The sequence below is a fragment of the Citrobacter sp. RHBSTW-00029 genome (genome assembly GCF_014104295.1).
Classification (GTDB): Bacteria; Pseudomonadota; Gammaproteobacteria; order Enterobacterales; family Enterobacteriaceae; genus Citrobacter; species Citrobacter youngae.
Genome location: NZ_JABXRT010000001.1, coordinates 2,463,787 through 2,579,129, shown reverse-complemented (window position 1 = coordinate 2,579,129; position 115,343 = coordinate 2,463,787). Strand labels below are relative to the sequence as shown.

The window sequence follows — 115,343 nt, the reverse complement described above, 5'->3', positions numbered from 1 at the left end:
AACCATGACACGCTGTACGGCACTGGCCAACTGCCGAAATTTGCTGGTGACTTGTTCCATACGCGTCCGCTGGATGAAGAAGCTGACAGCAGCAACTATGCGCTGATCCCAACGGCAGAAGTGCCGCTGACCAACCTGGTACGCGACGAAATCATCGACGAAGATGCGCTGCCGATCAAAATGACTGCGCATACGCCGTGCTTCCGTTCCGAAGCGGGTTCTTACGGTCGTGACACTCGTGGTCTGATCCGTATGCACCAGTTCGATAAAGTCGAGATGGTGCAGATTGTTCGTCCGGAAGATTCGATGGACGCGCTGGAAGAGATGACCGGCCATGCTGAGAAGGTCCTGCAACTGCTGGGGCTGCCGTATCGCAAGATCATCCTGTGCACAGGCGACATGGGCTTCGGCGCATGCAAAACCTACGATCTGGAAGTGTGGATCCCTGCACAGAATACCTATCGTGAAATTTCCTCCTGCTCCAATGTGTGGGATTTCCAGGCTCGTCGCATGCAGGCGCGTTGTCGTAGCAAATCTGACAAGAAAACACGTTTAGTGCATACACTGAACGGCTCTGGTCTGGCAGTGGGACGTACGCTGGTTGCCGTTATGGAAAACTACCAGCAAGCTGATGGCCGTATTCAGGTACCGGAAGTATTACGTCCGTACATGAATGGCCTGGAATTCATCGGTTAAGTCATTTTTCCTTGCTAAAAAAGCGCCTCAGGGCGCTTTTTTTACGCCCGTTTGATGCCGGACAATAACCCTTACTCCATTAGTGGTAATACTGCCTTCGAATGAAAGTCAGTATTTATCTCTGTCTTTGCATAAATTCGATATATAACGGTCTGTATAACGATAGTATCGATATATAAACGACTATACAACGAACATTCCCTTTTTGTTTATTGTGAGCAGCAGAGTGAGCCACTATGAAAACTAAGATCCCCGATGCCGTATTGGCAGCTGAGGTTAGTCGCCGCGGTCTGGTGAAAACGACGGCGATAGGCGGACTGGCGGTGGCCAGTAGCGCGTTTACCCTGCCATTTACCCGTATCGCAAATGCCGCAGAAGCCCTCAATCCAACACAGATTAATGAGAAAGTGATCTGGAGCGCGTGTACGGTGAACTGTGGTAGCCGCTGTCCGCTGCGTATGCATGTGGTAGACGGTGAAATAAAGTATGTCGAAACCGACAACACTGGTGATGACAACTATGACGGTCTGCACCAGGTACGCGCCTGTCTGCGTGGGCGCTCTATGCGCCGTCGCGTCTATAATCCCGATCGTCTGAAATACCCAATGAAGCGTGTCGGCAAACGCGGCGAAGGTAAATTTGAGCGCATCAGTTGGGATGAAGCCTACGATATCATCGCCAGCAATATGCAGCGTCTGATTAAAGACTACGGTAACGAGTCTATCTATCTGAACTACGGTACCGGCACGCTGGGCGGCACGATGACGCGCTCATGGCCGCCGGGTAAAACGCTGGTGGCACGTTTAATGAACTGTTGCGGCGGTTACCTGAACCACTATGGGGATTATTCTTCTGCGCAAATCGCGGCAGGACTGAACTATACCTATGGCGGATGGGCTGACGGTAACAGCCCGTCTGACATTGAAAACAGTAAGCTCGTTGTCCTGTTTGGTAATAACCCAGGCGAAACTCGTATGAGCGGTGGTGGGGTGACCTACTACCTTGAACAGGCGCGGCAGAAATCTAATGCCCGCATGATCATAATCGATCCCCGCTACACGGATACCGGTGCGGGTCGTGAAGATGAATGGATTCCCATTCGACCGGGTACAGATGCAGCGCTGGTTAACGGTATTGCCTATGTACTGATCAGCGAGAATATGGTTGATCAACCGTTCCTCGATAAGTACTGCGTGGGCTATGACGAAAAAACTCTCCCGGCGGGCGCGCCGAAGAACGGTCATTATAAGGCGTATATTCTCGGTCAGGGCAAAGACGGTATCGCGAAGACCCCGGAATGGGCCGCGCAGATAACCGGTATTCCTGCTGAACGAATTGTTAAGTTGGCGCGTGAAATTGGTAGCGCGAAACCCGCCTACATTAGCCAGGGTTGGGGGCCGCAGCGTCACGCCAACGGTGAGATTGCGACCCGTGCCATTTCGATGTTGGCCATTCTGACTGGCAACGTTGGTATTAACGGCGGCAACAGCGGTGCACGTGAGGGATCATACGATTTACCGTTTGAGCGTATGCCAACGCTGGAAAACCCCGTCGAAACCAGTATCTCAATGTTTATGTGGACGGATGCGATTGAGCGTGGTCCGGAAATGACGGCGCTGCGCGACGGTGTTCGTGGTAAGGATAAGCTCGATGTTCCGATTAAGATGATCTGGAACTATGCCGGTAACTGCTTGATTAACCAGCACTCTGATATCAACCGCACGCATGAAATCCTGCAGGATGATAAGAAGTGTGAAATGATCGTCGTTATTGATTGTCATATGACCTCCTCGGCGAAATATGCCGATATTCTGCTGCCGGACTGCACGGCCTCTGAGCAGATGGACTTCGCGCTGGATGCATCTTGCGGGAATATGTCCTACGTGATTTTCACCGATCAGGCGATCAAACCACGCTTTGAATGCAAGACTATCTACCAAATGACCAGCGAGCTGGCGAAACGCCTTGGCGTCGAGCAACAGTTCACGGAAGGCCGTACTCAGGAAGAGTGGATGCGTCATCTGTATGAACAGTCGCGCAAGGCTATACCGGAACTGCCGACATTTGAAGAGTTCCGTAAGCAGGGCATCTTTAAGCAGCGTGATCCTGAAGGACATCACGTGGCGTATAAAGCATTTCGTGAGGACCCCAAAGCCAATCCGCTTACCACGCCGTCAGGTAAGATTGAAATTTATTCTCAAGCGCTGGCAGAAATCGCTGCAACCTGGGAACTGCCGGAAGGCGATGTGATCGATCCATTACCGATTTATACTCCGGGCTTTGAAAGCTTAAACGATCCACTGGTGGAAAAATTCCCTCTGCAATTAACGGGCTTCCATTATAAATCTCGCGTCCACTCGACCTATGGCAACGTTGACGTTCTGAAAGCGTCCTGTCGCCAGGAAATGTGGATTAACCCGATGGATGCACAACGACGTGGTATTAACAACGGTGACAAGGTACGTATCTTTAACGACCGTGGCGAAGTGCATATTGAGGCTAAAGTTTAAAGTTACCCCACGTATGATGCCTGGCGTAGTAGCGCTGGGTGAGGGCGCCTGGTATGACCCGGATGTGAAACGCGTGGATCAGGGCGGTTGTATTAACGTGCTGACGACCCAGCGACCTTCTCCTCTCGCTAAGGGGAACCCATCACATACGAACCTTGTTCAGGTTGAAAAGGTGTAAGGAGTAACCGATGACAACCCAGTATGGATTTTTTATTGATTCCAGCCGTTGCACCGGTTGCAAAACTTGCGAACTGGCCTGCAAAGACTTCAAAAATTTAACGCCGGACGTCAGTTTCCGCCGTATTTACGAATACGCCGGCGGTGACTGGCAGGAAGATAACGGTGTCTGGCACCAGAACGTTTTCGCCTACTACCTCTCCATTGCGTGCAACCACTGTGAAGACCCGGCCTGTACCAAGGTGTGTCCAAGCGGCGCGATGCACAAACGTGAAGATGGTTTTGTGGTCGTGGATGAAGATGTGTGCATTGGCTGTCGCTATTGCCACATGGCCTGCCCGTATGGCGCGCCGCAATACAATGCCGCCAAAGGACACATGACCAAGTGCGATGGCTGTCATGAACGCGTTGCTGAGGGTAAGAAACCCATCTGTGTCGAATCCTGCCCGCTGCGTGCGCTGGACTTCGGCCCGATAGAGGAACTGCGTAAAAAACACGGCACCCTGGCCGCGGTAGCGCCGCTCCCTGGCGCGCACTTTACCAAACCGAGCATCGTCATCAAACCAAATGCCAATAGCCGCCCTACCGGGGATACCACGGGTTATCTGGCTAATCCGAAGGAGGTGTAAGATGGGAAGTGGATGGCATGAATGGCCGCTGATGATCTTCACTGTTTTCGGGCAGTGTGTTGTGGGTGGCTTTATCGTTCTGGCGCTGGCGCTGATGAAAGGGGACTTACGCCCTGATTCACAACAGCGTGTGATTGCCTGCATGTTTGGCCTGTGGGTATTGATGGGCATCGGTTTTATTGCTTCCATGCTTCATCTGGGCTCACCGATGCGGGCGTTTAACTCCCTCAACCGTGTCGGTTCTTCCGCGCTAAGTAACGAAATCGCCAGCGGCTCGATCTTCTTTGCCGTTGGTGGTATTGGCTGGTTACTGGCGGTGTTGAAAAAAATGTCACCAGCATTACGCAATCTGTGGTTAGTTCTCGCCATGGTGCTGGGCGTAGTTTTTGTCTGGATGATGGTGCGCGTATATAACACTATTGATACGGTGCCTACCTGGTATAGTGTCTGGACGCCGGTTGGGTTCTTCCTGACGCTGTTCATGGGAGGTCCGCTGCTGGGATATCTGCTATTACGCGTTGCCGGAATTGACGGCTGGGCGATGCGACTGTTGCCTGCTATTTCAGTGCTTGCGCTGGTTGTGAGCGGCATCATGTCCGTGATGCAGGGCGCCGAGCTGGCGACAATCCACAGCTCAATTCAGCAGGCATCTGCGCTGGTGCCCGATTACGGTTCGCTGATGGCATGGCGGATTGTGGCACTGGCTTTAGCGTTGTGCTGCTGGATTGTTCCGCAGGTGAAAGGTTACCAGCCGGCAATACCGCTGCTTTCCGTCGCGTTTATTCTGCTGTTAGTCGGTGAGCTGATTGGCCGCGGCGTGTTCTATGGTCTGCATATGACGGTCGGCATGGCGGTCGCCAGCTAACCTGAAAATGCCGAATGGCATCGCGCTTGTCCGGCCTACACATTACAGTACTGAACGTGTAGGTCGGATAAGGCGTTAATATGGTCATCCCACAAATAAAAGATGCCTATTATCCATGAATTTTTTCGACTGAACGTAGCGGGGCAATTTTGTTTTAGATCAATTAAAACAAATAGATGTAATTTCCCATTTTTTATCAATCCGCATTAAGAATCAGTAATACGAATCGATCCCCCTGAAAGCGCCTCAGGCCCCTGATTGCGCCGATTGACAATGTTTTTTGCAGTGGCATGATGCGCATGAAATTTGAACTTCCTCACGGTTTTTATTCATGTCCACCTATACCCGTCCCGTTATGCTATTGCTGTGCGGGCTGCTTCTGTTGACCCTGGCGATCGCCGTGTTAAACACGCTCGTCCCGCTTTGGCTCGCCCATGAAAATCTGCCAACCTGGCAGGTAGGAGTGGTCAGTTCGTCCTATTTCACCGGAAATCTGGTTGGGACGTTACTGACCGGGTACTTAATTAAACACCTCGGTTTTAACCGCAGCTATTACATCGCCTCGCTTATTTTTGCTGCGGGCTGTGTCGGACTGGGCGTCATGGTAGGTTTTTGGAGCTGGATGACCTGGCGTTTTATTGCGGGTATCGGTTGTGCCATGATCTGGGTGGTGGTGGAAAGTGCGTTGATGTGCAGCGGGACGTCGCGTAACCGTGGACGCTTACTTGCCGCCTATATGATGGTCTATTACGTAGGGACGTTTTTAGGACAATTATTGGTCAGTAAAGTCTCGACAGAATTAATGAATGTTCTGCCGTGGGTGACCGGCACTATCCTTGCCGGAGTATTACCGTTGCTCTTTACCCGCATTGTGAATCAGCAGGGTGATGAACAACAGTCAACCCCCATTGTCTCTATGCTGAAGCTTCGCCAGGCGCGTCTGGGCGTGAATGGCTGCATTATTTCCGGGATTGTGCTGGGGTCGCTGTATGGCCTGATGCCGCTGTACCTCAACCATCAGGGTGTCAGCAATGCCAGCATTGGTTTCTGGATGGCGGTACTGGTCAGTGCAGGTATTCTGGGACAATGGCCAATTGGTCGTCTGGCCGATAAGTTAGGTCGCTTGCTGGTTTTGCGCGTTCAGGTCTTTGTGGTGATCGTCGGGAGTATCGCTATGCTGAATCAGGCGGCAATGGCACCTGCATTGTTTATGCTGGGCGCGGCAGGTTTCACCCTTTATCCGGTTGCGATGGCCTGGGCCTGCGAGAAAGTAGAACATCATCAGTTGGTCGCTATGAACCAGGCATTGTTATTAAGCTATACCGTGGGTAGCCTGCTTGGGCCGTCATTTACCGCCATGCTGATGCAAAATTATTCTGACAGTTTACTGTTTATCATGATTGCCAGCGTATCGTTTATTTATTTACTGATGCTGCTGCGTAAGACAGGGCATACACCGAATTCTGTGGCGCATATCTGATTTGATTTAACAGGATAAAAACAGGTTCCCATACATGTTGTTTATGTATACTTTATGGGAGCCTGTTTTATTTAATCATCGCTATTCTTTCCTGAAAATAAAATGTGCAGAAGATTATAGTTTTACATTCTGCCATTTCCGCTTGGCCATTTTACCGCGCATAATCCCTCGCTTCATTTATTGATTATCAAAAATAGCGTCTACGAAGGATCGCCAATGGCAAGTGTGCAGGAAAAACAATTGCGGTGGTACAACATCGCATTGATGTCTTTTATTACCGTATGGGGATTCGGCAACGTCGTAAACAACTATGCTAATCAGGGATTGGTGGTTGTTTCTTCATGGATATTTATTTTCGCCCTCTATTTTATCCCTTATGCACTGATTGTCGGACAACTTGGCTCCACGTTTAAAGACGGTAAGGGTGGGGTTAGTACATGGATTAAACACACAATGGGACCGGGACTGGCTTATCTCGCAGCGTGGACCTATTGGGTGGTGCATATCCCTTATCTGGCGCAAAAGCCACAGGCTATTCTGATTGCGCTGGGATGGGCGCTGAAAGGCGATGGTTCGCTGATTAAAGAGTACACCGTGGTGGCGTTGCAGGGGCTGACGTTAGCGCTGTTTGTCTTTTTCATGTGGGTTGCATCCCGTGGCATGAAATCGCTTAAAATCGTTGGATCGGTTGCGGGGATCGCGATGTTTGTGATGTCCATTCTGTATGTCGTAATGGCCGTCACCGCCCCGGCGATTACTGATGTGCAAATCGCCACAACCAATATCACCTGGGAATCTTTTATCCCGCACATCGATTTTACCTATATCACAACGATCTCGATGCTGGTCTTTGCGGTCGGTGGCGCGGAGAAAATCTCTCCATACGTTAACCAGACGCGTAACCCTGGCAAAGAGTTCCCGAAAGGGATGTTAGTTCTGGCGGTTATGGTGGCGGTGTGCGCGATCCTGGGTTCTCTGGCAATGGGGATGATGTTTGACTCTCAGCATATTCCTGATGACTTAATGACTAATGGCCAGTATTACGCTTTCCAGAAACTCGGGGAGTATTACGGCATGGGTAACACATTGATGGTTATTTATGCAGTTGCCAACACGTTAGGTCAAATTGCGGCTTTGGTGTTTTCTATTGATGCTCCGCTTAAAGTTTTACTGGGCGATGCTGATCGCAAATATATCCCTGAAAGCCTGTGTAAAACCAATGCCTCTGGTACACCGGTGAATGGCTATATTCTGACACTGGTGCTGGTGGCCATTTTGATTATGTTGCCAACGCTGGGTATCGGAGACATGAACAATTTGTATAAATGGCTACTGAATTTGAATTCAGTGGTGATGCCTCTGCGCTATCTGTGGGTGTTTGTGGCATTTATTGCCGTTATTCGTTTGGCGCAGAAATATAAACCGGAATATGTCTTCATTCGTAACCGCTCTCTGGCGATGACGGTGGGAATTTGGTGTTTTGCGTTTACTGCGTTTGCTTGCCTCACGGGGATCTTTCCGAAAATGGAAGCCTTTACTCCAGAGTGGACATTCCAGCTCACGTTGAACATTGTGACGCCGTTTGTGCTGGTTGGGCTGGGATTGATTTTCCCGCTGCTGGCAAGAAGAGGGCGTTAAGGGGAAATGTGGTGGGTAACAGGCTCGTTACCCACCACAAAGCTTAGTACATCACTTTGTGACCATACTGCTCAAGGATACCTTTCACGCGCTCCATGGTCTCTTTTTTCGGCGGCTTCACGCCGTCGAGTTTGTACTCTTCACCCATTGCCACCCATTTGTGTTTGCCAAGTTCGTGGTATGGCAGCAGTTCAATTTTTTCGACATTGCCCATGTCACGGGTAAACTCGCCCAAACGGTGTGCTGAATCATCATCATCGGACCAGCCAGGCACGACAACGTAGCGGATCCACACTTTGATGTCTTTGTTAGACAGGTAACGAGCGAACTCCAGCGTACGATGGTTAGATACGCCGACCAGGTTCTGGTGGATCTCGTCGTTCATCTGTTTCAGATCGAGCATCACCAGGTCGGTGACTTCCAGCAGTTCATCAATCACTGGATCGTAACGGCGAACAAAACCGTTAGTATCAAGACAGGTATGAATCCCTTCTTTTTTACAGGCACGGAACCAGTCACGGACGAATTCAGCCTGGAGAATGGCCTCTCCGCCGGATGCCGTTACGCCACCACCGGATGCGTTCATAAAGTGACGATAGGTCACGACTTCTTTCATTAATTCATCGACGGTGACTTCTTTACCGCCGTGCGTATCCCATGTGTCACGGTTGTGGCAGTACAGGCAGCGCATCAGGCAGCCCTGGAAGAAGGTAATAAAACGGATGCCCGGGCCATCTACAGTGCCACAGGATTCAAAGGAGTGAATGCGACCAATAACTGACATTGCGGTGTTTCTCCAGGTGTGGCCCATCCGGGGCCAGTGTTAGTGCACAGTTATTAACTGTGTCGAGTCTGTTTTGGCTGTTATCCATACTTTTCGTCTTTCAAGCTGCATCTTTGTTAGCTTCCTTCGCTCACCCCAGTCACGTACTTCTGTACGTTCCAGGGGATTCACTCCGTTGCTGCCTCAATGCAACTCGAAATCCATCGAGTATATAAGTATAGATAGCTGACAAAGCAGGCTATTAAAAAGGCCCCACTTACGTGGAGCCTTTATTGTACGCTTTTTAAAGTACGATTTCAGTCAAAACCAATTACATGGTCTGAGTGAAGGTACGAGTAATAACGTCCTGCTGCTGTTCTTTAGTCAGGGAGTTAAAACGTACTGCGTAGCCAGAAACACGGATGGTCAGCTGCGGATATTTTTCCGGATGTTCCATCGCGTCCAGCAGCATTTCACGGTTCATGACGTTCACGTTCAGGTGCTGACCACCTTCGATGGACGCTTCATGGTGGAAGTAACCATCCATCAGACCAGCCAGGTTGGTCTTACGAACTTCGTCGTCTTTACCCAGTGCGTTCGGAACGATAGAGAAGGTGTAAGAGATACCATCTTTAGCGTAAGCAAACGGCAGTTTAGCAACAGAAGTCAGAGAGGCAACGGCACCTTTCTGGTCACGACCGTGCATTGGGTTAGCACCTGGGCCGAACGGTGCGCCAGCGCGACGACCGTCTGGGGTGTTACCGGTTTTCTTACCATAAACCACGTTAGAGGTGATGGTCAGAACAGACTGAGTCGGGATCGCGTTACGATAAGTAGTCAGTTTCTGAATTTTCTTCATGAAACGTTCTACCAGGTCAACCGCCATGTCATCAACGCGCGGGTCGTTGTTACCAAACTGCGGGTATTCGCCTTCGATTTCGAAGTCGATAGCCAGACCGTCTTCGTCACGAATCGGTTTAACTTTCGCATATTTGATTGCAGACAGGGAGTCAGCAGCAACGGACAGACCAGCGATACCACACGCCATGGTGCGGATAACGTCACGGTCGTGCAGCGCCATCAGAGAGGCTTCGTAGCTGTACTTGTCGTGCATGTAGTGGATAACGTTCAGTGCGGTGACGTACTGTTTAGCCAGCCAGTCCATGAAGTGATCCATGCGGTCCATAACTTCGTCGAAGTTCAGAACGTCGCCTTTGATCGGTTCAGATTTAGGACCAACCTGCATTTTCAGTTTTTCATCAACGCCACCGTTGATTGCGTACAGCATGGTTTTCGCCAGGTTTGCACGCGCACCGAAGAACTGCATTTGTTTACCAACAACCATCGGGCTTACGCAGCAAGCGATAGCGTAGTCGTCGTTGTTGAAGTCCGGACGCATCAGGTCATCGTTCTCGTACTGCAGAGAAGAGGTGTCGATGGACACTTTAGCGGCGAATTTCTTGAAGTTCAGAGGCAGTTTTTCAGACCACAGAACGGTGATGTTCGGCTCCGGAGAAGGACCCATGGTGTACAGGGTGTTCAGGAAGCGGAAGCTGTTTTTGGTAACCAGAGTACGGCCATCAACGCCCATACCACCGATTGATTCAGTTGCCCAAATCGGGTCACCGGAGAACAGTTCATCATATTCAGGAGTACGCAGGAAGCGAACCATACGCAGTTTCATGACCAGGTGGTCAATCATTTCCTGAGCGTCTTGCTCGGTGATTTTGCCTGCTTTCAGGTCACGTTCGATGTAAGCATCCAGGAAGGTGGATACGCGACCGAAGGACATTGCTGCACCGTTCTGAGATTTAACCGCGGCCAGGTAGCCGAAGTAAGTCCACTGGATAGCTTCCTGAGCGTTGGTAGCCGGACCAGAGATATCGCAGCCATATTTAGCAGCCATTTCTTTGATCTGACCCAGAGCGCGGTGCTGTTCAGCGATTTCTTCACGCAGACGGATAGTTGCTTCCAGGTTTACGCCATTTTCCAGATCGGACTGCAGAGAGACGAACTGAGCGTATTTGTCTTTCATCAGGTAGTCGATACCGTACAGCGCAACGCGACGGTAGTCACCGATGATACGGCCACGGCCATACGCATCTGGCAGACCAGTCAGAACACCGGATTTACGGCAGTTCAGAATGTCTTTGGTATAAACATCGAATACACCCTGGTTGTGGGTTTTACGGTATTCGGTGAAGATTTTTTTCAGCATCGGGTCCAGTTCGCGATTGTACGCTTTGCAGGAACCTTCAACCATTTTGATACCGCCAAACGGGATAATCGCACGTTTCAGCGGAGCTTCAGTTTGCAGACCAACAATTTTCTCAAGCGCTTTGTTGATGTAGCCAGCGTCGTGAGAAGTGATGGTAGAAGCAACGGAGGTGTCAAAGTCAACAGGCGCGTGAGTGCGGTTTTCCTGTTTAACGCCTTCCATTACGCTGTCCCACAGTGCAGTGGTCGCTTCAGTTGCGCCAGCCAGGAAGGACTCGTCACCCTCATACGGAGTGTAGTTTTTCTGAATGAAGTCACGGACGTTTACTTCATTCTGCCAATCACCTTTGGTAAAACCTTCCCAGGCTGTGGCTAACTTTTCATTAAGCTCGGACATGTAACACCTACCTTCTTAAGTGGATTTTTTATTTACTGCGTGTAATGAGCATCAACAGATTAATGATGATCGTTACCACGCAGGTAAATGACCCAGTATGTCAACCCGACCAACAAACCGCCGCCGATAATGTTACCGATCGTAACCGGAATCAGGTTATCGGTGATGAAATTCATCACGGTCAGGTGAGAAAAATTCTCCGGAGAAGAACCGACAGCGGTCCAGAATTCCGGGGTGGCGAAATCGCGTATTACGATACCCATAGGGATCATAAACATGTTTGCGATACTGTGCTCAAAACCGCTGGCAACAAACATTGCGACCGGTAATACCATGATAAACGCTTTGTCCATCAGGCTGCGGCCAGAGTAGCTCATCCATACCGCCAGGCACACCATTAGGTTAGCCAGAATACCAAGGCTTACAGCTTCAACAAAAGTATGGTGCACTTTGTGGTCGGCAGTTTGCAGGACGTTGAGTCCCCACGCGCCGTTGGCGGTCATATACTCGCCAGAAAGCCACATGAGTAACACAAAAATCAGCGCACCAATCAGGTTACCGACATAAACGTTAAGCCAGTTCTTCGCTAACTGACCCCAGGTAATACGACCACTGGCTTTAGCGACGACAATCAATACGGTTGAAGTGAAGAGGTCAGCGCCGCAGACAACGCAAAGGATCAGCCCCAGGGAAAAGCAGATACCACCCACCAGCTTTGCCATGCCGAAAGGCATTGTGCCGGTACCGGTTGTGGCAGTGATATAGAAAACAAAGGCAATTGAAATGAACACACCGGCAGTAATTGCCAGATAGAACGTCTTAAGCGGATGTTTCGTTGCTTTATAGACGCCTGCTTCTTCGGCAACTTTGGCCATAGCAGCAGGAAGTATAAGATCAAAAGGGTTGTCAGCTTTCACACTAACTCTCTCTTTATTAAGTCGGCGACGAGATACTAACAAAGCATTATAGATGAGAATTTGATATAGATCATATCTCGCCTGGCTTATAGGCCCGTAAGACGCATGGTTTTTATGCAATTACGGTGTAACTTGTTGATTATCCATGTAAAAATAAATTTTAAAAATTATAAAGTGAGTTGAAATTTTTCTTTATGCCTCCAGTCGGACGGTTAATTAAAATGGAGTAATTGAGATAAATAGCGATATTAATAAACCAAAAATTTTAATATCAACTACTAATATTTAACCTTGTTTTTACATTTATTTTTGAGTACACAAAAATAAAAAAACAGGGCGCTTAGAGCGCCCCGTAATATAGCCCAGACAATACGTTTAGCCTACTCAACGCGGGCTGTTTGCCACTATTTTGACCAGTGTGCTGCTTTCGCGCGTTGCAGCTTCTCATAGGCTTTCAGCAGAGACTGATGTGCCGGGAAAGCCCGCAGATCGCTATCAACCGTTTGTAATCCGTAGAATGGCGCTTCTCCGCTCATTGCTGCACTTGCTGCTTCAACTGCCTCTGCACCGTACATACGAACAAATGCGTTAAGATACTGCAGCGGCTGACGATCTTCTTCCTGAGAGAGCAGCAGCAGAGTTTGCAGGCAACGGTAATAGTTTGCGCGTTCAGCACTAAAGACGGATGCATTAAATTCCATTGTCCATTCCGTCCAGATCAGTGCCTGCTCAAGGTCACCGCCCGCCAGAGCCAGCATTACTTTGAGCTCGCCAATGCGCAGGGTATACCAGCCATTATCCGCACCGGTCGCCAAACCCAGCAGCTCACGTACGCGAGTGAAGTCGTCAAATCCTTCTTCATCCAGCTGTGCGAGCAGGTTGAGGTAGTCTTCTTTTTCCCATTCGCTGCCTGGCAGAGAGAGAATGGTCTCACGCAGGTGCGCTCCCATGCTGTTGTTGGCTAACCACAAATCTTCTGCAGGGTAGATGTCAGACATGCCCGGGACGATAATGCGGCAAGCGTAAACGCTCAGATGCTCGTAGTCGGCGATGTAGACTTCCTTATCTTCCGCTTTGAAGATGGCCATCAGGGTTGCGAACTCTTCTTCCGTTGTGCCGGAGAAATTCCAGTCAACGAACGGGTAATCGGCATCTTGCTTGAACAGATCCCAGGAGATCAGACCGCTGGAATCGATGAAGTGCGTTTCGAGGTTAGTGTGCTCAGCCACTTCTTCATCGTCGAAGGTTGGGGGAGTGAAGACATCAAGATCTTTCAGGCCACGGCCCTGCAACAGTTCAGTGACGGTACGCTCCAGTGCAACACCGAAATCCGGGTGCGCGCCGAAAGAGGCAAAACAGGTACCGTTAGCCGGGTTGAACAGTACAACGCAGATAACCGGGTATTTGCCGCCCAGCGAGCCGTCGTATGCGAAGATTGGGAATCCTTCGGCTTCCAGCTTTGCAATGGATTCAACGACTGCCGGGTAACGCGCCATCACTTCGGCCGGAATTTCCGGCAGGCTGATGCTTTCCGCGATAATGCGGTTTTTCACATAGCGCTCAAAAACTTCAGACAGCCCCTGAACGCGGGCTTCATTCGGTGTGTTACCCGCAGACATACCGTTAGATACGTACAGATTACCGATAATGTTCATCGGAATGTAAACGGTCTGATTATCTGACTGACGGGTAAACGGCAGGCCGCAAACGCCGCGTTCTTCATTGCCGGATTGCAGATCGATAAGCATGCTACCGGTCAGTTCATTGTCTGGATCGTAGAATGCACGCAGACGCGCATCCAGCAAACCTTCAGGTACGTCATCATCTTCTGTCAGTGGGAACCATTTTTCGTTCGGGTAATGTACGAACGGGCCGTTAGCGATGGTGTCGCCCAGCCAGAAATCCGCAAAGAAGTAATTCGTGGACAGACGCTCAAAATATTCGCCCAGTGCGGAGGCCAGCGCCGCTTTTTTCGTCGCACCTTTACCGTTGGTAAAGCACAGCGCGCATTCTTTGTCGCGAATATGCACAGACCAGACGTTAGGAACGGGATTCAACCACGAGGCTTCTTCAATTTGAAAACCGAGGTCGAGTAATTTTTGCTGGAAGCGAGCGATGGAATCTTCCAGTGCGGCATCTTTGCCGGGGATAAATGTTTGCGTCATGAAAATCACTTTTGTCGTACGGAAAGCGCGCAATGATACGGGTTTTCAATGAATGGCGCTATCGCCGCCCGAGCCTCGGCGTAAATAAAGCATTTGATTCACACCGTAGCGTGTTCAGTCGAATGTCTGCGGACTATCTGCTGAAGGGAAGGGGGGCTTCTTTCTTTATATATCTCTGCGCTATGCAAAACCAGAATGGTCGAAGGTTGGCTGGGCCAAATGCGCCTCCTGATAGCGAAAATCTCGGTTTTTATCCGTCAATCCGATAGATTCTTTTGTGTGATGCACCGCTCATTTTTGCCCTGGCCAGTTTTACCCATTGCGGCGCGTGTCACTGAATGATAAAACCGATATCCACAGGAATAACTTATACCCAATGTCTGTCACAGGAATTATCGTAAACGACAGGATGTTGATCGGATAACAACACAACGTGGTGAGGGGAAATGGCTCAGGTCTTCAATTTTAGTTCAGGTCCGGCAATGCTACCGGCAGAAGTACTTAAACTGGCTCAACAGGATCTTCGCGACTGGAACGGTCTTGGCACGTCGGTGATGGAAATTAGCCACCGTGGCAAAGAGTTCATCCAGGTCGCAGAGGAAGCGGAGCAGGATTTTCGCGATCTTCTCAGTATCCCCTCCAACTATAAAGTGTTGTTCTGTCATGGCGGTGGCCGTGGGCAGTTTGCGGGTATCCCATTAAATATTCTGGGTGACAAAACCACGGCGGATTACGTCGATGCCGGTTACTGGGCCGCCAGTGCAATTAAAGAAGCGAAAAAGTACTGCACGCCAAATGTTATCGACGCCAAAGTCACCGTTGACGGACTGCGTGCTGTTAAACCGATGAGTGAATGGCAGCTTTCTGACAATGCGGCGTATCTGCACTATTGTCCGAACGAAACCATCGACGGTATCGCGATTGATGAAACGCCGAATTTTGCCAGCAACGTGGTGGTTACGGCGGATCTGTCCTCGACCATTCTTTCCGCACCGCTTGACGTTAGTCGTTATGGCGTAATTTACGCCGGGGCGCAGAAAAACATCGGCCCGGCCGGGCTGACCATTGTCATCGTACGTGAAGATTTGCTGGGTAAGGCCCATGTGTCCTGCCCGTCAATCCTCGACTATACCGTGCTGAATGACAACGACTCCATGTTCAATACGCCACCGACCTTTGCCTGGTATCTGTCTGGCCTGGTTTTTAAATGGCTGAAAGAGCAGGGCGGTGTTAACGCGATGGATAAAATTAACCAGCAAAAAGCGGAACTGTTGTACGGCGTGATTGATAACAGCGATTTCTACCGCAACGATGTGGCGAAATCGAACCGTTCACGCATGAACGTCCCGTTCCAGTTGGCTGACAACGCGCTGGATAAACTTTTCCTGGAAGAGTCGTTTGCTGCCGGTCTGCATGCACTGAAGGGACATCGTGTAGTTGGCGGAATGCGGGCTTCAATCTATAACGCTATGCCGCTGGAAGGCGTAAAAGCACTGACCGATTTCATGGTCGATTTCGAGCGCCGCCGCGGCTAATCTGCTGTATTTTTCATCCCCACAGCCAGCCTGTGGGGTTTTTATGTCTGTTTTTGAGAGTTGAGTTTCATGGAATCCCTGACGTTACAACCCATTGCGCGGGTGGATGGCACCATCAATCTGCCTGGATCCAAAAGTGTTTCTAACCGCGCTTTGCTGCTGGCTGCATTAGCAAATGGCACCACTGTCCTGACCAACCTGCTGGACAGCGATGATGTCCGCCATATGCTTAATGCTCTGAATGCGTTAGGGATTAGCTATACCCTTTCTGCCGATCGCACGCGTTGCGAGATAATCGGTAACGGCGGCGCGCTGCATGCAGAAGGCGCTGTAGAGCTGTTCCTTGGCAATGCCGGAACCGCAATGCGCCCGCTGGCCGCAGCGCTGTGCCTGGGCAGCAATGACATCGTGCTGACGGGCGAACCGCGCATGAAAGAGCGCCCGATTGGTCATCTGGTTGATGCGTTACGCCAGGGCGGAGCCAACATTGAATACCTGGAGCAGGAAAATTATCCGCCTCTACGTCTGCGCGGTGGTTTCACCGGAGGGCAAGTTGAGGTAGACGGCAGCGTATCCAGCCAGTTCCTCACTGCATTGCTGATGACTGCGCCGCTGGCGCCGCAGGACACGACGATCGCCATTAAAGGTGAGCTGGTATCCAAACCTTACATTGATATCACACTGAACCTGATGAAAACGTTTGGTGTTGAAATTGAGAATCAGAACTACCAGCGCTTTGTCGTGCAGGGCAACCAACAGTACCAGTCTCCGGGCGCCTATCTGGTAGAAGGCGACGCTTCATCGGCCTCGTATTTTCTTGCGGCTGGCGCGATCAAAGGCGGTACGCTGAAGGTTACCGGGATTGGGCGTCATAGCATGCAGGGTGATATTCGCTTTGCTGATGTGCTGGAAAAAATGGGCGCGACCGTGACATGGGGTGATGATTTTATTGCCTGTACTCGCGGTGAGTTGAACGCTGTCGATATGGACATGAACCATATTCCTGATGCGGCAATGACCATTGCGACCGCCGCGTTGTTTGCAAAGGGCACAACGACTTTACGGAACATTTACAACTGGCGCGTCAAAGAGACCGACCGTCTGTTTGCGATGGCAACGGAGTTGCGGAAAGTGGGCGCGGAAGTTGAAGAGGGGCATGATTTTATCCGTATCACTCCGCCGGTTAAGCTGCAGTTTGCGGATATTGCGACCTATAACGATCACCGTATGGCGATGTGTTTCTCGCTGGTGGCGTTGTCTGACACGCCGGTAACCATTCTGGACCCTAAATGCACCGCCAAAACCTTCCCGGATTATTTCGAACAGTTGGCCCGTATTAGTACTCCTGCCTGATCCTCACGAAACGCCGGTCCCTGGACTGGCGTTTCGATGTCCGTAACCGCACTGTTTTTACGCTTACAACTAATGCTAATTTGTTGATGATTTAACTTATTTATTTGTTTTTATTATAAATATCATCGGAAGATTAGCATGAAAAATAAATCACTCTTTTTGGCGTTGGCGGTTTCCGCTACGTTGTTGGCAGGTTGTAAAAATGGCGTAAATGGCGACCTTGTTGCCAGTTCCGGTATGGCGGCTTATAAAGCTGCGACGCTTTCCGACGCTGATGTCAAATCTCTCTCTAACAGTTCATGTAAGCAGATGGATAGCGAAAACCAGCTAGCGGGCGCAAAAAGCAAATACACTAAGCGTCTGAATAAAATTGCGAAAGCGTTGGGTAATAACATTGATGGAACGCCGGTCAACTATAAGGTTTATATGACCAGTGATATCAATGCCTGGGCAATGGCGAATGGATGCGTACGTGTTTATTCGGGTTTGATGGACCAGATGACCGACAATGAGATTGAAGGTGTGCTGGGTCATGAGTTGGGCCATGTTTCTTTAGGACACTCACGTAAAGCAATGCAGACTGCGTATGCCACACTCGCTGCGCGCGATGCTATTTCTGCGACCAGCGGCGTCGCTTCTCAGCTTTCCCAGTCTCAGTTGGGCGATCTGGCGGAAGGTGTGATTAACTCAGCGTTTTCCCGTAGCCAGGAATCGGATGCGGATGACTTTTCCTATGATTTGCTGAAAAAACGCGGTATTGACCGTCAGGGGTTAGTGACTGCGTTTGATAAGTTTGCCACGATGGACGCAGGCCATGCAAAATCACTGATGGATTCTCATCCGGCATCTGACGATCGTGCTCAGCATATGCGTGAACGTATCGCTGCAGATAAAAAGTAAAACAGTGTCATCTTCCGGGCTGGTTTCTCGCCAGCCCGCTATAATTGCGCAATTCTTCCTCATATCGTTACAGACTAATCGGGTTTTTACACTCTGTGTTAACGATTATTAGCGTTGGCGCGTATAATGCGCGGCGTTCACGTTAACGTATGCCCGTTTAAGGAGAAAAAGATGACGGCAATTGCCCCGGTTATTACCATTGATGGCCCAAGTGGTGCAGGAAAAGGCACCTTGTGCAAGGCAATGGCGGAAGCATTGCAGTGGCATCTGTTAGATTCAGGCGCGATCTACCGCGTACTGGCGCTCGCAGCGTTACATCACCATGTTGATGTCACTTCTGAAGATGCTCTGGTACCGCTTGCCTCACACCTGGATGTGCGTTTTATCTCAACGGACGGCAACCTGGAAGTCATTCTGGAAGGCGAAGATGTCAGCGGCGAAATCCGCACCCAGGAAGTGGCGAATGCCGCCTCTCAGGTCGCTGCGTTTCCTCGCGTACGCGAAGCGCTGTTACGTCGCCAACGCGCGTTTCGTGAAGCGCCCGGCCTGATTGCCGACGGACGTGATATGGGCACGGTGGTGTTCCCTGATGCGCCAGTAAAAATTTTTCTGGACGCCTCCTCGCAAGAACGTGCGCATCGACGTATGCTACAGTTGCAGGAGAAAGGCTTTAGTGTTAACTTTGAACGCCTTTTGGCCGAGATCGAAGAACGTGATTACCGCGATCGTAACCGTGCTGTAGCGCCGCTGGTTCCCGCTGCTGATGCTTTAGTTTTAGATTCAACCCGATTAAGCATTGAGCAAGTGATTGAAAAAGCGTTACAATACGCGCGCCAAAAACTGGCTCTCGCATAAGTGCGACCGAATTTGCAGTACCCCCGTTGCAATGGATTGACAGCGGGTATGTTAAACAACCCCATCCGGCATGGAGCCAGGTGGACGTTAAATATGAAACCTGAAGATTAAACATGACTGAATCTTTTGCTCAACTGTTTGAAGAATCCTTAAAAGAAATCGAAACCCGCCCGGGTTCCATCGTTCGTGGTGTTGTTGTTGCTATCGACAAAGACGTAGTACTGGTTGACGCCGGTCTGAAATCTGAGTCCGCCATTCCGGCAGAGCAGTTCAAAAACGCCCAGGGCGAGCTGGAAATCCAGGTTGGTGACGAAGTTGACGTTGCTCTGGATGCAGTAGAAGACGGCTTCGGTGAAACCCTGCTGTCCCGTGAAAAAGCTAAACGTCACGAAGCTTGGATCACGCTGGAAAAAGCTTACGAAGAAGCTGCAACCGTTACTGGTGTTATCAATGGCAAAGTCAAGGGTGGCTTCACTGTTGAGCTGAATGGTATTCGCGCGTTCCTGCCGGGTTCCCTGGTAGACGTTCGTCCGGTCCGCGACACGCTGCACCTGGAAGGCAAAGAGCTTGAATTCAAAGTAATCAAGCTGGATCAGAAGCGTAACAACGTTGTTGTTTCCCGTCGTGCCGTTATCGAATCCGAAAACAGCGCAGAACGCGATCAGCTGCTGGAAAACCTGCAGGAAGGCATGGAAGTTAAAGGTATCGTTAAGAACCTCACTGACTACGGTGCATTCGTTGATCTGGGTGGCGTTGACGGCCTGCTGCACATCACCGACATGGCATGGAAACGCGTTAAGCATCCGAGCGAAATCGTAAACGTTGGCGACGAAATCACTGTTAAAGTGCTGAAGTTCGACCGCGAGCGTACTCGTGTATCTCTGGGCCTGAAACAGCTGGGCGAAGATCCATGGGTAGCTATCGCTAAGCGTTATCCGGAAGGTACCAAACTGACTGGTCGCGTGACCAACCTGACCGACTACGGCTGCTTCGTTGAAATCGAAGAAGGCGTTGAAGGCCTGGTTCACGTTTCCGAAATGGATTGGACCAACAAAAACATCCACCCGTCCAAAGTTGTTAACGTTGGCGACGTAGTGGAAGTTATGGTTCTGGATATCGACGAAGAACGTCGTCGTATCTCCCTGGGTCTGAAGCAGTGCAAAAACAACCCATGGCAGCAGTTCGCGGAAACCCACAACAAGGGCGACCGTGTTGAAGGTAAAATCAAGTCTATCACTGACTTCGGTATCTTCATCGGCCTGGACGGCGGCATCGACGGCCTGGTTCACCTGTCTGACATCTCCTGGAACGTTGCAGGCGAAGAAGCAGTTCGTGAATACAAAAAAGGCGACGAAATCGCAGCAGTTGTTCTGCAGGTTGATGCAGAACGTGAGCGTATCTCTCTGGGCGTTAAACAGCTCGCAGAAGATCCGTTCAACAACTGGGTTGCACTGAACAAGAAAGGCGCAATCGTAAACGGTAAAGTCACTGCAGTTGACGCTAAAGGCGCAACCGTAGAACTGGCTGACGGCGTTGAAGGTTACCTGCGCGCTTCTGAAGCTTCCCGCGACCGCGTTGAAGATGCAACTCTGGTTCTGAGCGTAGGCGACGACGTTGAAGCTAAATTCACCGGCGTTGATCGTAAGAACCGTGCAATCAGCCTGTCTGTTCGTGCTAAAGACGAAGCTGATGAGAAAGATGCAATCGCAACTGTTAACAAACAGGAAGATGCAAACTTCTCTAACAACGCAATGGCTGAAGCTTTCAAAGCAGCTAAAGGCGAGTAATATCGAGTACTCTATACCCGCACATGCAACTTGAAGTATGACGGGTATAAATCCTTTGTGCTGTTAACAGCACAAAGGGTGACGAGTAGCTTGACAGATTACAGGATTCGTCCTGTAATCAATGACAAAGGGCGGCTACGGCCGCCCTTAATCAATGCAGCAGCTAATTTTGCCTTTAAGGAACCGGAGGAATCATGACCAAGTCAGAATTGATTGAAAGACTTGCAACCCAGCAACCTCATATTCCCGCGAAAGCGGTTGAAGATGCAGTAAAAGAGATGCTGGAACATATGGCCTCGACTCTTGCGCAGGGCGAGCGTATTGAAATCCGCGGTTTCGGCAGTTTTTCTTTGCATTACCGCGCACCACGCACCGGACGTAATCCGAAGACTGGCGATAAAGTGGATCTGGAAGGAAAATATGTTCCGCACTTTAAGCCGGGTAAAGAACTGCGCGATCGCGCCAATATTTACGGTTAAGTCCTCAGCAAGACTTAGCCCCGAGAAAAGCACCTGTATGGGTGCTTTTTTCATTTTCACCTCCCTGTGCTGGAATCTCTCTCCCAACATATTTGTATGTTACATCTGCAGTTAAATAACATCGGAACGCACCTCGTTTACCGGTAAATAGTTGCCAGACATCTGCTGAATTGTCCTGCACACTCCCTGTCACAGGGAGGTGTCATATGAAACTAACAACAATCAGTACGTGTGCGTTATGCGGCATTCTCCCGCTGACGTTATTACCCGTATTACCTGACATGCTGTGTGTCAGCTTGGTATTTGGTCTGGCGTGTCTGCTTTGTCTCATTCCTCATCGATATATGCATTACGCTGGATTAGTCCTGCTGTTTTTCCTGTGGGGAATACTGGCTGCGAAAGAGGTTATCTGGGCCGGTAATACGCTGCCTGCGAAAACCCAGCAAGCCATTGTGAGGATAACCGGAACAGACAATATGACAACGCACTACGGCCAAATCACTCACCTTCAGGGGAAACGAATCTTTCCTGCCGTTGGCGTCGTACTGTATGGACAGTACTTACCTGGCGATGTTTGCGCAGGTCAGACATGGGCGATGATGCTGAAAGTTCGCGCTGTGCATGGGCAACTGAATGAAGGTGGATTTGATAGCCAGCGCTATGCATTGGCACAGCATCAGCCGCTAACGGGGCGATTTCTGCAGGCCTCAGTGATTACACCGCAATGCAGTCTGCGTGCACGTTATCTCTCCTCGCTAAAAACCACGCTTGCCGCCTATCCCTGGCAGCAAGTCATACTGGGGCTGGGGATGGGGGAACGTTTGTCTGTATCGCAGGCGGTAAAAAATATAATGCGTGATACCGGAACAGCACATTTGATGGCCATTTCCGGGCTGCATATTGCTTTTGCCGCACTCCTCGCTGGCGGATTGATACGAGGCGGACAATTTTTTATGCCAGCACGCTGGATCTGCTGGCAGGCTCCGCTAGTCGGGGGTGTGCTCTGCGCTGCATTTTATGCCTGGCTGACGGGGCTGCAACCACCGGCATTACGCACGGTCATCGCGCTAATGGTATGGGGGGCACTAAAACTAAGCGGCAGGCAGTGGAGTGGCTGGGCGGTCTGGATTACCTGTCTGGCAGCAATTGTGGTAGTAGATCCGGTCGCGGTGATTTCACAAAGTCTGTGGCTGTCTGCTTTCGCCGTAGCGGCGCTGCTATTCTGGTTTCAGTGGATGCCGATGCCGTGCTGGCCGCTCTCGCGTATCGGACGTGCAGTGCTGGCGCTTGCTCATCTTCAACTGGGAATTACGGTACTGCTTCTGCCTGTCCAAATCGCATTATTTCACGGTGTTAGCCTGAGCTCATTGCTGGCCAATTTATTTGCGGTACCGCTGGTCACATTTGTTTCAGTTCCTCTGATATTAGCGGGTATGGTCGTGCATTTAACCGGTCAGGTGATGATCGAGGCAGGGCTGTGGTATCTCGCTGACCGTTCTCTGGAGCTGTTATTTTGGGGTCTCAATAGCTTACCGGATGGATGGCTCAACATTGATGCGCGTTGGCAATGGCTTGCACTGTCCCCATGGCTGATGCTTATTGCATGGCGATTAAATGCCTGGGAAACGCTACCGGTTGCCTGTTTTACCGGGCTTTTGTTATTGAGTGGACCGTTCTGGAGGACACCCCGCGCTGATTTGTGGCAGGTACATATGCTGGACGTCGGGCAGGGGCTGGCGATGGTGATTGCGCGTAATGGTAAAGCACTGCTTTATGATACTGGTCTGGCATGGCCTGAAGGTGATAGCGCGCAACAGCTGATTATTCCCTGGCTACGTTGGCACAACCTGGAACCGCAAGGGGTAATTCTAAGTCACGAGCATTTGGATCACCGTGGAGGGTTGCAATCGCTACAGCAAGCCTGGCCGTCACTGTGGATCAGAAGTCCGTTGGGCTGGAAAGGGCATCTCCCTTGTTTTCGCGGGGAGCATTGGCAATGGCAGGGATTAACATTTAGCGCACATTGGCCAGTCAGTGGAAATAAAGAGCAGGGGAATAACCATTCCTGTGTGGTAAAGGTGGATGACGGACATCAGAGTATTCTCCTGACTGGTGATATTGAATCCCCTGCTGAACAAAAAATGCTAAGTCACTACTGGCAGCATCTGCAGGCTACGTTTGTGCAGGTTCCACACCACGGGAGTAACACGTCATCCTCATTGGCGCTGATTCAACGCGTTGGCGGACAGGCCGCAATAGCCTCAGCATCCCGCTACAATGCCTGGCGTCTACCGTCATGGAAAGTCCGACAGCGTTACCGGCAACAAAATTATCAGTGGCTGGACACACCCCACCAGGGGCAAATCACGCTAGATATTTATCAAAAAAGTTGGCGCATACGCAGCTTACGGGATCAGATTTTACCCCGTTGGTATCATCAGTGGTTTGGCGTGTTGGAGGATAACGGGTAGAATATGCGGCTATTCTAACAAATGCTGGTTTTTTGAATGCATAACGATAAAGATCTCTCTACGTGGCAGACGTTTCGCCGACTATGGCCAACCATAGCGCCTTTTAAATCGGGTCTGATCGTGGCGGGTATAGCGTTAGTCCTTAACGCGGCCAGCGATACCTTCATGTTATCGCTCCTCAAGCCATTACTGGATGATGGTTTTGGTAAAACTGATCGCTCTGTGCTGCTGTGGATGCCTCTGGTGGTCATTGGGCTAATGATAGTTCGCGGTATTACGAGCTACGTCTCCAGCTACTGTATTTCATGGGTGTCAGGCAAAGTGGTCATGACCATGCGCCGCCGCCTGTTTGGTCATATGATGGGCATGCCTGTCGCCTTTTTTGATAAACAGTCTACCGGTACGCTGCTGTCTCGTATTACCTATGATTCAGAGCAGGTAGCGTCATCATCTTCTGGTGCGCTAATCACCGTAGTACGTGAAGGTGCCTCGATTATTGGCCTGTTTATCATGATGTTCTATTACAGTTGGCAGCTGTCATTGATCCTGATTGTGCTGGCGCCAATTGTGTCAGTGGCAATCCGAGTGGTTTCCAAGCGCTTTCGTAGCATCAGTAAAAACATGCAAAACACCATGGGGCAGGTTACGACCAGTGCGGAGCAGATGCTGAAAGGCCACAAAGAAGTTTTGATTTTTGGTGGTCAGGAAGTTGAAACCAAGCGTTTTGACAAAGTCAGCAACAAGATGCGTCTGCAGGGTATGAAGATGGTTTCTGCCTCTTCTATCTCCGATCCTATCATCCAGTTGATCGCTTCTCTGGCTCTGGCCTTCGTGTTATATGCGGCCAGTTTCCCAAGCGTGATGGAAAACCTGACGGCAGGGACAATCACCGTTGTCTTCTCTTCAATGATCGCCCTGATGCGTCCACTGAAGTCACTGACTAACGTCAATGCGCAGTTCCAGCGCGGTATGGCGGCATGCCAGACCTTATTTACGATACTGGATAGCGAACAAGAGAAAGATGAAGGTAAACGCGTCATTGAGCGCGCTTCTGGCGATCTGGAGTTCCGTAACGTGACCTTTACCTACCCGGGCCGTGACATTCCTGCGCTACGTAACATCAACCTGAATATTCCGGCGGGCAAAACCGTTGCCCTGGTTGGTCGTTCGGGTTCTGGTAAATCCACTATCGCCAGCCTGATCACGCGCTTCTACGATATCGATGAAGGGCAGATTCTGATGGATGGGCACGACCTGCGTGAATACACCCTGTCATCGCTGCGCGATCAGGTGGCGCTGGTATCGCAGAACGTTCACCTGTTCAATGATACGGTTGCCAACAACATCGCCTACGCGCGTACCGATATGTACAGCCGCGAGCAGATCGAAAAAGCGGCACAGATGGCCTACGCCATGGATTTCATCAACAAGATGGATGATGGTCTGGATACGGTGATTGGCGAAAACGGCGTGCTGCTTTCAGGTGGTCAGCGCCAGCGTATCGCCATCGCTCGCGCCTTGCTGCGCGACAGTCCGATCCTGATCCTCGATGAAGCTACGTCGGCGCTGGATACCGAATCCGAACGCGCGATTCAATCTGCGCTGGATGAGCTACAGAAAAACCGTACCTCTCTGGTTATTGCTCACCGTCTTTCAACCATTGAACAGGCAGACGAGATCATCGTGGTGGAGGATGGGCTGATTGTTGAGCGTGGAACCCATAGCGAACTGCTTGAGCAGCGTGGGGTTTATGCACAATTACATAAGATGCAATTTGGTCAATGATCGCGCGAATCTGGTCGGGTGAGTCGCCACTATGGCGACTGTTACTTCCACTCTCCTGGCTGTATGGCCTGGTGAGTGGCGGGATCCGCCTATGCTACAAGCTTGGGCTGAAACGCGCTTGGCGCGCGCCAGTCCCGGTGGTGGTGGTTGGCAATCTTACCGCGGGCGGCAATGGCAAAACACCGGTGGTGATTTGGCTGGTTGAACAACTGCAGCAACGTGGGATTCGCGTGGGCGTGGTGTCGCGTGGTTACGGCGGGAAAGCGGCTGCTTACCCGTTGTTATTGACCGCAGAGACCACTACCGCAGAAGCGGGTGATGAGCCTGTGCTTATTTTTCAACGTACCGGCGTACCCGTAGCGGTATCTCCGGTAAGATCGGATGCGGTAAAAGCGATCCTTGCTCACCATGACGTGCAGATTATTGTGACAGACGATGGGTTACAGCACTATCGTCTGGCTCGTGATGTGGAAATCGTGGTGATTGACGGTGTGCGTCGGTTTGGTAACGGCTGGTGGCTCCCTGCTGGGCCAATGCGTGAACGCGCAGGTCGCCTTAAATCGGTAGATGCCACGATCGTTAATGGCGGCGTTGCGCGACCGGGTGAAATTCCCATGCATCTTGAGCCGGAGCCGGCCGTTAATTTACGTACCGGTGAACGTCGCGATGTGGCGCAACTGCCTGATATTGTCGCCATGGCGGGTATCGGTCATCCACCCCGTTTTTTTGCCACGCTTGAGGCATGTGGCGCCAGGTTACAAAAATGTGTCGCACTGGCGGACCATCAGTCTCTGACCTACAGTGACGTCAGTGCGTTGTTAGCAGAAGGACAAACGCTGGTGATGACGGAAAAAGATGCCGTGAAATGTCGTGCGTTTGCCGATGAAAACTGGTGGTATTTACCCGTTGACGCACATCTGTCAGGCGAACGGCCTGATGCGTTGCTGGATAGCTTAATCTCGCTGACTCGCTGACTGATTCACGCTGCGGCAGCGAATCATTTATGAGGTCATAAATGTCGTTGCCGCGTCTTACTCTGACGGATGCCCGTCATCTTCACCTTGCTGCCCAAGGGCTACTGAAAAAAACACGCCGCCGGGCAACGCCTGCAGATATTCTTCCCACCATTTCGCGCATGTCGTTACTGCAAATCGATACCATCAATATTGTGGCGCGCAGTCCCTATCTGGTGCTGTTTAGTCGTTTGGGTGACTATTCCCCCCAATGGCTGGATGAGTCCTTACTGCAGGGCGAATTGATGGAGTATTGGGCGCATGAAGCCTGTTTTTTACCGCGCAGCGACTTTACGCTGATACGCCATCGTATGTTGGCTCCGGAAAAAATGGGCTGGAAATACAAAGCGGCGTGGATGAAAGAGCATGCTCATGAAATTGAGCAACTGTTACAGCATATCCAGCATAACGGGCCGGTACGTTCAGCCGATTTCGAGCATCCGCGTAAGGGCGCCAGCGGCTGGTGGGAATGGAAACCACAAAAGCGGCATCTGGAAGGGCTTTTTACATCCGGGAAAGTGATGGTGGTGGAGCGGCGTAATTTTCAGCGAGTGTATGATTTAACGCATCGCGTCATGCCTAATTGGAATGACGAGCGTGACCGGCTGTCGCAGGATGAAGCCGAAATTGTGATGCTGGATAATAGCGCCCGTAGTTTGGGTATTTTCCGTGAACAGTGGTTGGCGGACTACTATCGCCTGAAGCGTCCGGCGTTAAAAAACTGGTGCGATATGCGAAGGGAACAGCGACATATAATTCCTGTTGATGTAGAAGGGCTGGGCACCTTGTGGTTGCACAGCCACCTTCAGCCGCAACTGGAACTTGCTCTGGCGGGAAAGTTGACTGCCACCCACAACGCTGTTTTATCCCCGTTTGATCCGGTGGTCTGGGATCGTAAACGGGCAGAACAGCTGTTTGATTTTAGCTACCGACTGGAATGCTATACGCCAGCGCCGAAACGTCAGTATGGTTATTTCGTCTTGCCGCTGCTGCATCGCGGGCAGTTAGTTGGGCGCATGGACGCCAAAATGCACCGTAAAACCGGCGTGCTGGAGGTTATTTCGCTGTGGTTGCAGGATGGCATCAAACCAGGGGTTACTCTGCAAAAAGGATTGTTTCAGGCGATTGATGATTTTGCCCGCTGGCAGCAGGCGACGCGAGTGACATTGGGGAATTGCCCGGACGGTTTATTTGCTGAATCTCGGCACGGTTGGGAAATAGACCCAGCCTCTTAATTGATTATGTTAATATTTACGGATTCACAATCCGGTCCATCTGGAGGAACTATGGATCATCGTCTGCTTGAAATCATTGCCTGCCCGGTATGCAATGGCAAACTCTGGTTTAACCAGGAAAAACAGGAACTGATTTGTAAACTGGATAACCTTGCTTTCCCACTGCGCGACGGCATTCCAGTTTTGCTGGAAACCGAAGCCCGTGTTCTGACTGCTGATGAGAGTAAATCATGAGTTTTGTGGTCATTATTCCTGCGCGTTATGCGTCCACACGTTTGCCGGGTAAGCCGCTGCTGGATATCAACGGCAAGCCCATGATTGTGCATGTCCTGGAACGTGCGCGTGAATCTGGCGCTGAGCGTATTATTGTTGCCACCGATCATGAAGATGTCGCTCGTGCGGTAGAAGCGGTGGGTGGCGAAGTGTGCATGACCCGTGCCGATCACCAGTCTGGCACGGAGCGACTGGCGGAAGTTGTCGAGAAATGTGGCTTTAGCGATGATACCGTTATTGTGAACGTCCAGGGTGATGAGCCGATGATCCCGGCGGTCATTATTCGCCAGGTCGCTGAGAATCTGGCGCAGCGCCAGGTTGGTATGGCGACACTTGCAGCCCCGATTCACAGCGCGGAAGAGGCGTTTAATCCGAATGCGGTAAAAGTTGTGCTGGATGCCGAAGGTTATGCTCTCTATTTTTCCCGTGCGACGATCCCATGGGATCGCGACCGTTTTTCCAAAAGCCTCGAAACGGTGGGCGATACCTTCCTGCGTCACCTGGGCATTTACGGTTATCGCGCCGGATTTATTCGCCGTTATGTAAACTGGCAGCCGAGTCCGCTTGAGCATATTGAAATGCTGGAGCAACTGCGTGTGCTGTGGTACGGCGAGAAAATTCACGTTGCCGTCGCAAAAGAAGTCCCAGGAACCGGCGTAGACACTGCCGAAGACCTTGAGCGCGTTCGCGCTGAAATGCGTTAGTTTTTCTCATGACACTCCCCCCGGTGATGCGATTTTTTGGGAGGAGTGTCGTATCGTTACGCTTTCCCTCCACTTTTCTTTTCATCAATTGATCTCATCCGGGTGACATCTGTCTGCACGACGCTCATTATGAAAGCAGTAGCATTAATGAGGGCAATCTGAAATGGAACAGTTGCGTGCCGAACTCAGCCATCTGCTGGGTGAAAAACTCAGTCGTATTGAATGCGTAAATGAAAAAGTGGATACGGCCCTGTGGTCACTGTATGACAGCCAGGGAAATCCGATGCCACTGATGGCGAGAAGTTTCACCACGCCGGGGATGGCGCAGCAGTTAGCATGGAAAACCACCATGCTGGCACGTAGCGGGACTGTGCGTATGCCAGTCATTTATGGGGTCTTAACGCACGAAGAGCATCCCGGCCCTGATGTCCTGTTGCTTGAGCGTTTACGCGGTGTGCCGGTAGAAGCGCCAGCCAGAACGCCCGAACGCTGGGAACATTTAAAGGATCAGATTGTAGAAGGTCTGCTTTCATGGCATCGACAGGATAGCCGCGGCTGTGTGGGAATGGTGGATAACACGCAAGAGAATATCTGGCCATCCTGGTATCGTCAGCGAGTTGAGGTGCTGTGGACTACGTTAAGTCAGTTCAACAATACCGGGCTGACAATGCAGGACAAACGGATCCTGTTTCGTACCCGTGAGTGTTTGCCCGCTTTATTTGAAGGATTCAATGATAACTGCGTGCTGATCCACGGTAATTTCAGCTTACGCAGCATGCTTAAAGACGCCCGTAGCGATCAGCTTCTGGCAATGGTGGGGCCGGGGTTGATGCTGTGGGCGCCCAGGGAATATGAACTGTTCCGCTTAATGGATAATGCGCTGGCGGAAAGCCTGCTATGGCAATACCTGCAGCGCGCGCCAGTGGCGGAGTCGTTCATCTGGCGGCGCTGGTTGTATGTGTTATGGGATGAGGTTGCGCAACTGGTCAATACCGGACGTTTTAATCGTTCCAACTTTGACCTGGCAACGAAATCACTGCTGCCGTGGCTCGCCTGAACCTTTTAGCCACTGCCAGATGCGCCCCAACGTTTCGTAACCAACACGATCGCTATGCATTAGCCAGACAGGCGAAGGAATTGCTCGCTCCCACGGGTTGAGTGGTGAATCGATGGCCAGTTGATTAGCGGGTGCAGGCAACGGATGCAGTCCGGCCTGCTGGAAGAAAATCATCGCACGCGGTAAGTGCGATGCGGATGTCACCAGCAGGAACGGCGTATCGCCAATGGCCTGTTTTACTGCTATCGCTTCTTCTTCGGTATCTTTAGGTTTGTCCAGCGTAATGATCTCGCTGCGGGGCACGCCCAGCGACTGCGCCACGCGAGCGCCAGCTTCAGCCGTGCTGACATTATTGGTCTTTGCGGCAGCGCCGGTAAAGATAAGCTTCGAGCCCGGGTTTGCGCGCCATAGGCGAATACCTTCATTCAGACGTGGAAGGCTGTTGTTGATCAGGTTTGAACTTGGCGCCCACTGCGGATTCCACGTATATCCGCCACCCAACACCACAATGTACTCCACTTTTTGCGTACCCTGCCAGGTTGGATAACTATCCTCAAGCGGTTTCAGCAGACGATCGGCGACAGGTTGCAGGCTAAGCAGTAAAAGTGCGAGCCAACTCAGGCTGATACACACTTTCCCCGTTTTCTGAAAGCGGCTAAACCAGATTAACCCCAGGCCGATGCCCATCACAAGCAGCATCAACGGAAGCGGCAGCATCATACCGCCAATCACTTTCTTCAGCGTAAAAAGCATCCTTTTTGGTTCCTTTTTTAACCATATAGCAGGGGATCTGCAGCGATATTACACCAGGAAGGTTCATTCTCGGCGTGGGTGTGACAAAATAGCGGTTTTACTTAGTCGCCCTAAAGCCAGCCTGTGGAGAGCCCGATGCGGGATCGCAATTTTGATGACATTGCAGAGAAGTTTTCCCGTAACATTTACGGCACCACCAAAGGTCAATTAAGACAGGCTATTCTCTGGCAGGATTTGGATCGCTTACTGCCCACGCTCGGTGAACAGAAATTACATATTCTGGATGCGGGTGGGGGCGAAGGGCAAACGGCCATCAAAATGGCGGAGCGCGGTCACTTCGTGACATTATGTGACCTGTCCGGTGAGATGATCGCCCGTGCGCAACAGGCAGCAGAGGCAAAAGGTGTGAGCGGAAACATGCATTTCATACAATGCGCCGCTCAGGATGTTGCTGCGCATTTGGAAAGCCCGGTTGATCTGATATTGTTTCATGCTGTGCTGGAATGGGTGGCCGAACCGGTTTGCGTGCTGCAAACCCTGTGGTCGGTATTACGTCCCGGCGGCGCGTTATCGTTAATGTTCTACAATGCTAACGGTCTGCTGATGCACAACATGGTCGCAGGGAATTTCGACTATGTGCAGGTTGGGATGCCAAAACGTAAAAAACGTACGCTTTCACCAGACTATCCGCGTGAACCAGGACAGGTTTACCAGTGGCTGGAAGAGATCGGTTGGCAGATAACCGGTAAGACAGGCGTGCGCGTGTTTCATGATTATCTGCGAGATAAGCATCAACAGCGTGACGGTTATGAAATGTTACTTGAGTTAGAAACGCGCTATTGCCGCCAGGAACCGTATATCAGCCTTGGCCGCTATATTCATGTCACCGCGCGCAAACCGCAGATGCAAGGATAACCTATGAGTGAATTTTCCCAGACAGTCCCCGAACTGGTTGCCTGGGCCAGAAAAAATGACTTCTCCATCTCTCTGCCGGTAGACAGACTTTCGTTCCTGCTGGCGGTAGCCACGCTGAACGGTGAGCGACTTGACGGTGAGATGAGCGAAGGCGAGCTGGTGGATGCGTTCCGCCATGTGAGTGATGCGTTTGAGCAAACCAGCGAAACCATCGGTGTTCGCGCCAATAACGCGATTAACGACATGGTACGTCAACGTCTGCTGAACCGCTTTACCAGCGAGCAGGCGGAAGGTAACGCTATTTATCGTTTAACGCCGCTGGGGATTGGCATCACGGATTACTATATTCGTCAGCGCGAATTCTCTACATTGCGTTTGTCGATGCAGTTGTCGATTGTTGCTGGTGAGCTGAAGCGCGCGGCAGATGCCGCCGCAGAAGGTGGTGATGAATTCCACTGGCACCGCAACGTCTATGCACCATTGAAGTATTCGGTAGCGGAAATTTTCGACAGTATCGATCTGACCCAGCGCATCATGGATGAACAGCAGCAGCAGGTAAAAGACGACATCGCACAGTTGCTAAACAAAGACTGGCGGGCGGCAATTTCCAGCTGTGAAATGCTGCTGTCTGAAACGTCTGGTACGCTGCGTGAACTGCAGGATACGCTGGAAGCCGCAGGCGATAAGCTCCAGGCGAACTTGTTACGCATTCAGGACGCGACGATGGCTCATGACGATTTGCATTTCGTCGACCGGCTGGTGTTCGACCTGCAAAGCAAGCTCGACCGTATTATCAGCTGGGGTCAGCAATCCATCGATTTGTGGATCGGCTACGATCGTCACGTGCACAAGTTTATCCGTACCGCTATTGATATGGACAAAAATCGCGTCTTTGCCCAGCGTTTACGTCAGTCTGTCCAGAGCTATTTTGACGATCCGTGGGCGTTGACCTATGCCAATGCCGATCGTCTGCTGGATATGCGTGACGAAGAGATGGTGCTGCGTGATGAAGAGGTCACCGGTGAGCTCCCGGCCGATCTGGAATATGAAGAATTTAATGAGATCCGCGAACAGCTGGCGGCAATTATCGAAGAGCAGTTGGCTATCTATAAATCCAGACAAACGCCACTGGATCTCGGATTGGTCGTGCGCGAGTATCTGGCGCAATATCCACGTGCGCGTCACTTCGACGTTGCGCGTATTGTTATCGATCAGGCGGTACGTCTTGGCGTAGCGCAAGCAGACTTCACCGGACTGCCAGCCAAATGGCAGCCGATTAATGATTACGGAGCCAAGGTACAGGCGCATGTCATTGACAAATATTGAACAAGTGATGCCGGTCAAGCTGGCGCAGGCGCTGGCGAATCCGTTATTTCCGGCGCTGGATAGCGCGTTACGTTCGGGTCGTCATATCGGCCTGGATGAACTGGATAATCATGCCTTCCTGATGGATTTTCAGGAATATTTTGAAGAGTTTTACAGCCGCTATAACGTGGAATTGATCCGTGCGCCGGAAGGGTTCTTCTACCTTCGTCCGCGTTCAACGACGCTCATTCCCCGTTCGGTCCTGTCTGAATTGGACATGATGGTCGGTAAAATTCTTTGCTATCTCTATCTCAGCCCGGAACGTCTGGCGAACGAAGGGATTTTTACTCAGCAAGAGCTGTACGACGAGCTGCTAACGCTGGCGGATGAAGCCAAACTGCTGAAGCTGGTGAACAACCGTTCGACCGGTTCGGACGTTGATCGCCAGAAACTCCAGGAAAAAGTGCGTTCTTCACTTAACCGCCTGCGTCGTTTAGGCATGGTGTGGTTTATGGGTCACGACAGTAGCAAATTCCGTATTACGGAATCAGTCTTCCGCTTTGGCGCGGACGTGCGCAGCGGTGACGATCCGCGCGAAGCGCAGCGTCGCTTAATTCGTGATGGCGAAGCGATGCCGGTCGAGAACCGCCTGCAGCTCAACGATGAGCCCGAAGAGAATCAGCCGGACAGTGGAGAAGAAGAATAATGATTGAACGCGGTAAATTTCGCTCACTTACGCTGATTAACTGGAATGGTTTTTTTGCCCGTACGTTTGACCTTGATGAGCTGGTTACCACGCTGTCGGGTGGGAACGGGGCGGGTAAATCCACCACCATGGCGGCATTCGTTACAGCGCTTATCCCGGATTTAACCCTGCTGCATTTTCGTAATACCACCGAAGCCGGTGCAACCAGCGGCTCACGCGATAAAGGTCTGCACGGAAAGCTGAAAGCAGGTGTCTGTTACTCGATGCTTGACGTGCTCAACTCGCGCCATCAGCGTGTGGTCGTTGGCGTGCGTCTGCAGCAGGTTGCCGGGCGCGATCGTAAAGTGGACATCAAGCCGTTTGCGATTCAGGGGTTGCCGATGTCGGTGCAACCAACCCAACTGGTTACGGAAACCCTGAACGAACGCCAGGCTCGCGTTCTGTCTCTCGCCGAGCTGAAAGAGAAGCTTGATGAGATGGAAGGTGTGCAGTTTAAGCAGTTCAACTCGATAACCGATTATCACTCGTTGATGTTCGATTTGGGCATCATTGCCCGTCGTCTGCGCTCTGCCTCCGACCGTAGTAAATTCTATCGCCTGATTGAAGCCTCACTGTATGGCGGTATCTCCAGCGCCATTACCCGCTCGCTGCGCGATTACCTGCTGCCAGAAAACAGCGGCGTGCGTAAAGCGTTCCAGGATATGGAAGCGGCGCTGCGTGAAAACCGTATGACGCTGGAAGCCATTCGCGTCACCCAGTCAGATCGTGACCTGTTTAAGCATTTGATCAGCGAAGCGACTAACTATGTGGCAGCAGACTATATGCGCCACGCTAATGAACGTCGTATTCACCTCGACAAAGCGCTGGAATATCGTCGTGAACTGTACACCTCGCGCCAGCAGCTGGCGGCTGAGCAGTATAAGCACGTAGATATGGCGCGCGAGCTGGGTGAGCATAACGGCGCAGAAGGCGATCTTGAAGCCGATTATCAGGCGGCAAGCGATCACCTGAATCTGGTGCAAACTGCGCTGCGTCAGCAGGAAAAGATTGAACGCTATGAAGCGGATCTCGAAGAACTGCAGGTCCGTCTCGAAGAACAAAACGAGGTGGTTGCGGAAGCCGTTGACCGCCAGGATGAAAACGAAGCCCGTGCGGAAGCCGCCGAGCTGGAAGTGGATGAGCTGAAAAGCCAGTTGGCCGATTACCAGCAGGCGCTGGACGTTCAGCAAACGCGCGCCATCCAGTACACTCAGGCGATTCAGGCACTGAGCCGAGCCAAAGAGCTTTGCCACTTACCGGATCTGACCGCCGATAGCGCCGCTGAATGGCTGGAAACCTTCCAGGCCAAAGAGCAGGAAGCGACCGAGAAGTTGCTGACGCTGGAACAAAAAATGAGCGTGGCGCAAACTGCGCACAGCCAGTTCGAACAGGCTTATCAGCTGGTGGCGGCTATCAACGGCCCGCTGGCGCGTGGTGAAGCCTGGAGCGTGGCGCGTGAGCTGCTGCGCGAAGGCGTTGAACAGCGCCACCTGGCGGAACAGGTTCAGCCATTGCGCATGCGTTTGAGCGAGCTGGAACAGCGTCTGCGCGAACAGCAGGAAGCCGAGCGTCTGCTGGCTGAATTCTGCAAGCGTCAGGGTAAACAGTTCGATATCGATGAGCTGGAAGCGCTGCACCAGGAACTGGAAGCGCGTATCGCCGCCTTGTCGGACAGCGTCTCGTCTGCCAGCGAACAGCGTATGACGCTGCGTCAGGAGCAGGAGCAGCTGCAATCGCGTATCCAGCATCTGATGAAACGCGCGCCTGTCTGGCTGGCCGCGCAAAATAGCCTGAACCAGCTTAGCGAACAGTGTGGTGAAGAATTTACCTCCAGCCAGGATGTGACAGAGTATCTGCAACAATTGCTGGAGCGCGAGCGTGAAGCCATTGTTGAGCGTGATGAAGTCGGCGCGCGCAAAAATGCGGTTGATGAAGAGATTGAACGTTTAAGTCAGCCGGGCGGGGCGGAAGATCAGCGCCTCAATGCGCTGGCGGAACGCTTCGGCGGCGTGCTGCTGTCTGAAATCTATGACGATGTTAGCCTTGAAGATGCGCCGTACTTCTCTGCGCTGTACGGTCCTTCGCGCCATGCCATCGTGGTGCCGGATCTGTCACTGATTACTGAGCAACTTGATGGGCTGACGGATTGCCCGGAAGACCTCTATTTCATCGAAGGGGATCCGCAGTCGTTTGATGACAGCGTTTTCAGCGTCGATGAACTTGAAAAAGCGGTGGTGGTGAAAACCGCCGAGCGTCAGTGGCGTTATTCCCGCTTCCCGACGGTGCCGATTTTTGGTCGTGCTGCGCGCGAAAGCCGTATCGAAACCCTGCATGCCGAGCGTGAAGGGCTGTCTGAACGTTTTGCAACGCTCTCCTTTGACGTCCAGAAAACCCAACGTCTGCACCAGGCGTTTAGCCGCTTTATTGGCAGCCATCTGTCGGTGGCATTTGAAGCCGATCCGGAAGCGGAAATTCGCCAACTGAATGGCCGTCGCGTTGAACTGGAACGTGCGCTGACTAATCATGAAAATGATAACCAGCAAAGCCGTATGCAGTTTGAACAGGCGAAAGAGGGGGTTTCTGCTCTTAACCGCCTGCTGCCGCGTTTGAATTTGCTGGCAGATGACACGCTGGCCGATCGTGTGGACGAAATTCGTGAGCGTCTGGATGAAGCCCAGGAAGCGGCGCGTTTTGTGCAGCAGCACGGCAACCAGTTAGCCAAACTGGAACCGATGGTTTCGGTTCTGCAAAATGACCCTGAGCAGTTTGAACAGCTGAAAGAAGACTACGCGTATTCTCAGCAGATGCAGCGTGATGCGCGTCAGCAAGCTTTTGCCCTGACTGAAGTCGTACAGCGCCGGGCGCACTTTAGCTATTCCGACTCCGCCGAAATGCTCAGCGGTAACAGCGATCTGAATGAGAAACTGCGTGAGCGTCTGGAACAGGCGGAAGCTGAACGTACCCGCGCCCGTGAAGCGTTGCGCAGCCATGCCGCGCAGTTGAGCCAGTACAATCAGGTTATGGCCTCGCTGAAAAGTTCTTATGACACCAAGAAAGAGCTACTGAACGATTTACAACGCGAACTGCAGGATATCGGCGTTCGCGCAGACAGCGGCGCTGAAGAGCGTGCGCGTATTCGTCGTGACGAACTGCATGCGCAGCTCAGTAATAACCGCGCTCGTCGCAACCAACTGGAAAAAGCGCTAACCTTCTGCGAAGCGGAGATGGAAAACCTGACCCGCAAGCTGCGCAAGCTTGAGCGCGATTACCATGAAATGCGTGAGCAGGTAGTCACCGCCAAAGCCGGCTGGTGTGCGGTGATGCGGATGGTGAAAGATAACGGTGTGGAACGTCGTCTGCACCGTCGCGAGTTGGCCTATCTTTCCGGTGACGAACTGCGTTCGATGTCGGATAAGGCGCTCGGTGCGCTACGTCTGGCGGTTGCGGATAACGAACATCTGCGCGATGTGTTGCGCATGTCTGAAGATCCAAAACGTCCAGAACGTAAAATTCAGTTCTTTGTTGCGGTTTACCAGCATCTGCGTGAACGTATTCGCCAGGATATTATCCGTACCGACGATCCGGTTGAAGCCATCGAGCAGATGGAGATTGAATTGAGCCGTCTGACGGAAGAATTAACCTCCCGCGAACAGAAGCTGGCGATCAGCTCTCGCAGCGTGGCAAATATTATTCGTAAGACGATTCAGCGCGAACAGAACCGTATTCGCATGCTGAACCAGGGTCTGCAAAGCGTGTCGTTTGGCCAGGTAAACAGCGTTCGTCTGAACGTCAACGTACGCGAGACGCATGCCACCTTGCTGGACGTACTCTCCGAGCAGCATGAGCAGCACCAGGATCTGTTTAACAGCAATCGTCTGACCTTCTCTGAAGCGCTGGCGAAGCTGTATCAGCGTCTGAATCCGCAGATTGACATGGGACAGCGTACGCCGCAAACCATTGGTGAAGAACTGCTCGACTACCGCAACTACCTGGAGATGGAAGTTGAGGTAAACCGTGGCTCTGACGGCTGGCTGCGCGCTGAATCTGGCGCGCTGTCAACGGGTGAAGCGATCGGGACCGGGATGTCAATCCTCGTGATGGTTGTTCAAAGCTGGGAAGATGAAGGTCGCAGATTGCGCGGGAAAGACATCTCTCCTTGCCGCCTGTTGTTCCTTGATGAAGCCGCACGACTTGATGCCCGCTCCATCGCAACCCTGTTTGAACTGTGCGAGCGTTTGCAGATGCAGCTGATTATTGCTGCGCCGGAAAATATCAGCCCGGAGAAAGGCACAACCTACAAACTGGTGCGTAAAGTCTTCCAGAACACCGAACACGTTCATGTGGTGGGTCTGCGTGGTTTTGCCCCTCAGTTACCTGAGCCCTTACCTGGGATAGAAGATGCCTCTTCGCAGGCAAGCTAAGTAAAAAGGCGGCGCTAAAGCCGCCTTTTTCTTTTCCGATATGCACATGATACCTGGTGTAATTTCTTTAGACTTCTTTACATTAGGTTAGGCAAAAATGATTTGATGTTTATATACTGAAGGTAAGCCTAACGCGTCACCGGGCTTGCTCGTCATACTTCAGAATGTATTGGCGTTTTACAGGCCCGCTCCCTTGAGAGTAATGGGGAATACAGGCGGTCTGGCTACTCAAAGTATGATAAAGAAAACAGGGGGCAAGGGATGTTGCTTAATAAAATGTGTGGTCGTCGGCTGTCGGCAATCAGTTTGTGCCTGGCCGTAACATTCGCTCCACTGTTCAACGCGCAGGCTGATGAGCCTGAAATGATTCCTGGCGACAGCTCTGCGGCCGTCAGCGAACAGCCTACAGCGTTATCGCAACCGCAGGTACAATCTTACGCGACAGGTGTGATGGCGGGAATTCAGTCTCTGCCCAATGGCACATCTGTGGACAAAGCCCGCGCTGAATTGCAATCTCAGCTACCAGCAGGCTATACGCCGGTTTATATGAGCCAGCTGGAATTACTGTATGCCGCACGCGAAATGAAACCGATGTGGGAAAATCGTGATGCGGTAAAAGCCTTTCAACAACAGTTAGCCGAGGTGGCGATTGCCGGGTTTCAGCCGCAGTTTAACGCCTGGGTTGCGTTACTGACTGACCCGGCAGTCACAGGCCTGGCACGTGATACTGTGCTTTCTGATGCGATGATGGGCTATCTGCACTTTATTGCCAATATCCCCGTCAAAGGTAGCCGCTGGCTCTACAGCGATAAGCCTTATGCACTGGCAACGCCACCGCTCTCCGTTATTAACCAATGGCAGGTAGCGCTGGACAACGGTCAGCTAACTTCATTTATCACCAGCCTTACACCTCAGCATCCACAGTATGCTGCGATGCATGAGTCGTTGCTGAAGCTGGTGGGGGATTCGCGACCCTGGCCACGGTTAACCAGCACCACGACGTTGCGTCCCGGTGAATGGAGTAATGATATCCCGGCGCTGCGCGAAATTCTGCGTCGTACCGGAATGCTGAACGCCGGTGTCAGCACTTCTGCCAAAGAAGGGCGTAGCGCCTACGATCGCGAACTTGTTGACGCGGTGAAACGTTTTCAGACATGGCAGGGGCTGGGGGCCGATGGCACGATTGGCCCTGCGACGCGTGACTGGCTGAACGTGACGCCTGCTCAACGCGCGGGCGTACTGGCGTTAAATATTCAGCGTTTGCGCCTGCTGCCGAGCGATCTGTCTACCGGCATCATGGTAAACATCCCAGCCTACTCGCTGGTTTATTATCAGAACGGAAATCAGGTGCTGGCTTCCCGTGTTATTGTCGGACGTCCCGATCGTAAAACGCCGATGATGAGCAGCGCGTTGAATAATGTGGTTGTAAATCCACCGTGGAACGTGCCGCCGACGCTGGCCCGAAAAGATATTCTGCCTAAATTGTGGAACGATCCGGGGTACCTTGAGCGTCACGGGTATACTGTAATGCGCGGCTGGAACAGCAAAGAGACGATAGATCCGTGGCAGGTTGACTGGGCTACAATCACCGCCTCAAATCTGCCGTTCCGCTTCCAGCAGGCACCGGGCGCGCGTAATTCGCTGGGTCGCTATAAATTCAATATGCCGAGTTCGGACGCCATTTATCTGCACGATACGCCAAACCATAATTTGTTCCAGAAGGATACTCGGGCGCTAAGTTCTGGCTGTGTGCGCGTGAATAAGGCCTCGGAACTGGCGAATATGCTGCTGCAGGATGCTGGCTGGAATGATACGCGCATCTCGGATGCCCTGAAGCAAGGGGATACGCGGTATGTAAATATCCGCCAGAATATTCCGGTCAACCTGTACTATCTGACTGCCTTTGTGGGAAGCGATGGACGTACGCAGTATCGAACAGATATTTACAATTACGATCAGACAGCGCGATCCAGCGCACAAATCATGTCGAAAGCTGAGCAATTAATCAGATAAATGAAGCAGTTCGAGGAAAATGATTGTCGTAAGTTATGACGAAAACGGGGCAGGATGGCTGCAAGCCCCGTATTTCCTGGGTTTGGGAGCCTTGACGTGGACTACTTAGCCAGATAAGGTTTCCCGCGTGCGCTAGAGCATACATACGATAACATTGACCTGTAGACCTTAATACCATGGACAAATTTGACGCTAATCGCCGCAAACTGCTGGCGCTTGGTGGCATTGCCCTCGGCGCTGCCATCCTGCCTACACCTGCGTTTGCTACACTCTCCACCCCACGTCCGCGTATATTGACTCTGAATAACCTGCATACCGGTGAGTCAATTAAAGCAGAGTTTTTTGATGGCAGGGGCTATATTCAGGACGAATTAGCAAAACTTAATCACTTTTTCCGTGACTTTCGGGCGAATAAAGTGAAATCCATCGACCCGGGATTGTTTGATCAACTCTTCCGTCTGCAGGGATTGCTGGGTACGCGTAAACCCGTACAACTGATCTCCGGCTATCGTTCCATCGATACCAATAATGAACTCCGTGCACGCAGTCGCGGTGTGGCAAAGAAAAGCTACCACACTAAAGGCCAGGCCATGGATTTCCACATTGAAGGCATCGCATTAAGCAATATTCGCAAAGCTGCGTTATCTATGCGCGCAGGTGGTGTAGGATACTACCCCAGCAGTAACTTTGTGCATATCGACACCGGGCCTGCACGGCACTGGTGATCCGTAAGCTTAATGAAACAGGAGCTGTATGAACTATCGTATTATTCCGGTCACTGCATTCGCCCAGAACTGCTCGCTAATCTGGTGTGAGCAGACGCGTCTGGCCGCACTGGTCGATCCCGGCGGTGATGCCGAGAAAATCAAACAGGAAGTCGATGCCAGCGGTCTGACGCTCATGCAGATCCTGCTTACCCATGGACATCTTGACCATGTAGGGGCAGCGGCTGAACTGGCACAGCATTACGGTGTACCGGTTATTGGGCCGGAAAAAGAAGATGAGTTCTGGCTGCAGGGGCTGCCTGCGCAAAGCCGCATGTTTGGCCTGGGTGACTGTGAGCCGTTGACGCCCGATCGCTGGCTAAACGAAGGCGATCGGATTAGCGTCGGCAACGTAACCTTACAGGTGCTGCATTGCCCGGGTCATACACCGGGACATGTGGTCTTCTTTGATGAGCAATCAAAGTTACTGATTTCGGGTGACGTGATTTTCAAAGGCGGCGTAGGGCGCAGTGATTTCCCGCGTGGGGATCACAGCCAATTGATTGATTCGATTAAACGTAAACTCTTGCCATTGGGTGATGACGTGACGTTTATCCCGGGTCACGGCCCACTTTCTACGCTGGGTAACGAACGGCTACATAACCCGTTCCTGCAGGATGAAATGCCAGTCTGGTAACACCGCAGATAAATAAAAAGGCCGCGATTGCGGCCTTTTTTGTACGCGATAGATTACAGCACTGCAACAATCGCTTCGCACAGCGGTGCCATGTTATCTGGCGTCATTCCTGCGACGTTTACACGTCCGGAAGCGACGGCATAGACACCAAACTCTTCACGCAGACGCAGAACCTGTTCTTTTGTCAGGCCGCTGAAAGAGAACATACCGTTCTGTTTGATGATAAAGCTGAAGTCGCGGTTTGCACCTTTCTCCTGCAGCGTATTGACAAACAGTAAACGCATGCGCTGAATACGTTGGCGCATGTCAGTCAGTTCCTGTTCCCAGATGGCACGCAGCGCATCGTTGCTCAGAATTGTGGCGACTACGGATGCACCGTGGGCTGGCGGGTTGGAGTAGTTCGCACGAATTACCGATTTCATCTGGCTAAAGGCACGGTCAACGGTTTCAGCATCAGCTGCAACCAGTGTACAGGCACCTACGCGCTCATTGTACAGACCAAAGTTTTTGGAATAGGAGCTGGCGACAATCAGCTCTTTATGCAGCGCGGCGAATGCACGCAGACCCTCTGCATCTTCTTCCAGACCACGCGCAAAGCCCTGGTAGGCGAAGTCGAACAGTGGTAACCAACCTTTTTCGACTGACAGCTGAGCCAGCGTTTGCCACTGCTCCAGCGTCGGATCGATACCGGTCGGATTGTGGCAGCATCCGTGGAATAATACGACGTCGCCAGCTTGTGCTTCAGCCAGGCTTGCCAGCAACGCATCAAAGTCCAGTGAATGGTTTGCAGCATCGTAATAGTTATATTCACGCACTTCCAGACCAGCAGAATTAAATACGCTCTTATGGTTCGGCCAGCTTGGGTTGCTGACCCACACGCGTTTTGCGCTGGTGTTTTTTGCCAGGAAATCAGCGGCCACACGCAGGGCACCCGTACCACCAGGGGTCTGTGCGGTACGCGCGCGTTTTTCATTAATCAGAGCACTTTCTTTACCAAACAGTAATTCCTGAGTGCAGCGACCAAACTCTGGAATACCGTCAATGCCAAGATAGTTTTTGGTGGTTTCATTTTCCAGGATATATTGCTCGGCTTTTTTAACGCTGGTCAGTACCGGCGTTTTGCCTGTCTCATCTTTATATACACCGATTCCGAGGTTGATTTTCCCCGGGCGGTCATCGGCACGAAACAAATCAGCCAGGCCCAAAATGGGGTCGGCAGGAGCGGCGGTAATGTTCTCAAACATGACGAGGTTCCATTGTGGTTACAGAAGGGAAGTCCGCTATCAGGTTAACGGTAGATTTACAAAATGCCAACCGTTAGTGACGAAAAGCAGGGGTGTTTTTTGAAGACGCAAGAATCCGCTGGCGGATATAAAAAAACAGGACCGAAGTCCTGTTTTTTAGGCATTTAGCAAAGAGGTCTGCTATTAGAACTGGTAAACGATACCCACTGCAACGGTGTCGTCAGAGCCTACGCCCAGTTTGTTGTCAGAATCGATCTGGTTGATGATGTAATCAACATAGGTGGACATGTTTTTGTTGAAGTAGTAAGTCGCGCCCACTTCGAAGTAGTTCACCAGATCTACGTCACCGATACCTTCGATATCCTTACCTTTAGATTTGGTATAGGCGAGGGACGGACGCAGGCCGAAGTCGAACTGGTACTGAGCAACTAACAGTACGTCTTCAGTTTTGTTCGCATAACCGTTAGAAATGCGGGTTGCGTTGCGGGTTTCGCTGTAGTTCGCTGCCAGGTAGATGTTGTTAGCATCGTATTTCACGCCGGTAGCCCACTGCTCAGCTTTGTCGCCATGGCCGCGCAGAAGCGGGTTTTGCTGGGCATCGGTACGGTCAGCCGCGCCGTATGCACCGACGATACCGAAGCCTTCGAATTCGTAGCTTACAGAACCGCCAACGCCGTCACCATTAGAGCGACGAACGTCATCACGCTCGTTTTTACCCAGGTACTGAACAGCGAAGTTCAGGCCTTCAACCAGACCGAAGAAGTTGGAGTTACGGTAAGTCGCGAGGCCACCGTTACGCTGAGAGAAGAACTGGTCGGAAGCCGCAGTATCGCCACCGAATTCTGGCAGCATATCGGTGTAACCCAGTGCATCGTATACGACGCCGTAGTTACGACCGTAATCGAAGGAACCTGCGTCACCGAATTTCAGACCAGCAAACGCCAGACGGGTTTTGTTCCCATTCTGAGAGTCGTCACCGCCTTCGGAGTTATTGCCGCTGAACTGGTATTCCCACTGGCCGTAACCGGTCAGCTGGTCGTTAATCTGAGTTTCCCCTTTGAAACCAAGACGGGCGTAAGTCTGATCGCCATTAGGTGCGTAGGCGTTGTCACCGTTGTGCTTGGAAAAATAGTGCAGACCTACAGCTTTACCGTAGATGTCTACTTTATTGCCATCTTTGTTATAAACTTCTGCAGCGTTAGCTGCCCCGGCTACCAGCAGAGCAGGGATAACCACTGCAAGAATATTGCGCTTCATCATTATTTATTACCCTCATCGGTTTTTATATGACACCTGCCACTGCCGCCAATAAATTCCGTCAATAAAAATTTACGGAACTATTGATGAGAGTTTGGTGTCTTTATGTGTCTGCAGGCATCTTTCCATTCAAACTACCGTTTCGCTACTCTCAAAGTGCTACAAATATAAAGATTTAGTTTCAAAAAGAAAAAATGTGTAACAAAATGTTATTTTTATGCAACTTTGTGAACGACTTCAAATTTCAGGTGTCCCTGCGATTGAATTTTGCTCAGTTTTATCTATTTATATGATTTTCTTATACTTAATTTTGCTAACAACATTTTTATCTAGCCCCGCAAAAAAGAACCATTTTTACAAATGCATATTTTGGCCGTCCAGAATGCCGTGCGAATGGGTAATAAATGCTCTATTTGATCATGAAGTGCTAATCCACAATAAAAATAGTGATTATTTTTTGTTCTCAAATGTTGCAGTGAAACATTGCGTAACAGGAAGGGGGAATTTACGGGTTGAGTTTAGTGCGGGATGAGAGTCCATCTAAGGCGACAAATACAGCAATGCGCTGAGCGAAAAAAGGCCAGCAGTGCTGGCCTTTATGATTAAAGCGACAACGTTAGAAGCTGGCGTTACGCGGTGTACGCGGGAACGGAATAACATCGCGGACGTTCTGTACGCCGGTGACATAAGCGATCAGACGCTCAAAGCCCAAACCAAAACCGGAATGCGGAACGGTACCGTAGCGACGCAGATCGCGATACCACCAGTAATCTTCTTTGTTCAGACCCATCTCCAGCATACGGGCATCCAGCACGTCCAGACGCTCTTCACGCTGAGAACCACCGATGATTTCACCGATTCCCGGTGCCAGCACGTCCATTGCCGCCACGGTTTTACCGTCGTCGTTAAGGCGCATATAAAACGCCTTAATATCTTTCGGATAGTTTTTAACAACCACCGGCGCTTTAAAGTGTTCTTCGGCAAGATAGCGTTCATGCTCAGAAGACAGATCAACACCCCAGTAAACCGGGTTTTCAAACTGTTTGCCGCATTTTTCCAGGATGCTTACCGCATCGGTGTAATCCACCTGCGCGAAGTCAGCATCAATAAAACGTTCCAGGCGTGATACCGCGTCTTTGTCGACACGTTCGGCGAAGAACTTCATATCATCCGCACGTTCTTCCAGTACGGCTTTGAACGCGTATTTCAGCATTGCTTCAGCCAGACCTGCAACATCGTTCAGATCGGCAAAAGCGACTTCCGGCTCAAGCATCCAAAACTCTGCGAGGTGACGGCTGGTGTTGGAGTTTTCCGCACGGAAAGTCGGTCCAAAGGTATAAATTTTGGACAGGGCGCAGGCGTAAGTTTCACCGTTCAACTGACCGGAAACGGTCAGGAACGCTTCCTTACCAAAGAAGTCTTTATCGAAATCGACTTTACCCTGATCGTTACGCGGCAGGTTTTCCAGATCCAGCGTAGAAACACGGAACATTTCACCCGCACCTTCCGTATCGGAAGCGGTGATCAGCGGAGTAGATACCCAAAAGAAACCCTGCTCGTGGAAGAAGCGATGCAGCGCTTGCGCCAGCGTATGACGTACGCGCGCTACCGCACCAATCATATTGGTGCGCGGACGCATATGCGCCACTTCACGCAGATACTCAATGCTGTGACGCTTAGCCGCCATAGGGTAGGTATCAGGATCTTCAACCCAGCCCGCGACTTCAACTTCAGTGGCCTGAATTTCAAAGCTCTGTCCTTGTCCAGGTGATGCAACGACTTTACCCGTTACGATAACTGAACAACCCGTCGTCAGGCGCAGTACGTCCTGATTGTAATTGGGCAGAGAATTATTGATGACGGCCTGTACAGGATCAAAGCAGGAACCGTCATAAACGGCGAGGAAGGAGATGCCAGCTTTTGAATCTCGGCGGGTACGCACCCATCCGCGCACGGTGACTTCGCTGTCAACGGCTACGCGGCCCTGGAGTACGTCGGCTACAGGCACAACGCTCATAATATTCTCTCTGTTAATAGTCGGATATATAAACACATGTCCACCCATAATGGGGGGGATACCTATGTTACCTGGCATCTGCAATCAGACAAGCAGAATTCGTAGCTGGAGTGAAAGATTTCGGAAATAAACGTGAAAAGGGAGCCAAAGTGGCTCCCTGGAAGGACTAGCTGGCTTTTTTAATATGCGGGAGATCGAAGGCTTTGCGCAGCGCGCGCACAAACGCTTTATCATGGCAGATGGTTTTACCCGGGCTGTCAGATAACTTCGCCACCGGTTTGCCATTACATTCGACCAGCTTGATAACGATATTCAGCGGCTTAACCTGGGGGATGTTACACGTCAGGCGTGTCCCGATACCAAAGCTCAACTTCACGCGAGAAGAGAAGTGGCGGTAGAGTTCAATCGCTTTATTCAGATCGAGGTTATCGGAGAACACCAGCGTTTTGCTTTGCGGGTCAATGCCCAGTTTTTCATAATGGGCGATGGCTTTCTCACCCCATTCCACCGGATCGCCAGAGTCGTGGCGCAAACCCTGGTAGCGGGTCGCAAACTCAACGCCAAAGTCGCGCAAAAACGCGTCCATGGTGATGCAATCGGTCAGGGCGATGCCGAGCTGGTCGGGATATTCGTTCAGCCAGGCGGCCAGGGCAACGCGCTGGCTGGTGGCAAGCTCAGGGCTGATTTGCTGGTGTGCCTGGAACCATTCATGCGCCTGGGTTCCCATCGGCGTTAATGACAAACGACGGGCAAGATCGTAGTTGCTGGTGCCAACAAACCACGGCTCTTGCTGCAGGCGTTTAACGATAGCCTGCTGGACTTCACGTGAAAAACGACGACGCGTACCGAAATCCATCAGATGGAAGCGGGACATATCGACATCTTTCGTTAAAGCAGAGAATTCTGCTAATTTGTTTTCCAGCTCAGCCAGTGCCTGTGGGACGCCTGATTCGGGCGAGCGATAACGGTGTACCAGCTCGCTTATCACCGCTAACAGCGGAACTTCCCACATGATCACTTCGCGCCATGGCCCGGTTAAGCGAATGTTCAACTTACCGTTGTCATTGGTGACGCAAACCTGTTCCGGGTTATAGCGGAAATCACGTAACCAGGTGAGGTAATCCGCTTTGAAGAAAGGCAGGCCGGAGAGCCACTGGTACTCGTCCTCCTGCAGTCGCAGGTGCTGCATAGCATTCACCTGTTCGCGAATAGAATCGGCATAAATACCGAGCAGGTCATCGCCACGGCAACGAAATTCAGCCGCTACTTGTACATCATAGTAGTGGTGAAAAACGGCTTGCTGCATATGCAACTTATAAGCGTCTGTATCCAGCAGCGAGTGCAGAACAGGAGAAGCGAATTGTGTCATAGGTGCGCAGTAGCATCCTCTCACGGGAGCGTTTAGTACAATAAACAACTAAGAAAACCGCTGGAGTATACCCTGTTTAGCGATTTATTGAACCCCGATCACACCATAAGCTGTCTTTCTGGTCGAGGGCAATTCGTGCCGCGTGTTATAAAAATGTAGTAATAGCTCTACTAACATTATGATTTTCAATAATTCTACTGTGCTGCTAAAAGCTCATGGGGCATGGATGGGGCAAAACGCGAAAGCGCTTGGTTGAGCAACGACACCTGCTCAGCACTCTTCTCTGACATCCACTTACCGTAAACTTTGTACACCATCTGGGCATCGGTATGCCCCATCTGAGCTGCTATAAAATTTGGATTTGCCCCGGCTGACAATGACCAGCATGCATACGTATGCCTGGATTGGTAGGCGTTACGATAACGAATGCCTGCGCGCTTGACTATTGGGGCCCAAATTTTATTAATCGAATTAACCGCGTAGTGATATCCTGTCCGAGGTCCACGTTTGACGCACTGAGGACTGAAGACAAAAGTGCATGGATGAATGGCTGATTGGCCATACTCCCGCAGTTTCACTTCAACCTCATACTGCCGGCCAAGGCGTGTCAACTGGGCCTGGTTTTTCAGGGCATCAATAGCTGGCTGAATGAGATAAATCACCCTGTCAGTCCCTGCTTCGGTTTTTGGCAGGGTGAACTCATCCGTCTGGGTAAGGTTGCGTTTTACAGTAATGGTACCAGCATGGAGATCGATATCTTCCCATGCCAGACCGCACAACTCCCCATGCCTCATTCCGGTATAGACTGCCAGTGACCAGAGATTTCTCATCTGCTGGTGGCCGCATGCCTGGATAAACCTGATGAACTCGTCTGACGTGAGTGGATCGGGTTCTCCCTTAGCTTTCTTGAGGCGGTTAATTCCGCTAAACGGGTTTTCTTTTGCATAACCGTTATCAGTTCCGAACTGGAAGATCTCGGCCATTAGCATCATGTAATTATTGACTGTGGATGACTTCCGGCCTTTAACCTGTGTCCGGTGATCCTTTTTCATGACATGAAAACCTGTCAGCAACTCTTTCCTCACATACAGCAAATCCTCGGCGGTCACTGCAGAAACCATTTTGTTTTCGCCAATGCGTGGAAGCATGTTTTTTATGATGGATTCGTACCGACTCATGGTGTTTGAGCTGATTTCCATTCGCTTCAACTCTGACCATTTTTCAGCAAGTTCCAGCACAGTAATTTCCTTACTATCCTGACCGAACCGGGCAAGGTTCGGTGAGTTTGGGAATTTTTCTGCATAATTAAAATTCCCCATCCTTATCGCAAAACAAACAGAAGATCGAAGCTCGCCGGCTATCTTGCGATTCTTTGCAGTATCAGGGACACCGAGGTTTTCCCTGACTCTTTTGCCTTTATATAGAAACCAGATGCGGAGTGAACCGCCGTGGTTTTCGACGCCTATCGGGTACGATGCATTAGCCATTATTCCCTCCTGACGTCCAGGAGCACCGGCGAGTGTACTTCTTTTCATGTCCGATGCGCACCCGGTTGATTTTTTTTCTGAGCTTCGATCCACTGATCAACTGCTTTTCTGTTGTACATGCATTCGCTAGAAGGCTTGGGATTGCCGTCTGGTGAAATGTGCAGGTACTCGCGGCCCAGCATCCAGGATTCTTTTCTGGCGCGGGTGATGGTTCCGGGCTTGAGCCCGGTAACCGCGATAAGAACGCTTTCACAAACCCACTCGTTGGGGGCTAACTGAATAACATTGCTCATATACCCGCCTCACACCAAGTCAAGGCCACGGCAGTGGCGCCACACATCAAACATCCGCTTTACCACTTCCCTACAGTAAAAACCGTCGCAATCTCGCGTAAGGTCGTAACGGCTCCCGTACCGTTGGCGCACCCATATTTCAAATGCTTTGTGCATTACTTCACCTCTGCAGATAACGTCGTCACAATGACATGCTGGCGCGCCTTGGGTTTTATCAGAAAAATAGCCTTGTCATGTCTGAGTCCGTACCCACCCTCACGTTCGCAGCGTGCGACTGAGGCGCATAAAGAGCGGGGAATTCCTTTCTTGCTGACATCAAATACCCAGGCGTTTTTGAGGTCGAGGATCAGATTCCCCACGTCGCCACCAATGCGTTCGATATAGCGTTCAATAGCGTGAACGGTCACCATGTAGTGGCGAAACTGCACACTTCCGGAGGCGGTCATTATTGGCGTCGTAGTGGTCATAACTTCACCTCCACGCCGATCCCGGCGATAATACAGGCTCGTTCTATAGCTTCTTTCGCCCAGCGCTTATAGGTTTCCGGATGGAAAGCCTCGCTTTTGCCTGTACCGCTCCAGAATGCTTTTGAACCAGTATCTGGCAGGGTGATGGTCAATTGCTTACCATTGGTAACATCGTTAATCAGCCCTGACTTAATATTCAGTTGCAATTCTTTGTCTCTCAGTGCTTCTTCCAGTTCGGCAACATGGCATTCAGAATCAATCAGGTTGCTTTCCACAGAAGACAGGGCTTGTTTTAGTCGCTCGATCTCCGCCGCCATGTAGTAACCGGTTTTGCTCCAGGTATCCACATCATCACCGGTCATATCCGGTTCCATCGTCGCCATGAGAATGGCGACGTGATAGTCCTGGCTGCCACTTGTAATCGCAACAGCGTAGGTGTCACTGTTTTCGCGCTTATAGATAAGCACGACAGGGTTAGTGATTTTGCTCATTTCGCCGTCTCCCGCTCAGCTTCGATGATGGCATCTACAGCCATCACCAGAGTTCTGGCTAGGTCGTCGTAATCCTGCCAGGCATCATTGCTAAAAAAATTCGTGAGCATTACCGGCGCTATCTGCACAACGAGGTGCTGGCGGTAAGTCATGCCACGGGGAGTATCGATGCGTGGGCATGGATAGGCTGAATGTTGTCCTGTTTTCACGACTAACCCCCGAAATCCATCAAAAATTTGTATTCAATCAGCGCGCCGAACACGACGGCCACCAATAACAGGGCAAACAGCATGGACAGGAGAAATGATTTCATCTTGTCACCTCTCGCTGGATTGTTTTGTAGGCCCGCAGCATGTCGCGAGATTTACCGGAAAAAACCGTCTTCATGAAGAACATTCCACTACGGTTTGCAACTATTCCTAAGGTTGAAAAAAGCGTGGTATCGACCACGCGGTTATGTTTACGGAACTCAAACACAGTGCTGGTGATCACGATGTTCGCTACGGCGCCATAGTCCTGATATTCGATTTTCATGCCAGATGCTCCTCAATAATTTTGAAAGCATCATCACGGCATGGCATCACGACGAACTCAGGATTACCGTATGCAGTGTTGATCACTGGATCGAACTGAATGCGAACCGCTCCAGCCTCACCGGAAGGGCGTAACTGGATGGGAATAAACTTCCGCTCGCGACCAAACATCTTTTCCGGATAACTGAGGTATTCAGCCTGGATAACCGGATTGATACTGAAATCCACTTTTTTCGGGATGACGCGTTCCATATCAGGAAAGCGACCATCAACAAGTTTGATGCCGGTGATCGAAATCCGGCGTTCGAATGCGTCGCGGTGAATGGCAAACGCTTCTTTGTTAAATACCAGTTCAGTGGTTTCCGCTTTCGCCGGAACCGGGCCTTCAAACTGGACGATGATGTTTTTCTTCGTCCGGATGCCGTGCTCCATGCGCAGGGCTACATGCCCGTTAGTCGACTCGATATATTTCGGAGTGATGTGCACACCATTCAGGTAGTAACGGACATCATTTTTTGCTGCGCATACCAGAGCTGCGCGAATGAGTTTCGACTGGAGGATCATGCTTCCACCTCCACGAAGATCTCTTTCGGATCCTTACGCAGAACGAAGCCACCAAATTCAGGATGTTGCCAGCGCTTGCGTTTACCGCTTGGGCGAACGGATTCTTCCAGCAGCACCTGAAATGCGTGAATGAACGATTCACGATGTACGCACAGCCCACGAACTCCCGGCAACTGTCTGGAGGGCAGGTTTGCGAACTGAACAAGACGACGGCACGAAGGATCGGACAGACTGGTTTCCCATGACACTTTGTGTACCGGAACGAATTCGGCATCGGTATTCACGAATTCAGTCGAACTAATGCGCCGTTGTGGTAGAGAGGAAGATACAGGCGAAGCAGCAACCAGGTTGGCGCCACTCACTTCCATTACTGCTTTCATCGTCGCTGATGCGGTTGCTTCGGCCACAACGCGGGCCAGTGAAAGAATGTCATGGTTCATGCTGATTTCCTGCTGGTGTGATTTAGCTACTGGCACTTCTTTGCTGTATGTGCCTGTGGTCATGATGGCAGGGAGTACATCCTCACAAACCCAGTCCTGTACGCGTTCAGCCGATGGAAGCTGGCTTCGCAGGATAAGGCGGAACAAGTCGGCCTGACCAGCCAGCTGAGTACCGCGCGGTTTTTCACCAAAACCCAATTCTAACGATTCGTTATAATCAAGTTTAATCAACGCCTTGCAGTGGTCTTTCAGCGCTTTTGCTGGGTTCGTATAACCGAGGGATTTAGCCAGTTCTACAGCGTCAAAGGCTGGTTTTCCCTCATAAAGAATTCCGCTCATAGAAAAATTGAGTTCTTCTGAGCTAAAGGCCATAAGTTGGTTTTTCATCATCATTTACCTCAGTGCAAAATGTGTTGAACGGGTATTGCTTCGCCGACACGTAACCGAACAGCAAGATCTATAAGCATCTCGTCGAGAAAACCGCTGAACCACGAATGACCGTCTTCTTTCTGGCGCTGATCGTTGGCGGAGTAGAACTGGAATACAGCCAGATATCGCTCCTGTGGTTTTTGCTCGATCAGTGCGCCTTCAACGTGTTCAACCAGCAGGTTTTCGATAAGCTCCCGCGTTAAGCCGAAAACAAACTCACCGGTTTTAAACTGATACTCACCGTCACGGAGGCCCCAGCGTTTTTCACATTCAATCAGGTAGGTAAGGGCGACAGTTCCGCGCATGGAGTGACAAACGGTTTCAGCCCATTCATGCTGCTCTTCAGTTGTCAGCGTACCTTTGCCGTAACGATTTTCATCGAGCATCCACGCGGGGATGTGCGTACCGGACTGCTCCTGTATTTCTTTCAGTCGGGCAACTAGCTGCTTTACGTTGTCGTTTTTGTTGGTACTCATCGTTTTAATTCTCCGTTATACGTTTCATGACTCATTACTTCCCAGTTGCGGCCATTGTCTTTCGATAGCATCCGCCAGCGCGGATTAACCTTCAGACTGAGAAATCCGGTGCGTCGCATACGTCGTGCATATACTCGCTTCCGTCGGTATCGCAGCAGGACCTGCATCGCCTGCAGGTGTACGCGTTCAGGTATTCGAATTGCTGTCAGTGCCACCAGTTAGCTCCTGTATACGTAACCCGGCTTCGCGAGCCATTTTGATAAAAGTGTCCAGAGCGCAAATATGCTCATCTTCAAAAAGCCGGCGATCGCATGTAACACGGCCGTTTTCGATATAAAGAACAACACGCCCGGTGAAGTCCGGAAGGACGTGCAGATCCACGTTGAGGGTTGAGGACTGGGGGGGGATCTGAATCCCGGGCATAATTATTTGTTGTGAGGTCATCAGTTAATTCCTCCACATACGTATTTCTCTTTCGCGTGTTTAATTAACTCCGCAAAAATCTCGTCAACAATCATCTTTCCGGTTTCGGTCAGATATTCGGTGTGTCCATTGATATCGACGCTTTTCATATACGTCTGGCGAAGAAATGTTTCCGCTTCTGTGTTGAATTCAGTCCGAGCCTGTTTTTCGAAGCGCAGCAAAAGTTTCAGCATTGATTCTTCGTTAATCTCGATAACCTGAATATTGTCATCGGGCATATTTACGGAGAGACAATAACCTCCTGTCTTGCGCTTCATTCGGTTTAATGTCGCAATAGCAATGCGGCGGCGATAAATTTCAATGGTGTTGTTTTTCATTGTCACTACCGCCCGTAAGCCTTGCGCAGAAAAAGGTTTGCAATATGCAGATAACTATTTCCATAAGAGGCGAAAAGTTTTGCTGTCTTGTGTGCTGCTTTATCTTTCAGAAACGTCATTATTGCCCCCCCCTTTGAGGTGTTCTCCATCGTCATTTTTGTCATGAAGCAAAGCTCATTAAGTAATGAGGTGAATCTTCCCGCTACCTTCACATCAGTGCGTGTGATTGCTGGCATAAGCAACTGGGTAAATTCAGCACGGAGTTCATGTGCATATTTATTGGCACACTCTGCTGTTTTGTGGGCTTTGTTTATGTAAAGAATGTCGTCATCCTGATTGGCTGGATGGGCTTTGTTATTCACGACTTCATTTCTGACGATAATATTCATTTGCATTTCCTCAGGGTGAGTGATGTCCCACCGATTAAGGTGTTATTTATGATTTCTTGATTTAATTAATGTTTTAATTAAATAGCAGAGAACATTCTTTTAAGATCAGGGTGGTCATCAATGATTTTTTTAGCATCATCACATGCTTCATCGTATGACTTAAAGAAATCAACCAAAACAAAATAATTATCGATACGTTCGTAAACAGCGAATTCCATCTCACCAATAAAAGTTGTATTAAATTGGTAATTAAATCCTTTCTCGCAAGGCTGAACAGCATAACAATAGGACCAATGCGAATTAGCTGCTTTAAGCTTGGCGTGAATATCAAATTCCTGGCTGGTTGGTTTTGGTTGGGAGGTTATGTTCATCTCATTGGCTCCGTAATTTGCCGATGAACTGATATTACAAAACGTAATTGACTATGTCTATACAAAATGAAATAAAATTTAATTATTTATTGAAAGCGATTGATTTCAAAGTGTATTTAATTAGTGGCATTGATATCCAGACAAAAAAAATCCCGGCATGAGCCGGGAGTGAGTATTTTACAGAATGTTTTATCCGAATGTCTCTTCAGGCCATTGTGATGCGACCACCTTGCCAACGATTCTGCAATGCTCGTTGCAGGGTATCATTGGAAACTGAGGGTTCAACGGCTGAAGGAAGACCTGTCCACTATCTTTAATCAATTTCTTAAAGGTGAATTCATCCCCGCCAAGCCTGGCGATGCAAAAATCTCCAGGGTCAACCGGTTCTTCAGGATCAACAAGGATGAGCATTCCGGCTGGAAAGCTTGGTCTTGAACCGGTAGGAGCTGTCATAGAGTGCCCGTCAACTTCAAGCCAGAATGCATGATCACTGGCTTTTTTAGTTGTACTAACCCAGCTTTCTGCATCGCGCTCCGTAAAGGTTCTGAACTCTGGCGAAAACATACCTGCCTGAACGTGAGAGAAAACAGGGTATTCATAATGAGGTTTAGGAGGCTCAACAAATTGTCCAGCTCCTACGGTGAAGGAACCATCTATGTTGAGGGTTGCACCGACAATGCCAAGAATTCGGAAAATCGATCCTATTTCAGCAAGCGAAGCCGATCTCCTGCCGTTAAGCCAGTGGCTCAAAGCACCTTGTGTAACACCCAATTCCTCTGAAAGTTGGGCTTGTGTAATCCCCACCTCAGACATTCTGGCTTTTGCCAGTTCATACCATTCTGTTTTCATAGGCTCATATTATTACAGTATGTGATAAGGTTTCAATGCACATGATGTAATATTTCCTTGATGATTTCAAATACAATATGTAATATCTCCTTAAACTACGGGAGACCAAAATGAGCAATCTTAAAAATCTGCGTATTGCCAGTGGCTTAACTCAGTGCGAGCTAGCTAAGTGTATAGGTCACACACAAAGCTCCATTTGCCACTACGAATCTGGCCGGAGAGTTCCTGATATTGAGACATGCCATCTCATCGCCACCGCTTTGAGCACAACAGAACGCAAGGTTTTTATCGAAGAAATTTTCCCACATCCCTCCTCAGAGGTGTGACATGTCACAACGAACAACAGGGGGCTAATAATGAATACCACTATCAAAACATTCGACTTTAAGTCTGATGCTGGTGAGCTGCTGGCTTCAGTTCGGACCTTGCTGATTAACAATGTTCCGTGGTTTGTGGCCGCGGATGTTGCCCTTGCGCTTGGTTACAGCCAGACGCAGGCGATGACAAAGCTGATTGATGATGAGGATAAAGATAATCAAACCATCCTTATAGGATGTAACTATACAAATCAATCAGTTATCAATGAATCCGGGTTGTATACCGCAATCATGGGAAGTCGCAAAAAGCAGGCTAAGCGCTTCAAACGCTGGGTCACTGCTGATGTGCTGCCATCAATCAGAGCAACTGGCTCATACAGCCTTACTCCGTCCAATGATCTCCCTGATTTTTCAGATGAAGTGGCTGCTGCCCGCGCATGGGCAGACGAACGTGAAGCTGCCCGTCGAGCACTTGGATACGTCGAGCGCCAGGCAAAGTATATCGAGCACCTCGAAAACCTTTTTCAGCCGGGTATGTCTCCTTGCCAGTTCTGTAAGCAGTTGAACGGCGTCAACGTCCAGCAGGTTAATGCGTTTTTGTTCGAACATAACTGGCTCTATGACGACCAGCCAAATGCTAAATATCCGCGCTGGCGGGTTCATCACTATGCACGCGATCTCTACCTCAGTGAGCGTACCGGGCAGATAGAGCAGGACGACGGCGATATGCGCGACACATTCAAGCCGCTCCTGCTGCGCAAAGGCGCGGTGTGGATTTACCGACACTATCTCAAGGGGCACCTTCCGATGAAGAAGCGCTGGGATGGCAAGTTTACTCACGATACTGAGTTAGCGGGTGCAGCATGAGCATGCTTTTTAATTTTCGCCCTCTAGTCATCAACCCTGAGCTTGCTACGCGTATCGGCCTGAACGAAGCGATCGTATTGCAGCAGGTTAACTACTGGATTAACGACAAAGAACAGGGAGTTATCCATTCTGGTCGCCGCTGGGTGTTCAACAGCTATGAGTCGTGGGTAAAACAATTCCCGTTCTGGTCGGCAGATACCGTTAAACGCGCTTTTACATCACTCGTCAAACAGGGATGTCTCGATGTCGAGCAGCTCAATAAGTCCCAGCATGACCGGACAAATTATTACACCATCAACCATGATTGCGAGTTGCTTAATGATGCGGAACAGGTGCCCTCATCGAACGGGGCAAGTTGCCCTGATCGACAAGTGCAGGATGCACCGATGGATGAGGGGAAAAACGCCCGCTCTCTAATGGTTACTACAACAAAGACTACTACAGAGATTAAAAACACTCTTGGTGCATCGGCTGGCGCCGCTACACCGACAGCCATTTCCGGAAGTAGTAAATCATCTGGAAAAACCAGTGGTACGAAACCAGCAGCGCGACAGGAATACTCTCCAGAGTTCGAAGCCGCCTGGCAAGCATACCCAAAACGCGCTGGTGGCAATCCAAAAGCAACGGCCTATAAACACTGGAAGGCTCGCATCGCCGACGGCGCAACGGCATCAGAGCTGCTGGCGGGCGTGCAGCGCTACGCGGCCTACATCCGCACGACGGGCAAGCTTGGTACTGAATACGTCAAACAGGCGGCAACGTTCTTTGGACCTGATCGGCATTTCGAAGAAGCCTGGCAAACTCCATCCGCTCCCGGAGGTGGGCGTCGCTGTGCGCTTCCGGTATCTGGCTTCAGTGAACAGGATTACGGACAAACAGACTGCAACTGGTGACAAGGGGAAAAACACAATGCTGAACATCAAACAACGCGAAGAAAGGGATTCTCTGCTGGCGAAACGCGAAGGACTTCGCGAAGAACTGGCGTTCGCTGTAGAACATAAAACTCCGTGGCAGTTGAGGGGCTGGGAGTCAGGAGAAGTCCATACCGCAGTCTGCGAAAAACATGGCGACTATGAGCGCATGTCGCTCACTGGTAAAGCGTTTCGTGGTACCGAAAATGTTAAACATTCCCTGTGCCCGGGGTGCGTGCGCGATGAGCTGGCGGCAGTCGATGCCGGGCTGCATGCGCTGCAGGTATCTGACCTGCTGGACAACGTCGGGATCGCCCGCCGATTTGAGGGCTGTGAGTTTAGTAATTATCAAGCGGTTAATCAGGGTGCTGCAAAAAACCTTGAAGCCTGCCAGCGCTACGTCAACAGTTGGTCGGAGCGTCTTAACGCAGGAACGGGGCTGGTGATGACCGGGAACTGCGGGACAGGAAAGAACCACCTGGCTGTTTCGATGGCGAAAAGCATTATTCGAAACTATCTCGCAAGGGTTGAAATCACCGATGTTATGCGTCTGACCCGGGCTGTGAAAAACACGTGGCGCCACGGTGCTGACAGTACCGAGGAAGACGTTATCGAACGTTTCGCATCACTGGATCTGCTGATTATTGATGAGGTGGGCGTGCAATTCGGTAGTCCGACGGAAATGACCATTCTGCAGGAAATTATCAACGCCCGCTATGAGAGCGTACTTCCGACAATCCTGATAAGTAACCTGACCTTTGAGCAATTGAAGGAGTCCATCGGTGAGCGCATCGTGGACAGGGTTACCGATGGTGGGCGAAACCGTCTGGCGTTTGGCTGGGAAAGCTATCGCGCAATTGCTGCAGGGATAACCGCATGATGACTCCGGTATGGAAAAATAATGATCTGGAAGGTGCGGTAATTGGCGCAATTTTTCTGCGCAATACCGATCCTGAGGTTCTGGGCATTCTTTCCCGTATGCCGGCGAGCGTATTCTCCGTCCGTCAGTACCGTGAAATTTATTCTGGCATTTGTCGTCAGGCTCGCGGAACCGGAGTGATAGATCCGCTGTTGCTTTGTGAGGCCATGCCAGAACACAGCGCAACGATACTCGAATCAAGTCGTATCGCCTGGGCTAAATCAGCGCTGACGTATTACGTCTCCACTCTGGAACGTAACGCGGCCGTTCGTGACGCTGAGGCTGTAATCGAGACGGCGCTGGCTGGCATTCGCAATGCTGCCAATGGTGATAACGCAGTCGAAGCGTTGAAGGCCGCACAGGGGGCTATGGCTGCAATCTCACTCACTCCTGATACCGTTCAACCTGTGCATATTGATGAAATTTTACCTGCGGTAATTGACCGGGTAGACGCAAGAAATCAGGGGCTAGAAGAGGCCAAACCTCTGATGACCGGTATTGAAGAACTGGACGTAAAAACCGGTGGCATTGAACCGACAGATCTGGTCTTCATTGCCGCCCGTCCGTCGATGGGGAAAACCGAGTTTGCCCTGGACATTATCGATAAAGTATCAGAGCAGGGGCATGGCGTACTGTTTTTCAGCATGGAGATGGCCAACATCCAGATTGGCGAGCGAATGGTATCTGCTGCTGGTGGCATGTCAGTGTCCAGGCTCAAAGAGGCCGCGAAGTTTGAAGATGAAGACTGGGCAAGGTTATCTACAGGTATCGGGCATCTTACCGGGCGCAATATCTGGATGGTTGATGCCACAGATCTGACGCTTGAACAGATCCAGCAAACGGCAACCAGTCATCAGATTGCTCATCCTGAAACCGCGCTGGTAGTTATCGATTATCTGTTACTCATTAAGATCCAGAGTACGGCACGCTATGACCTCGCGGTGGGTGAGTTGTCGAAGGGATTAAAGCGCCTCGCCAAAACAAACCGCACTCCCGTCTTGGCGCTGAGCCAGCTTTCGAGAGGCGTGGAATCCCGACCTAACAAACGTCCTATGAACTCAGACCTGAAGAACTCCGGCGAAATTGAGGCAGATGCTGACATCATCATGATGCTCTATCGCGATGAAGTGTATAACCCCGAATCACCGGCAAAAGGGATCGCGGAAATTAACATCACCAAACAGCGTAACGGCGTTCTTGGGACCGTATACCGCCGTTTCTGCAATGGGCATTTTTTGCCGATTGACCAGGAAGAAGCGAAATCAAAATCAGCCCCGCAGCAAAAATCACAACCGCGTCGGTATGCAAAAGCTTAAGGAACCAATAATGGATCGTCTAATTCACGAAATGTCTTATTTATTCGCCAAAAAGCGCTTCATGGAGCTCCAGGATGCCGCACGAGACATAGCTGTCAGTCATAGCGACTATCCCGAATGCTTTGGTCTTATTGCCGATTCAATCGATGAGTTTCTTGAAGATAAATCTGAAGATGAATGGCTCGAGCGGGAAAAAATCTTTATGCACTACGTTGCAATGCGCGCGATATCACTATGGGGGAATGGCCATAAAGTTACCGATATCCAGTGGGCGCATCCTGGCTGGTTTGGCACTGCTGAGAAGGGGGACACTATTCAATGAAACTGGAAGCAGCTCTTAAACATTTCAGTCCTCAGGGAATGCACATCAGCGACGACGTGAAAGGAACTTCGCCGGATCGTCTCACCGGTACAGATGTAATGGCTGCTATTGGTACCACCAGCAGCCGTGCGCGGTTCGGCCTGGCAGCGTTCTTCGGTAAAGCGGGAATCAGCAAAACGGATGAACAGCTCGCAGTTCAGGCGCTGGCGCGTTATGCGATGAAATCAGCACAAAAGAATGTCAGAAAGGCCGCAGGGGGTGAGCTTGGATGGTGTATGCAGGTGCTGGCGCAGTTTGCCTTTGCAGAGTATTCCCGTTCGGCGGCGACCAGCGTGATGTGTCACACCTGCAACGGTAGTGGTCTTATTTCTCAGTATGAGGACGTGGTTAAGTACCCTGGATTATTCAATCATGATGGTGATGAAATTGTCGCCACTGACATTAAACGCGAACTTGTGAAACGGCTCTGTATTGTTTGCGATGGAAAAGGCGAAATAAAAGCACGCTGCCGTTGCGGTGGAAAGGGCGAGGTACTCGACCGCAAAGCCACTAGCGAGCGAGGCGCACCGGTGTTTAAAACCTGTGAGCGATGCTCTGGTAATGGATTTTCTGCTATCTCCTCGGCGACGGTACACCGTGCCATTCTGAAGCGTCTCCCTGACCTCCATCAATCCTCATGGTCACGCAACTGGAAACCCTTCTATGAAATGCTGGTGGATACACTGCGGCAGGGGGAGAGTCACGCAGCTGTAGAATTCGAGAAGGCAACAACTTATTAATATGATCGGAGCAAATGGCGACATTTTTTTGCACGTTAATGTTGACTTTGCATAAAACTGTCCTGTATGCTTCTGATTATGGAGTATAACGCCTGTAGATAATTAACCTCGAAAAGCCCGCCACGTTGCGGGTTTTTTTGTATCCGCATTTCCTGCGCACCGCCCGCGCATCCATCACGTCGAACCAATCCATTTGAAATGAGCCTTTGAGGAAGTCGGTTAGCGCTGGCGAGCCTCGACGGGCTGATTTCCTGTGCGGCAAAGGTTCATCTCAAAGTAAGGTAAACGCCATGCAATTAGTTGAAATTAAAAAACTCGACCTTGTAACCAGCACTGTCGCTATTGCTGACGGGGTTGGGCGTGATCATGACACCGTCATTAAGTTAGTGGACCGTAACAAGGCTGATCTTGAAGAATTTGGAAGGGTCGGATTTGAAATCCGAACCATTCAAACTGACGGTGGTCTTCAAAAGCGTCGAGTGGCGCTACTGAATGAACAGCAAACCACTCTACTGATCACCTACATGCGTAATAACGATGTTGTCCGCAAGTTCAAAAAGAAACTGGTTGCTGAGTTCTTCCGCATGCGTGGCGCTCTGGCGGGCAAAAAAATGGATCGCAACACCGCCCGTCTGGAATATCGCCCGATGAGCGATGCCATTAAGCATGAGCGTGAAGTGCAGGGTAAAGAAATCAAGCCTTACCACTTCAGCAACGAAGCCGATTTGATTAACCGCATCGCGCTCGGTATGACGGCGGCAAAATTTCGTGTTTACCACGACCTCGACAAAAAAGAGAACATCCGTGACTACCTGACGCCGGAGCAGATCCACTGCGTAACTGAGTTGCAGCGGGCCAATACAGTTTTCATTGGCATGGGCTGGCACTTTGAGCAGCGCAAAGAGGCGCTAAAGGGTGTATTTGATCGCAATCATCGCCAGCCGCTGATTGAAGAACAGCACAGTTTAGCAGCGTAATGAGCGTCACTTCGACACACAGCCTAATCATTGGAACCCTGCCATTCGGCGGGGTTTTTGCTTTTCGCACTCAGTGTAAGTGAAATATAACCATGTGCTTTCAGGGTGAGTTACTATGCAGATTCCTTTCAAAAGTTGTCTGGAGAGTGGCATGGAATTAACATTTAAGGATCTGAAAGAAAAACGCACTAAACTGGTCGAGGCGCAATGGAAGTTACAGGATAAACTTCAGGAGAAGGCGAGCGAACTACTACGAGAGTATTCAGGTTCTCTTGATCTTACATCTCGTGAGTGGACTGGTTCTGACGGAACACGATGGCCTTATGTGGACATTGGTATTTGGGAGGAGGAGGGGAAGTTCTTTCCTGTCTTAATCCCCCAACTCAATATGGACAGCCGTTACCACTTGAATTTCGTGATTGCAACCACTCTTGATGATTCTCCGCTAACAGGTGGCTACAGGCAGGGCGTAAGCATCTCACTCTGGTATGAGAACTCATCATTTTATGCTGAAGTAGGCTCAGGAGACGACGTCTCCCGTTTTTCTGTCTCATCTCAGCTGGGTGGATTTTATCAGGTATGCAACGCTATTAAGGCGTTAATTAGCTCTTCTATGGATCGCGCCATGCCAGATATTCCAGCGAATTAATAAAGCATAAACATCTTTCAGGGCTATGCAAATGCACGGCCTTTTCTATATCCCGTTGTGAAATGTTCGTGAGGCATGGGTTGTCAGCCAAAGGATCACCGGGAGACACCCGGCACCACGCATCCATTATTGCATAGCAAAAAGGCTCACAACGGTGGAACTTTTAGCAGGGCGAAAAAAAGCCCGCATTGGGTTGCGGGCATAACAGAGAACAAATAGCTAATATTCAAGTTGTCTTTCATCAACTTGTCAGAAGAATTTAACCTTAAGAAAAATTGATGTAAAGACAATATTGATTTCTGGTTACAGGCTGCGCATTTGCGTGGCCTTTTCTATTTCAGGCTCACGGGAATCATCCGCTACGTGCTTTGTTGATAAATCCAGCCCGTGAAGCCTGCTCCCTTACTACAAACAGCACCCGCTAACTATGCGAGGTGAGGCTATGAAAATGAATGACAAGAACCCTGAATTCTGGGCTGCGGTTTTGACCGGACTCAAAAATGCGTGGCCCCAGATTCTGGGGGCGTCAATGGCCGGACTCATTGCCTATGGTCGTCTGATATATGACGGTGCAACACGAAAAAATAAATGGCTTGAGGGCGTCCTTTGTGGCGCCCTTTCTTTATGCATCACCAGCGCGCTTGATGTGGTTGGCCTTCCGGTATCGATATCACCGTTCGTCGGTGGTGTGATTGGATTCGTTGGCGTGGACAAGCTGCGCGAAATCGCTATCAGCGCACTTAAAAAACGGGCAGGAGTGAACGATGACAATCAGCAATGAACCGCGCTGGCTGGTGGAAGCCCGTAAATACATGGGGCAGATGGAAATTAAAGGCCCGCGACACAATCCGTTAATCCTCCAGTTCTGGAAGGACATTAAACGAGGTGGAATTAAAGATGATGAAACGCCCTGGTGTGCCGCTTACGTCGGGTCGATGCTTGAGCGCGTCGGAATCAAATCCACCCGTTTCGAGTCTGCAAAATCCTATCTCAACTGGGGCGTCGAACTTCGCGAGCCAGCCTATGGATGTGTGGTGGTATTCAGTCGCGACGGCGGCGGCCATGTCGGATTTGTGGTCGGGCAGCACCAGAATGGTGACCTGATGGTCCTCGGTGGTAATCAGTCCGACGCTATCAATATTCGTGCATTCTCACGTTCCCGCGTGACGGGTTATCGTTGGCCGGTTAACGAGCCGAGGGATAGCCGCATGTTACCGTTGATGAATGGCACCAGTTCGGTGAAAGAATCATGATTGAAGCTCTACTCGCATCACTGAAAACGTCATGGCGCTGGTGGCTGGTAATTATCGCGGTGGTTATTGTCGTTGGCGCTGTCGCTATTCTCGGTGTTCTGCTGGCACACAGCCAGGCTGACCTGAGCACAGCGCAAAGCGATAAGCGAGTTCTGGAGCATGATAACGCGCTACAGGGACGGGTTATCGCGGTGCAGGCTTTCAACTTCAACCGCTTCAATCAGGTGGCTGAGAATGCCAGCCGCCTTAATTCGTTGATCGATGCAGGTACCGAAAAGACTGTCATCGAATACCGGGAGATTCTTCGACGTGAAAAAACTTGTGACCTGCCTGTTCCTGCTGATGTCGCTGGTGGGTTGCTCGACTACGCGAACCGTTTACGTACCGGGGCAATGCACACCGATTCCGGGAGCGCTGACGCAGCCAGTGATAACGCCACTACCGCCAGCACCCTGACATATTGCCAGGCTGTTCTATGGATTAAGCCGTTGCTGGCTGCTATTGAAAAAGCGAATAACCAACTGGCAGGAATACGCCGGATCGAACAGGAACGGCAATAGCATTACAGCAGGCATTCACTGAGTGCCTGCGACAAAGCTAAATGGCATCAAGCATGCGATGATGATTGATTAATAATTGAACTATGCATGGTATAATAAGCCCCATTCATTGAAAGGTTAACCACCATGTCATTTTTCGATTATGCAATGCAGCGTGTTGGGCTTGCAGCCAATACGACTGTCATGTGCCCGATATGCGGACATAAATCCACACACTCGACCACGAAAGTACGCCAACAACAGGCGTTACTTTGCCCTAAATGTAAATCTCTGTTTGTCATTCACAGGTAGTGGGTCGCGATACAAATAACCCCAGGCCTCGCAATTGCGAGGCTTTTTTATGCGCATCGCACGCGCACATCAAATACAGGAGAAGACATGTCCGAGCCGCGTATCTATAACAGTCGCTGGGACAAAGCCAGGCTCTCATTTCTGAAATCTAATCCTCTATGTGTCATGTGTCGTCGCCAGGGCAGGGCAATCCCTGCAATGGTGGTTGACCACATAAAGCCACATAAGCTGAAGGAAGCACTTAAGGGTGGCAATCAGGAAGAGATAGCGAAGGCACGGAAGCTCTTCTGGGATAAGGGTAACTGGCAACCCCTCTGTAAACAGCACCACGACTCCACCAAACAACGTGAAGAGAAACGCGGTCACGTGATCGGATGTGATGAGAACGGGCTGCCACTCGACCCACAGTCGCACTGGCGAAGGTGAGATGACACGAGCGCGAAGGGGAGGGCGGGTAAAGAGTTCAGGAGACATCGCTTCCCTGACCGCTAGCCCCCCTTTTTGTACACAACCGCGAAATGAAAAGTTTTTTTCCGGGAGGTTCCGATGGCAGGAAGGCGCCCGAAACCGTCCCACCTGAAGGTGGTAACCGGTAACCCGGGCAAACGTAAACTCAACGACAAAGAACCCACCCCGATAAGAGAAATACCAAGCCCCCCTGCACACCTTACTGACTGGGGAAAAGTTGCCTGGGGGAAACTGACCGTGCTGCTTGATGGTATGGGGGTCCTCACTGTTGCAGATGTGCTGGCGCTGGAGCGTCTTTGTGATATTTACGCCGACATACTCCAGTTGCGCCTTACGATCGCTGACGAGGGGAGGACGTATACAGTGCAGACGGATGGCGGTTTTTTGATTAAGGCAAACCCTGCAGTGGCCATGTTGGCTGACGCTGATCGCCGCTTTAAAAGTTACCTGGTCGAATTCGGTCTTACCCCGGCCGCCAGAACGAAGGTGAAAGTTGATGGTGGAGAAAAAGAAGAAGACTCGCTCAACCAGTTCTTCGGTTGACCCAGCCACACAGTATGCGCTGGATGTCACAACCGGGAAGATACTTGCCGGGCCGGATATCCGTAATGCCTGCGCACGTCACCTCCGCGATCTGGAAAACGGGCCGGCGCGGGGACTTACCTGGGACATTGAATCCGCGCAACGAGGAATCGATTTTTTTGCAAAAGTTTTGAAGCTCAACGGCGGTGAGCATGAGGGGAAGCCCTTTATTCTACTACCCTGGCAGTGTTTCATTGTGGGTTCTATTTTTGGCTGGAAGGCCAGTGATGGATACCGACGCTTTCGCATGGTCTATGTTGAGTCTGGCAAGGGTTCCGGTAAATCCCCTCTCGCTGGTGGAGTCGGATTATATTGTCTGGTCGCCGACAAAGAACCACGCGCTGAAGTGTATGCCGCCGCCACCAAAAAAGACCAGGCGATGATCCTATTCCGGGATGCTGTGGCGATGGTGGATCAGTCTCCCGCTCTGTCTCAGCGAATTCATAAATCAGGTGGTACTGGGAAAGAATGGAATCTGGCGTTTGTTCAGACTGGTTCGTTTTTCCGGCCAATCAGTTCTGATGATGGTCAGTCAGGCCCCCGTCCACATTGTGCTCTGATTGATGAAGTTCACGAACATAAAAGCAATCAGGTCGTTGAGATGATGCGCGCTGGCACAAAGGGGCGCCGGCAGGCGTTGATGTTCCTTATTACCAACAGCGGTCACGATAAAACCAGTGTTTGTTTTGAGTATCACGAGTACGGACGCAAAGTTGCCTCCGGTGATCTGGAAGATGACAGCTTCTTCAGCTTCATCTGCTCGCTGGATGAAGGAGACGACCCGTTTAAAGATGAATCCTGCTGGGGTAAGGCTAATCCGTCACTGGGGCACACCTTCACTGAGAAATATTTGCGTGAGCAGGTGACGCAGGCGCGCGGGATGCCGTCGAAAGAGAGTATTGTCCGCCGCCTTAATTTCTGTCAGTGGGTGGAATCTGCTGATCCTTGGGTGGACAGCGAGACGTGGATGAAATGCGAGCAGGATTTCGACCCTGAAGAGCTGGTAGGTGAGGAGTGCTATGGAGGTCTGGACCTTTCCGGCTCCCGCGACCTTACCTCGCTGGCACTTTACTTTCCAAAATTTAAAAAATTGTTGGTCGAATTCTGGACGCCAAAAGACACACTGCTGGATCGCGCCAAAACTGACCATGTTCCCTATGACGCCTGGCTGCGTAACGGGTTTATTCATGCTCCACCGGGTAAGGCTGTTAACTACGGGTTTGTGGCTGACCGCCTCGGGGAGTTAACGCAAAAGCACAATATCAGGTGCATTGCCTGCGACCAGTACCGTATTAAATACCTTGAAGTTGAACTGGCGAACCAGTCCGTTGATGTTGAACTGGTTCCGCACGGCCAGGGTTTTTACAAGGCTCAGGAGTCTGGGTTGTGGATGCCGCGATCAATTGAGTTGTTTGAAGAGCACCTTAACAGTGGCGAACTAATTATCCGTACTAACCCCTGTCTGCGCTGGAATGCGGCATCTGCAGTTCTGGAAGCCGATCAGAAAGACAACCGTATCTTTGCCAAGAAGAAGAGCACTGGCCGTATTGATGGCGTGGTGGCTTCCGCTATGGCTATTGGCGCGGCGGAGGATGCGGTTCTTGTAGAGACTGGCGACCCTGATGATTTTTTTGATGATCCGATCATGGTAGGTATCTGATGAAGGAAAAAAAACGGCCTGGCCGCATCAAAACCGCGATTGTTAACTGGCTTGGCGAAACAATTGGACTGAATGACGCAGCCTTTTGGCAGGAGTGGTATGGCACCAGTAGCAGTGGAAAAGTCGTTACAGCAGAAAAAGCGCTGGCACTGGCTTCTGTCTGGGCCTGTGTACGTCTGCTGAGTGAATCCGTTTCAACCTTGCCGATGAAGGTATACGAACGGGCGGCTGATGGTTCCCGCAAGCTTGCGCTTAATCATCCTGCTTATCAGGTGTTGTGTCGCCGCCCCAACAGTGAAATGACGCCGTCGCGCTTTATGCTGATGGTGGTTGCCAGTATCTGCCTTCGGGGTAATGCCTACGTAGAAAAAAAGTTGATTGGTACCAAACTGGTTTCACTGGTGCCGTTGCTGCCTCAGTGCATGAAGGTGGAGCGGCTGGAGAGTGGCGAACTGCGTTATACATACACAGAGAAAGGCGTAGCGCGCATCATCCCGGTTAAAAACATGATGCACATCCGGGGCTTTGGCCTTGATGGTGTCTGCGGGATGATGCCGATGCGTACCGGGCGTGACGTGTTTGGTGCGGCGATGGCGGTTGAAGAGTCCGCAGCGAAAATTTTCGAAAACGGTATTCAGACATCCGGATTTTTCCTGTCAAAGGATCTTCTGACCAAAGAGCAGCGCCAGAAAAACCGTGAAAACCTTAACCGCTTCGTCGGCTCTAAAAACGCCGGAAAAGTGATGGTGCTGGAGGGGGATATGTCCTATCAGGGCATAACTCTGAATCCTGAAGATGCGCAGATGCTGGAATCACGCTCATTCAGCATCGAGGAAATCTGCCGCTGGTTCCGGGTACCTCCCTTTATGGTAGGACACACGACGAAGCAAAGCAGTTGGGCATCGAGCGTTGAAGGGATGAACCTTCTGTTCCTGACTAATACACTGCGCCCAATGCTGGTCAATATTGAGCAGGAGATTTCACGCTGTCTTCTTAACGGAGATGAGGATTTATTTGCGGAGTTCTCAGTAGAAGGCCTGCTCCGTGCCGACAGCGCAGGGCGTGCGGCGTACTACACTACCGCACTGCAAAACGGATGGATGTCGCGTAATGACGTGCGACGCCTTGAAAACCTTCCACCGATTGACGGTGGGGATATTTACACCGTTCAACTGAATCTCACCCCGCTTGAAGACTTGCGTAAAAACAGTACAGCCGAAAAAGCTAGACTGCTTCGTGAAGTCCATAATGCGGTTTTCCCTGATATTCCTTTCGAACAATCTCCACTGAAACAGGCCGCTTAGGAGCAATTTCCTGATGAGCAAAAAACAACTTCCGGTAGCACCGGCGGGTCGCCCCTGTGCGCGCGTTACCTGTGAAACCTTACCGTCTGCACTGGACCGCTGGGACGGCGGGATTAAAGCTGCGTCCACCGACGATAACAGCATTTCTGTTTTTGATGTTATCGGACAGGACTACTGGGGCGAAGGGGTGACAGCCAAACGTATTGCCGGTGCACTTCGGGCGATGAATGGTGCCGACGTTACGGTGAATGTCAACTCACCAGGCGGCGACATGTTCGAAGGCCTGGCAATTTATAACCTTCTCCGCGAGTACGAAGGCCGTGTAACTGTGAAGGTGCTGGGTATTGCCGCCAGTGCTGCCTCGATAATTGCGATGGCCGGGGATGATATTCAGATTGGTCGTGGAGCCTTCCTGATGATCCACAACTGCTGGGTATACGCGATGGGCAACCGCCATGACTTTGCTGAACTGGCACAGTCACTGGAGCCATTCGATACCGCAATGGCTGATATCTATGCAGCGCGCTCCGGCCTTGATATGGCCGCCGTGCATAAGCTGATGGATGCTGAAAGCTATATCGGTGGCAGTGATGCCGTGGCGAAAGGGCTGGCAGACAGCCTGCTTTCTGCTGATGCAGTCAGCGATGGCGATGAATCACCCGCCGCCGCGCTTCGAAAGCTTGATGCATTGCTGGCTAAAACCAACACCCCGCGCTCTGAGCGACGAAAACTCATTAAATCCTTATCCGGTGGCATGCTTGGCGCTGTCACCCACAACGACGGTACGCCGGGCGCTGCCGAAGATATCAAACCTGAAACCATCAATTCACTTGAAAGCGCTCTGGCGGCGTTAGTCAAATAAGGACCCTTTATGTCTGAAGTAAACGATATTCTGAAAAAAGTCACTGCCAGCATTGAAGAGGCAACCAGTAAGTTCAACGCGAAAGCAGAAGACGCACTCAAAGAAGCGACAAAGTCCGGCCAGCTTTCAGAAGAAACGAAGGCGGCTGTCGACAAAATGGCGTCTGAATTTAACGCCCTTCGCGAAGCTGAAAAAACACTAAAAGCAGCCGTTGGTGACCTTGAACAACATGTAGCGCAGATGCCACTGGCAAATGCAAAACAGGTTGTCGAGACTGTTGGGCAGCAGGTTATTTCTGCTGAAGCGCTGAAAACGTTTGCTGCCAGTGTTGAAGGCAACAAGCGCCTGAGCATTCCTGTTAGTGCAGCTCTGTTGTCAGTGAATGTCCCTGGTCAGATTGTTGCGCCAGACCGTCTTCCTGGCATTGATACACAGCCGAAGCAGCGCCTTTTTATTCGCGATCTGATCGCGCCTGGGCGCACCGAGTCCAATACCATTTACTGGGTGCAGCAGACCGGATTTACCAATAATGCTAAAGCGGTGGCGGAAAATACTACCAAGCCGTACAGCGATATTGCGTTTGCTGAAAAAATTACGCCGGTTCGCACCGTTGCCCACCTGTTCAAAGCGGCGAAACAGATCCTCGACGATATGCCACAGCTTCAGTCCACTATTGATGCTGAGCTTCGTTATGGACTGAAGTATGTCGAAGAGCAGGAAATCCTCTTTGGGGATGGCACTGGAGCTCACCTTGATGGCATCGTTCCTCAGGCTTCAGCTTTTGCTGCGGCGTTTGCTGTTGCACAGCAGAACGGTATTGATGATCTTCGCTTGGCGATGCTGCAGGCGCAACTGGCACGCTTCCCGGCTTCCGGTCACGTTCTGCACTTCATTGACTGGGCGAAGATTGAGCTGACTAAAGACAGTCTGGGTCGCTATATCCTGGCGAACCCTGCGGCACTGGCGGGACCGACACTTTGGGGACTGCCGGTTGTTGCCACCGAAGCTGCTGCCTTCCAGGGTAAATTCCTGACAGGCGCATTCAACGCTGGAGCGCAGATCTTCGACCGTGAAGATGCGAACGTGGTTATCTCCACAGAGAACGCCGACGACTTCGAGAAAAACATGATTTCGATCCGCTGTGAAGAGCGTCTGGCGCTGGCGGTAAAACGCCCGGAGGCGTTTATCTATGGCTCCTTTACAGCACCTGCGCCTAGCGGCGTGTAATTCATAACAGCGGCCTTCTGGCCGCTTTCACCCTGAGGAAACAGAAATGAAAATGCGATCCCTTAAACCGGTTTATTTCAACGGTACTGTACAGACTGAAGGTAGCGAGTTTGAAACGCTGGAGCAGCATGGCCGGGAGCTGATCAGAAAAGGTTATGCGGAATGTGTGAGCGAGGATACTCCTGCAGAGCAGGCAGAGCAGGCAGAGCAGGCAGAGCAGGCAGAGCAGGCAGAGCAGGCAGAGCAGGCAGAGCAGGCAGAGCAGGCAGAGCAGGCAGAGCAGGCCAAAAAACGAACGGATAAAAAATAAGGGGGCAGGATGTTACTTACGCTTCCAGAAATAAAAGAACAGTGCCGTCTTGAGGTGGATTTTACGGACGAGGATATGCTACTGACCCTGCTTGGTGAAGCTGCGGAAGCAAAGGCTACAACCTATCTGAATCGTAATCTTTACCCAACAAAAGACGTAATTCCTGACACTGATGATGACGGCATAACACTTACCAATGATATCAAGCTGGGAATGCTGATGCTGATCAGTCACTGGTATGAAAATAGAAGTTCAGTATCAGAACTGGAAATGTCAGAGACCCCTCAGGCTTTTGAATTTCTGTTATACCCACGGCGGTTACCAGTATCGGGATTTTAGTATGAAGAGACGGTCAACTAATACCAGCGCCCTCTATACCATGCCTGATCCCGGGGAACTCGATAAACGGGTGAGTATCCGGCAACGCGTCGATTCTCCGAGCGATGACATGGGGATTGAGCCAACTTATCCGGTGCAGTTTCCGGCCTGGGCAAAGGTAGTGCAAACCAGCGCCACTACTTACCAGGAGACGGCCCAGACCGAAAACGTTATTACGCATTACATCACCATTCGCTGGCGCAGGGGGATCACTACTGATTTTGAAGTAGTGCTGAATGACCTCGTGTACCGGGTTAAGCGAGTGCGTGACCTGAACAGCAAGCGGCGATATTTGCTTCTGGAATGCACTGAGTTGGGTGAGTTCCCGGTAAATACTGGAGGTAATTCCAATGGAGGAACCCTTTTTTCACGTTGATTTTCAGCAGCCGAACGAAATGCGCTTCAACCGCGCGCGTGTCCGGCGGGCATTTATCACTATTGGCCAGCGACATATGCGTGATGCACGTCGACTGGTAATGCGCCGCGGACGTTCTGAGCCAGGGGAAAACCCAGGTTATCAGACAGGACGCCTGGCAAAATCAATTGGCTACATGGTGCCAAAAGCAAGTGGGCGGCGGCCGGGGTTTATGGCACGTATAGCACCTAACCAGAAGAACGGGCAGGGGAACCGGCTCATCACCGACGATTTTTACCCGGCATTTCTCTTCTACGGTGTGCGCGGTGGTGCAAAACGTCGGCGCAGTCATCACCGTGGCGCTTCTGGTGGTAGCGGCTGGCGTCTGGCACCGCGTAATAATTTTATGGTTGAGACACTCAACAAAAACAGCCCGTGGACGCGTTACTACCTGACGCGTGAACTGAGGCTATCACTCAAACCGGAGAGGCGACGCTGATGAAACTGGCCCCGATTATTGCAGCACTACGGGCGCGTTGCCCGGAATTCCAGAATCGTGTAGCAGGTGCTGCGCAGTTTAAGGACTTGCCGGAAGTCGGAAAGATGAAACTGCCGGCGGCTTATGTTGTTCCCGGCGATGACTCACCAGGGGAACAGATGAGCCAGACTGACTACTGGCAGGATTTAACCGAAGGGTTTGCCGTCATTGTGTTTGTCAGCAATGGCCGGGATGAACGCGGTCAGTTTGCCTCATATGATGTTGTTCACGATGTGCGACAGTCACTGTTTAAAGCGCTCCTGGGCTGGAATCCTGAAGAGTGCGGAAACCCGATCACCTATGCCGGGGGTACGCTTCTCGATGTGAACCGGCATGAACTGAGCTACCAGTTCGACTTCACTGTATTGAATGAGCTGTCAGAAGATGACACCCGCCAGCAGGATGAACTGAACGATCTGGCTGATTTTAAAACGCTGGCGATTGATGTTGATTTTATCGATCCGGGACATGGCCCCGATGGGGAACCCGAGCATCATACAGAGATAACTCTCCCCTCCTGAGGAATACCATGTTTGTAAAACCCCAAAAAGGGCGGTCAGTACCTGACCCAGCCCGAGGCGACCTTTTGCCTGTTGAAGGGCGAAATGTTGAAGAAAGCAGCTACTGGCTGCGCCGGGAAGCCGCTGGCGATATCAGGCGCGTGAACAAAGTTAAACAGAAAAAGGTGGAAACCAATGACCGTTAGTTTCAGCACTATCCCGGCAAATACGCTGGTGCCACTGTTTTATGCTGAGATGGATAATTCGGCGGCAAATACAAGTCAGGAGTCAGCGCCGTCGTTGCTGCTTGGCCATGCTAATACAGGTGCGTCAATTCAGACTGATTCGCTGGTACTGATGCCGTCCGCTGATTACGCAAAGCAGATTTGTGGCCCCGGCAGTCAGCTTGCGCGCATGGTTGCGGCTTACCGCAAAACCGATCCTTTTGGTGAACTTTACATCATTGCTGTCCCTGAGCCAGCGGCAGGAGTGGCGGCCACGTACACTCTGACCGTAACTGGAGCAGCAACTGAGAGCGGCACGGTGAATGTTTATGTCGGGCGTACTCGCATTCAGGCGGCAGTTGTAAGCGGGGATGATGTGGAGGCTGTGGCATCGGGCATTAAAGATGCAATCAATGCTGATCCGACATTGCCGGTTATCGCTTCGTCTGCTGCTGGCGTTGTCACTCTGACAGCACGTCACAAAGGTCTGAGCGGGAATGACATCCCCGTGGTTCTGAATTATTACGGTTACGGCGGTGGTGAAGTGTTGCCTGCAGGCGTAGCGGTAGCCGTCGCTGCTGGCGCTGCCGGAACGGGGGCTCCGGTACTCAATGGCGCTATTGCAGCTATGGCCGATGAGCCGTTTGATTATATTGGTCATCCGTTCAGCGATTTGGCCTCGGTTAATGCATTTGTCAGCGAAATGAACGATACCAGCGGTCGCTGGAGCTACGCGCGCCAGCTTTATGGCCACGTTTATACCGCGAAACTCGGAACGCTTTCTGAGCTGGTTGCTGCCGGTGATCAGCTTAACCAACAGCACATCACGGTGGCGGGGTACGAGAAAGAAACTCAGACCCCGGCAGATGAACTGGCGGCCAGTCGCACCGCACGTAATGCCGTCTTTATCCGTAACGATCCGGCGCGCCCAACCCAGACAGGTGAGCTCGTGGACATGCTACCAGCACCAAAAGGGAAGCGTTTCACAATGACCGAGCAGCAGTCTCTGCTGTCACATGGGATTGCAACGTCATACGTTGAAAGCGGTACGCTGCGCATTCAGCGCGACGTTACAACGTACAAGAAAAACGCCTACGGTGTTGCGGATAACAGTTATCTCGACAGCGAGACGCTGCATACCAGCGCTTATGTTCTCCGCCGTCTGAAATCGGTTATTACCAGCAAGTACGGTCGCCACAAACTGGCAAACGACGGTACCCGTTTTGGCCCCGGTCAGGCGATTGTTACCCCGGCTGTTATCAAAGGGGAACTGCTGGCGACTTACCGACAGATGGAGCGCGCCGGGATCGTTGAAAATTACGACCTGTTCAAGCAATACCTGAAGGTTGAACGCGACGCGACAAACCCAAACCGTATCAACACTCTGTTCCCGCCTGACTATGTTAACCAGCTGCGAGTGTTTGCGGTCGTTAACCAGTTCCGCCTTCAGTATCAAGAGGAGTCCGCATAATGGCGCGCATTGCAGGTACCTGTTATTTCAAAATTGATGGTCAGCAATTATCCATGACCGGCGGTATTGAGGTGCCGATGAACACGAAGGTCAATGATGATGTCATTGGCCTTGATGGCTCGGTGGATCGTAAAGAAACGCACCGCGCGCCCTATATCAAAGGCACCTTTAAAGTGCCGAAAGATTTTCCGGTCAACAAGGTCACTACCTCAGACCAGATGACCATTACAGCCGAACTGGCAAACGGTCAGGTTTATGTCCTGTCGTCAGCCTGGCTGCACGGTGAAGCAAACCACAACGCCGAAGAAGGTACGGCGGATCTTGAATTCCACGGTGAAGAAGGGGATTACCAGTAATGAAAGAACTCAAACTCAGCAAACCGGTTAAAGCTCATGGTGAAGATCTCCATGTACTGGAGTTACGGGAACCCACATATGACGAAATAGAGGGCGTGGGATTTCCGTTTACAGTATCTGCGGATGGTGGTGTCAGACTGGACAGCGCTGTTTCGCTGAAATACATCCCTTTACTTGCCGGGATCCCCCGTTCTTCTGCAGCGCAGATGGCTAAGCTTGATATTTTTAAAGCCTGCATGTTGATCCTGAATTTTTTTACCCGATCGGGGACGGAGCAAACCTCCGACAACGCTTCTACAACACCGCTTACTTCTGGCGAATAAACCCTCTTGATCTCCGGCGGACGGCGATTTCTGAGTTCCTGACGCTGGAGTCAGAGGCTGTTCGCATCAACGAGGAAATAAAACATGGCTGATGACTTTCAACTAAAAGCGATTATTACCGCCGTTGACCGGTTGTCTGGGCCAATGAAGGGAATGCAGAAAAAGTTAAAGGGATTTCAGAAGGAAATGGCCGGACTGTCAGTGGGCGCTACCGCTGCCGGGGCGGCCATTCTCGGTGCGCTGGCTATGCCTGTTACTGCGGCGATGGGTTTTGAGTCGAAGATGGCTGACATCCGCAAGGTTGTTGACGGTCTGGACGACAGGAACGCATTTGCCGCAATGAGCGATGATATCCTGACGCTCTCCACTCAGTTACCGATGGCAGCGGAAGGGATTGCAGAGATCGTCGCGGCAGGTGGTCAGGCGGGCATCGCACGAAGCGATCTAATGCAGTTTGCCAGCGACGCGGTAAAAATGGGCGTGGCGTTTGACACCACCGCTGAAGAGTCTGGTCAGATGATGGCGCAGTGGCGAACGGCGTTTAAACTGACCCAGGATGATGTGGTTGTTCTGGCTGATAAAATTAACTATCTGGGGAATACCGGGCCAGCAAATGCCGGAAAAATATCAGAGATTGTGACCCGAATTGGACCTCTTGGCGAGATTGCCGGGGTTGCTTCGGGTGAGATTGCGGCGCTGGGGGCAACGATTGCCGGCATGGGTGTGGAGCCTGAAATTGCTGCAACAGGCATTAAAAACTTCATGAAAGCCTTAACTTCAGGTGGCGCAGCAACCAAAGCGCAGAGAACGGTTCTTGCTGCGCTGAAGATTAACCCGAAAAAGCTGGCTGCAGATATGCAGAAAGATTCGAAAGGCACGATGCTGAAGGTGCTTGACGGGATATCAAAAATCCCGAAAGAAAAGCAGGCTGCGGCGATGAATATGTTGTTTGGCAGTGAGTCTGCTGGTGCGATAGCACCACTTCTCACCAATATGGACCTGCTGCGTATCAACTTTGAGCGAGTGGCAGACGCCCAGCAGTACGGTGGCTCGATGCAAAAGGAATATGCTTCTCGTGCAGCTACCACTGAAAACCAGTTAACCCTGCTGAGAAACAGTGTTAACGCCATTTCTGTCACGCTGGGGGATACCTTTCTTCCGGTTATCAACGAGGCCGCCGAAGCTGTGATGCCGTGGCTGGAGCATGTCCGCGAACTGGTAAGAGAAAACCCAGAGATGGTGAAGTCAGTCGCGAAATTCGGTGCGGCACTCATTGTGGCTGGCGGGGCCGTTGGCGTTCTTTCTCGTGCCTTCCGGATACTGAATAGCGTTATCAATCTTTCGCCCGCAAAACTGGCAATTGCGGCACTGGCAGGAGGCGCCCTGCTCATTATCGAGAACTGGGATGATGTCGCACCGGTGATCAAATCTGTCTGGCAGGAGGTGGATAATGTCGCACAGGTAATGGGAGGGTGGGAAACTGTACTGGGTGGTATTGGGATGTACATGACTGGTGTATTTGCAGTGAAAACCATCGGTTCGCTGCGTACAGCCTTTGCTCTCGCCAGTCAGCTATCGGGTGTTCTTGGGAAAATCGCCATGCTGGGAGCCACGACAGTTCAGATAGGGGTTGCCATTTATATGTTTGAGCAACTCAAGGAAATCGCCGATGCGGCAAAAGAGGCCGATCATACCGACTCATTCTGGGATTCCCTGAAGAATCGCTGGAATTCAGGCGGCTGGTATAACAACAAGCAGCAAAGGGAAATGTTTGCCGGTCAGACTACCAGGGATAACTATCAACCCGCGGTTCCACTGCTGAGGCCCGGTGCCGTTATGGATCGGGCGCAATCCCCACAGATGCAGCGTAGCGAACTTAACGTGTCTTTCGATAATGCGCCTCCAGGAATGCGCGTTGCGACACCTGCCGGAAGTGCGACACCGTGGCTTTCTTATGATGTGGGATACAGTCGCTTTAGCAGAGATAGTTAACCCGTCTGTCATGTTCAGTGTAACCCGCCAGAGTGGGTTTTCCACACCCTAACGGGTATGCTATTTTTTATGCAATCAGAGCGATGATCAGGATGCGGCTGGGGAGAACATGGATTCAACGCACGACGAAGAAAAGCGCACAGAATTTGAAAAATTCATCCTTGAAAGGTTTGGCGATGCAGTTGATCTCCGCCGGGCGACAAATGGCGATAACGGATATATATCATGGGAGGCGGCGGTTGCCTGGATTGTCTGGCAGGAACGCTTGTTGCATCATGAAACAACTTCTGCCGTGGACTGAGCGGGACGTGAGTTAGGTATAAGCATCGTTTCCGGTTTTGGCTACCATACAGGCGATATGTGAATTCCCATATCGATAATTTAACCCGCTTCGGCGGGTTTTTTAATGCCCGGAGTTTATATGGCGTGGAAAGACAGACTTCAGGATGCGTCATTCCGTGGCGTACCATTTAAGTTCGAAGGTGAAGGGGCGGCGGTTGGCCGTCGAGTTGAAACACACGAATACCCCAACCGCGATAAACCCTACACCGAAGATCTCGGTAAGGTCACCTTCCGGCCAAATATCACCGCCTATGTCGTCGGCGAAGATTGTTTCGAACAGCGTGACAGGCTGATAGAAGCACTGAATAAACCAGGACCAGGCACTCTGGTACATCCAACATATGGTGAGCTTAACGTCTGTGTTGATGGTGAGATCCGTGTTGGCACGACCAGTAGTGAAGGGCGGATGGTGCGCTTTGATCTGCAGTTCGTCGAAGCGGGTGAACTTGAATATCCAACGGCTGGCGCAGCAACAGCTAACACGCTGGTATCTTCCTGTTCAGCACTTGATGATTGTATCAGCGACAACTTTGATCAGTTCGGCATGGATGGTTTGCCTGACTTCGCTCAGGGAGATGTGCTTGAGCGTGCCACTGGCATCCTGGGCTTTGTTTCTGATTCTATGGCGATGGTCGACAGCTATGTCGCAGATGCAGCGAGACTTATGCAGGGTGATATTTCTGTTCTTCTTCCTCCTCCGTCATCAGGAAAAGGATATGTCGAAGCTATTCAGAAAGTGTGGCGCACGGCGAACAGACTATCCGGAAATGCTTCTGACGTTATGAAAATGATTAAGGGGTTCGCCGGTATTTCGTTGGGATCAGATATGGCCCCACGAGGTATATGGAAAACGGACAGCAAAAGCACACAGCTCAGTAAGGAACAGGGGAATTATGTTGCCAGTGCAGTACGCACAACAGCCATAAGCGAAGCGGTTTACGCTGTTACAACACTGCCAACGCCTGCAATAACGACAAAGGAACAAACTCAGCAGTCTTCTGGATGGCCTTCTGTGACACACCCTGCGCTGAATAACGCACCGGATGAGGCGGCGGTGGTTGATGTGCCGACGTGGGATGACCTCGTTGATATCCGCGACACGCTGAATACCGCTATTGATAAAGAACTATCCCGCACGACCGATGACCGTTTGTTTCTGGCTTTGCGCCGGGTGAAATCCGACCTTAACAACGACATAAAACACCGCCTGGTGCAGACCCAAAAGACCGTTATCAGAACGCCTGATGAGGTAACTCCGGCACTTGTTCTGGCAGCAACCTGGTTCGATAACGCTTCACGGGAGTCTGACATTGTCAGGCGCAATGCTGTGGCTCACCCCGGCTTTGTGCCGGTATCTCCGCTGAGGGTTCCTGTACGATGAGCGATAACGTAACTCTCCGTGTTAACGGTCGTGAGTGGGGGGGCTGGACGTCAATTCGTATCGGTTCCGGGATTGAGCGTCTGGCTCGAGATTTTAGTGTAGAGATCACCCGACAGTGGCCCGGTGGTGATGGTGTTGCGTCACTTCAGCCCAGGGTTAAAAACGGCGACAAAGTCGAGGTTCTAATCGGTGATGATCTGGTGGTCACTGGCTGGATTGAAGCAACGCCGGTTCGCTACGATGCGCGTTCAATTAGTGTCGGAATTAGCGGGCGCAGCCTGACTGCTGATCTGATTGATTGCGCTGCTGAGCCGACACAATTCAATGGGCAATCACTCGTTCAGGTGGCCTCAGCGCTTGCCAGACCTTTCGGTATAGCGGTTGTAAACGCTGGTGCACCGGGTGGCGCTATTCCCGGTGTACAACCCGATCACGGTGAAACGGTTATTGAAGTCCTGAACAAGATGCTTGGACAGCAGCAGGCGCTTGCCTACGACGATCCGCGCGGAAGGTTGGTTATCGGCGGCATTGGTAGCACGCGCGCTCATACAGCTCTGGTGCTGGGGAAAAACATTATTTCCTGCGATACCGAGAAAAGCATCCGTGAACGTTTTTCAACGTACCAGGTATCGGGGCAGCGTGCCGGAAACGATGATGATTTTGGGGCTGCGACAACAACGGCTCTTCGTGCAAAAACAACAGATGCCTCAATTGGCCGTTACCGCCCTATGGCAGTACAACAAACGGGGCAGTCCACTGGCGCCAGTTGTATTGCGCGCGCTGAATTCGAGGCCCGGCAACGCGCCGCACGTACCGATGAAACCACGTACACGGTATGGGGCTGGCGACAGGGGGATGGTTCTCTGTGGCAGCCAAACCAGCGCGTTATCGTCTATGACCCCATTTGTGGCTTCAATAACCGCGAGCTGCTCATTTCTGAAGTGTCATTCACTAAGGACAACAACGGCACAATAACCGAACTACGTGTCGGGCCGCCGGATGCCTATCTGCCAGAACCTGAAAATGACAGTAAGAAGCGTGGCAAAAAACGGAAAGTCAAAGAGGACCCGTTCTGATGAGCGTGATGCAAAGTATGCAAAGGCAACTGTTAGGACTCATTGGGCGCGCTGTTGTGAAGAGTATCAACGCGGCTTCTAAGTGCCAGATGATAGATGTTGAGTTACTGGCTGGGCAGCAAAAGGCGGGCATTGAGCACCTTGAGCCCTATGGCTTCACTTCTCGTGCAAAAGCGGGGGCTGAGGCTGTTGTTCTGTTTCCTGACGGTGACCGTTCTCACGCCGTTGCGATCACCGTGTCTGATCGTCGCTATCGCATGAAGGGGCTCAAAACGGGGGAGGTCGCTCTCTACGATGACCAGGGGCAGTCAGTCACGCTGACACGCGCCGGGATTGTTGTTGATGGTGGTGGCAAGGTGATTACGTTCAAAAATGCGCCAAAAGCCCGTTTTGAAATGGATCTTGACGTTACTGGTCAGGTCAAAGACCTCTGCGATTCTGGTGGTCTGACAATGTCAGCCATGCGCGTTGCCTACAACGGACACCATCACAAAGAAAACGGGCAGGGAAATAAAACCGATGCACCCGATAACAAGATGGAGGTGTGATGGAACTCTGGCTGACAGTCAACGGAACCCGGGTAAATGCCAGTTCTTCGCTTGACCCACTTACGCGTGCAGTGGTGATTTCGCTCTTCACTCACCGGCGCGCAGACCCTGACGACAATGCTGATGTACCTATGGGGTGGTGGGGAGATACCTGGCCAGCAGTAGCAAATGATCGCTATGGCTCAAAATTATGGCTCCTGCAGCGCAGCAAACTCACAAACGCACTGGTGAACACAGTACGCACCTATTTACGTGATGCTCTCCAGTGGATGCTGGATGACGGCGTGGTTTCGCGCATTGATATCGACATTCAGCGAACGGGCATCAACGAGCTTAGTAATCAGGTTGTGCTCTGGCGGCGGGATGGGCCCGTAATCATTTCTTTTAGCGATTTATGGAGTGTGATCACAAATGGCGGACAGTGAATTTCAGCGGCCAACGCTGGCCGAAAACATCAGCATGATCCGCACCGACCTTTTTGCTCGGCTTGACATCAATGATGAGCTTCGCCGCATGGATGAAGATGTCAGGGCCAAAGTTTATGCGGGGGCGCTGCATACGGTTTATGGCTATATCGATTATCTGGCGATGAATATGCTGCCTGATCTTTGCGATGAGTCATGGCTTTATCGGCATGCGGCGATGAAACGATGTCCGAGAAAAGATGCCGTGGCCGCATCAGGCTTTATGCGATGGGATGGCGTAACGAATGGGCTCAAGGTGAGTGCAGGATCGGTCATTCAGCGTGACGACCTTGTCCAGTACATCGCCCAGGCAGATGCAACGAGTGCTGGTGGCGTGCTTCGTGTACCCGTTGTCTGCAGCATGACAGGTATAACCGGAAATATGGATGATGGTGAGGCGCTCTCACTGGTTACGCCGGTTAACGGACTTCCTTCCGGCGGCATGGCCGATACGGTCACTGGCGGTTTTGATATTGAAGACCTTGATGTCTGGCGTGCCCGTGTCCTGGAACGCTACTACTGGACCCCGCAAGGCGGCGCTGACGGAGATTATATTGTCTGGGCAAAAGAAGTACCCGGTGTAACACGTGCGTGGACATACCGGCACTGGATGGGGACGGGAACCGTCGGCGTTATGATAGCCAGTAGCTACCTGATCAACCCGATTCTTGATGATGCAACAGTGGCTGCAGCTCAGGCACATATTGAACCACTGGCACCCGTAGCGGGTTCAGACCTCTATGTATTTAAGGGAACGCCAAAAACGGTCAACTACACCATTGACCTGAACCCGGATACTCCTGAAATACGCGCCGCAGTTGAGGCCGAGCTTCGTTCATTCCTGCTGCGTGACGGCTATCCGGAAGGGGCGCTTGAGTTGTCCCGTACAAACGAGGCTATTTCTATAGCTGCCGGTGAGCACAGCCATAAGCTACTTTCACCAACAGTTGATACGCCAGTTGCAAAAAATGAACTGGCTGTACTGGGGGTAATAACGTGGGCGTGAGTAATGATGATTATGTCCAGTTACTGAGTGCCTTGCTTCCACCTGGGCCTGCGTGGTCAGTTGACGATGTTGCGATAAGTGGCGTAGCGCCTTCTTTGCTCAGGGTGCATCAGCGTAGTGATGAACTTATGCTGGAGCTTGATCCGCGCACCACAACAGAACTTATTGACCGATGGGAGCGGTGCTGCGGTCTGCCTGATGAATGTATACCATCAGGCACACAGACGTTACGGCAGCGACAGCAACGGCTGGACGCAAAAGTTAATCTTACCGGAGGAATCAACGAAGATTTCTACCTTCGTCAACTGGCTGCACTGGGGAAGCCCGGAGCCACTATCACGCGCTATAACAAGGGACCCTTCAAGTGTACGTCGTCGTGTATGGATGCGACCTATTCAACTGAATGGCGTTACTACTGGCAGGTAAATATGCCTGCTTCAACAGACACCACCTGGATGACCTGTACAGACAGTTGTGAAACACCGATTCGTTACTGGGGTGATACGGTAGCTGAATGCGTGATCAATAAACTCTGCCCATCCCATACCTACGTAATATTCAAATATCCGTAACCGGAGACATTATGCATCGCATTGACACATCTACTGCGCAGAAAGATAAATTCGGCGCGGGCAAGAACGGCTTTACTGCAGGTAACCCCCAGACAGGAACCCCGGCCACAGATCTTGATAACGATTATTTTGATATGTTGCAGGAAGAACTGGCGGGAGTTGTAGAAGCAACCGGCGTTAATCTGGATAAATCAAAACATAACCAGTTACTTACTGCCCTGAAAGCGCTGCTGTTAAGCCGCGCACATCCTTTTGCAGATATCAAAGCAGACGGGCCCGCAGCAATTGCAGAGGCTCTCTCAAACCTTGGTTTGGGAGCAGGCGCTCCCCCTATTGGAATCCCGTTTTACTGGTCATTGGCTGCAATGCCAAATACGGTCGTGCCGGAATGGTCAAACATGGTATTTCTGAAAACCAATAATACGTCGTTCTCTGCCGCCGAATATCCAAAACTGGCGCTGATGTGGCCCGGCCTGATTATTCCTGAAATGCGGGGGGAGTTTATTCGTATTTTTGATGATGGTCGCGGGGTTAACCCGGTACAGCCATTACTGGGGTGGGCGGATTCACGCCTCAAGGAGCATACGCATGTGTTACCAACAGGCAGGATGGCCGTTGGCGTGGACGATGTGTCTTCAACCTGGGTCGTGGTAGAAAACGATGTGGCCACCCCAAAAATATCTACAAAAACGCAGAGCGGTGGCACCGGTGAAACCGCACCACGCTCAATAGCATTTAACTGTCTGGTGAGGGCAAAATAATGAAACCTGTTTTTGATGAAAATGGACTGGCTATTGAGCCGGGAAATGTCGTCTGCTTTTACTATGATGCAGCCACGGGAGAATACTGCGGGTTTTCTGATGAATTTATTCATCCTGGTGTCAGCATGCCAGGGTATTCAACCGATATCGATCCGGGAGAGAAACGGTCGGGATTTGTCGCTGTATTCAACGGTACTGGCTGGAAGCAACAGCCAGACCATCGCGGCATTACGGTCTATTCGACTATGGACAGAACCCCGGAATTCGTTGATTACATAGGGGAGATTCGTTCAGGTTACACAACCGTTGCGCCATCCACTCAGTATGATAAATGGGATGGCAGCAAGTGGGTTACAGATGCCGACGCGCAGCGAAATGCGGCGATAGCCGACGCTGAAAAACTGCGTAGTCAGTTGCTGGCCAGTGCCGATAAAGTAATGCTCGACTGGCGAACAGAGCTGATGCTGGGTGAAATAAGCGACGCCAACAAAGCTAAACTGTCGGCGTGGATGGCTTATAAAAACGAGGTTAAGGCGGTCGATGTGACAACTGACCCTGAGCATGTTAACTGGCCCGCTCTCCCGCCTGCGTAGGCTGTGCAGGATTGCAGAACATTATTCATTTGCCAGCCACATATCAGCCTCTTCAAACATTTCCTGAACAGTACGGCTTATTTGTTCTTTCTCATGCTTGCTGGCGTCAGTGTTGATCGCCGGCAGTGTCATCATCGGTTTTACCCGGACATCAGCATCCGGGAAAATCCGGTGAACCCTCTTGCTCAGCTCGCCCAGAATGATGTCTTTTGCACCGGGCAGACCATCAAAATTCCTTTTATCATAAACGAGTTCCACGAACATTGATCATTGCTCCTTTACTGTATGGATATACAGTATTTATACTGTGTTTTTATCCGGTATTCAAGAGAGGGCGTAAACATGGGCTTTCCTTCACCTGCGGCAGATTATGTTGAAACACGAATCTCCCTCGATCAGCAGCTAATCAGCCAGCCAGCAGCGACTTATTTTATGCGGGCATCGCGTTCACATTTCAGGGAAGGGATAATCCAGGGGGCGCTACTGGTTGTTGATGCGTCACTTTCTCCCTGTGATGGCTCGCTGCTGATCTGCGCGATAGACGGAGAATTTAGGATCAAGCGATATCGGACACATCCTCAACCCCACCTCGTTAATCTGGAGAGCGGGAGAAGGGAAGCGCTGCCAGCAGATGATGATGGTTACAGTTCTGCACCAGCTATATTCGGGGTGATCACGTACATCATTAATGCCAGGAATGGAGAGTTCGACGATTGCCCGGTGATGTGAGCACATCACTGTTAAGTGAAGTATGAAGTGGGGTTACGTGGTTTAGGTTAATTATCATTTCTGTCTGGATTGTTAGACAAACCAACCCCTACTTTTACCGCAGCGAACAACATGATGCACAGAGTGGTAATCACGGCAAATACCAATGAGAGACTAGTAATCATAGGGCTTCTTAATGTCAGATGAATTCTATTGTCAGACAACTGTATAGGGAAAAGGTTCCTGGCAATTATCGTGCTTGCTACTCAAGAGGATATTACAATCCGATAGATCGTAGTTGGCTGGTGATCTGTCGATAGTTTCACCCCAATAATTCCCCGGAGTTTCCCCGTACAGAAAACAGGCATAAAAAAACCAGCCGTAACAGGCTGGTTCTTAGAGGATTTTTGGTCGGCACGAGAGGATTTGAACCTCCGACCCCCGACACCCCATGACGGTGCGCAACCATTTCAATGGCAGCTATGTGCCAGGAACGGACGTTACTACTAGCTCAAGCAAACCGCTCCTTAGCCCTTAATGAAGAATGGAGGTATTGGTATAAATAGGTGAATATCGGAATATCTCCAACAGGGAAAGGGACGTTTTTAGGGGATAACTATATTATCACCTAGTGGCCGTAAGAATATGCGCAGAGAGAACATATTTCACAACAGCCACCTTAGTTTTATGAAAAATCATAAACCGTAGGAATATTTAAACGCATTTAAACGTCAGGCGAGCAACGCCATTAACAAGTAAGTGTGTATCAATATCAGTTCTGACTTCTTTCATAGATTTATTTTGTACCCTACAGAAATCAGAAGCCTTTTTTGTTGCAGTGCCAATAGCGCCTCGTATACGACCTGCAGCAGGAGCAGCTTCTACCTCAGTGAGGTAGTTCCCATTATCCAGTTTTTTGACATCGGACTGATATGTCAGACCCAGGCCTTGAAACTGTGTTTTATCATTTTGCACAGAGCAACCGCTTAGAAAAGTACCAATTAAAATGGTGGTGGCAATTACTAATGTTTTCATGTAAAGAACAATCCTTATGTATTTGGTTAGTCTCTATTCTACAAACTGAAATACAACATAAATTAAACCAATTGCTATTTATAGATTTGCATACAGCTATCGTATTGAATATTTAGAGAAATAAATCACACTAACCGAAAAACAAGAACATCAGGTGATCTGTTCCATATGATTCAGAACACATCGATGTAAACATGGATCCCTAACTTCCGCTTCTTGCTCAAAGCAGACGTTTTTCCCTGCCGCATCATACATTAACGCATAGTTTCTATTAACTCTGGTCCTTGATTCTTAACATTCCCGACGGCACGCGTCACGGCGTGCCATATAAATTTATCAGCGGGCACGGAACCGTCAGCTACAATCTCCTCCGCTTCTTTCCCTCCAACGTCCTGTCTCATCCATTCGCGAGCAGCATCTGGTGATAGTACCAGTGGCCGCCTGTCGTGAATATCTACCAGTCCTTTGTCGGCAGCAGCCGTCACTATCAGAAATCCTTCTGCTTCATCTCCACGTTCAAATGGTGTGCTGCCGATCGCCGCCATGAATATCGGCTGACCATCGGCCCGGTGAATAAAGTAGGGTTGTTTCTTGTCGCCTTCCTTTTTCCACTCAAACCATCCATCAGCAAAGCAAATTGCGCGACCATGCTGCCAGAGTGGCTTAAACATTCTGCTGGTGGCCGCAGTTTCAGACCGTGCGTTAATGAGCGGCGGTTTATCCCACCAACCGGGGGCATATCCCTAGATGACTGGATCAAGATGCAACTGCTCATCACGTTCGCTAAGAAGCAGAACTTTTGTTCCTGGCGCTACGTTGAATCTTCCGATGGGTTCTGGATCGTATGGAATGTCGCGTTCTGATTCATCAGCGAGAAAGGCGAGGTAGTCTTCACGCGTCATTGACTGTGAAAAACGTCCACACATAGATACCTCCAGTCTTAAGACTGAAAGTATAGGCACTCAATGAATATCTGAGAAGCTAGAGCAATGACGTTTATGGGGCATGCTCGACGGAATTATATAGCTGATTTGTTCTGGAACATGGATGGTTCCTGGTGTTAGCTAAATTCAGCCATGGGGCATGGATGGGGCAAAAGTGGTCTGTGAAGTTCGTTAAAGTTCATTAACTCTGACTTTCATCGATCTCGCTCATCCCTTGTTTTATGCGCTCCTGGACGATCTTTATCGATTTTAAAAACTATGAGTACATATTATAAAAATGTAGCAAAAAGGGCGTTTGTGCCTGAAAAGATGAACATTCTGCGTAGCGTGATTTACGCAACAGGAATAGACTGAAGCCGAGATTCTACCAAAGATGCTAAAGGTTTTTTTATGACACAACAGCCACAAGCCAAATACCGCCACGACTACCGTGCGCCGGATTACCAGATTACTGATATTGACTTGACCTTTGACCTGGATGCTGAAAAAACCGTGGTCACCGCAGTGAGCCAGGCTGTCCGTCATGGCGCACCCGATGCGCCCCTGCGCCTGAATGGCGAAGATCTGACCCTGGTGTCGATCCACGTAAACGACGAGCTGTGGACAGAGTATAAAGAAGAAGAGGGCGCTCTGGTTATCAATCAACTGCCGGAACGTTTTACGCTGCGTATCGTGAACGAAATTAGCCCAGCGGCCAATACCGCGCTGGAAGGACTGTACAAGTCTGGCGAAGCGCTGTGCACCCAGTGCGAAGCAGAAGGTTTCCGCCATATTACCTGGTATCTTGATCGCCCGGACGTGCTGGCGCGCTTTACTACCAAAATTATCGCCGATAAAACGCAATATCCGTTCCTGCTCTCCAACGGTAACCGCGTGGCGCAGGGTGAACTGGAAAATGGTCGTCACTGGGTACAGTGGCAGGATCCATTCCCGAAACCGTGCTATTTATTTGCGCTGGTGGCCGGTGATTTTGACGTCCTGCGCGACACTTTTACTACCCGCTCAGGGCGTGAAGTGGCACTGGAACTGTACGTCGATCGCGGTAACCTTGACCGTGCGCCATGGGCGATGACCTCGCTGAAAAACTCCATGAAATGGGATGAAGAGCGCTTTGGTCTAGAGTATGACCTCGACATCTATATGATTGTCGCTGTGGATTTCTTCAACATGGGCGCGATGGAGAATAAAGGTCTGAACATCTTTAACTCCAAATACGTGCTGGCGCGTACCGATACCGCCACCGACAAAGATTACCTCGATATTGAGCGCGTCATCGGTCACGAATATTTCCACAACTGGACCGGTAACCGTGTCACCTGCCGCGACTGGTTCCAGCTTAGCCTGAAAGAGGGGTTAACCGTGTTCCGCGATCAGGAATTCAGTTCCGATCTTGGCTCACGTGCGGTAAACCGTATCAGCAATGTGCGTACCATGCGCGGCCTGCAGTTTGCTGAGGACGCCAGCCCGATGGCGCATCCTATCCGTCCGGATATGGTCATCGAAATGAACAACTTCTATACCCTGACCGTATATGAGAAGGGTGCGGAAGTGATTCGTATGATCCACACCCTGCTGGGTGAGGCTAACTTCCAGAAAGGGATGCAGCTGTACTTTGAGCGTCACGATGGTAGCGCTGCGACCTGTGATGATTTCGTGCAGGCGATGGAAGATGCGTCGAACGTCGATCTCTCCCATTTCCGCCGCTGGTACAGCCAGTCCGGTACGCCGATTCTGACCGTGCGAGATGACTACAATCCAGCAACGGAACAGTACACACTGACTATCAGCCAGCGTACGCCAGCCACGCCGGATCAGGCTGAAAAGCAGCCCTTGCATATTCCTTTTGCCCTTGAGTTGTATGACAACGAAGGGAAAGTGATCCCGCTACAAAAAGGCGGGCACCCGGTGAATTCCGTACTCAACGTGACCCAGGCAGAGCAGACGTTTGTTTTCGATAACGTCTACTTCCAGCCGGTTCCGGCACTGCTGTGTGAGTTTTCAGCGCCGGTGAAACTGGAATATAAATGGAGCGACCAGCAACTGACCTTCCTGATGCGTCATGCTCGCAATGATTTCTCCCGTTGGGATGCGGCTCAGAGCCTGTTGGCGACCTATATTAAACTGAATGTTGCCCGACATCAGCAGGGACTGCCGCTGTCACTGCCGGTACACGTTGCTGACGCATTCCGGGCGATTCTGCTCGATGAGAAAATCGATCCGGCACTGGCGGCAGAGATCCTGACGCTGCCTTCCGTCAACGAGATTGCTGAGCTATTTGAGATTATCGATCCAGTTGCGATCGCCGAGGTTCGTGAAGCGTTAACCCGCACGCTGGCTGCTGAACTGGCAGATGAATTCCTGGCGATTTATAACGCCAATCATCTCGATGAGTATCGCGTTGAGCATGCTGATATCGGCAAACGTACGCTGCGCAACGCCTGCCTGCGCTTCCTGGCATTTGGCGAAGCCCATCTGGCTGACACGCTGGTAAGCAAGCAGTACCGTGAAGCGAATAACATGACTGATGCGCTGGCGGCGCTGTCTGCGGCGGTCGCAGCACAGTTGCCGTGTCGTGACGCGCTGATGCAGGAATACGACGACAAATGGCATCACGACGGTCTGGTGATGGATAAATGGTTTATCCTGCAATCTACCAGCCCGGCAGATAACGTGTTGGAGACGGTACGCGGCCTGTTGAAGCATCGCTCCTTCAGTATGAGTAACCCGAACCGCATCCGTTCGCTGATCGGTGCCTTTGCGGGCAGCAACCCGGCGGCATTCCATGCGGAAGATGGTAGCGGCTATCAGTTCCTGGTCGACATGTTGACCGAACTGAACAGCCGAAATCCACAGGTGGCATCTCGTTTGATTGAGCCGCTGATTCGTTTAAAACGCTATGATGCCAAACGTCAGGCGAAGATGCGTGCGGCGCTGGAACAGTTGAAAGGTCTGGAGAATCTGTCAGGCGATCTGTTCGAGAAGATAACTAAAGCATTAGCCTGATAATGTCGCCGGATGGGTCCGGCCTACCATTCACGTGTAGGCCGGATAAGCGGTAGCGCCATCCGGCATTTTTAACCATGCCTTCGTAGCTGAACTTCATTTTCGCCGCGTTGCATCACCCGGTTCAACACCTCGGCTTCCAGTTCTGCCAGACGCACCGAACCAATCCGACGCGGTCGTGCAATATCCACCGTTAAATCCAGCCCGATTTTTCCATCCTCAATCAGCAAGACGCGATCGGCCATTGCCACCGCTTCGCTGACATCATGGGTGACCAGAAGTACGGTAAAGCCGTGCTCTTGCCATAAAGAGACGATCAGCTCCTGCATTTCAAGGCGGGTTAAGGCATCCAGTGCGCCGAGGGGTTCATCCAGCAGCAGCAGACCAGGGCGATGAATTAATGCCCGGGCAAGGGCCACGCGCTGTTTTTGTCCGCCAGAAAGCGCTGCGGGCCACTCCTGAGCACGATTCTCCAGTCCAACGGCGGCCAGCGCATCTCGGGCCGCATTGCGCCAGTGACCTTTCAGACCCAGACCGACGTTATCGATAACCGTCTTCCAGGGCAGCAGACGCGCATCCTGAAACATCATACGCGTATCATCCTGAATTTCCGCCAGTGGGGTGGTTCCGGCAAGTAATGCGCCTGAGGTGGGCGACTCCAACCCTGCCAGCAGACGCAGCAACGTGCTTTTACCACCACCGCTGCGGCCAACCACGGCAACGAATTGCCCGGCCTGTATATGCAAATCTAACTGATTGAGCACCGTATTGGCGGCGTATTGTTTCGTCACTGCGCTCAGCACAAGCGGAGTGCCCTGGTTCAGGCGAGCGGTGTTCATACAGTAGCCTCCTTCACATGGTAAGCCGGGTTCCAGCGTAGCCAGATTCGCTCCAGCAGTTGGGCACTGACATCGGCAAGTTTACCCAGCAGGGCGTAGAGAATAATGGCCACCACGACCACATCGGTTTGTAGAAACTCGCGAGCGTTCATCGCCAGGTAGCCAATACCGGCATTGGCTGAAATGGTTTCCGCCACAATGAGCGTCAGCCACATCAGTCCGAGAGCAAAACGCACTCCAACCATAATCGAGGGCAGGGCGCCGGGGAGGATCACATGAATAAACAGTGAAAAACCAGACAACCCATAGCTGCGCGCCATCTCAACCAGCCCGCGGTCAATATTACGGATGCCATGCCAGGTGTTGATGTAAATCGGGAACAGCGTGCCCAGCGCGACGAGAAAGATCCTGGCGGACTCATCAATACCGAACCACAAAATGACCAGTGGGATCAGCGCCAGATGCGGGACGTTACGCAGCATCTGCACCGACGTATCCAGCAGGCGTTCTCCCCAACGCGAAAGGCCGCTGATCAGTCCCAACGTCAGGCCAATCGATCCGCCGATGGAGAATCCGATCAGCGCCCGCCAGGCGCTGATCGCCAGATGCTGCCAAAGTTCGCCGCTGGCGGAAAGCGTCCAGAAGGCTTCGACCACGCCCTCCGGTGAGGGCAGGATGCGGGTGGAGAGCCAGCCCACTGATGATGCGAGCTGCCAGAGCGCCACCAGACCTACCGGTAAAAACCAGGGTGCGAGGCGCAATAACCATCTGTTTTTCGGCGTTGCCATTAGCCGCTCCTTAGCTTTGAGCGACTTTGCGCGGGATGAATTCGTTCGCAACCGCTTCGCCTTGCTGTTGCAGGCGCTGTGGTTGCGGAATTTCGGGTATCGCGACATCCAGATGCGGGAACAGCAGTTCACCAACCTTGTACGCCTCTTCCAGATGCGGATACCCGGACAGCACAAAGCTGTCTATTCCCAGCGCGGCATACTCGTTAATACGCGCTGCGACCGTAGGACCATCTCCGACCAGTGCGGTCCCTGCGCCACCGCGCACCAATCCTACCCCTGCCCACAGGTTCGGGCTAATTTCCAGTTTGTCGCGTTTACCGTTGTGCAGTGCAGCCATTCGCTGCTGACCGACCGAATCCGTTTTTGAGAAGGCGGCCTGGGCTTTGGCGATGGTGTCGTCATCCAGATGGGCTATCAGACGACCTGCGGCCTGCCACGCCTCTTGCGTTGTCTCCCGTACGATCACATGCAGACGAATACCAAAGCGGATCTTGCGGCCGAGCGCCGCCGCTTTGGCTCGTACTTGTTCAATCTTCTGCTTCACCTGTTCAGGCGGTTCACCCCAGGTCAGATAGAGATCAACCTGCCCGGCAGCCAGATCTTGTGCGACGTCAGACGAGCCGCCGAAATAGAGTGGAGGATGCGGCTGCTGGATCGGCGGGAAGAACAGTTTTGCCCCGCGAACATGAATATGTTTGCCGTTGAAATCCACGGTTTCACCTTGCAGTAAGCGTCGCCAGACCTGAGTAAATTCGCCAGAGGCTTCATAGCGCTCGGTGTGATCGAGGAACACGCCGTCACCAGCCAATTCCTGCGGATCGCTGCCGGTCACCAGGTTAAATAACGCCCGACCGTTAGAAAGTCTGTCGAGCGTTGCTGCCTGGCGCGCGGCAACCGTCGGCGAGGTTACACCTGGACGCAGCGCGACCAGAAATTTTAATCGCTGGGTGACCGGGATCATCGAGGCGGCGACCAGCCAGGCATCTTCGCAGGAGCGCCCGGTTGGGATCAACACACCGGTAAATCCCAGACGATCGGCCGTTTGCGCAATTTGTTGCAGATATCCGTGATCGACCGGGCGCGAACCTTCTTCCGTTCCAAGATAATGACCGTCACCGTGGGTGGGTAAAAACCAGAACATGTTCAGACTCATCATTTTTCTCCTGCCTGCTGAGTGGGTTGCCAGATACGCTGGCGAATATCGATTTTTTTCGGCACCAAACGGTTGTCATAAAACAGATCCGCGGTTTGTTGTTGCAGTGCGGCAACAGAGTCGCTGACGGGCGTAATGGTGGTTGGCGGGCGGTGATCCAGATAGGAGGCAATCACTGGCTCAGGCAGGCCCATGGTTTTAGCCAGCAGGGCAATGCTTTGCTGGCGCTGGCTGAGGGTTAACGCATCGGCCTGGCTAAAGGTATTCAGTACGCCAAGAACAAAAGCGCCATTTTTCTCGGCATAAGGACGTGCTGCGAGATAAAACGAACCGGTCTGCTTAAGGTCTGAGCCGTCTTTCAGCACGCGTACATCACCTTGCAATAACGCGGCGGAATAGTAGGGATCCCAGATAGCCCACGCATCAACGTTTCCTTGCTGGAAGGCCGCTCGCGCATCGGCGGGCGTCAGATAAGTCGGTTGAATATCGGTAAATTTCAGCCCGGCCTGTTGCAGTGCACGGAGCAGTAAATTGTGGGCGCTGGACCCTTTCTGGAAAGCGACTTTATGTCCTTTAAGCTGCGCGACGTTCTGGATCGGGCTATTTTTCGGCACCAGAATCACTTCGGCTTTCGGTTTGGGTGGCTCAACGCCCACGTAAACCAGATCGGCTCCGGCAGCCTGGGCGAAAATTGGTGGAATGTCACCCGTACTGCCGAGATCGATACTGCCGATATTTAGCGCCTCCAGCATTTGCGGCCCGGCGGGAAACTCAATCCATGAGATTTTTGTCTGCGGGTAGCGTTTTTCCAGCAGTTGATGGCTTTTTGCCAGCACCATGCTGACGCTCCCTTTCTGATAGCCAATGCGCAGAGTGTCTGGCGCTGCATCTGCGGCGTGAACCAGCGTCGACAAAGAAAGCAGCCCGGTTAGTGCCAGCCACGACCTGTGGCGCTTGAGCAGATTAAGCATGGGCAGTACCCCGCAGGGTATTCAGTTGAGGGAGTTGGATATCACGACGATGCAATGCCAGCCAGAAAGTCTCGAGCGCACTATCCAGGCGCTGCTGCAGGTTGGGCGTAAACTGCGGTTTATGCTGATAATCGATGACCTGCGAATCATCGGCAAATACGCCGTGCAGGATCTCCTGGGCTTTTAACGCACTCAGTACCGGTTTCAGCGCGTAATCGACGGCCAGTAAATGCGCCACGCTGCCGCCGGTCGCCAGCGGCAACACCACTTTTCCTTCCAGCGCTCGCTCGGGGAGCAGATCGAGCAGCGTTTTCAGTGCGCCAGAGTAAGCTGCCTTGTAGACCGGCGTGGCGACAATCAGCCCGTCTGCATCCTGCAATTGTTCGATAAATGTGTTCAGCGCCGGACTGTCGAAACGAGCATAGATCAGGTCTTCCGGGGCAAAATTGTGCAGGTTCCAGTGAAAGATTTCGATATCCTGACCGTGCAGTTTTTCTCGGGCATATTCCAGTAACGCACTGGAGCGAGAAGGAAAGCGAGGGCTCCCCGCCAGAGTGATGACGCGCATAATTTCAATCTCCGCTTATAACTAATTGTTTGCTTTTATTTAACATTAATAACAATTTATGCAGTCTGGCAGAGAGGCTCTGTTTATCGAAATAATTTATGCGGGATAGAAAAGTTGAAAATTGCATAAAACGAGGAGCCGAAAGAAAACGTTTGCTTTTTATTGCCGCAGGTCAATTCCCTTTTTGCTCCCGATCGCACATAATACGCCCCCGGTTTGCACACCGGGAATCCAGGAGAGTTCATGTACTACCCCTTCGTTCGTAAAGCCCTTTTTCAGCTCGATCCAGAGCGCGCTCATGAATTGACATTCCAGCAATTACGTCGCATTACCGGCACGCCGCTTGAAGCGCTTGTGCGCCAGAAGGTACCTGCAAAACCGGTTACCTGTATGGGGCTGACGTTTAAAAATCCGCTCGGGCTTGCTGCCGGACTGGATAAAGACGGGGAGTGTATTGATGCGCTCGGCGCGATGGGATTCGGTTCCATTGAGATTGGTACCGTAACGCCGCGTCCTCAACCGGGTAACGATAAACCGCGTCTGTTCCGTCTGGTTGATGCAGAAGGTTTGATCAACCGTATGGGGTTTAATAACCACGGGGTTGATAACCTGGTCGAGAACGTTAAAAAATCGCATTTTGACGGTATTCTGGGAATTAATATTGGCAAGAATAAAGATACCCCGGTAGAGAATGGCAAAGATGACTATCTGATTTGTATGGAAAAAGTCTATGCTTATGCCGGTTATATCGCGATTAATATCTCTTCACCGAATACGCCGGGATTACGTACGCTGCAATACGGCGAGGCGCTGGACGACCTCCTGGCTGCAATTAAAAATAAGCAAAACGATCTGCAAGCGATCCACCATAAATATGTGCCGGTGGCGGTAAAGATCGCGCCGGATCTTTCTGTGGAAGAACTGATCCAGGTTGCTGACAGTTTAGTTCGGCATAATATTGATGGCGTAATTGCGACTAACACCACGCTCGATCGTTCTCTCGTTCAGGGAATGAAAAATTGCGATCAAATGGGTGGTCTTAGCGGGCGACCATTGCAATTAAAAAGTACAGAAATTATTCGCCAGTTGTCTCAGGAATTAAAAGGTCAACTGCCGATTATCGGAGTTGGTGGTATCGACTCGGTGATTGCCGCGCGGGAAAAAATGGCGGCCGGCGCAACCCTCGTACAGATTTATTCGGGATTTATTTTTAAAGGTCCGCCGTTGATTAAAGAAATCGTCAGCAATATCTGATCTATGCCTTAATCCGACAACCAGGGCTTTATTTCTAGCCCTGGTTGTTTTATATTCCTTTACTGTTGCTTATTTAAACATTCTGAGCTTTTATTATTAGGGCAATAAACGAAGCGGCAAAAGGATACTGTCGTAATGGCGATGATTAAGGAAAGGAGAGAAACTGATGCGAATTAAACCCGACGATAACTGGCGCTGGTATTATGATGAAGAGCACGATCGAATGATGCTCGATTTAGCCAATGGCATGTTATTCCGCTCGCGTTTTGCGCGTAAAATGCTCACTCCTGATGCTTTTTCTCCGTCTGGTTTTTGTGTCGATGACGCTGCGCTTTATTTCTCCTTCGAAGAAAAATGCCGTTACCTGGATTTAGCTAAAGAACAAAAAGCGGAACTGGTGCTAAATGCGCTGGTGGCTATTCGGTATCTTAAACCGCAAATGCCAAAAAGCTGGCACTTTGTCGCGCACGGCGAGAACTGGTCGCCAGTGGTCGGCGACGCTGCCTGTGTTTATTTGAGCGATACTGAAGAACAGGTAAATCTGTTAGTGGTAGAGCCGGGTGAAAATGCCGCACTGTGTTTGCTTGCGCAGCCGGGAGTGGTCATTGCCGGTCGCACCATGCAACTTGGCGATGCGATTAAAATCATGAATGACAGACTGAAACCGCAGGCAATTGTCGACAGTTTCAGCCTTGAGCAGGCGGTCTAACTTTCCAGTCTGATTGCCGTTTTGGGTACACAACTGCAGCACAGAATCGTTCCGTCATCACCAATCGCTGATTTTTTCAGCGGGCTAACTTCGCCTTCTACCAGTCGAATTCGACAGCATCCGCAAATTCCTGCCCGGCATGAATAGGGAACCCGAATTCCCTGGTTTTCCAGCTGTTCAAGCAATACCTGCTGATTATTGCCACGAAAGGTCTGCCCCTGCCAGTCAATCAGTACCGTGGCATCGGGCTGCTGCTCGGCGACGGTATCATCAGATTCCGCTGCGCCGTATGCTCTGGCGGGGCCGGTTGCTAAAATTTCGACTTCATCGCCAACGCGAATCACGCCGCTGTTACGGGCGATGAGATTCTGGCCGAAATCAACATCGCCGTTATCCGCCGCCGTGCGGAAAGTTTGCAGCGTGGCGAGCGGCTCGCCAGACGGATGTTTCTGGCCTTTCTCTGGGCTGACGGTGGTGAATATGCAGCGGCTACAGGGTTTTGCCACATCAAAAATGACGTCGCCAATGCGAATCACTTTCCAGGTATCTTCTTCCCAGGCGCCAGCACCTGAAATCACCAGATTAGGGCGAAACTGTTCCATTTTGACGCTTGCCGGGCAGCGTTGCTGCAGATCGCGCAGCGACGCTTCGTTGGTCAGCAGGTAGGGATAACCGTCGGCGAAGGATAAAGGAACATCATCGTGGCGCTTCACCCGGCGCGTCAATTGTGGGCCAACCCAGCGCAACTGCACGTCACGGGAGAAAAAGCCGCTCAGCCATTGGTTGATAGCGGCTGGCGCGATACGCGCGGTAAAATGGTTTCCCCACACTTCTGTCGGCGCATCCTGGGTGGCGAAGTCGGCGAATCGCACCAGCGCGCTGCTACCGTCTGGTGCCGTAAGATGCAGTCCATCGTGAAAAGGGGAAGGGGTAAAGCGGACCATTTGCGGGAACTGTCGGGCGGTAATAAACGTTCCGTCAGGTTCGGTAATCATAAATATACGGTCAAAGGCGAGACCGCTGACGTCTGCCAGGGCGTGCGTGAGTCCAATTCCACGCATAGATTTAACCGGATGAATAAAAAGTCGGGTCAACGTTACCACTGTACAGCCCCTTGAACGAAAATAAGCCTTCAACTTTATGACATACAGCCCATATTAGCTATAATGCGCAGCAATTTTCTCGGAGTAAAAGTGACATTATGAATTCTCTGTTTGCCAGTACGGCCCGTGGGCTGGAAGAGCTGTTAAAAACTGAACTGGAAAACCTCGGCGCGCTGGAGTGCCAGGTCGTTCAGGGTGGGGTCCATTTTAAGGGCGACACGCGGCTTGTTTACCAGAGCCTGATGTGGAGCCGCCTGGCCTCGCGCATTATCCTGCCGATGGGAGAGTGCAAGGTCTACAGCGATCTTGATCTGTACCTCGGCGTTCAGGCAATCGACTGGACAGAGATATTTAATCCTGGTGCCACCTTTGCCGTGCATTTTAGCGGGCTGAACGAGACGATTCGTAATAGCCAGTATGGTGCACTGAAAGTAAAGGATGCGATTGTCGATGCCTTTACCCGTAAAAACCTGCCGCGTCCGAACGTAGATCGTGAATCACCCGATCTGCGCATTAACGTTTGGCTGAATAAAGATACCGCCAGTATTGCACTCGATCTTAGCGGTGACGGTTTGCATCAGCGTGGTTATCGCGATCGCGCTGGTCAGGCGCCGATCAAAGAGACGCTGGCTGCGGCTATCGTTATGCGTTCTGGCTGGCAGCCGGGTACGCCGCTGCTCGATCCGATGTGTGGTTCCGGTACGTTGCTGATTGAAGCAGCAATGTGGGCAACCGATCGCGCGCCGGGCCTGCACCGCGGGTACTGGGGCTTCAGTGGTTGGGCGCAGCACGATGAAGTCGTCTGGCAAGAAGTCAAAGCCGAAGCGCAGGTTCGTGCGCGTAAAGGGCTGGCTGATTACTCCTCGCATTTCTACGGCTCCGACAGCGATGCTCGGGTGATTGAAAAAGCGCGCAGTAACGCCCGCCGCGCCGGTATTGCCGATCTGATGACGTTTGAGGTTAAAGATGTCGCCAAACTGAGCAATCCGCTGCCGAAAGGACCGTATGGTACGGTTATCAGCAACCCGCCATACGGCGAACGTCTGGATAGCGAACCGGCGCTGATAGCCCTGCACAGCCTGCTGGGTCGGACGATGAAAAACCAGTTTGGCGGCTGGAATTTATCGCTGTTCAGCGCCTCGCCGGATCTGCTCAGCAGCCTGCAATTACGCGCAGATAAGCAGTTCAAAGCAAAAAACGGCCCGCTGGACTGCGTACAGAAGAACTATCACGTTGCAGAGACCACCGCAGACAGCAAACCTGCCACGGTGGCGGAAGATTATGCTAACCGCCTGCGCAAGAACATCAAGAAGCTGGAAAAATGGGCGCGCCAGGAAGGCATTGAATGCTATCGCCTGTATGACGCTGACCTGCCGGAATACAACGTTGCAGTGGACCGCTATGGTGAGTGGGTCGTGGTTCAGGAATATGCGCCGCCGAAGACGGTTGATGCGCAAAAAGCACGTCAACGCCTGTTCGACATTATCGCCGCAACGCTGTCGGTACTGGAAATTGCGCCAAATAAACTGGTGCTGAAAACCCGTGAACGGCAGAAAGGGAAGAATCAGTATCAGAAGATGAATGAGAAGGGTGAATTCATTGAGGTAAGCGAGTACAACGCGCGCCTGTGGGTCAACCTGACAGACTATCTTGATACCGGTTTGTTCCTCGATCACCGTATTGCGCGCCGCATGCTCGGTCAGATGAGCAAGGGTAAGGATTTCCTTAACCTGTTCTCCTACACCGGCAGCGCCAGCGTACATGCGGGATTGGGCGGTGCGCGTAGCACCACGACGGTTGATATGTCGCGTACCTACCTGGAATGGGCGGAACGTAACCTGCGTCTGAACGGCCTGAGCGGTCGCGCGCACCGTTTAATTCAGGCCGATTGCCTGGGCTGGCTGCGCGAAGCCAATGAACAGTTTGATCTGATTTTCATCGATCCGCCGACGTTCTCTAACTCAAAACGTATGGAAGACTCGTTTGACGTGCAGCGCGATCATCTGGCGCTGATGAAAGATCTGAAACGCCTGCTGCGTAAAGACGGCACGATTATGTTCTCCAACAACAAACGTGGATTCCGTATGGACCTCGACGGTCTGGCTGAACTGGGATTGAAAGCACAAGAAATTACCCAAAAAACGCTTTCCCAGGACTTTGCCCGTAACCGTCAGATCCACAACTGCTGGCTGATTACCGCAGCCTGAAAGGAAAAATAAATGTCATTGATCAGTATGCATGGCGCATGGCTGTCGTTCAGCGATTCGCCACTTCTTGATAATGCAGAATTGCATATCGAGGATAACGAACGCGTCTGTCTGGTAGGCCGTAACGGCGCGGGAAAATCGACGCTGATGAAGATCCTGAACCGTGAGCAGGGTCTTGACGATGGGCGTATTATTTATGAGCAGGATCTGGTTGTGGCGCGTCTGCAGCAGGATCCGCCGCGCAACGTGCAGGGTAGCGTCTACGATTTCGTCGCCGAAGGGATTGCAGAACAGGCGGTTTACCTCAAGCGTTATCATGATATCTCGCATCTGGTGATCACCGACCCGAGTGATAAAAACCTCCAGGAACTGGCGAAGGTTCAGGAACAGCTGGATCACCATAATCTGTGGCAGCTGGAAAACCGTATTAATGAAGTACTGGAACAGCTTGGCCTGGAAGCAGACATGGAGCTGGCATCGCTTTCCGGCGGCTGGTTACGTAAGGCGGCGCTGGGTCGCGCGTTAGTGAGTAACCCGCGCGTACTGCTGCTGGATGAACCGACGAACCACCTGGATATTGAAACCATCGACTGGCTGGAAGGGTTCCTGAAAACCTTCAATGGGACAATCATTTTCATCTCCCACGACCGTTCATTTATCCGCAATATGGCGACGCGCATTGTCGATCTCGACCGCGGTAAGCTGGTGACCTATCCCGGGAACTACGATCAGTATCTGCTGGATAAAGAAGAAGCGTTGCGCGTAGAAGAGTTACAAAACGCGGAATTTGATCGCAAGTTGGCGCAGGAAGAAGTCTGGATCCGTCAGGGTATCAAAGCGCGTCGTACGCGTAACGAAGGTCGTGTGCGTGCGCTGAAAGCCATGCGTCGCGAGCGTGGCGAACGTCGCGAAGTGATGGGCACAGCGAAGATGCAGGTCGAAGAGGCTAGCCGTTCTGGCAAGATTGTCTTCGAAATGGAGAATGTTGATTACCAGGTTGACGGAAAGCAGCTGGTGAAAGATTTCTCCGCGCAGGTGCAGCGCAGCGATAAAATTGCCTTAATTGGGCCTAACGGCTGCGGCAAAACGACGCTGCTTAAGCTGATGCTGGGACAATTACAGGCCGACAGTGGTCGCATTCACGTCGGGACGAAGCTGGAAGTTGCCTATTTCGATCAGCACCGCGCCGAACTGGATCCGGATAAAACCGTGATGGACAACCTTGCTGAAGGTAAGCAAGAGGTGATGGTTAACGGCAAACCTCGCCATGTTCTGGGCTATCTCCAGGACTTCCTGTTCCATCCGAAACGTGCGATGACGCCAGTACGTGCGCTCTCTGGCGGGGAACGCAATCGCCTGCTGTTGGCGCGTTTATTCCTGAAGCCCAGCAATCTGTTAATTCTCGATGAACCAACCAACGATCTGGACGTCGAAACGCTGGAACTGCTTGAAGAATTAATTGATAGCTATCAGGGCACCGTGCTGTTGGTGAGCCACGACCGTCAGTTTGTTGATAATACCGTGACCGAATGCTGGATCTTCGAAGGCGGCGGTAAAATTGGTCGTTATGTCGGCGGTTATCATGATGCGCGCAGCCAGCAATCGCAGTATGTGGCGTTTAAACAGCCAGTTGCGAAAAAAACAGAGGAAACTGTTGCCCCTAAAGCAGAAATTGTCAAACGCGGCACGAGCAAACTAAGCTATAAACTGCAGCGCGAACTGGAGCAGCTCCCCGCGTTGCTTGAAGAACTGGAAGCTAAGCTGGAAACCTTACAGGCTCAGGTTGCTGACGCCGCGTTTTTTAGTCAGCCGCACGAGCAAACGCAACAGGTGTTAGCTAATCTGAACGAAGCGGAACAAGAACTTGAGCAAGCCTTTGAGCGCTGGGAGTATCTTGAGTCTTTGAAGAATGGCGCATAATTAAAGGAGCACATATGTGCGAACATCACCATGCCGCGAAGCATATTTTGTGCTCGCAGTGTGACATGCTGGTGGCGTTACCTCGCCTTGAGCATGGTCAGAAAGCGGCATGTCCACGATGTGGCACTACGTTAACCGTTGAGTGGGACGCGCCCCGGCAGCGTCCCACTGCCTATGTTTTAGCCGCATTATTTATGCTGCTGCTGTCAAATCTCTTCCCCTTTGTGAATATGAACGTCGCAGGGGTGAGTAGTGAAGTGACGCTGCTGCAAATCCCCAGCGTGCTCTTTTCTGAAGATTACGCCAGTCTCGGCACCTTCTTTATCTTATTCGTTCAGCTGGTTCCGGCCTTTTGTCTGCTGACGATCCTGCTACTGGTAAACCGGGTTCAGATGCCCGAGCGGCTTAAAGCATGGCTGGCGCGCATTTTGTTTCAGTTAAAAAGCTGGGGAATGGCGGAAATTTTCCTCGCGGGCGTGCTGGTGAGCTTTGTTAAGCTGATGGCCTATGGCGATATCGGTGTGGGCAGTAGTTTCATCCCGTGGTGCTTCTTTTGTCTTCTCCAGTTACGTGCATTCCAGTGTGTCGATCGTCGCTGGCTTTGGGATGATATTGCGCCGATGCCGGCTATCAAACAGGTCTTAAAGCCAGGTGTACCCGGTATCCGGCAAGGATTGCGTTCCTGCTCCTGTTGTACGGCTATTCTTCCGGCTGATGAGCTGGTGTGTCCGCGCTGTCAGACGAAAGGTTATGTGCGGCGTAAAAACAGTTTGCAATGGACATTAGCCTTACTGTTCACGTCGATCATGCTTTATCTTCCTGCCAATATTCTGCCGATTATGATCACCGACCTGCTGGGGTCAAAATTGCCATCGACGATCCTTGAGGGGGTGGTTTTAATCTGGAGTGAAGGTTCTTACCCGGTGGCAGCGGTTATCTTTATCGCCAGTATTATGGTGCCGACATTAAAAATGATCGCCATTGCCTGGCTGTGTTGGGATGCCAAAGGGCACGGTAAACGCGACAGTGAACGGATGCATTTAATTTATGAGGTTGTGGAATTTGTCGGTCGCTGGTCAATGATCGACGTTTTTGTAATTGCCGTACTCTCTGCGCTGGTGCGCATGGGGGGATTAATGAACATTTATCCTGCAATGGGTGCTTTGATGTTTGCTTTAGTCGTCATTATGACAATGTTTTCTGCGATGACATTTGATCCGCGTCTGTCGTGGGACCGTGAACCAGAACCAGATCATGAGGAGTCCTGACAGCATGGAATCTAAAAGTGGGGAAGCCAAAGTGCAGAAGGTAAAAAACTGGTCGCCCGTGTGGATATTCCCTATCGTCACTGCACTCATTGGCGCGTGGGTTCTGTTTTACCACTACAGCCATCAGGGGCCGGAAGTCACGTTGATTACGACCAATGCCGAAGGTATTGAAGGAGGTAAAACGACGATTAAAAGCCGCAGCGTAGATGTCGGCGTGGTTGAAAGCGCTACTCTGACGGATGATTTGACCCATGTGGAAATTAAAGCACGCCTCAATTCCGGTATGGAAAAGCTGCTGCATAAAGATTCTGTTTTTTGGGTTGTGAAGCCGCAGGTGGGGCGTGCAGGTATCAGTGGCTTGGGAACGCTGTTGTCCGGGGCATATATTGAGCTACAACCTGGTAATAAAGGCAGCAAGCTGGAAAATTACCAATTGCTCGATTCTCCACCGCTGGCGCCGCCTGATGCGAAAGGGATCCGTGTGAACCTGGACAGTAAAAAAGCCGGTCAATTGAGTCCGGGTGACCCGGTGCTGTTCCGTGGATATCGCGTGGGCTCGGTTGAGACCAGCACGTTTGATGCGCAAAAACGCACGATCAGCTACCAGCTTTTCATCAATGCGCCAAACGATCGACTGGTAACCAGTAATGTTCGTTTCTGGAAGGACAGCGGTATTGCCGTCGATCTCACTTCGGCAGGTATGCGAGTGGAAATGGGCTCGCTCACCACGCTGTTTGGCGGCGGAGTAAGCTTTGACGTACCGGAAGGGCTGGAACAAGGCCAACCGGTTGAACAGCTCTCCTCTTTCAATCTGTATGACGATCAAAAAAGTATTCAGGATTCCTTGTATACCGATCACATTGATTACCTGATGTTCTTCAAGGATTCAATTCGTGGTCTGCAGCCGGGAGCGCCGTTGGAGTTCCGTGGTATACGCCTGGGTACAGTAAGTAAAGTGCCTTTCTTTGCGCCAAATATGCGCCAGGTATTTAACAACGATTACCGCATTCCTGTTCTGGTGCGTATCGAACCTGAACGGTTGAAAGCGCAGTTAGGCGAAGACACCGATGTGGGGGCTCATCTTGCTGAGTTGCTCAAACGTGGGCTGAGAGGGTCATTGAAGACGGGGAACCTGGTGACCGGCGCGCTGTATGTCGATCTCGACTTTTACCCGAAAGAGCCGCCAATTACAGGGGTACGCGAGTTTAATGGTTATCAAATTATTCCGACAGTGAGCGGCGGTCTGGCGCAGATTCAGCAGCGTCTGATGGAAGCGTTGGATAAGATTAATAGCCTACCGCTGAACCCGATGATTGAGCAGGCGACCACGACTCTGTCGGAAAGCCAGCGCACGATGAAACACCTGCAAACTACGCTGGATAACATGAATAAGATCACATCCAGCCAGTCGATGCAGCAGCTTCCTGCGGATATGCAGAATACGTTGCGTGAACTGAATCGCAGCATGCAGGGCTTCCAGCCGGGTTCTGCGGCCTACAACAAGATGGTGGCAGATATGCAGCGTCTTGATCAGGTACTGCGTGAACTGCAGCCGGTTCTGAAAACGCTGAACGACAAGAGCAACGCGCTGGTGTTTGAAGCGAAGGACAAAAAAGATCCAGAGCCGAAGAGGGCGAAACAATGAAAAAGTGGCTAGTGGTGATGATGGCGGTCTGGCTGACGTCATGTAGCTCCAGCGGAGAGAATAAAAGCTATTATCAGCTCCCCATTGCGCAAGGGGGGGGACAAAGTTCAGCTAATCAGGGCAACCGCCTGCTGTGGGTTGAACAGGTTGCCGTACCTGATTACCTGGCGGGGAATGGTGTGGTGTACCAGACCAGCGACGTGAAGTATGTGATAGCGAATAACAATCTCTGGGCCAGCCCACTGGATCAGCAGTTACGTAATACCCTTGTCGCTAATCTCAGTATGCAACTTCCTGGCTGGGTGGTTGCATCTCAGCCGTTGGGAAGCACTCAGGATACGCTTAACGTGACGGTGACAGGCTTTCACGGACGTTACGATGGCAAAGTGATTGTCAGCGGTGAATGGTTGCTGAATCACCAGGGGCAATTAATCAAGCGTCCGTTCCATATCGAAGTTGTGCAGACGCAGGATGGCTACGATGAAATGGTGAAAGTTCTGGCCAGCGCCTGGAGTCAGGAAGCGACGGCTATTGCCCAGGAGCTGAAACGTATTCCATAAGCTTAAGTAATTGTAAATTATGCCGCCTCAGGCTTATCGCCAGAGGCGGTTTTTTTTATTTTTTTAGCGGTTGAGGTAGCTGTTCTGACAGAGAATTTTTGTACAAATGATTTACCAGCTAGCTCACAATTATGACACTGGCGTGAATTTTGCGCATTGACGAGCCTGATGTTTAGGGGTATTCGTTTAGTGTGATTGCACACTTAGTAATCACTGTTTTCTTTTCCACCAGACCTAAAAATGAGGGAAACGAGGCATGAAGAGACAAAAACGAGATCGCCTGGAACGGGCACATCAACGTGGATATCAGGCCGGCATTGCCGGACGCTCAAAAGAAATGTGTCCCTACCAGACGCTGAATCAGAGGTCATACTGGCTGGGAGGCTGGCGAGAAGCCATGGGGGATAGGGTTTTAATGGCCTGATTCTGTCTCTTTAGATAAAAGAAACCTCCGCTAAGCGGAGGTTTCGCCTTTTGTAGACCGGCAAAATAACGAGCGCTGTCATTCGGCCATGTCGCACTGCCAGACCTACAGATGTCTGCGATTAGAACGCCGAGGTGTCCTGGAACAGACCCACTTTCAGATCATTTGCGGTGTAGATCAGGCGACCATCAACCAGCACTTCACCATCAGCCAGACCCATGATCAGGCGGCGGTTAACGATGCGTTTGAAGTGAATGCGGTAAGTGACTTTCTTCGCGGTCGGCAGAACCTGACCTGTGAATTTCACTTCGCCCACGCCCAGTGCACGGCCTTTACCTTCGCCGCCCAACCAGCCGAGATAGAATCCAACCAACTGCCACATGGCATCCAGACCCAGGCAACCTGGCATTACCGGATCGCCGATAAAATGGCATCCGAAGAACCACAGGTCCGGGTTGATGTCCAGTTCAGCTTCCACATAACCTTTGTCAAAGTTGCCGCCGGTTTCGGTCATCTTGATGACACGATCCATCATCAGCATGCTTGGTGCAGGCAGTTGTGGGCCTTTAGCACCAAACAGCTCACCGCGACCAGAGGCAAGAAGGTCTTCTTTTGTATAGGATTCGCGTTTATCTACCATGTTCTCTGTAAGCCTTATTTTATTGAAGCACGCAGGATAGCTAACACGTGTACGCTGAACAAGTCCGATCAGTTCGGAATAATCCAATTCAGCCAACGTAGCGGCCATGGAAAACGGTGACGGCCTTCCTGTTGCGTTGCCGCAGCAATACGCTCCTGGATAGTTTGCATCAGCGTCGTCTGACCTTCTCCATCCCACACCAAATTTAATAGCAGTGGCAGCGCATCGGTCACGTCGTCTACTGCCCAGATAGTGAATTTTTCTTCTTCAACAGCCTGCAACAGTGCGGGTGGCAGGCTCAGATGTCTGACGTTGGCTGCAGGGATAATCACACCCTGAGTCCCCGTTAATTCACGCTGCTGGCAGATGGCAAAGAAGCCTTCAATTTTCTCATTCAGACCGCCGACAGGTTGAGCACGACCAAACTGATCGACAGAACCGGTTATCGCGATGCTTTGATTGACGGGAACGTCAGCGAGAGCGCTTATTAGCGCACACAGTTCTGCCATAGAGGCGCTGTCACCGTCTACTTCACTGTATGATTGCTCAAATGTCAGAGAGGCAGAGAACGGTATTTGCTGTTCAAGCTGGAGTTCCGACATCAGGAACGCCTGCATAATCATCATACCCTTGGCATGAATATTTCCGCCCAGCTCGGCTTTACGTTCAATATCGGTAAATTCGCCATCGCCAATATGCACGACGCAACTGATACGTGAAGGTTCACCAAATGCGCGGGGATGACCTGGAAATTCAATCACCGACAGGGCGTTTATTTGTCCAATACGCTCGCCTTCCGTTTCAATGAGGATCTGCTCTTGCAGGATCTCATCCTGCATCCGTTCAGAGAGGAATCCTTCTCGCCATTCACGCTGAGCAAGCATCAGGCTCAATTGCTCCGCAGTGCAGGTATCACTGTCGCAAAGAGGGGCCACTTCTTTGAGCTGGCGGGTGATCCATAGCGGATTAAGCGGCAGCGTATCCTGTTCGCCGGTATAGCGAACGGCTTCGCGGATGAGAACCTGCCAGGCATCGGCAGCGGGATAGGGCAGATTGTTGCGGCGGGCAGTATGCGTTACCCACTGACACCACTGTGTCATGGTTTCGGCATCCACTATCTGCAAGTTATCTTCAAATTCGCTGTAGATAGCCTGTTCTGCCAGTTCTGGTTCCATTTCCTGGAAGTCTGCCAGCGATTCACGTTCGCCGACCAACACCACTTTCAGTTTAAGCGGCATAGAAGGGACGGAGACTGGCAGGGGGCGAGACTCATCAAAAGCCACCCAGTCAAAACGTTCGTGGCTGACAATGGCTTTCAGGCGCATCCACAACAACGGCTGAGCCAGAAGTGTGCGCAATGAGATAACCAGCACACCGCCGTTGGCCTGATGGACCAGTCCCGGTTGCAGCGTAATTTCGCCATTGAACTGGCGCAGACAGCCAAACAGTTGTTCGGCCTCAACCCAGTCAGCATTAACCACCTGAGTTAACGTCGCAAAGTTGTCGTCTGCTTTCTCTGCTGCGCGGTAACGAATAGTGTGGCCGGATACATCGTAATGCCCCCCGGTTAACTTATCGGCATCCGCATGCAAGGTACGTGCAGCCGTTGCAATAAGATTGAGATACTCAAGCTCTTCGGGCGCTTTCACCAGCATAAACGAGGACGTAGCCCAGTGCTGAAGAAGTTGCTCTAGCGCGAATTGTAAACGTGGCTGAGTATCACTGAGTAAGGTGTCGGTGTCGTCAGTGACGTGCGGCTGTGCAAATATTTCCTGATAGCTATCGGTATCAGGAACCAGATCACGCCATGCAAGTTTCGTAATGGTCAAAGTTGATGTTTTTTAGTCTGTTGTAAAAAACGAGATTATACCGTAACCATCAGCACTGCACACGTGGAAAGCGCCGCTAAACGAATGTGATGACGCGCGACAGTTCACAGGCTGGATATTCTTTTCTTCAGATGCCGAAAAAGCTGATATTCTGATAAGAGTTACACGGTAACATTGAGATCGCAATGAAATATCAACAACTTGAAAATCTTGAAAGCGGATGGAAATGGAAGTACCTGGTGAAGAAGCATCGCGAGGGGGAGTTGATTACCCGCTATGTGGAAGCCAGCGCTGCCAAAGAAGCCGTTGATTTGTTGCTAACCCTCGAAAATGAACCGGTTCGGGTCAACGCCTGGATTGAAGAATACATGAACCCAGCACTGCTCAATCGTATGAAGCAAACGATCCGGGCGAGGCGTAAGCGGCACTTTAATGCAGAACATCAGCATACGCGTAAGAAATCGATCGATCTGGAGTTTATGGTCTGGCAGCGTTTAGCCGGGCTTGCGCAGCGACGTGGTAAAACGCTCTCAGAAACGATTGTGCAGTTGATTGAAGATGCGGAACATAAAGAAAAGTATGCGAACAAGATGTCGACATTGAAACAGGATCTACAGGCGTTACTGGGTAAAGAGTAGGGTACGGGTAACGTCAATATGGAGCGTGTCTGTGCTTTTGCATGATATGTAGGTGAAAAAAAACCCCGCCAGGCGGGGTTTTTTTATAAGACGATAACTTAAGCCTGAGGCTGAGTTACAACGTCTTTGATGCCTTTAACTTCGATCTCAACACGACGATCCGGAGCCAGGCAGTCGATCAGCGCAGCGCGAGCTTTCACGTTGTCACAGGTGTTGCCGGTAACCGGGTTGGATTCGCCCATACCACGTGCGGAGATTTTGTCAGAAGGAATACCTTTAGAGATCAGGTAATCAACAACAGACTGAGCACGTTTCTCAGACAGACCCTGGTTGTAAGCGTCAGAACCGATGCGGTCAGTGAAGCCCAGAACAACGACGGAACCGTCTTTCGGATCCAGGTTGCTCAGCTGGCTGTACATCTGATCCAGAGCCTGCTGGCCTTCTGGTTTCAGAGTCGCTTTGTTGAAGTTGAACAGAACGTCAGACTTCAGAGTGAAGTGTTTGGTCTGTACTTCTGGAGCCGGAGCCGGAGCCGGAGCAACTACCGGAGCTGCTTCTTCCTGCTGGCCGAAACGGTAAGAAACACCAACGCTCAACAGACCGTTGTCTGGACGACCACCAACGGTGTTCGCGTCACCGATGTTGTTGGTCCACTGGTATTCCAGACGGGTAGCGATTTCAGGAGTAATTGCATACTCTACGCCGCCAGCGAATACTGGGGATACACCAGTGTCGTGGTCTTTGAAGCCGTCGTTGTTTTTAGCATCTGCACGCCAAACCATACCACCCAGACGGGTATAAACGTCCAGATCGTCAGTGATTGGGTAACCCAGTTTAGCGGTCAGCTGAACGCCCTGAGCTTTGAATGCGCCATTTTCAGTGTTGCCTTTGTACGGCATACGACCTAACCAGTCGTAACCCATTTCAAAACCAACGTACGGGTTAACCTGGTAACCACCGAACGCACCAGCACCCAGTTGGCTTTCGTGGGTCGGTCCGTTGTTGTTGATCTGATTGTTGCCGATGTCATGGAACTGGGACCAACCCAGTTTAGCACCAGTATACCAGGTGTTATCTTTCGGAGCGGCCTGCGCCACGGTAGCGAAACCAGCCAGTGCCACTGCAATTGCGATAGCTGTCTTTTTCATTTTATGCGCCTCGTTATCATCCAAAATTCGCCATGAATATCTCCAGAGAGATAACACGGTTAAATCCTTCACCCGGGGACCAGTTCAATAGTTACTCTACCGATATCTGCGGCTTACGCCGAGCACCCCTGGCGATGTAAAGTCTACAACGTAGTTGAAAACTTACAAGTGTGAAGTCCGTCAGGCATATGAAAAAAAAAGGCTTGTATACACAATATTTAACATTTGTGGATGATTAATTGTACAGCTACTATCGCGGAAACCGCTTCACACAGGCGTTCTCACAAAAAAGGTGTTAAAGCTCAAAGCCGAATTTGAGGGTGAAAAAAAATTCCAGGATAAATCCTAATTTTACTTAATGATACAAATTCGAGTGAATTTTTAGCCCGGAATGCTGTCTCCCCGCAAGTGTCTGAGCGCGTACAGGACGCATGATAAATCCCATCGCATTGCCTTCATCTGCTGCTTTTACCAGCTCGGCATGTTCATCTTCGGTTAATTCTTCCGTCAGCCAGCCAATTACGACGCTGTAGTTACCCGTGCGTAGCGCACGAACCATAGATTCTAGCGTATTGCAGGGAGAGAGTTGGCTAATTTGCATGACTTTCGTCAATGGAAGCCCGGCCGACTGCACCCACTCCCGGCTTAGTTTTTGCTGAGGCGTCAGCCACAGCTGCCAGCGCGACTGCTGACCTAATTGCTGAAGCAGGGGAAGCAGCAGGAGCTGCGTCATCATGGGCTGGTCCTCGCGATAGACCACTTCACTGATAAGCCCAGCGGTAGTGTGCTCTGACGACACGCGCGCAATTTTGCTTGCTGTGGAAGAGAACGACGAAGAACGATTTGCATAGCCTGAAGTGTACATAATCAATCCAGCCCTGTGAGTTACTGTATGGATATACAGTAACCCTGCTATCACCAAAGATCAACCTTATTTTCTGAAACAGGTTCGCAGTTTTTGGTTGTTGTTACGGGAAAAACAAAATTCATCTTGCCCCTTGCGAATAAGTTGCCTATTTTCGTCATTAACGGATCCGCTACTGCAAATCATTTTATTACGTTATGATTTAAAAGGATTTTTATGAAAAAACTTTCTTATGCAAGGATCTATAAATCACAAGAATATCTGGCGTCATTGGGGACTATTCGTTATCGATCGCTGTTTGGGGGTTATAGCCTGACGGTTGAGGACACGGTATTCGCCATGGTCGCCAGTGGCGAGTTATATCTTCGGGCCTGTGAACAGAGTGCGCAGTACTGTGTAAAACATTCCCCTGTCTGGCTGACATTTATAAAACGTGGACGTCCGGTGGTGCTCAATTATTATCAGGTGAACGATACGCTGTGGCAAAATCAGCAACAACTGGTGTCGCTATCACGGTATTCACTGGATGCGGCGTTAAAAGAAAAGCAAAGTCGTTTTGCACAGCATCGCCTGCGTGGACTGCCGAACATGACATTCCATCTGGAAACCCTGCTGAATGAAGCAGGTATAAAAGATGAAAGCACATTACGCATGTTGGGGGCAAAAATGTGCTGGTTGAAACTGCGACAGGTTAATCCCGCCCTGACGGTGAAAATACTCTATGCCCTTGAAGGCGCAATTGGGGGAATTCATGAGGCGGCGCTCCCGGCGATTCGTCGCCAGGAGCTTGTGGAGTGGGTGAGTTCTCTTACGCCTGAACCGGTGTACTAGACGGCAATGCGGCAATTTGCTGCTGTAATCGTCTGATTTCTGGTAGTAGCGCTATCAATAGGCCAACTTGCTGTACGACCAGTGGTTCTTTACTGTCCGGGCGTGGTTCAAGATGCTGAATCCGTTGCTTCAGTCCTTCAAGCGCCTGGTATACGCGCTGCTCGTCAGCGGGTTGATGATGAAGTGCATCATCAACATAGCAAACGGCATCGTCCAGTAATGCCAGAACGTCCGGGTTGGTTAACTGTTCACGGTGTGCGCCCAGTGCCGAGATATAACTGGTAAAGGTATGGTTGAGGCACAGCAAGCGGAATGCCGTTTCGCGCGTTTGGGCAGTGACATCCGGTTCACTCGACATATTCGACACCACGGATGCCAGCTCCGCATCACGATTATGCGCATCGCGGCGCGCAATACGGTATGCCAGACGATTGTCTCGCCCCTGATGATACTGTTCGAGAATGGCATCAAGGTAACGACAGTTTGCATCGGTCGCCCGTTCAATCACCCGTGGCAGGTTGCGAAAGCGCCAGTCTGGCCAGATGAAACTGACGGCTGCCCATGCGATGGCACAACCAATCAGCGTATCGATGACGCGCGGCAGTGCGACTTCAAACCCTTCACCAAGCAGGTTAAAGCACAGCAATACCAGCAGCGTGATAAACATTGTGGCATGTGCGTACTGAACATTGCGGAAAGCAAAAAAGAGCACGCCGGTGATCACCAGCAGTATTAATTGCCCTTCCAGCGATGGGACGAACCACAGGATGGGCAGTCCAATCGCTATCCCGACTAATGTGCCGATAATCCTTAACGCCAGACGATGTCGTGTGGCGTTGTAGTTGGGCTGGCAGACAAACAGGCTGGTCAGCAGGATCCAGTAGCCATGGTTCATGCCCGTTATCTGGATAATGGCGTACCCGACGCAGAGCACCAGAGACATGCGAACCGCGTGGCGAAACAGCGCCGACTCTGGCGTAAAATTGCGACTCAGACGCAGCCAGATATCACTGAATCCGTGCGGACTGTCATCGGCAAGCTGATTTTCTGACTCATTGCGCGAGAGTACCTGAGCCTGTTCAGACTCAATGGTGGCCAGTTGCGCATCAATAGCCCGCAGGTTCGATAGTAAGAATCCCAGCGTATTGAGCAGATCTGCAGGGGCACCGCTTGCACGCATGCGCTCAAGGGCAGCATCTATATGTGTAAAGACTCGCTCAAAGTGTGGATCGTGCTGGTAAGGGGTGCGTAGCAAAATGCAGCGAGACAGTTGCGTACAGGCTTGTCCCTGCATCGACATTAGTCGCTGGAAACGAAACATCACATCGCTGTGACGGAAATGGTCGCGTAGCGTCTGGTACTGAATATGTGAGGAACTTGCGCGTTCGTGAATATCCTGCGCGACAAAATAGTAATGCAGTGTGCGGCGGGTTCCTCGCTGTCCGCGGTCACCGCGCAGACGGGTCAGTAATGATACTTTTGTTTGGTTCAGCGTCGCCATCAGTTGCCCATTGGCCAGCGCTAACTCATACAAGGGGGCCTGACTTTCATCTTCAATGTCGGGATCAAAAAGGCGGGATTTCAGCTCCAGGTAGTGTGCCAACTGTTCGTAGCTGCGTGCCAGATTGTCCTGCAGTGGACGAATCGGGAACAGAAGGTGACCGATGAGCGTCAGAAGGTTATACCAGATGGCGCCTGCAAGCAGCAGGATCGGTTGCTGATACCACTGGTCGTACAGTGATGTTCCCAGCATGGTGTAAATGGCGATCAGTAATGCACCAAAGGCGATGGTCGCATAACGCTGACCTAAGCCCCCCAGCAAAATAAAGCCGCTGGTGGAAAGCGTTAATCCAATTGCGAAAAGCCACGGCCAAGGGAAGAGCAATTCGACGGAAGCCGAAGCAATGAAAAAGCAGATCAGCGTAATGATCAAATTACGCAGACGACCCGCGAGCCGATCGTCCAGATCGGTCAGCGCGGCAGCAACCATGCCCAGCGTGAGCGGGATGGTCAGTTTGACGTCATCCAGCCACCACGGCAGCGCCGTAGTGCCGCAGAGCGCGATAAAAATCCGCACGTAGTACAGCCAGGTGCTGTTCCAGGTATAGCGTTTAAGCAGTGGACTTAACATAAAGGCCATCAGTTCCGATTATTCAAAGCGACGACGCGCGTTGGCTTCGCGTGCGGCACGGGCAACTTCGACTGAAACCACGCGACGACCAACGGGCCAGAGTGCAATTGCGGCGATTTTAAAGTTCGCAATACCAACCGGAATACCAATAATCGTAATGCACTGGGCAATACCGGAAACAATATGCATCAGGCACAGCCACCAGCCGAAGAAAATCAGCCAGAAAATGTTGAGCAGCGTACCGCCGGTATTCAGAAGCACGTTTTTACCCGCCGGGTTGAGTTCATCAACGTGAATCGCCTCATTACCGTAGGGGAACAGCGACAAGCGTGTGATTTCCCAGCAGGAGCGGGTCAAGGGTAGTGTGAAGATAAGCACGATACTGACTAACGTCGCCAGTAACCAGGCTAAGGTGGTGGCGAATCCCCCAAGCACAAAATTTAAAATATTCAGAACAGTACGCATAAACCCTCGGTTAACTCTGGTTTTCTGTGAGTTTGGCAATTGTAACGTTTTTTTGGGCTGGAGCACGTTTTCTCTGGCGGTTACACTGATAAGCAAACCTCTTCGTGTGGATCCGCGTAAGTCTTATGGAACTGAAAGCAACTTCTCTGGGAAAACGTCTGGCGCAACACCCTTACGATCGGGCCGTTATTCTCAATGCCGGCATTAAAGTCTCTGGCGACCGTCATGAGTATCTTATTCCATTCAATCAGTTACTGGCTATCCATTGTAAAAGGGGCCTGGTATGGGGTGAGCTGGAATTTGTGCTTTCTGATGATAAAGTTGTACGCCTTCACGGCACTGAATGGGCGGAAACCCAACGTTTCCACCATCATCTGAACATCCTCTGGCAGCAGTGGAGCCAGGAGATGAGCGACGTCGCTGCGGGAGTTTTACAGCAACAGCTGGATGCGATTGCGGCGCGTACCAGTGATAACAAATGGCTGACGCGCGAACAAACGTCAGGGCTGCAGCAGCAGATCCGCCGTGCCTTTGCCGCGCTCCCGCTCCCGATCAACCGACTGGAAGAATTTGATAATTGCCGTGAGGCGTTGCACCAATGCCAGGCATGGTTGAAGGACATTGAAGCCTGTCGCTTACAGCACAATCAGGCATACACCGATGCGATGCTGGCGGAGCATACCGAGTTTTTCCAGAAGATTGAGTCTTCACCGCTGAATCCAGCCCAGGCTCGTGCGGTGGTGAATGGCGAGCAGTCGCTATTGGTGCTTGCGGGGGCAGGAAGTGGCAAAACATCCGTTCTGGTTGCGCGTGCGGGCTGGTTGCTGGCGCGGGGAGAAGCGGCCGCTGAACAAATCTTGCTGCTGGCGTTTGGTCGCAAAGCCGCTCAGGAAATGGATGAGCGCATTCGCGAACGACTGAATACGCAAGACGTCACCGCGCGGACGTTTCATTCACTGGCGTTGCATATTATTCAACAGGGTAGCAAAAAAGTTCCGACAGTCAGCAAACTCGAAAATGATACTGCCGCCAGAAATAAGCTTTTTATCGCCACATGGCGTCAGCAGTGCAGCGAGAAAAAAGCCCAGGCTAAAGGCTGGCGACAGTGGCTGGAAGAAGAGATGCAGTGGTCCGTGCCAGAAGGCAATTTTTGGGACGATGAAAAATTACAACGTCGCCTGGCCTCACGTCTGGATCGCTGGGTTAGCCTGATGCGTATGCATGGTGGAGCACAGGCGGAGATGATCGCCAATGCGCCTGAGGCGATCCGCGACCTGTTCAGCAAACGTATAAAGCTGATGGCGCCGTTACTCAAGGCCTGGAAGAGTGCTCTGAAAGAAGAGAATGCCGTCGATTTTTCTGGATTGATCCATCAGGCGATTGTCATTCTGGAGAAGGGACGCTTTATCAGCCCCTGGAAGCATATCCTGGTTGATGAATTTCAGGATATCTCCCCACAGCGCGCCGCCCTGTTAGCCGCATTGCGCAAGCAAAACTCACAGACCACGCTATTTGCCGTAGGGGATGACTGGCAGGCCATTTACCGTTTCAGTGGTGCACAACTTTCGTTAACTACCGCCTTCCGGCAACACTTTGGTGAGGGCGATCGCTGCGATCTGGATACGACATACCGTTTTAATAGTCGTATTGGCGAAATAGCCAATCGGTTTATCCAGCAAAACCCGCATCAGCTTAAAAAACCGCTCAATAGCCTGACAGCAGGCGACAGGAAAGCCGTCACTCTGCTCGATGAAAGTCAGCTGGATGCGCTGTTGGATAAGCTATCCGGCTTTGCGAAAGCAGAAGAACGCATACTGGTGCTGGCGCGATATCACCACCTCAAACCTGCCAGTCTTGAGAAAGCAGCGACCCGCTGGCCCAAACTACAGCTGGACTTTATGACTATTCATGCCAGTAAAGGACAGCAGGCGGATTATGTCATTGTCGTTGGGCTTCATGATGGCAACGATGGTTTTCCGGCCCCGGCCCGTGAGTCGATTATGGAAGAAGCATTACTGCCAATGGTCGAGGATTTTCCGGATGCAGAAGAGAGAAGGTTGCTCTACGTGGCACTTACCCGTGCCCGGCATCGGGTGTGGTTGCTGTTTAATAAAGACGCGCCATCCTGTTTTGTTGATGAACTAAAACAACTGGATGTCCCGGTAGCGAGAAAACCCTGAAGAACAGGCGGCGACGGCGGCCGCCTGTCTGGCGATTATTTGAGGCGCTCTGCCAGATAACGGGCGTAATCCGGGATCAGGATGTCCGTTGCATCGTTGAAGTTTGGCGACTGGATAATAAAATCGGCGG

General features: G+C 51.2%; 113 protein-coding genes, 1 tRNA gene and 3 pseudogenes (2 of these 117 only partly in view). 76 read left to right on the top strand and 41 right to left on the bottom strand.

From position 1 onward, the window contains the following. The 6 genes and pseudogenes from serS to HV041_RS12745 all read left to right on the top strand — a co-directional run. Positions 1-696, top strand: the 3' portion of a protein-coding gene (gene serS / locus HV041_RS12770) for a serine--tRNA ligase (protein ID WP_003836908.1). It extends 597 nt beyond the left edge of the window; 696 of the gene's 1,293 nt are visible here — the last part of the coding sequence; the start codon falls outside the window, past its left edge; it ends in the stop codon at positions 694-696. A 236-nt stretch (positions 697-932) separates the two neighbouring features. Beyond that, a pseudogene (gene dmsA, locus HV041_RS12765) lies at positions 933-3,384 on the top strand (dimethylsulfoxide reductase subunit A). A gap of 10 nt (positions 3,385-3,394) precedes the next feature. Further along, positions 3,395-4,012 (top strand): DMSO/selenate family reductase complex B subunit, encoded by a 618-nt coding sequence (locus tag HV041_RS12760; RefSeq protein ID WP_005123570.1) that lies wholly within the window; start codon positions 3,395-3,397, stop codon positions 4,010-4,012. 1 nt (position 4,013) lies between these two features. Then, on the top strand, positions 4,014-4,877 hold the full coding sequence (locus tag HV041_RS12755) for a dimethyl sulfoxide reductase anchor subunit family protein (RefSeq protein ID WP_121584418.1): 864 nt from the start codon (positions 4,014-4,016) through the stop codon (positions 4,875-4,877). 331 nt (positions 4,878-5,208) lie between these two features. Beyond that, positions 5,209-6,357 carry an MFS transporter gene (locus HV041_RS12750; protein ID WP_005123568.1) on the top strand — a complete coding sequence of 383 codons (1,149 nt, stop codon included), beginning with the start codon at positions 5,209-5,211 and terminating at the stop codon, positions 6,355-6,357. A 216-nt stretch (positions 6,358-6,573) separates the two neighbouring features. Continuing rightward, the gene (locus HV041_RS12745; protein ID WP_005123567.1) at positions 6,574-7,995 is read left to right on the top strand and encodes an amino acid permease; all 1,422 of its coding nucleotides are present in this window, start codon (positions 6,574-6,576) and stop codon (positions 7,993-7,995) included. Between the two features lie 43 nt (positions 7,996-8,038). Here HV041_RS12745 and pflA read toward each other — a convergent pair whose 3' ends face one another. The 4 genes from pflA to ycaO form a co-directional block, all read right to left on the bottom strand. Continuing rightward, complete coding sequence (gene pflA / locus HV041_RS12740) at positions 8,039-8,779, bottom strand: pyruvate formate lyase 1-activating protein (RefSeq protein ID WP_003035751.1); 741 nt, start codon at positions 8,777-8,779, stop codon at positions 8,039-8,041. Between the two features lie 310 nt (positions 8,780-9,089). Next, entirely contained in the window at positions 9,090-11,372 is a 2,283-nt protein-coding gene (pflB, locus tag HV041_RS12735; RefSeq protein ID WP_061067614.1) for a formate C-acetyltransferase, read from the bottom strand. A 59-nt stretch (positions 11,373-11,431) separates the two neighbouring features. Continuing rightward, positions 11,432-12,289 carry a formate transporter FocA gene (gene focA, locus HV041_RS12730; protein ID WP_003831909.1) on the bottom strand — a complete coding sequence of 286 codons (858 nt, stop codon included), beginning with the start codon at positions 12,287-12,289 and terminating at the stop codon, positions 11,432-11,434. Positions 12,290-12,693: 404 nt separating this feature from the next. Next, positions 12,694-14,454: a 30S ribosomal protein S12 methylthiotransferase accessory factor YcaO gene (ycaO, locus tag HV041_RS12725; protein ID WP_061067615.1), complete on the bottom strand. Its 1,761-nt coding sequence runs from the start codon at positions 14,452-14,454 to the stop codon at positions 12,694-12,696. Between the two features lie 446 nt (positions 14,455-14,900). Between ycaO and serC the strand changes: the two genes are divergently transcribed. From serC to HV041_RS12660, 13 genes are all read left to right on the top strand, one after another. Further along, a complete protein-coding gene (serC, locus tag HV041_RS12720; RefSeq protein ID WP_048212142.1) occupies positions 14,901-15,989 on the top strand; it encodes a 3-phosphoserine/phosphohydroxythreonine transaminase in 1,089 nt (362 codons plus the stop codon). Positions 15,990-16,058: 69 nt separating this feature from the next. Then, entirely contained in the window at positions 16,059-17,342 is a 1,284-nt protein-coding gene (aroA, locus tag HV041_RS12715; protein WP_182294224.1) for a 3-phosphoshikimate 1-carboxyvinyltransferase, read from the top strand. A gap of 138 nt (positions 17,343-17,480) precedes the next feature. After that, complete coding sequence (locus HV041_RS12710) at positions 17,481-18,242, top strand: M48 family metallopeptidase (RefSeq protein ID WP_048212141.1); 762 nt, start codon at positions 17,481-17,483, stop codon at positions 18,240-18,242. Between the two features lie 171 nt (positions 18,243-18,413). After that, positions 18,414-19,097: a (d)CMP kinase gene (gene cmk / locus HV041_RS12705; protein WP_005123561.1), complete on the top strand. Its 684-nt coding sequence runs from the start codon at positions 18,414-18,416 to the stop codon at positions 19,095-19,097. A 113-nt stretch (positions 19,098-19,210) separates the two neighbouring features. Continuing rightward, positions 19,211-20,884: a 30S ribosomal protein S1 gene (gene rpsA, locus HV041_RS12700; protein ID WP_003035776.1), complete on the top strand. Its 1,674-nt coding sequence runs from the start codon at positions 19,211-19,213 to the stop codon at positions 20,882-20,884. A 194-nt stretch (positions 20,885-21,078) separates the two neighbouring features. Continuing rightward, positions 21,079-21,363 (top strand): integration host factor subunit beta, encoded by a 285-nt coding sequence (gene ihfB, locus HV041_RS12695; protein ID WP_003035780.1) that lies wholly within the window; start codon positions 21,079-21,081, stop codon positions 21,361-21,363. A 206-nt stretch (positions 21,364-21,569) separates the two neighbouring features. Further along, entirely contained in the window at positions 21,570-23,834 is a 2,265-nt protein-coding gene (locus HV041_RS12690) for a ComEC family protein (protein ID WP_121584419.1), read from the top strand. Positions 23,835-23,870: 36 nt separating this feature from the next. Then, positions 23,871-25,619: a lipid A ABC transporter ATP-binding protein/permease MsbA gene (gene msbA / locus HV041_RS12685; RefSeq protein WP_048212139.1), complete on the top strand. Its 1,749-nt coding sequence runs from the start codon at positions 23,871-23,873 to the stop codon at positions 25,617-25,619. Then, positions 25,616-26,593, top strand: a complete 978-nt coding sequence (gene lpxK / locus HV041_RS12680; RefSeq protein ID WP_121584420.1) for a tetraacyldisaccharide 4'-kinase — start codon at positions 25,616-25,618, stop codon at positions 26,591-26,593. The genes msbA and lpxK overlap by 4 nt, the downstream gene beginning before the upstream one ends. A 41-nt stretch (positions 26,594-26,634) precedes the next feature. Then, positions 26,635-27,867, top strand: a complete 1,233-nt coding sequence (locus HV041_RS12675) for a winged helix-turn-helix domain-containing protein (RefSeq protein WP_048212137.1) — start codon at positions 26,635-26,637, stop codon at positions 27,865-27,867. 51 nt (positions 27,868-27,918) lie between these two features. After that, entirely contained in the window at positions 27,919-28,101 is a 183-nt protein-coding gene (gene ycaR, locus HV041_RS12670) for a protein YcaR (RefSeq protein WP_003035793.1), read from the top strand. Beyond that, entirely contained in the window at positions 28,098-28,844 is a 747-nt protein-coding gene (gene kdsB / locus HV041_RS12665) for a 3-deoxy-manno-octulosonate cytidylyltransferase (protein WP_048212136.1), read from the top strand. Before ycaR ends, kdsB begins: the two co-directional genes overlap by 4 nt. Positions 28,845-29,007: 163 nt before the next feature. Next, positions 29,008-29,901, top strand: a complete 894-nt coding sequence (locus HV041_RS12660; RefSeq protein ID WP_005123553.1) for a YcbJ family phosphotransferase — start codon at positions 29,008-29,010, stop codon at positions 29,899-29,901. Here the strand turns inward: HV041_RS12660 and elyC are convergent. Further along, positions 29,878-30,654, bottom strand: a complete 777-nt coding sequence (gene elyC / locus HV041_RS12655) for an envelope biogenesis factor ElyC (protein WP_048212135.1) — start codon at positions 30,652-30,654, stop codon at positions 29,878-29,880. The genes HV041_RS12660 and elyC overlap by 24 nt on opposite strands. 135 nt (positions 30,655-30,789) lie before the next feature. On the opposite strand from elyC, the gene cmoM reads away from it, so the two are divergent. The 7 genes from cmoM to HV041_RS12620 all read left to right on the top strand — a co-directional run bounded on the left by cmoM (position 30,790) and on the right by HV041_RS12620 (position 41,454). Further along, entirely contained in the window at positions 30,790-31,569 is a 780-nt protein-coding gene (cmoM, locus tag HV041_RS12650; protein WP_040231810.1) for a tRNA uridine 5-oxyacetic acid(34) methyltransferase CmoM, read from the top strand. 3 nt (positions 31,570-31,572) lie between these two features. Continuing rightward, positions 31,573-32,895 (top strand): chromosome partition protein MukF, encoded by a 1,323-nt coding sequence (mukF, locus tag HV041_RS12645; protein ID WP_048212134.1) that lies wholly within the window; start codon positions 31,573-31,575, stop codon positions 32,893-32,895. Continuing rightward, positions 32,876-33,580 carry a chromosome partition protein MukE gene (mukE, locus tag HV041_RS12640; protein ID WP_016152457.1) on the top strand — a complete coding sequence of 235 codons (705 nt, stop codon included), beginning with the start codon at positions 32,876-32,878 and terminating at the stop codon, positions 33,578-33,580. The genes mukF and mukE overlap by 20 nt, the downstream gene beginning before the upstream one ends. Then, complete coding sequence (mukB, locus tag HV041_RS12635) at positions 33,580-38,040, top strand: chromosome partition protein MukB (RefSeq protein WP_121584421.1); 4,461 nt, start codon at positions 33,580-33,582, stop codon at positions 38,038-38,040. The genes mukE and mukB overlap by 1 nt, the downstream gene beginning before the upstream one ends. A gap of 261 nt (positions 38,041-38,301) precedes the next feature. Beyond that, positions 38,302-40,053 carry a L,D-transpeptidase gene (ldtD, locus tag HV041_RS12630; RefSeq protein ID WP_101742839.1) on the top strand — a complete coding sequence of 584 codons (1,752 nt, stop codon included), beginning with the start codon at positions 38,302-38,304 and terminating at the stop codon, positions 40,051-40,053. Between the two features lie 176 nt (positions 40,054-40,229). After that, positions 40,230-40,778 carry a YcbK family protein gene (locus HV041_RS12625; RefSeq protein WP_003831948.1) on the top strand — a complete coding sequence of 183 codons (549 nt, stop codon included), beginning with the start codon at positions 40,230-40,232 and terminating at the stop codon, positions 40,776-40,778. 28 nt (positions 40,779-40,806) lie between these two features. After that, the gene (locus tag HV041_RS12620; RefSeq protein WP_003831949.1) at positions 40,807-41,454 is read left to right on the top strand and encodes an MBL fold metallo-hydrolase; all 648 of its coding nucleotides are present in this window, start codon (positions 40,807-40,809) and stop codon (positions 41,452-41,454) included. Positions 41,455-41,507: 53 nt separating this feature from the next. On the opposite strand, the gene aspC is transcribed toward HV041_RS12620, so the two are convergent. The 19 genes and pseudogenes from aspC to HV041_RS12530 form a co-directional block, all read right to left on the bottom strand. Further along, on the bottom strand, positions 41,508-42,698 hold the full coding sequence (gene aspC, locus HV041_RS12615; protein ID WP_061067624.1) for an aspartate transaminase: 1,191 nt from the start codon (positions 42,696-42,698) through the stop codon (positions 41,508-41,510). Between the two features lie 183 nt (positions 42,699-42,881). Continuing rightward, positions 42,882-43,958: a porin OmpF gene (gene ompF, locus HV041_RS12610; protein ID WP_048212129.1), complete on the bottom strand. Its 1,077-nt coding sequence runs from the start codon at positions 43,956-43,958 to the stop codon at positions 42,882-42,884. Positions 43,959-44,571: 613 nt separating this feature from the next. Beyond that, positions 44,572-45,972, bottom strand: coding sequence for an asparagine--tRNA ligase (gene asnS, locus HV041_RS12605; protein WP_048212128.1), 1,401 nt, complete (start codon positions 45,970-45,972; stop codon positions 44,572-44,574). A 166-nt stretch (positions 45,973-46,138) separates the two neighbouring features. Next, a complete protein-coding gene (gene pncB, locus HV041_RS12600; RefSeq protein ID WP_048212127.1) occupies positions 46,139-47,341 on the bottom strand; it encodes a nicotinate phosphoribosyltransferase in 1,203 nt (400 codons plus the stop codon). 194 nt (positions 47,342-47,535) lie between these two features. Beyond that, a complete protein-coding gene (locus HV041_RS12595) occupies positions 47,536-48,828 on the bottom strand; it encodes a site-specific integrase (RefSeq protein ID WP_165712261.1) in 1,293 nt (430 codons plus the stop codon). Between the two features lie 44 nt (positions 48,829-48,872). Beyond that, positions 48,873-49,121 carry an excisionase family protein gene (locus tag HV041_RS12590; protein ID WP_165712263.1) on the bottom strand — a complete coding sequence of 83 codons (249 nt, stop codon included), beginning with the start codon at positions 49,119-49,121 and terminating at the stop codon, positions 48,873-48,875. A gap of 155 nt (positions 49,122-49,276) precedes the next feature. Beyond that, positions 49,277-49,588, bottom strand: a complete 312-nt coding sequence (locus tag HV041_RS12585) for a hypothetical protein (RefSeq protein ID WP_016150521.1) — start codon at positions 49,586-49,588, stop codon at positions 49,277-49,279. Next, a pseudogene (locus HV041_RS25095) lies at positions 49,585-49,764 on the bottom strand (ATPase); the annotation flags it as partial. The gene HV041_RS12585 and the pseudogene HV041_RS25095, both read right to left, overlap by 4 nt. A gap of 311 nt (positions 49,765-50,075) precedes the next feature. Beyond that, positions 50,076-50,288 (bottom strand): hypothetical protein, encoded by a 213-nt coding sequence (locus HV041_RS12575; protein ID WP_108361452.1) that lies wholly within the window; start codon positions 50,286-50,288, stop codon positions 50,076-50,078. A gap of 100 nt (positions 50,289-50,388) precedes the next feature. Further along, positions 50,389-50,613 carry a hypothetical protein gene (locus tag HV041_RS12570; RefSeq protein ID WP_115643248.1) on the bottom strand — a complete coding sequence of 75 codons (225 nt, stop codon included), beginning with the start codon at positions 50,611-50,613 and terminating at the stop codon, positions 50,389-50,391. Further along, a complete protein-coding gene (locus HV041_RS12565) occupies positions 50,610-51,176 on the bottom strand; it encodes a hypothetical protein (RefSeq protein ID WP_016150517.1) in 567 nt (188 codons plus the stop codon). The genes HV041_RS12570 and HV041_RS12565 overlap by 4 nt, the downstream gene beginning before the upstream one ends. Next, a complete protein-coding gene (locus HV041_RS12560; RefSeq protein ID WP_165712267.1) occupies positions 51,173-52,003 on the bottom strand; it encodes a Bro-N domain-containing protein in 831 nt (276 codons plus the stop codon). The genes HV041_RS12565 and HV041_RS12560 overlap by 4 nt, the downstream gene beginning before the upstream one ends. A gap of 11 nt (positions 52,004-52,014) precedes the next feature. Continuing rightward, positions 52,015-52,521 (bottom strand): hypothetical protein, encoded by a 507-nt coding sequence (locus tag HV041_RS12555; protein ID WP_165712269.1) that lies wholly within the window; start codon positions 52,519-52,521, stop codon positions 52,015-52,017. Then, the gene (locus tag HV041_RS25090; RefSeq protein WP_141211288.1) at positions 52,518-52,736 is read right to left on the bottom strand and encodes a hypothetical protein; all 219 of its coding nucleotides are present in this window, start codon (positions 52,734-52,736) and stop codon (positions 52,518-52,520) included. The genes HV041_RS12555 and HV041_RS25090 overlap by 4 nt, the downstream gene beginning before the upstream one ends. Further along, positions 52,708-52,965 (bottom strand): hypothetical protein, encoded by a 258-nt coding sequence (locus tag HV041_RS12550; RefSeq protein WP_094542911.1) that lies wholly within the window; start codon positions 52,963-52,965, stop codon positions 52,708-52,710. Before HV041_RS12550 ends, HV041_RS25090 begins: the two co-directional genes overlap by 29 nt. Further along, entirely contained in the window at positions 52,965-53,321 is a 357-nt protein-coding gene (locus HV041_RS12545; RefSeq protein WP_094542910.1) for a hypothetical protein, read from the bottom strand. Before HV041_RS12545 ends, HV041_RS12550 begins: the two co-directional genes overlap by 1 nt. 5 nt (positions 53,322-53,326) lie before the next feature. Continuing rightward, positions 53,327-53,710: a hypothetical protein gene (locus tag HV041_RS12540; RefSeq protein WP_182294292.1), complete on the bottom strand. Its 384-nt coding sequence runs from the start codon at positions 53,708-53,710 to the stop codon at positions 53,327-53,329. Positions 53,711-53,787: 77 nt separating this feature from the next. Next, positions 53,788-54,081, bottom strand: a complete 294-nt coding sequence (locus tag HV041_RS12535; RefSeq protein WP_115642642.1) for a hypothetical protein — start codon at positions 54,079-54,081, stop codon at positions 53,788-53,790. 189 nt (positions 54,082-54,270) lie between these two features. Next, positions 54,271-54,930 (bottom strand): LexA family transcriptional regulator, encoded by a 660-nt coding sequence (locus HV041_RS12530; protein ID WP_080100507.1) that lies wholly within the window; start codon positions 54,928-54,930, stop codon positions 54,271-54,273. A gap of 110 nt (positions 54,931-55,040) precedes the next feature. Between HV041_RS12530 and HV041_RS12525 the strand changes: the two genes are divergently transcribed. The 37 genes from HV041_RS12525 to HV041_RS12345 all read left to right on the top strand — a co-directional run bounded on the left by HV041_RS12525 (position 55,041) and on the right by HV041_RS12345 (position 83,384). Beyond that, positions 55,041-55,256 (top strand): helix-turn-helix transcriptional regulator, encoded by a 216-nt coding sequence (locus HV041_RS12525; protein ID WP_115642643.1) that lies wholly within the window; start codon positions 55,041-55,043, stop codon positions 55,254-55,256. 30 nt (positions 55,257-55,286) lie between these two features. Beyond that, positions 55,287-56,114, top strand: a complete 828-nt coding sequence (locus HV041_RS12520; RefSeq protein ID WP_115643645.1) for a BRO family protein — start codon at positions 55,287-55,289, stop codon at positions 56,112-56,114. Further along, complete coding sequence (locus HV041_RS25085) at positions 56,111-57,007, top strand: hypothetical protein (RefSeq protein ID WP_226813990.1); 897 nt, start codon at positions 56,111-56,113, stop codon at positions 57,005-57,007. The genes HV041_RS12520 and HV041_RS25085 overlap by 4 nt, the downstream gene beginning before the upstream one ends. A 16-nt stretch (positions 57,008-57,023) precedes the next feature. Then, a complete protein-coding gene (locus HV041_RS12510) occupies positions 57,024-57,905 on the top strand; it encodes an ATP-binding protein (RefSeq protein ID WP_103856816.1) in 882 nt (293 codons plus the stop codon). Next, positions 57,902-59,260: a replicative DNA helicase gene (locus tag HV041_RS12505; protein ID WP_165712271.1), complete on the top strand. Its 1,359-nt coding sequence runs from the start codon at positions 57,902-57,904 to the stop codon at positions 59,258-59,260. The genes HV041_RS12510 and HV041_RS12505 overlap by 4 nt, the downstream gene beginning before the upstream one ends. A 10-nt stretch (positions 59,261-59,270) precedes the next feature. Continuing rightward, positions 59,271-59,582 carry a hypothetical protein gene (locus HV041_RS12500; RefSeq protein ID WP_165712273.1) on the top strand — a complete coding sequence of 104 codons (312 nt, stop codon included), beginning with the start codon at positions 59,271-59,273 and terminating at the stop codon, positions 59,580-59,582. Beyond that, positions 59,579-60,361, top strand: a complete 783-nt coding sequence (locus HV041_RS12495) for an antitermination protein (protein WP_165712275.1) — start codon at positions 59,579-59,581, stop codon at positions 60,359-60,361. The genes HV041_RS12500 and HV041_RS12495 overlap by 4 nt, the downstream gene beginning before the upstream one ends. A gap of 290 nt (positions 60,362-60,651) precedes the next feature. Then, positions 60,652-61,338 (top strand): Rha family transcriptional regulator, encoded by a 687-nt coding sequence (locus tag HV041_RS12490; RefSeq protein ID WP_088902168.1) that lies wholly within the window; start codon positions 60,652-60,654, stop codon positions 61,336-61,338. A 151-nt stretch (positions 61,339-61,489) separates the two neighbouring features. Then, a complete protein-coding gene (locus tag HV041_RS12485) occupies positions 61,490-61,987 on the top strand; it encodes a hypothetical protein (protein ID WP_000423994.1) in 498 nt (165 codons plus the stop codon). 448 nt (positions 61,988-62,435) lie between these two features. Further along, positions 62,436-62,768, top strand: a complete 333-nt coding sequence (locus tag HV041_RS12480; RefSeq protein WP_094542926.1) for a phage holin, lambda family — start codon at positions 62,436-62,438, stop codon at positions 62,766-62,768. Further along, a complete protein-coding gene (locus HV041_RS12475; protein ID WP_048240885.1) occupies positions 62,752-63,240 on the top strand; it encodes a TIGR02594 family protein in 489 nt (162 codons plus the stop codon). Before HV041_RS12480 ends, HV041_RS12475 begins: the two co-directional genes overlap by 17 nt. Then, positions 63,237-63,800, top strand: a complete 564-nt coding sequence (locus HV041_RS12470; protein WP_080398151.1) for a hypothetical protein — start codon at positions 63,237-63,239, stop codon at positions 63,798-63,800. The genes HV041_RS12475 and HV041_RS12470 overlap by 4 nt, the downstream gene beginning before the upstream one ends. A gap of 378 nt (positions 63,801-64,178) precedes the next feature. After that, the gene (locus HV041_RS12465; RefSeq protein ID WP_165712277.1) at positions 64,179-64,517 is read left to right on the top strand and encodes an HNH endonuclease signature motif containing protein; all 339 of its coding nucleotides are present in this window, start codon (positions 64,179-64,181) and stop codon (positions 64,515-64,517) included. 120 nt (positions 64,518-64,637) lie between these two features. Beyond that, positions 64,638-65,102 carry a phage terminase small subunit P27 family gene (locus tag HV041_RS12460; protein WP_005120642.1) on the top strand — a complete coding sequence of 155 codons (465 nt, stop codon included), beginning with the start codon at positions 64,638-64,640 and terminating at the stop codon, positions 65,100-65,102. Next, positions 65,056-66,801: a terminase TerL endonuclease subunit gene (locus HV041_RS12455; RefSeq protein WP_165712279.1), complete on the top strand. Its 1,746-nt coding sequence runs from the start codon at positions 65,056-65,058 to the stop codon at positions 66,799-66,801. The genes HV041_RS12460 and HV041_RS12455 overlap by 47 nt, the downstream gene beginning before the upstream one ends. Beyond that, positions 66,801-68,105 carry a phage portal protein gene (locus HV041_RS12450; protein ID WP_165712281.1) on the top strand — a complete coding sequence of 435 codons (1,305 nt, stop codon included), beginning with the start codon at positions 66,801-66,803 and terminating at the stop codon, positions 68,103-68,105. The genes HV041_RS12455 and HV041_RS12450 overlap by 1 nt, the downstream gene beginning before the upstream one ends. A 13-nt stretch (positions 68,106-68,118) precedes the next feature. Further along, positions 68,119-68,967 carry a head maturation protease, ClpP-related gene (locus HV041_RS12445; RefSeq protein ID WP_165712283.1) on the top strand — a complete coding sequence of 283 codons (849 nt, stop codon included), beginning with the start codon at positions 68,119-68,121 and terminating at the stop codon, positions 68,965-68,967. Between the two features lie 9 nt (positions 68,968-68,976). After that, positions 68,977-70,194, top strand: coding sequence for a phage major capsid protein (locus HV041_RS12440; RefSeq protein ID WP_165712285.1), 1,218 nt, complete (start codon positions 68,977-68,979; stop codon positions 70,192-70,194). 46 nt (positions 70,195-70,240) lie between these two features. Further along, a complete protein-coding gene (locus tag HV041_RS12435; protein ID WP_182294223.1) occupies positions 70,241-70,504 on the top strand; it encodes a hypothetical protein in 264 nt (87 codons plus the stop codon). Between the two features lie 9 nt (positions 70,505-70,513). Next, positions 70,514-70,843 (top strand): head-tail connector protein, encoded by a 330-nt coding sequence (locus HV041_RS12430; RefSeq protein WP_165712289.1) that lies wholly within the window; start codon positions 70,514-70,516, stop codon positions 70,841-70,843. 1 nt (position 70,844) lies between these two features. Next, positions 70,845-71,258 (top strand): phage head closure protein, encoded by a 414-nt coding sequence (locus HV041_RS12425; RefSeq protein WP_165712291.1) that lies wholly within the window; start codon positions 70,845-70,847, stop codon positions 71,256-71,258. After that, positions 71,233-71,736, top strand: coding sequence for a hypothetical protein (locus tag HV041_RS12420; protein ID WP_165712293.1), 504 nt, complete (start codon positions 71,233-71,235; stop codon positions 71,734-71,736). The genes HV041_RS12425 and HV041_RS12420 overlap by 26 nt, the downstream gene beginning before the upstream one ends. Continuing rightward, entirely contained in the window at positions 71,736-72,296 is a 561-nt protein-coding gene (locus HV041_RS12415; protein WP_165712295.1) for a hypothetical protein, read from the top strand. Before HV041_RS12420 ends, HV041_RS12415 begins: the two co-directional genes overlap by 1 nt. A gap of 8 nt (positions 72,297-72,304) precedes the next feature. Continuing rightward, on the top strand, positions 72,305-72,481 hold the full coding sequence (locus HV041_RS12410; RefSeq protein WP_088583006.1) for a DUF2635 domain-containing protein: 177 nt from the start codon (positions 72,305-72,307) through the stop codon (positions 72,479-72,481). After that, a complete protein-coding gene (locus tag HV041_RS12405) occupies positions 72,471-73,970 on the top strand; it encodes a phage tail sheath subtilisin-like domain-containing protein (RefSeq protein WP_165712296.1) in 1,500 nt (499 codons plus the stop codon). The genes HV041_RS12410 and HV041_RS12405 overlap by 11 nt, the downstream gene beginning before the upstream one ends. Next, positions 73,970-74,326 carry a phage tail tube protein gene (locus HV041_RS12400; RefSeq protein WP_088583004.1) on the top strand — a complete coding sequence of 119 codons (357 nt, stop codon included), beginning with the start codon at positions 73,970-73,972 and terminating at the stop codon, positions 74,324-74,326. The genes HV041_RS12405 and HV041_RS12400 overlap by 1 nt, the downstream gene beginning before the upstream one ends. Next, the gene (locus tag HV041_RS12395; protein WP_086550240.1) at positions 74,326-74,649 is read left to right on the top strand and encodes a phage tail assembly protein; all 324 of its coding nucleotides are present in this window, start codon (positions 74,326-74,328) and stop codon (positions 74,647-74,649) included. The genes HV041_RS12400 and HV041_RS12395 overlap by 1 nt, the downstream gene beginning before the upstream one ends. An 84-nt stretch (positions 74,650-74,733) precedes the next feature. Further along, positions 74,734-76,641: a phage tail tape measure protein gene (locus tag HV041_RS12390; RefSeq protein ID WP_182294222.1), complete on the top strand. Its 1,908-nt coding sequence runs from the start codon at positions 74,734-74,736 to the stop codon at positions 76,639-76,641. Between the two features lie 109 nt (positions 76,642-76,750). Continuing rightward, the gene (locus tag HV041_RS12385) at positions 76,751-76,942 is read left to right on the top strand and encodes a hypothetical protein (RefSeq protein WP_165712300.1); all 192 of its coding nucleotides are present in this window, start codon (positions 76,751-76,753) and stop codon (positions 76,940-76,942) included. Positions 76,943-77,062: 120 nt separating this feature from the next. Then, positions 77,063-78,364 (top strand): DNA circularization N-terminal domain-containing protein, encoded by a 1,302-nt coding sequence (locus tag HV041_RS12380; RefSeq protein ID WP_165712302.1) that lies wholly within the window; start codon positions 77,063-77,065, stop codon positions 78,362-78,364. Beyond that, positions 78,361-79,440, top strand: coding sequence for a phage baseplate assembly protein (locus HV041_RS12375; RefSeq protein ID WP_165712304.1), 1,080 nt, complete (start codon positions 78,361-78,363; stop codon positions 79,438-79,440). Before HV041_RS12380 ends, HV041_RS12375 begins: the two co-directional genes overlap by 4 nt. Then, positions 79,440-79,988 (top strand): phage baseplate assembly protein V, encoded by a 549-nt coding sequence (locus tag HV041_RS12370; RefSeq protein WP_165712305.1) that lies wholly within the window; start codon positions 79,440-79,442, stop codon positions 79,986-79,988. Before HV041_RS12375 ends, HV041_RS12370 begins: the two co-directional genes overlap by 1 nt. Beyond that, entirely contained in the window at positions 79,988-80,413 is a 426-nt protein-coding gene (locus HV041_RS12365; RefSeq protein ID WP_162873146.1) for a phage GP46 family protein, read from the top strand. Before HV041_RS12370 ends, HV041_RS12365 begins: the two co-directional genes overlap by 1 nt. Continuing rightward, on the top strand, positions 80,400-81,458 hold the full coding sequence (locus HV041_RS12360; protein ID WP_182294221.1) for a baseplate J/gp47 family protein: 1,059 nt from the start codon (positions 80,400-80,402) through the stop codon (positions 81,456-81,458). Before HV041_RS12365 ends, HV041_RS12360 begins: the two co-directional genes overlap by 14 nt. Further along, positions 81,449-82,030, top strand: coding sequence for a YmfQ family protein (locus HV041_RS12355; protein WP_165712309.1), 582 nt, complete (start codon positions 81,449-81,451; stop codon positions 82,028-82,030). The genes HV041_RS12360 and HV041_RS12355 overlap by 10 nt, the downstream gene beginning before the upstream one ends. Before the next feature lie 11 nt (positions 82,031-82,041). Further along, on the top strand, positions 82,042-82,791 hold the full coding sequence (locus tag HV041_RS12350) for an integrase (protein ID WP_165712311.1): 750 nt from the start codon (positions 82,042-82,044) through the stop codon (positions 82,789-82,791). Beyond that, positions 82,791-83,384, top strand: a complete 594-nt coding sequence (locus HV041_RS12345; RefSeq protein ID WP_165712313.1) for a tail fiber assembly protein — start codon at positions 82,791-82,793, stop codon at positions 83,382-83,384. Before HV041_RS12350 ends, HV041_RS12345 begins: the two co-directional genes overlap by 1 nt. A gap of 21 nt (positions 83,385-83,405) precedes the next feature. On the opposite strand, the gene HV041_RS12340 is transcribed toward HV041_RS12345, so the two are convergent. Beyond that, entirely contained in the window at positions 83,406-83,648 is a 243-nt protein-coding gene (locus HV041_RS12340) for a DinI family protein (RefSeq protein WP_165712315.1), read from the bottom strand. Between the two features lie 78 nt (positions 83,649-83,726). Here HV041_RS12340 and HV041_RS12335 point away from each other — a divergent pair, with 78 nt between their 5' ends. Next, complete coding sequence (locus tag HV041_RS12335; RefSeq protein WP_165712316.1) at positions 83,727-84,113, top strand: S24 family peptidase; 387 nt, start codon at positions 83,727-83,729, stop codon at positions 84,111-84,113. A gap of 387 nt (positions 84,114-84,500) precedes the next feature. Here the strand turns inward: HV041_RS12335 and HV041_RS12330 are convergent. The 3 genes and pseudogenes from HV041_RS12330 to HV041_RS12320 all read right to left on the bottom strand — a co-directional run bounded on the left by HV041_RS12330 (position 84,501) and on the right by HV041_RS12320 (position 86,053). Beyond that, positions 84,501-84,582 (bottom strand) — tRNA-Pro (locus HV041_RS12330). 224 nt (positions 84,583-84,806) lie between these two features. Further along, the gene (locus HV041_RS12325; RefSeq protein WP_004197483.1) at positions 84,807-85,127 is read right to left on the bottom strand and encodes a hypothetical protein; all 321 of its coding nucleotides are present in this window, start codon (positions 85,125-85,127) and stop codon (positions 84,807-84,809) included. Positions 85,128-85,381: 254 nt separating this feature from the next. Next, a pseudogene (locus HV041_RS12320) lies at positions 85,382-86,053 on the bottom strand (SOS response-associated peptidase). A 408-nt stretch (positions 86,054-86,461) separates the two neighbouring features. On the opposite strand from HV041_RS12320, the gene pepN reads away from it, so the two are divergent. Continuing rightward, entirely contained in the window at positions 86,462-89,074 is a 2,613-nt protein-coding gene (pepN, locus tag HV041_RS12315; RefSeq protein WP_121584422.1) for an aminopeptidase N, read from the top strand. A 71-nt stretch (positions 89,075-89,145) separates the two neighbouring features. Here pepN and ssuB read toward each other — a convergent pair whose 3' ends face one another. The 5 genes from ssuB to ssuE are packed head-to-tail and all read right to left on the bottom strand — an operon-like array spanning position 89,146 to position 93,396. Next, positions 89,146-89,913 (bottom strand): aliphatic sulfonates ABC transporter ATP-binding protein, encoded by a 768-nt coding sequence (ssuB, locus tag HV041_RS12310; RefSeq protein WP_040231817.1) that lies wholly within the window; start codon positions 89,911-89,913, stop codon positions 89,146-89,148. Beyond that, positions 89,910-90,701, bottom strand: coding sequence for an aliphatic sulfonate ABC transporter permease SsuC (gene ssuC, locus HV041_RS12305; RefSeq protein ID WP_121584423.1), 792 nt, complete (start codon positions 90,699-90,701; stop codon positions 89,910-89,912). Before ssuC ends, ssuB begins: the two co-directional genes overlap by 4 nt. 10 nt (positions 90,702-90,711) lie before the next feature. After that, positions 90,712-91,857 (bottom strand): FMNH2-dependent alkanesulfonate monooxygenase, encoded by a 1,146-nt coding sequence (gene ssuD / locus HV041_RS12300; RefSeq protein ID WP_005123535.1) that lies wholly within the window; start codon positions 91,855-91,857, stop codon positions 90,712-90,714. Next, on the bottom strand, positions 91,857-92,828 hold the full coding sequence (locus tag HV041_RS12295; RefSeq protein WP_005123534.1) for a sulfonate ABC transporter substrate-binding protein: 972 nt from the start codon (positions 92,826-92,828) through the stop codon (positions 91,857-91,859). The genes ssuD and HV041_RS12295 overlap by 1 nt, the downstream gene beginning before the upstream one ends. Continuing rightward, on the bottom strand, positions 92,821-93,396 hold the full coding sequence (gene ssuE / locus HV041_RS12290; RefSeq protein WP_121584424.1) for an NADPH-dependent FMN reductase: 576 nt from the start codon (positions 93,394-93,396) through the stop codon (positions 92,821-92,823). Before ssuE ends, HV041_RS12295 begins: the two co-directional genes overlap by 8 nt. Before the next feature lie 243 nt (positions 93,397-93,639). On the opposite strand from ssuE, the gene pyrD reads away from it, so the two are divergent. Further along, positions 93,640-94,650 (top strand): quinone-dependent dihydroorotate dehydrogenase, encoded by a 1,011-nt coding sequence (gene pyrD, locus HV041_RS12285; protein ID WP_005123532.1) that lies wholly within the window; start codon positions 93,640-93,642, stop codon positions 94,648-94,650. A 166-nt stretch (positions 94,651-94,816) separates the two neighbouring features. Continuing rightward, positions 94,817-95,359: a cell division protein ZapC gene (gene zapC / locus HV041_RS12280; RefSeq protein WP_005123531.1), complete on the top strand. Its 543-nt coding sequence runs from the start codon at positions 94,817-94,819 to the stop codon at positions 95,357-95,359. On the opposite strand, the gene HV041_RS12275 is transcribed toward zapC, so the two are convergent. Continuing rightward, positions 95,356-96,462: a YcbX family protein gene (locus HV041_RS12275; protein ID WP_121584425.1), complete on the bottom strand. Its 1,107-nt coding sequence runs from the start codon at positions 96,460-96,462 to the stop codon at positions 95,356-95,358. The genes zapC and HV041_RS12275 overlap by 4 nt on opposite strands. A 98-nt stretch (positions 96,463-96,560) precedes the next feature. Between HV041_RS12275 and rlmKL the strand changes: the two genes are divergently transcribed. The 6 genes from rlmKL (at position 96,561) to rmf (ending at position 104,486) form a co-directional block, all read left to right on the top strand. Then, complete coding sequence (gene rlmKL, locus HV041_RS12270; RefSeq protein WP_005123528.1) at positions 96,561-98,669, top strand: bifunctional 23S rRNA (guanine(2069)-N(7))-methyltransferase RlmK/23S rRNA (guanine(2445)-N(2))-methyltransferase RlmL; 2,109 nt, start codon at positions 96,561-96,563, stop codon at positions 98,667-98,669. 12 nt (positions 98,670-98,681) lie between these two features. Further along, complete coding sequence (locus HV041_RS12265) at positions 98,682-100,589, top strand: ABC transporter ATP-binding protein (RefSeq protein ID WP_121584426.1); 1,908 nt, start codon at positions 98,682-98,684, stop codon at positions 100,587-100,589. Between the two features lie 14 nt (positions 100,590-100,603). Beyond that, complete coding sequence (gene pqiA / locus HV041_RS12260) at positions 100,604-101,857, top strand: membrane integrity-associated transporter subunit PqiA (protein ID WP_005123525.1); 1,254 nt, start codon at positions 100,604-100,606, stop codon at positions 101,855-101,857. A gap of 4 nt (positions 101,858-101,861) precedes the next feature. Then, complete coding sequence (pqiB, locus tag HV041_RS12255) at positions 101,862-103,502, top strand: intermembrane transport protein PqiB (RefSeq protein ID WP_005123524.1); 1,641 nt, start codon at positions 101,862-101,864, stop codon at positions 103,500-103,502. Then, positions 103,499-104,062 carry a membrane integrity-associated transporter subunit PqiC gene (gene pqiC / locus HV041_RS12250; RefSeq protein ID WP_040231826.1) on the top strand — a complete coding sequence of 188 codons (564 nt, stop codon included), beginning with the start codon at positions 103,499-103,501 and terminating at the stop codon, positions 104,060-104,062. Before pqiB ends, pqiC begins: the two co-directional genes overlap by 4 nt. Positions 104,063-104,318: 256 nt before the next feature. Next, complete coding sequence (rmf, locus tag HV041_RS12245; RefSeq protein ID WP_003035871.1) at positions 104,319-104,486, top strand: ribosome modulation factor; 168 nt, start codon at positions 104,319-104,321, stop codon at positions 104,484-104,486. Between the two features lie 121 nt (positions 104,487-104,607). On the opposite strand, the gene fabA is transcribed toward rmf, so the two are convergent. Further along, a complete protein-coding gene (fabA, locus tag HV041_RS12240) occupies positions 104,608-105,126 on the bottom strand; it encodes a bifunctional 3-hydroxydecanoyl-ACP dehydratase/trans-2-decenoyl-ACP isomerase (RefSeq protein ID WP_003035875.1) in 519 nt (172 codons plus the stop codon). A 68-nt stretch (positions 105,127-105,194) separates the two neighbouring features. After that, on the bottom strand, positions 105,195-106,955 hold the full coding sequence (locus tag HV041_RS12235; protein ID WP_048212112.1) for a Lon protease family protein: 1,761 nt from the start codon (positions 106,953-106,955) through the stop codon (positions 105,195-105,197). A 185-nt stretch (positions 106,956-107,140) separates the two neighbouring features. Here HV041_RS12235 and matP point away from each other — a divergent pair, with 185 nt between their 5' ends. Next, complete coding sequence (matP, locus tag HV041_RS12230; RefSeq protein WP_005123520.1) at positions 107,141-107,593, top strand: macrodomain Ter protein MatP; 453 nt, start codon at positions 107,141-107,143, stop codon at positions 107,591-107,593. A gap of 98 nt (positions 107,594-107,691) precedes the next feature. On the opposite strand, the gene ompA is transcribed toward matP, so the two are convergent. Both ompA and sulA read right to left on the bottom strand, forming a co-directional pair. Further along, the gene (gene ompA, locus HV041_RS12225; protein ID WP_048212110.1) at positions 107,692-108,741 is read right to left on the bottom strand and encodes a porin OmpA; all 1,050 of its coding nucleotides are present in this window, start codon (positions 108,739-108,741) and stop codon (positions 107,692-107,694) included. A gap of 355 nt (positions 108,742-109,096) precedes the next feature. Continuing rightward, the gene (gene sulA, locus HV041_RS12220) at positions 109,097-109,606 is read right to left on the bottom strand and encodes an SOS-induced cell division inhibitor SulA (RefSeq protein ID WP_040231828.1); all 510 of its coding nucleotides are present in this window, start codon (positions 109,604-109,606) and stop codon (positions 109,097-109,099) included. A 216-nt stretch (positions 109,607-109,822) separates the two neighbouring features. On the opposite strand from sulA, the gene HV041_RS12215 reads away from it, so the two are divergent. Continuing rightward, positions 109,823-110,437 carry a TfoX/Sxy family DNA transformation protein gene (locus HV041_RS12215; protein WP_048212109.1) on the top strand — a complete coding sequence of 205 codons (615 nt, stop codon included), beginning with the start codon at positions 109,823-109,825 and terminating at the stop codon, positions 110,435-110,437. Here the strand turns inward: HV041_RS12215 and yccS are convergent. Continuing rightward, a complete protein-coding gene (gene yccS / locus HV041_RS12210; RefSeq protein ID WP_121584427.1) occupies positions 110,415-112,568 on the bottom strand; it encodes a YccS family putative transporter in 2,154 nt (717 codons plus the stop codon). The two genes, HV041_RS12215 and yccS, sit on opposite strands and share 23 nt — an antisense overlap. Before the next feature lie 18 nt (positions 112,569-112,586). Next, positions 112,587-113,033: a YccF domain-containing protein gene (locus HV041_RS12205; protein WP_005123514.1), complete on the bottom strand. Its 447-nt coding sequence runs from the start codon at positions 113,031-113,033 to the stop codon at positions 112,587-112,589. 125 nt (positions 113,034-113,158) lie between these two features. Between HV041_RS12205 and helD the strand changes: the two genes are divergently transcribed. Beyond that, positions 113,159-115,213 carry a DNA helicase IV gene (gene helD, locus HV041_RS12200; RefSeq protein WP_165712319.1) on the top strand — a complete coding sequence of 685 codons (2,055 nt, stop codon included), beginning with the start codon at positions 113,159-113,161 and terminating at the stop codon, positions 115,211-115,213. A 35-nt stretch (positions 115,214-115,248) separates the two neighbouring features. On the opposite strand, the gene mgsA is transcribed toward helD, so the two are convergent. Further along, on the bottom strand, positions 115,249-115,343 hold the 3' end of the coding sequence (mgsA, locus tag HV041_RS12195) for a methylglyoxal synthase (RefSeq protein WP_048212106.1). It continues 364 nt past the right edge of the window; the window shows 95 of its 459 coding nt (coding positions 365-459); its start codon lies off the right edge, out of view; it ends in the stop codon at positions 115,249-115,251.

Bases quoted from the DNA above. Each gene is read 5' to 3' on its own strand.
- pflB (WP_061067614.1), bottom strand. From the start codon at position 11,372: ATGTCCGAGCTTAATGAAAAGTTAGCCACAGCCTGGGAAGGTTTTACC.
- HV041_RS12385 (WP_165712300.1), top strand. From the start codon at position 76,751: ATGGATTCAACGCACGACGAAGAAAAGCGCACAGAATTTGAAAAATTC.
- HV041_RS12410 (WP_088583006.1), top strand. From the start codon at position 72,305: ATGTTTGTAAAACCCCAAAAAGGGCGGTCAGTACCTGACCCAGCCCGA.
- HV041_RS12460 (WP_005120642.1), top strand. From the start codon at position 64,638: ATGGCAGGAAGGCGCCCGAAACCGTCCCACCTGAAGGTGGTAACCGGT.
- pflA (WP_003035751.1), bottom strand. From the start codon at position 8,779: ATGTCAGTTATTGGTCGCATTCACTCCTTTGAATCCTGTGGCACTGTA.
- HV041_RS12565 (WP_016150517.1), bottom strand. From the start codon at position 51,176: ATGATCCTCCAGTCGAAACTCATTCGCGCAGCTCTGGTATGCGCAGCA.
- pncB (WP_048212127.1), bottom strand. From the start codon at position 47,341: ATGACACAATTCGCTTCTCCTGTTCTGCACTCGCTGCTGGATACAGAC.
- ldtD (WP_101742839.1), top strand. From the start codon at position 38,302: ATGTTGCTTAATAAAATGTGTGGTCGTCGGCTGTCGGCAATCAGTTTG.
- pqiB (WP_005123524.1), top strand. From the start codon at position 101,862: ATGGAATCTAAAAGTGGGGAAGCCAAAGTGCAGAAGGTAAAAAACTGG.
- HV041_RS12540 (WP_182294292.1), bottom strand. From the start codon at position 53,710: ATGAATATTATCGTCAGAAATGAAGTCGTGAATAACAAAGCCCATCCA.
- HV041_RS12510 (WP_103856816.1), top strand. From the start codon at position 57,024: ATGCTGAACATCAAACAACGCGAAGAAAGGGATTCTCTGCTGGCGAAA.
- pyrD (WP_005123532.1), top strand. From the start codon at position 93,640: ATGTACTACCCCTTCGTTCGTAAAGCCCTTTTTCAGCTCGATCCAGAG.
- aroA (WP_182294224.1), top strand. From the start codon at position 16,059: ATGGAATCCCTGACGTTACAACCCATTGCGCGGGTGGATGGCACCATC.
- HV041_RS12500 (WP_165712273.1), top strand. From the start codon at position 59,271: ATGGATCGTCTAATTCACGAAATGTCTTATTTATTCGCCAAAAAGCGC.
- HV041_RS12660 (WP_005123553.1), top strand. From the start codon at position 29,008: ATGGAACAGTTGCGTGCCGAACTCAGCCATCTGCTGGGTGAAAAACTC.
- HV041_RS12710 (WP_048212141.1), top strand. From the start codon at position 17,481: ATGAAAAATAAATCACTCTTTTTGGCGTTGGCGGTTTCCGCTACGTTG.
- ompF (WP_048212129.1), bottom strand. From the start codon at position 43,958: ATGATGAAGCGCAATATTCTTGCAGTGGTTATCCCTGCTCTGCTGGTA.
- HV041_RS12750 (WP_005123568.1), top strand. From the start codon at position 5,209: ATGTCCACCTATACCCGTCCCGTTATGCTATTGCTGTGCGGGCTGCTT.
- HV041_RS12495 (WP_165712275.1), top strand. From the start codon at position 59,579: ATGAAACTGGAAGCAGCTCTTAAACATTTCAGTCCTCAGGGAATGCAC.
- HV041_RS12590 (WP_165712263.1), bottom strand. From the start codon at position 49,121: ATGAGCAATGTTATTCAGTTAGCCCCCAACGAGTGGGTTTGTGAAAGC.
- HV041_RS12345 (WP_165712313.1), top strand. From the start codon at position 82,791: ATGAAACCTGTTTTTGATGAAAATGGACTGGCTATTGAGCCGGGAAAT.
- HV041_RS12325 (WP_004197483.1), bottom strand. From the start codon at position 85,127: ATGAAAACATTAGTAATTGCCACCACCATTTTAATTGGTACTTTTCTA.
- HV041_RS12205 (WP_005123514.1), bottom strand. From the start codon at position 113,033: ATGCGTACTGTTCTGAATATTTTAAATTTTGTGCTTGGGGGATTCGCC.
- HV041_RS12365 (WP_162873146.1), top strand. From the start codon at position 79,988: ATGGAACTCTGGCTGACAGTCAACGGAACCCGGGTAAATGCCAGTTCT.
- HV041_RS12690 (WP_121584419.1), top strand. From the start codon at position 21,570: ATGAAACTAACAACAATCAGTACGTGTGCGTTATGCGGCATTCTCCCG.
- ompA (WP_048212110.1), bottom strand. From the start codon at position 108,741: ATGAAAAAGACAGCTATCGCAATTGCAGTGGCACTGGCTGGTTTCGCT.
- matP (WP_005123520.1), top strand. From the start codon at position 107,141: ATGAAATATCAACAACTTGAAAATCTTGAAAGCGGATGGAAATGGAAG.
- ssuD (WP_005123535.1), bottom strand. From the start codon at position 91,857: ATGAGTCTGAACATGTTCTGGTTTTTACCCACCCACGGTGACGGTCAT.
- HV041_RS12755 (WP_121584418.1), top strand. From the start codon at position 4,014: ATGGGAAGTGGATGGCATGAATGGCCGCTGATGATCTTCACTGTTTTC.
- HV041_RS12455 (WP_165712279.1), top strand. From the start codon at position 65,056: ATGGTGGAGAAAAAGAAGAAGACTCGCTCAACCAGTTCTTCGGTTGAC.
- rmf (WP_003035871.1), top strand. From the start codon at position 104,319: ATGAAGAGACAAAAACGAGATCGCCTGGAACGGGCACATCAACGTGGA.
- HV041_RS12440 (WP_165712285.1), top strand. From the start codon at position 68,977: ATGTCTGAAGTAAACGATATTCTGAAAAAAGTCACTGCCAGCATTGAA.
- lpxK (WP_121584420.1), top strand. From the start codon at position 25,616: ATGATCGCGCGAATCTGGTCGGGTGAGTCGCCACTATGGCGACTGTTA.
- HV041_RS12675 (WP_048212137.1), top strand. From the start codon at position 26,635: ATGTCGTTGCCGCGTCTTACTCTGACGGATGCCCGTCATCTTCACCTT.
- serC (WP_048212142.1), top strand. From the start codon at position 14,901: ATGGCTCAGGTCTTCAATTTTAGTTCAGGTCCGGCAATGCTACCGGCA.
- pepN (WP_121584422.1), top strand. From the start codon at position 86,462: ATGACACAACAGCCACAAGCCAAATACCGCCACGACTACCGTGCGCCG.
- HV041_RS12335 (WP_165712316.1), top strand. From the start codon at position 83,727: ATGGGCTTTCCTTCACCTGCGGCAGATTATGTTGAAACACGAATCTCC.
- HV041_RS12625 (WP_003831948.1), top strand. From the start codon at position 40,230: ATGGACAAATTTGACGCTAATCGCCGCAAACTGCTGGCGCTTGGTGGC.
- helD (WP_165712319.1), top strand. From the start codon at position 113,159: ATGGAACTGAAAGCAACTTCTCTGGGAAAACGTCTGGCGCAACACCCT.
- HV041_RS12265 (WP_121584426.1), top strand. From the start codon at position 98,682: ATGTCATTGATCAGTATGCATGGCGCATGGCTGTCGTTCAGCGATTCG.
- HV041_RS12585 (WP_016150521.1), bottom strand. From the start codon at position 49,588: ATGACCACTACGACGCCAATAATGACCGCCTCCGGAAGTGTGCAGTTT.
- mukB (WP_121584421.1), top strand. From the start codon at position 33,580: ATGATTGAACGCGGTAAATTTCGCTCACTTACGCTGATTAACTGGAAT.
- ycaO (WP_061067615.1), bottom strand. From the start codon at position 14,454: ATGACGCAAACATTTATCCCCGGCAAAGATGCCGCACTGGAAGATTCC.
- HV041_RS25085 (WP_226813990.1), top strand. From the start codon at position 56,111: ATGAGCATGCTTTTTAATTTTCGCCCTCTAGTCATCAACCCTGAGCTT.
- HV041_RS12525 (WP_115642643.1), top strand. From the start codon at position 55,041: ATGAGCAATCTTAAAAATCTGCGTATTGCCAGTGGCTTAACTCAGTGC.
- fabA (WP_003035875.1), bottom strand. From the start codon at position 105,126: ATGGTAGATAAACGCGAATCCTATACAAAAGAAGACCTTCTTGCCTCT.
- HV041_RS12560 (WP_165712267.1), bottom strand. From the start codon at position 52,003: ATGAAAAACCAACTTATGGCCTTTAGCTCAGAAGAACTCAATTTTTCT.
- HV041_RS12420 (WP_165712293.1), top strand. From the start codon at position 71,233: ATGGAGGAACCCTTTTTTCACGTTGATTTTCAGCAGCCGAACGAAATG.
- HV041_RS12450 (WP_165712281.1), top strand. From the start codon at position 66,801: ATGAAGGAAAAAAAACGGCCTGGCCGCATCAAAACCGCGATTGTTAAC.
- msbA (WP_048212139.1), top strand. From the start codon at position 23,871: ATGCATAACGATAAAGATCTCTCTACGTGGCAGACGTTTCGCCGACTA.
- HV041_RS12490 (WP_088902168.1), top strand. From the start codon at position 60,652: ATGCAATTAGTTGAAATTAAAAAACTCGACCTTGTAACCAGCACTGTC.
- HV041_RS12595 (WP_165712261.1), bottom strand. From the start codon at position 48,828: ATGGCTAATGCATCGTACCCGATAGGCGTCGAAAACCACGGCGGTTCA.
- HV041_RS12535 (WP_115642642.1), bottom strand. From the start codon at position 54,081: ATGAACATAACCTCCCAACCAAAACCAACCAGCCAGGAATTTGATATT.
- HV041_RS12475 (WP_048240885.1), top strand. From the start codon at position 62,752: ATGACAATCAGCAATGAACCGCGCTGGCTGGTGGAAGCCCGTAAATAC.
- kdsB (WP_048212136.1), top strand. From the start codon at position 28,098: ATGAGTTTTGTGGTCATTATTCCTGCGCGTTATGCGTCCACACGTTTG.
- HV041_RS12530 (WP_080100507.1), bottom strand. From the start codon at position 54,930: ATGAAAACAGAATGGTATGAACTGGCAAAAGCCAGAATGTCTGAGGTG.
- mukE (WP_016152457.1), top strand. From the start codon at position 32,876: ATGTCATTGACAAATATTGAACAAGTGATGCCGGTCAAGCTGGCGCAG.
- HV041_RS12545 (WP_094542910.1), bottom strand. From the start codon at position 53,321: ATGAAAAACAACACCATTGAAATTTATCGCCGCCGCATTGCTATTGCG.
- aspC (WP_061067624.1), bottom strand. From the start codon at position 42,698: ATGTTTGAGAACATTACCGCCGCTCCTGCCGACCCCATTTTGGGCCTG.
- ssuE (WP_121584424.1), bottom strand. From the start codon at position 93,396: ATGCGCGTCATCACTCTGGCGGGGAGCCCTCGCTTTCCTTCTCGCTCC.
- asnS (WP_048212128.1), bottom strand. From the start codon at position 45,972: ATGAGCGTTGTGCCTGTAGCCGACGTACTCCAGGGCCGCGTAGCCGTT.
- HV041_RS12390 (WP_182294222.1), top strand. From the start codon at position 74,734: ATGGCTGATGACTTTCAACTAAAAGCGATTATTACCGCCGTTGACCGG.
- HV041_RS12380 (WP_165712302.1), top strand. From the start codon at position 77,063: ATGGCGTGGAAAGACAGACTTCAGGATGCGTCATTCCGTGGCGTACCA.
- HV041_RS12505 (WP_165712271.1), top strand. From the start codon at position 57,902: ATGATGACTCCGGTATGGAAAAATAATGATCTGGAAGGTGCGGTAATT.
- HV041_RS12550 (WP_094542911.1), bottom strand. From the start codon at position 52,965: ATGACCTCACAACAAATAATTATGCCCGGGATTCAGATCCCCCCCCAG.
- HV041_RS12620 (WP_003831949.1), top strand. From the start codon at position 40,807: ATGAACTATCGTATTATTCCGGTCACTGCATTCGCCCAGAACTGCTCG.
- ssuB (WP_040231817.1), bottom strand. From the start codon at position 89,913: ATGAACACCGCTCGCCTGAACCAGGGCACTCCGCTTGTGCTGAGCGCA.
- ssuC (WP_121584423.1), bottom strand. From the start codon at position 90,701: ATGGCAACGCCGAAAAACAGATGGTTATTGCGCCTCGCACCCTGGTTT.
- HV041_RS12340 (WP_165712315.1), bottom strand. From the start codon at position 83,648: ATGTTCGTGGAACTCGTTTATGATAAAAGGAATTTTGATGGTCTGCCC.
- pqiC (WP_040231826.1), top strand. From the start codon at position 103,499: ATGAAAAAGTGGCTAGTGGTGATGATGGCGGTCTGGCTGACGTCATGT.
- HV041_RS12360 (WP_182294221.1), top strand. From the start codon at position 80,400: ATGGCGGACAGTGAATTTCAGCGGCCAACGCTGGCCGAAAACATCAGC.
- HV041_RS12395 (WP_086550240.1), top strand. From the start codon at position 74,326: ATGAAAGAACTCAAACTCAGCAAACCGGTTAAAGCTCATGGTGAAGAT.
- HV041_RS12400 (WP_088583004.1), top strand. From the start codon at position 73,970: ATGGCGCGCATTGCAGGTACCTGTTATTTCAAAATTGATGGTCAGCAA.
- ycaR (WP_003035793.1), top strand. From the start codon at position 27,919: ATGGATCATCGTCTGCTTGAAATCATTGCCTGCCCGGTATGCAATGGC.
- HV041_RS12295 (WP_005123534.1), bottom strand. From the start codon at position 92,828: ATGCTTAATCTGCTCAAGCGCCACAGGTCGTGGCTGGCACTAACCGGG.
- HV041_RS12745 (WP_005123567.1), top strand. From the start codon at position 6,574: ATGGCAAGTGTGCAGGAAAAACAATTGCGGTGGTACAACATCGCATTG.
- pqiA (WP_005123525.1), top strand. From the start codon at position 100,604: ATGTGCGAACATCACCATGCCGCGAAGCATATTTTGTGCTCGCAGTGT.
- HV041_RS12470 (WP_080398151.1), top strand. From the start codon at position 63,237: ATGATTGAAGCTCTACTCGCATCACTGAAAACGTCATGGCGCTGGTGG.
- HV041_RS12370 (WP_165712305.1), top strand. From the start codon at position 79,440: ATGAGCGTGATGCAAAGTATGCAAAGGCAACTGTTAGGACTCATTGGG.
- HV041_RS12215 (WP_048212109.1), top strand. From the start codon at position 109,823: ATGAAAAAACTTTCTTATGCAAGGATCTATAAATCACAAGAATATCTG.
- HV041_RS12435 (WP_182294223.1), top strand. From the start codon at position 70,241: ATGAAAATGCGATCCCTTAAACCGGTTTATTTCAACGGTACTGTACAG.
- cmoM (WP_040231810.1), top strand. From the start codon at position 30,790: ATGCGGGATCGCAATTTTGATGACATTGCAGAGAAGTTTTCCCGTAAC.
- HV041_RS12570 (WP_115643248.1), bottom strand. From the start codon at position 50,613: ATGAAAATCGAATATCAGGACTATGGCGCCGTAGCGAACATCGTGATC.
- HV041_RS12375 (WP_165712304.1), top strand. From the start codon at position 78,361: ATGAGCGATAACGTAACTCTCCGTGTTAACGGTCGTGAGTGGGGGGGC.
- HV041_RS12555 (WP_165712269.1), bottom strand. From the start codon at position 52,521: ATGAGTACCAACAAAAACGACAACGTAAAGCAGCTAGTTGCCCGACTG.
- HV041_RS12760 (WP_005123570.1), top strand. From the start codon at position 3,395: ATGACAACCCAGTATGGATTTTTTATTGATTCCAGCCGTTGCACCGGT.
- yccS (WP_121584427.1), bottom strand. From the start codon at position 112,568: ATGTTAAGTCCACTGCTTAAACGCTATACCTGGAACAGCACCTGGCTG.
- HV041_RS12425 (WP_165712291.1), top strand. From the start codon at position 70,845: ATGAAGAGACGGTCAACTAATACCAGCGCCCTCTATACCATGCCTGAT.
- cmk (WP_005123561.1), top strand. From the start codon at position 18,414: ATGACGGCAATTGCCCCGGTTATTACCATTGATGGCCCAAGTGGTGCA.
- sulA (WP_040231828.1), bottom strand. From the start codon at position 109,606: ATGTACACTTCAGGCTATGCAAATCGTTCTTCGTCGTTCTCTTCCACA.
- rpsA (WP_003035776.1), top strand. From the start codon at position 19,211: ATGACTGAATCTTTTGCTCAACTGTTTGAAGAATCCTTAAAAGAAATC.
- HV041_RS12350 (WP_165712311.1), top strand. From the start codon at position 82,042: ATGCATCGCATTGACACATCTACTGCGCAGAAAGATAAATTCGGCGCG.
- HV041_RS12405 (WP_165712296.1), top strand. From the start codon at position 72,471: ATGACCGTTAGTTTCAGCACTATCCCGGCAAATACGCTGGTGCCACTG.
- zapC (WP_005123531.1), top strand. From the start codon at position 94,817: ATGCGAATTAAACCCGACGATAACTGGCGCTGGTATTATGATGAAGAG.
- HV041_RS12430 (WP_165712289.1), top strand. From the start codon at position 70,514: ATGTTACTTACGCTTCCAGAAATAAAAGAACAGTGCCGTCTTGAGGTG.
- HV041_RS12520 (WP_115643645.1), top strand. From the start codon at position 55,287: ATGAATACCACTATCAAAACATTCGACTTTAAGTCTGATGCTGGTGAG.
- rlmKL (WP_005123528.1), top strand. From the start codon at position 96,561: ATGAATTCTCTGTTTGCCAGTACGGCCCGTGGGCTGGAAGAGCTGTTA.
- ihfB (WP_003035780.1), top strand. From the start codon at position 21,079: ATGACCAAGTCAGAATTGATTGAAAGACTTGCAACCCAGCAACCTCAT.
- HV041_RS12415 (WP_165712295.1), top strand. From the start codon at position 71,736: ATGAAACTGGCCCCGATTATTGCAGCACTACGGGCGCGTTGCCCGGAA.
- HV041_RS12465 (WP_165712277.1), top strand. From the start codon at position 64,179: ATGTCCGAGCCGCGTATCTATAACAGTCGCTGGGACAAAGCCAGGCTC.
- mukF (WP_048212134.1), top strand. From the start codon at position 31,573: ATGAGTGAATTTTCCCAGACAGTCCCCGAACTGGTTGCCTGGGCCAGA.
- HV041_RS12485 (WP_000423994.1), top strand. From the start codon at position 61,490: ATGGAATTAACATTTAAGGATCTGAAAGAAAAACGCACTAAACTGGTC.
- elyC (WP_048212135.1), bottom strand. From the start codon at position 30,654: ATGCTTTTTACGCTGAAGAAAGTGATTGGCGGTATGATGCTGCCGCTT.
- HV041_RS12480 (WP_094542926.1), top strand. From the start codon at position 62,436: ATGAATGACAAGAACCCTGAATTCTGGGCTGCGGTTTTGACCGGACTC.
- HV041_RS12445 (WP_165712283.1), top strand. From the start codon at position 68,119: ATGAGCAAAAAACAACTTCCGGTAGCACCGGCGGGTCGCCCCTGTGCG.